Here is a 114166-nt window from a genome sequence, read left to right as displayed (position 1 = left end):
GTCTGCACCGTCCAGGTTGCCAGTGGTCCGACCGACCACGAAGACCGTGCCATCGCGGCCAATCGCCAGCGCTTCGGCCGCGTCCGCGCCCGGCGTATCGAAACGTGCGCCGGCATCCCAGAGCAGGGAGCCGTCGGAATCAAGCCGACGCACAACGGCCCGGCTGTTCCCGGCTGGTTCGATATTCGTCTGGCCAACCACGCCATTGCTCCAGCCCGCGAGCCAGATGTGCTGCTGCTCATCAATCACGACATCGTTCCACTCGCTCGAAAGCGTGTCGCGATACCACGAGATTTCCTCGCGCAAGGCCACACAGCCGACGGGGCTGCTGACCGGCGGCTCGACTGCCCCGCCACCATCGCCACCACCGCCGCAAGCGGCCAGCAGGGCCGCTGCCAAACTGCTTAATGCCATTGCCGCATGACGCGTCGAACCATGCTCCATGTTGTGCTCCTTCATTCTCTCAATTGGAAACCTGCGCATCGGGGCTCGCCCTCCGCCTTGGCAGCCACCAGCGCCACCGTGGCCCGCCAATCGGGCGGTCCTGTCGCCCCGAAGAACAAAACACCCCAACGCCTACGCGATCAACAAACCCGCCTGTTCCAAGCGCCTACGGACCTCATCGAAGCCACCTTCGTATTCCCAATACATCACCCGGCCATGCGAACCGGTCACCAAGAGGTAGCGATCGCTGATCGACTGGATGCGCTCGATGGCGACGAGCTTGTCTGCAAAGGGCGCCTCATCCATGTGCTCGACGATTTCTGTGTTGTCCGGTGTGTAGCCGTGGACCACCAGCGACGGCCTCACGCGCAGCGCGATGAACTTCATGACGGACTCCTGAGTTGGAAGGCGTGCTTGCCACGCCCGAAAGCCACTCTCAGGCTTGCCCCCAAGGGAAGGTCAAGCACCCTGATGAAGGTTTTTTTCGCTTTGAGTGCTTGACCTTCCGGCAGGGGCAAGCTGGAGGCTTCGCTTCCCTTAACTGCCTCTTGATAGGAGCGACCATGAACGAGTTCCAACTACCTGACATGACCTGCAGCCACTGCGCCAGCATGGTCACCAAGGCCCTGAAGTTGACCGACCCCGACTGCGAGGTGAGCATCGACCTGAAAGCGCAGAAAGTCGGCGTACGCAGCACCGAAGACCGTCAGACCCTGGCCGACGCGTTGGCTGAGGCCGGCTACCCACCGGTCTGAGAAGTGCAGGGGCCGCACCCGGCGCGAGGCCGGTACAGCTCAGCCATCGCGCCAGTGCAGTAACGCAGTGCGGGCCTTCAAAAGAGAAACGGGGCGCATCGAGCGCCCCGTTTCATAGCCAGGTTGGTCGCGATCAGACCTCTGGTTTGGGCTTGTTCATCCCATCCCGAATCAGATTCCCCAGCAACACATCGACCAACGTGCCGCCCTGCCCGCTGCCGCCGCCTGCAACGATATCTGGCACCAGCTTCACGCCGGCTTTCGCGAGCGCTTCGGCGACCTGCACCATCGCGTAGTTGCCGGATTCCATCGAGGCGATCTTGAGCTTGATGACTTCCGCTTCGGCGCCACCCACGGCCTGGGTCTTCGCGGCTTCAGCCTCGCCCACGGTGCGCAGCACGGTGGCGTCGGCTTCGGCGTTGATCTTCTTCGACTGAGCCTGACCTTCGGCTGCCTTAACGGTGGCCTTGGCGTTGAAGTCGGCAATCGTCACCTGGCGCTCGGCATCCACCACGCGGGCCTGGGTGGCGGCGAGTGCGGTGGCCTGCTCGAGTTCCTGCTTCACCACCTGCGCCTGGCGCTGGGTGTCGTAGGTGACGCGTTCCTGCTCGGCGATCTTGCGGTCGGTGAGCGTCTTCATCAGTTCTTCAGGCGGCACGATGTCGCCAATCAGCGTATCGACCGCGCCGACGTTGTATTCCTTCAGCGCAGCCGCGATTGCCTGACGTGCTTCGTCCTGCCGCTTCGAGCGGTTCTTCAGGAAGTCGATGATGTCCGAGCCCTGCGCAGCGTTGCGGAAGTAGTTGCCGATGGTCGGTTCCAGCACCTGGGTCACCAGCGCCGCCATGCCGCCGAAGCGCGCGATGACCTTGGGTGCGTCGTTGCGCGGGATGTGAATGATCTGCGAGACGTCGAGGTTGAACTTGAAGCCGTCCGCCGAACGCACGGTGATCGTCGAGAGGTTGGCGTCGAGCTTGTGCGCTTCGGTCTTGCCCGTCGCCCAGTTCAGCACCACGTTCGCGGTCGGCACATTGCTGACCTTGTGGGTATAGGGGTTGATTGGGTACTTGCCGGGGTCCAGCGGGTCGACCCACACGCCCTTCTCGCCGCGACTCACGAGGTTGCCGTGGCGGAATGACTCGCCGGTCACGTCGTGGCCCTCGCGGCCGACGTAGGCAATCACCACGCCCACGTTGGCGATCGGCACCTCGACCATGTCGACGATCTCGACCGTCGCGAAACGCGGGTTGATGAAGTAGCGGCCTGCCAGCAGCACCTGCTCCTGCAAACCCTTGCTGCCGCCGTTGTCGACGAAGGCCTGTGGGTTCTGGAACATGTTGTGGCCGGCGATCTCGGGGCCAGCGATCTCGCCAGTCACCAGCGGCTTGCCCTCCTTGGTCGTGATGATGCCGACCTTGTTCTCGGGGATATCCACCGCGTCTGCGAGATGCACTTCGAACAGCGCGGGGTTGATGCGATACGTCCCCGGCGTGATCACCGACATCTGCGGCCCGCGCTCACCGCCGCCGGAGAGGAAGGCATGGCCATCCTGGAACGAATCGCAAGCCACCTGCCGCGCGATCACTCGGCCGCTGGGCAGCGGTGCGCCATCCAGCGCTTCCACCACGCCGAGCTTGCCTTGCGGAATGCTCACCGCCGGCTTGAGATCGACCTTGAACAACAACGTGTTGATCCGGTAGGTGCCGGGCGGAATCAGCGCCATCTGCGGGCCGCGCTCGCCGCTGTTCTGCAGGAACGCGCGTGCATCCTGGTAAGTGTCGCACTCGACCTGCTTGGCGATGATGCGGCCGCTTGGCAGCGGATTGCCGTCGCAGGCCTCGACCACGCCGACCTCACCCTGCGGCACGGTGAAGAACTTGACCAACTCCACAGTGTATTGCCACGGCCACAGCGCCACATGCAGGCCAGGGGCGAGCGTATCGGCCTGGTAACCGGCCTCACCGTTGAGCGCGATGATGCGGCCGTCCGGCAGGTTGCGGTTGGCGCCGAACAGTACGAACTTCTTCGTCACCACGCCAAGGCTGTCGTCCGGCACGATGATCACGCCGAACAACCACAGCACCCACTTGTAGCCGATCGCGACGACGATCAGGCCGATCAAAACGAACAGACCGGTGGCATGTCCGGCCAGCAGTTCAAAAAAGTCCATGGGATCCTGTTTTCAAGAATGAGGGGAAAGGCAGGATCCTCTGGCGATTCACGGCACTACGCCCTGCAGCAGATCAAGCCCGCAGCGAGGATAGGTGCACAGCGCGTTCGCACGTGCCAACAAGCGCACAGCGCTTGCGTTGTGGTGGAACGCCTTATTCGTCGATCGGCCGGTCGACCCGCTCGCCCGATTCCCATAGCGACCACGCCACCGAAATGCCGGCCGTGATGTTGTTGCTTTGCCGTACCAGCGGGCTGTCTTCGAAGGCGGCGCCGGAAACGGTGCTGCCGCGCACGAAACTGCCGAACCACGCCCGCCCCATGCGGCGCGACAAGGTCAGCGTGAGCTGTGCGCCGCCGTAGCCCGACTTCGCCGCATAGGCGGGGCGATCAACGCGAGCGTATTCCGGCGCAACGTCATATACATAGGCATGGCTCGCACGGTCGCCAAAGTAAGGCCCGCCGGACACCGCGAAACGCCAGCCAGGCACCGGCTGATCGAAGATGTCGAACGAGAGCGTTGGCGTGCTTGCCCAACCGGCGTCCTGCGAGGTTCCGATCGCGATCACCTTGCGGATTGGCAGCCGCGCCATCAGGCGATAGCCGTCTTCCCAGCTACCCGCAATCCGCCAGACAATCTGCGGGCCGATCTCGATCGTTGGCTTCAGGTCCGGCATGCCAGCCCGTGCTTCGTTGCTGTTGCTGCGCACAGGCACACCGGCGGAGAGGCTGATGTCCAGTTCCAGCCGGTCCGAATCGAACAACTTGCCGCGCAGACCGTCGCGATCGGCGCGCAGGCGATCACCGCGGTAGACCACGAACGGCACCGGCAGCAGATAGGCGTGCTGCTCGTCGGACCCTCGGTAGTCCGGCAAGGTCATGGCGCCCACGCCCAGACCGAGCTCCCACTTGGGCAGGTCGGCCGCGTGCGCAGGCACGGCAACCAGCACGGCGAGCGACGCCAGCAGGGGGAAAGGCTTCATGCGTGGCAGCTCCGCAAAAAAGCCGTGATTCTAGGGCCATTGAGGCATGACCACCCGAGGCGGATCAATCCAGCGCGAGCGTCGCCTCGTCGTGACCGAGTAACTGCGCCAGCCCCGCCACGACCAGTTCGTGATCCGCGCGCTGCGGCAGCCCCGACACCGTGACGGTGCCGATCATCCCAGCGGCGGCAACGCGGATCGGGAAACAGCCGCCGTGCCAGGCGTAGTCGCGCAGCGGCAGGCCCATCTTTTCGTCCAGCCCCTTGCCGTCGCGGCGGCACTCCAGCGATACCGCGTAGGAGCTGCGCTGCATCAGCGTGACCACGTTGTGCTTGCGGCGCGCCCAGTCCGCATTGGCCGGCGAGGTGCCCGGCATGGCGTGCAGGAACACGATGTCCTCGCCACGGCGGATGACGATCGTCACCGCCTGGCCAGCGGCCTTCGCGCGCGCCCGCAGCGCCTCACCCAAGCGCCATGCAATGTCTTCGTCGAAGGCCGGGAAGATGAGGGCCTCTTCCTGCCGCGCGAGTTTTTCCAGTTCGTGTTCGAAGTCCATCGCATGCCTCAACCGAGTTCGCCGACGCGGGCGACGCGCCCGTCGCGGAAGGCCACCAGCCCAAGCTCGATCAACTGCATCACTTTCAGCGCATCGCTCGCTGGCACCGGGTTCGGCGCGCCCTGCAGGATCGCGTCGCGCACCGCGGCGTAGTAGCGACTGTAGTCACCCCGCTCGCCGGCGTGCTGGTGCGGGATCAGGGTGTCGCCCGAACTGATCGTGAGGACACCCGGCCGCGGATCGATGCCCCAATCGGCGCCACCTGGCCGGCCGCCCAGCTTCAGCGCGTCTTCCTGCGGATCAAGCCCATACTTCGTAAAGCTGCCGAGCGTTCCGTGCAGCACGTAGCGCGGCCCGAGCTCCGGCACCAGCGCACTGCCATGCAGGATCACGCGGAGCGTGTCGTAACGCAGGACGGCATGGAACCAGTCGTCCGCAGCAGCGCCATCGCGTTGCTTTGCCAGGTCGAGCGAAATCGTCTGCGGCGTACCGAACAGCTGCAGGGTTTGATCCAGCAGATGGGAGCCGAGGTCGTACCAGAGTCCGCTGCCCGGCGCGCCGGATTCGCGCCAGCGCTGACGCACCTGCGGCCGGTAGCGATCGAAATGCGATTCGAAGTGCGCCACGCGCCCCAGATCGCCTGAAGCCAGCACCTTCTGCACGGTGAGGAAATCGGCATCCCACCGGCGGTTGTGGAACACCGACAACACACGGCCCGCGGATTCGGCGCGGGCGATCAGGTCTCGCGCCTCGCCCGCATCCAGCGTGAAGGGTTTGTCGACCACAACATGCTTGCCGGCGGCCAACGCCTTTACCGCGAGCGGGTAGTGGGTCTCGTTGGGCGTCGGGATCACGACGAGGTCGATGTCCGACCGCGCGAACAACGCATCCGGTGACTCACACACCTCGACCTGCGGCCAAGCAGCGTGCACCTTGGCCGGGTCGCTGCTGGACATGGCAATCAGCTCCAAACCCGGCACCGAGGCGATTAGGGGCGCATGGAAGGTGGCGGTCGCAAAACCGAAGCCGACGACGCCGACTCGCACTGTTGAACTCATCTGAAAACTCCTGGAATCCGTGGCAGCGCCGGCAGTATGGGCGCGCCCGCCGCGCCGCACCACCCGAACGCCGGAGCGAACGCCCGGCGCCAAACCACCGGCTGCACGCAAGGGCTTGTTACAGCGCAAGAAACTGACTCGCGCACCTAACATTGATCGCTCGTCGATCTTATAATTTTGCTCGCGGTTTACCCTTATTTTTTGCAGCGCACCATCCCGCCCCTCCCCCAGGGGGTGTGCCGCGAGAAAGCCCCCATGAACGCCCCTATGTACCTCCCCTGGCTGGCCCGCAAGGCTGGCATCAGCGACGAACAGGCGCTGGAACTCTGGCACGACGCGCTGCGCCATGCTACCGACACCACCGGTTGGGTCGGCGGGCCTGAATACTGGGCTGTAGCGCATGATCGCCTGCTCGAACTGACCGATGCAGAACGCCAGCGTCGCCTCGCGCCGCGTCTGGTCCGCATGGTGCGCACGCAGAATCACCTCGCGCAGTTGCCACTGCAGGCCATGGAAGACATGCTCGGCGCGCTGCGCGCCAGCGTCCGCCGCGCAGCCTGATCTCACGCCCCGATGCCGGGCGCCGCAAGCGTAGCCCGGCATATGGATACCGCGCTGCAGCGTGCGGGCGGTAGAATGCGCGTTTTCGCCTTTTTGCAGCGAGCACGCGCCCATGCAGGACAAATACACGCCGGCCGAGATCGAGTCCGCGGCCCAACAACACTGGGATTCCACCCAGGCCTTTGAAGTCTCCCGGGACGATTCGCTCCCGAAGTACTACTGCCTGTCGATGTTCCCGTACCCCTCGGGCAAGCTGCACATGGGGCACGTGCGCAACTACACGATCGGCGATGTGCTGTCCCGCTCGCACAAGATGCGCGGCTACAACGTGCTGCAGCCGATGGGCTGGGATGCCTTCGGCCTGCCGGCCGAGAACGCGGCGATCAAGAACGGCGTGCCGCCGGCCAAGTGGACCCGCGAGAACATCGCCTACATGAAGAAGCAGCTCAAGTCGCTCGGTTTCGCGATCGACTGGAGCCGTGAGCTCGCCACCTGCGACGCCAGCTACTACAAGTGGAACCAGTGGCTGTTCCTGCGCATGCTCGAAAAGGGCATCGCCTACAAGAAGACTCAGGTCGTGAACTGGGACCCGGTCGACCAGACCGTGCTCGCCAACGAGCAGGTGATCGACGGCCGCGGCTGGCGTACCGGCGCGGTGGTCGAGAAACGCGAGATCCCCGGTTACTACCTTGGTATCACCCAGTACGCCGAAGAGTTGCTGGGTGACCTGGATGAGCTGACCGGCTGGCCAGAACGCGTAAAGCTGATGCAGGCCAACTGGATCGGCAAGAGCATCGGCGTGCGCTTCGCGTTCCCGCACGAGATTTCGGACGAGTCTGGCCTGATCGGCGACGGCAAGCTGTGGGTCTTCACCACCCGCGCCGACACGATCATGGGCGTGACCTTCTGCGCGGTCGCCGCCGAGCACCCGCTCGCGACCCACGCGGCGAAGAACAACCCCGAGCTCGCCGCCTTCATCGACAAGTGCAAGCACGGCTCGGTGATGGAAGCCGACATGGCGACGATGGAGAAGGAAGGCCTGCCGACCGGCCTCTTCGTCACCCATCCGCTGACCGGCAAGCAAGTCGAAGTCTGGGTCGGCAACTATGTGCTGATGAGCTACGGCGACGGCGCCGTGATGGGTGTGCCGGCCCACGACGAGCGCGACTTCGCCTTCGCGAAGAAGTACGGCATCGCGATCGAGCAGGTGATTCAACACCCTCTGCGTACGATTCTTGATGCGGGTCACAAAAGCGGAGACGAAGCCGCAGACCGAGCCTTTACAGAATTTGACCTTGCCGGGTGGAAGTCGTGGTACGACACCAAAGACGGGACTTGCATCAACAGCGGCAAGTACGATGGGCTGACGTACGGCCCTGCCGTCGATGCTGTTGCGAGCGACCTCACCGCACTCGGACTCGGCGAGAAGAAGGTGCAGTGGCGCCTGCGCGACTGGGGCATCTCGCGCCAGCGCTACTGGGGCTGCCCGATCCCGATCATCCACTGCGATGACTGCGGCTCGGTGCCGGTGCCGGATGATCAGCTGCCGGTCGTGCTGCCGGAAGACTGCGTGCCGGATGGCTCAGGCAATCCGCTCAACAAGCTCGAAAGCTTCCTCGCCTGCAACTGCCCGAAGTGCGGCAAGCCGGCGCGCCGCGAGACGGACACGATGGACACCTTCGTCGATTCGTCCTGGTACTACGCGCGCTACGCCAGCACCTTCTCGGACAAGGCGATGGTCGATGCCGAGACCAACTACTGGATGACCGTTGACCAGTACATCGGCGGCATCGAACACGCGATCCTGCACCTGCTCTACTCGCGCTTCTGGACCAAGGTGATGCGTGACCTCGGCCTGGTGACTTACCGCGAACCCTTCTCGCACCTGCTCACGCAGGGCATGGTGCTGAAGACCGCGTTCTCGCACAAGCCAGAGGGCGGCGGCAAGAATTACTACTGGGAAGACGAGGTCGAGATCGAGCGCGGCCCGCAAGGCCAGATCCTTGGTGCCAAGCTCAAGAAGGACGGCACCCCGCTGGACTTCGAAATGACCACCATGTCGAAGTCGAAGAACAACGGCGTCGATCCGCAAAGCCTTATCGAACAGTACGGTGCCGACACTGCGCGCTTCTTCATGATGTTCGCTGCGCCGCCAGAGCAAACGTTGGAGTGGTCCGATGCTGGGGTCGAGGGCTCCTATCGTTTCCTGCGGCGCGTCTGGAAGTTCGCATGTGACCAGAAATCAGTCATCGAATCAGGACTGAGCCACCTTGCGAACGGTGCTGCGTTGCAGGCTGCAGCACCCGAAATCAAGAGCGTGCGACGCGAGATTCACCTGTTGCTCAAGCAAGCCAACTACGACTTGAGCAAGCAACAGTTCAACACCGTTGCGTCCGCAACGATGAAGATGCTCAACACTCTCGAACGTATGCCGCTTGCCGCCCGCGAAGTCGGCACCAGTCAAGATGTCGCGGAGACATTCGCAGCCGCCTATGCGGTTGCCGCTGAAGGCTTCGGCATCCTGCTGCGCGTGCTCTCGCCGATCACGCCGCATATCGCACACGCGCTGTGGCGCGAGCTGGGCTACGGCGACGACATCCTCCACGCCGCCTGGCCAGAGCCGCAGGAAGATGCGCTGATTCAGGATGAGGTGGAGCTGGTGCTGCAGGTGCTGGGCAAGACCCGCGGCAGCATTAAGGTCCCCGCTTCGGCCGACAAGGCAGCGATCGAGGCCGCCGCAGTGGCGTCCGAAGTCGCGCAGAAGTTCATGGAAGGCAAGCCGGCGAAGAAGGTCATCGTCGTGCCGGGCCGCCTGGTGAACATCGTCTGCTGACGTGGCCGCCGAGCCCAAGATCCGACGTGCAGAGCCGGGCGACGCAGCAGCGCTTGCCCGGCTGATGGCGCCGCCCGAAGTATTTGCCAACACGCTGCAGCTGCCCTACCCCGGTATCGAACTGTGGGTGGAACGGCTCAAGAACAACAAGCCGAACGAGTCGCCGCTGGTGGCGGAAGTCGACGGACAAATCGTCGGCTGCGCCGGCCTTCATCGCGAGATCGAAGTGCGGCGCGCCCACGCAGCCCAGCTCGGCATCACCGTCGATCTGGCTTGGCAGGGCCAGGGCATCGGCCGCGCACTGATGACGGCCCTGCTCGACACCGCCGACAACTGGCTCGGCCTGTTGCGGATCGAACTGCAGGTGTTCGCCGATAACGCGCGCGCGATAAAGCTGTACGAGTCCTGCGGCTTCGTGCAGGAAGCGGTACTGAAAAGCCACGGGCTGCGCAACGGCGACTATGTGGACACCCTCGTGATGGCGCGCCTTCACCCCAAGCCGCCGCGCCTGCGGCCGGAGATTCAACCGTGACTCGAATCCGATCCGCCCTTCTGCTTGCAGGGCTGACCCTGCTCGGCGCCTGCGGCTTCCACCTGCGCGGCCCGCAGCCGCTGCCGTTCAAGTCGATCCACCTGGGTGTGTCGGCCTACAGCGAATCAGGCGCCAACCTGCGCCGGCAGATCGCAGCCAACGGCGGCACCAAGATCGTGGATAGCCCGGCCGAAGCCGAAGTCAGCCTGGTAATCCTTCAGGACGTGAAGGAGAAGATCATCCTGAGCCTGAACACCGACGGCCGTGTGCGTGAATACGAGCTGCGCGACCGCATCGTGTTCAAGGTGGTCGATCGCGGCGGGCGCGAAGTGATCCCGGCCACCGAAGTCGCCACGAAGCGCGAGATGACCTTCAACGACGCACTGGTGCTGGCGAAGGAACAGGAAGAAGCGCAGTACTACCGCGAGATGGAGAACGACCTGATCCAACGCGTGCTGCGCCGCATGGCTGCCGCACCGTGGCCGCTGCCGGAGTTGCCGGCCACCCAATCGGCGCCGACGCGCTAAGCAGATGGCGGTTCGGCCGGAACAGCTCGCCAGCCAGCTCGAACGCGGCCTCGCGCCGCTCTACATCGTGCATGGTGACGAACCACTGCTGGTGCTCGAAGCCGGCGACGCGATCCGCGCCGCAGCACGCACCCGTGGCATCGACGAACGCGAAGTGCTGGTCGTCACCCAGGGCTTCAAGTGGAACACCCTGGAGATGGCCGCGGGTAACTTGTCCCTGTTCGGCTCCAGCAAGCTGATCGACCTGCGCATTCCGACCGGCAAGCCCGGCCGCGAAGGCGGCGAGGCGCTGCAGCGCTACGTCAAACACCTCGACCCGCAAGGCGTCATCACGCTGATCACGCTGCCGCAACTCGACTGGGCTGCCCGCAAGGCCGCATGGTTCGTCGCGCTGCTCGAAGCCGGCGTCGAAGTCGAATGCAATGCGCCGGCCCTGCCCCAGTTGCCGGACTGGCTGGCCGGGCGGCTGGCACGCCAGAAGCAGCGCGCACCGCGCGATGCGCTGGAATTCATTGCCCAGCACGTCGAAGGCAACCTGCTCGCCGCACATCAGGAGTTGCAGAAGCTCGGCCTGCTGTTCGAGCCAGGCGAGCTGACGCTTGAGCAGGTGCAGGACTCGGTGCTGAACGTCGCGCGTTACGACACGGAAAAGCTGCGCCTCGCCCTGCTCGAAGGCGACCCCGCCCGCCTGACCCGTCTGATCGAAGGTTTGCAAGGCGAAGGCGCGGCGCCACCGCTGGTGCTGTGGGCGATGGCGACCGAGATCCGCACGCTGGCGCTGCTGCGCGCAGGGCAAGACAGCGGTCAACCGCTCGCGGCGCTGTTCAAGCGCGAGCGGGTGTTTGATCGCGAGAAACAGGCTCTGATTCAGCGCGCCCTGCCACGTCTGCCGCTCGGCACACTGCGCGCGGCACTGATGCATGCCGCCCGCGTCGACCGCATCATCAAGGGCGTCGGCGATGGCGAGCTCTGGAACGAGTTCCTGCAGTTAGCTTTGCGGCTGGCGAACACACCACGGCGCCGGCGAGCCTGACACGACAAGCGTGGACAAAAAAATGGCGACCTGAGGTCGCCGAGCTTTTGTTATTCACCCTTGCGCCGAAGCGGTGGGTGTCTGTACGCGCAGTCCGTTGTTTGAAGCGGCGGTTATTCTCGCTCGCCATTGGGTGACAGGAACAGCCCGGTGCGCACGGCTGGCGTCATGACAAGGGGGAGGAGCCATGCGCGTCCCGATGCGGGGAGGGAGGGATTTCACCGGGAAGCTCTGTGCGTCTCCGGGCGTCCGTCAGGGTTAACCCTAATCCACCTTCCGCACCAAAGCAAGGAAATCGCCATTCAATATTTTTATGGCATCGCCGGCACCAAGCGCCGCAAGCCCTTGAATGGAAAAGCGGCGGCTCCGTAGAGCCGCCGCGTTCCAATTGAACTCACCGCCCGATCAGGCGGGAGCTCCCTGCGCTCCCGATGCGTCAGCCAAGCGGCCAGGCATCGGGCCTCCCCCCAGGGGGGCCCGGGTCGGAAGCGCAGTCAGTCTCCCCCGAGACGTTCTTACTTCTTCTTCATCGGCGGCAGATCGGTACAGGTGCCTTCGAAGACCTCTGCCGTCATGCCGATCGACTCACCCAGCGTCGGGTGCGGGTGGATCGTCTTGCCGATATCCACCGCATCACAACCCATCTCGATCGCCAGCGCGATCTCGCCGATCATGTCGCCCGCGTTCGGGCCGACGATGCTGCCGCCGACCACGCGATGCGTCTCTTCGTCGAAGATCAGCTTGGTGAAGCCGTAATCGCAGCCGTTCGCGATGGCACGACCCGAAGCGGCCCACGGGAACTTCGCCACGTTAATCTTGCGGCCACTCGCCTTGGCATCGATCTCGGTCACGCCAACCCAGGCGACTTCCGGCTCGGTGTAGGCCACCGACGGAATGATCGTCGCGTCGAAGAAGGACTTCTGACCGGCTGCCACTTCCGCGGCGACGTGTGCTTCATGCACGCCCTTGTGCGCCAGCATCGGCTGGCCGACGATGTCGCCGATACCGAAGATGTGCGGCACATTGGTGCGCTGCTGCTTGTCGACCGGGATGAAGCCGCGGTCGGTGACATGCACGCCGGCCTTCTCGGCGCCGATCTTCTTGCCGTTGGGACTGCGGCCCACAGCGGAGAGGATCAGGTCATACTTCTGCTCGTCGGCCGGAGCGTTTTCGCCTTCGAACTTCACCAGGATGCCATCCGGCCGGCACGTCACACCCACCGTGCGGGTCTTCAGCATGACCTTGTCGAAGCGGTGCAGGTTCTGCTTTTCCCAGACCTTGACCGCATCACGGTCGGCACCGGTCATCAGGCCTTCCAGCGCTTCGACCACGTCGATGCGCGCGCCCAGCGCCGAATACACCGTCGCCATTTCCAAGCCGATGATGCCGCCGCCGATCACCAGCATGCGCTTCGGAACCTGGCGCAGTTCCAGCGCGCCGGTGGAATCGACAATACGCGGATCGTCCGGCAGGAAGGGCAGCTTCACCGCCTGCGAACCAGCCGCGATGATGGCCTTCTGGAAGCGGATGACCTTCTTCTCGCCGCTCAGCTCGGAGCCCGAACCGGTGGTCAGCGCCACTTCCAGGTGGTAGGCGTCGAGGAACTGACCGTAGCCGCGAACGATATCGACCTTGCGCGCCTTGGCCATGCCGGCGAGGCCACCGGTCAGCTTGCCGATGACCTTTTCCTTGTGCGCACGCAGGCGGTTCAGATCCACCGTGGGCTTGTCGAAGGCGACGCCCACGTCGGCAAAGTGCGAGGCCTCCTCGATCACGTTTGCCACGTGCAGCAACGCCTTGGACGGGATACAGCCGACGTTCAGGCACACGCCGCCCAGCGTCGGGTAGCGTTCGACCATCACCGTCTTCATGCCGAGGTCGGCCGAGCGGAAGGCGGCGGAGTAGCCGCCGGGGCCTGCGCCCAGCACCAGCATTTCGCACTCGATATCGACTGCGCCGCTGTAGCTGCCGGCAGGCAGCGGGGCCGCCGGGGCTGCCGCAGGAGCCGGGGCGGCAGCGGGCGCTGCGGGCGCTGCGGGCTTCGGCGCTTCGGCGGCAGCTTGGGAAACAGAGGCAGCAGCAGCCGCTTCCAGCGTCAGCACCACGGCACCTTCGCCTACGCGGTCGCCCACCTTGACCTTGAGCTCCTTGACGACGCCGGCAGCCGGGCTCGGCACATCCATCGTCGCCTTGTCGGATTCGAGCGTCAGCAGCGCGTCTTCGGCCTTGACGGTGTCACCCGGCTTGACCGCGATCTCGATGATCGGCACATCCTTGAAGTCGCCGATGTCCGGCACCTTCACTTCGATAATCTGGCTCATCCTTGAGGTCTCCGGCTCAGAGCAGCACGCGGCGGAAGTCCTGCAGCACGCCGGCGAAGTAAGCATTGAAACGGGCAGCCTCGGCACCGTCGATGACGCGGTGATCCCACGACAGCGACAGCGGCAGCATCAGGCGCGGCACAAAGGCCGAGCCGTCCCACACCGGGCGGATCTGCGACTTGCAGACGCCCATGATGGCGACTTCTGGCGCGTTGATGATCGGCGTGAAGTACACGCCACCGATACCGCCCAGCGAGCTGATCGTGAAGCAGCCGCCCTGCATCTGGTCGGGCTTGAGCTTGCCGTCGCGTGCGAGCTTCGCCAGTTCGCCCATTTCCTGTGCGATCGCGGAGACGCCCTTCTTGTCCGCATCGCGGATCACCGGCACAACCAGGCCGTTCGGCGTGTCGGCAGCGAAACCGATGTGGTAGTACTGCTTGAGCACCAGGTTGTCGCCGTCGAGCGAGGCGTTGAAGGTCGGGAACTTCTTCAGCGCCGCAACCGCCGCCTTGATCATGAACGCGAGCATGGTCAGCTTGACGCCACTCTTCTCGAGTTCCTTGTTCATCTGCACGCGGAAGGCTTCCAGATCGGTGATGTCCGCGTCGTCATGGTTGGTGACGTGCGGGATCTGGACCCAGTTGCGGTGCAAGTTGGCGCCAGAGATCTTCTTGATGCGCGACAGCGGCTTGGCGTCGACCGGGCCGAACTTGCTGAAGTCGACCTTCGGCCACGGCAGCAGGTTGAGCTCGCCACCACCGGTGACGCCGCCACCTGCAGCGCCCGCCGACCCGGCCGGCACCAGCGCGCCGGTCGAGATCTGGCTGAACACGCCCTTGATGAAGTTCTGCACGTCTTCGTGCAGCACGCGGCCCTTGGGCCCGGTGCCCGGCACCTTGGCGATGTCGACGCCCAGGTCGCGCGCGAAACGGCGCACCGACGGGCTGGCGTGAGCCTTGCCGGCCGGCGCGGTGATCGCCGGCGCAGCCGCAACCGGAGCAGCCACGGCGGGCGCGGCAGCGGGTGCAGCGGCAGCGGGTGCAGCAGCCACCGGTGCGGGGGCCGCAGCAGGCGCCGGAGCCGGCGCCACTGCAGCGGCCGGCACGGCAGCGCCGCCCGCAGCCTCGATCACCAGGATCAGCGCGCCTTGCGACACGCGATCACCGACCTTGACCTTCACATCCTTGACGACGCCAGCCACCGGCGTCGGCACATCCATCGTTGCCTTGTCGGATTCGAGCGTGACGACCGGTGCGTCGGCGGCGACCGTGTCGCCCACCTTCACGGCCACTTCGATCACCGGCACGTCGGCAAAGTCGCCAATATCCGGCACCGTAACTTCGACCAGACCACCGCCAGCAGCCGGTGCGGCCGGCGCGGGAGCAGCCGCGACAGGGGCGGCCGCCGCGGGTGCGGGTGCAGGGGCTGCAGCGGCGGCTGCCGGGGCGGGCGCCGGCGCAGCGGCGGCGCCTGCTTCCAGGATCACGACCAGCGTGCCCTCGGCGACCTTGTCGCCGACGACAACCTTGATTTCCTTGACCACGCCGGCAACCGGGCTCGGCACATCCATCGTGGCCTTGTCCGATTCCAGCGTCAGCAGGGTGGCTTCGGCCTCGACCGAATCACCCGGTTTGACAGCCACCTCGATCACCGGCACGTCCTTGAAGTCGCCGATGTCGGGAACCTTCACTTCGATGAGTTGGCTCATGTGCGTTCCTCTGTGGGAGGCAATCCCCGCGACGCAAACGCGCCGGTGCAGCAGGCCGCATCCAGGCGGCCCACTGCGCGGGGTTTGCGATCAGACGGTGATGGGGTTCGGCTTGTTGATGTCGATGCCGTATTTGGCAATCGCCTGCGCCACCTTTTCGCGATCGATCGTGCCTTCGTCGGCCAGAGCCTTGAGGGCAGCAACCGTGACCCAGCGACGATCCACCTCGAAGTGGTTGCGCAGGGCTTCGCGGGTATCGGAGCGGCCGTAACCATCGGTGCCGAGCGTGACGTAGCGACGCGGCACGTAGGGGCGGATCTGCTCGCTGAACAGCTTGACGTAGTCGGTCGCGGCGATCACCGGGCCGGTCGTGTCCTTCAGCAGGGTCTCGACATGCGACACACGCGGCGTTTCGAGCGGGTGCAGCAAGTTCCAGCGGGTGACGTCGATACCGTCGCGCGCCAGCTCGTTGAAGCTCGGGCAGCCCCAGATGTCGGACTCGACACCCCAGTCTTCGCGCAGCAGGTCCGCCGCAGCGATGACTTCGCGGAAGATCGTGCCGGAACCGAGCAGCTGAACGCGCGGCTGCTTTGCCTTGCCCTTCGCGCCTTCACGGAACTTGTACATCCCCTTGAGGATGTTCGCTTCCGCGCCCTCGGGCATCGCCGGATGCTCGTAGTTCTCGTTCATCACGGTGATGTAGTAGTACACATCTTCCTGCTCACCGTACATGCGGCGCAGGCCGTCCTGAACGATCACCGCCAGCTCGTACGAGAAGGTCGGGTCGTAGGTGACACAGTTGGGCACCAGGTTCGCGAGAATCTGCGAGTGGCCATCTTCGTGCTGCAGGCCTTCGCCGTTCAGCGTGGTACGGCCGGCGGTGCCGCCGATCAGGAAGCCGCGGGCGCGCGAGTCGCCTGCCGCCCAGCACAGATCCATCACGCGCTGGTGGCCGAACATCGAGTAGTAGATGTAGACCGGGATCATCGGCACGTTGTGCACCGAGTACGAGGTCGCCGCGGCGATCCACGAGCTCATTGCACCGGCTTCGTTGATGCCCTCCTGCAGGATCTGCCCTTCGCGGCTCTCCTTGTAGAACATCAGCTGGTCGTGATCCTGCGGCACGTACTTCTGGCCGAACTGGTTCCAGATGCCGAACTGACGGAACATGCCTTCCATCCCGAAGGTGCGGGACTCATCCGGCACGATCGGCACGACGTGGCGGCCGATGTTCTTGTCCTTGAGCATCGTGTTGAGGATGCGGACAAAGGCCATCGTGGTCGAGAACTCGCGGCCTTCGCCGGACGCTTTCAGCTGCGCATCGAACGCACTCAGCGCCGGCACTTGCAGCGTATCGCCCTTGACGCGACGGCTCGGCAGATAACCGCCGAGGTCCATGCGGCGCTGGCGCATGTAGGTGAGCTCTGGCGAGCCTTCCTCGAACTTCACCAGCGGCATCTCGTCGACCTTGTCGTCCGGCACCGGGATCTCGAAGCGGTCACGGAAACGCAGCAGCGATTCGTGATTCATCTTCTTTTGCTGGTGGGTGATGTTCTGCGCTTCACCCGAAGAGCCCATGCCAAAGCCCTTGATGGTCTTGGCGAGGATCAGCGTCGGCTGGCCCTTGTGCTCGGTGGCGGCCTTGTATGCTGCAAACACCTTGAAGATATCGTGGCCGCCGCGGTTCAGGCGCCAGATGTCGTCGTCGGTCCAGTCGGCGACCAGCGCCTTGAGTTCCGGTGTGTTGAAGAAGTGCTCGCGAACGTAGGCGCCGTCCTTCGACTTGAAGGTCTGGTATTCGCCGTCCACCGCCTCCATCATGCGCTTCTTCAGGATGCCCGCCTTGTCACGCTGCAGCAGCGTATCCCAGTGCGTGCCCCAGATAACCTTGATGACGTTCCAGCCGGCGCCGCGGAATTCGGCTTCCAGTTCCTGGATGATCTTGGCGTTGCCGCGCACCGGGCCGTCGAGACGCTGCAGGTTGCAGTTCACGACGAAGACCAGGTTGTCGAGCTGTTCGCGGCCGGCCACGCCGATCGCGCCCATCGAATCGACCTCGTCCATCTCGCCGTCGCCGAGGAAGGCCCAGACCTTGCGGCCTTCGGTCTTGGCGAGGCCGCGGTTGTCGAGGTATTTCATGAAGCGGGCCTGGTAGATGGCCTGCAGCGGGCCGAGGCCCATCGACACGGTCGGGAACTGCCAGAAATCCGGCATCAGCCAGGGGTGCGGGTAGGACGACACGCCCTTGCCCGAGGTCTCCTGGCGGAAGTTGTCGAGCTGCTCGTCGGTCAGGCGGCCGAGCATGTGCGCACGAGCGTAGACGCCCGGGATCGAGTGCCCTTGGAAGAAGATCAGGTCGCCACCGTCCGGGTTGGAAGGCGACTTCCAGAACCAGTTGAAGCCCACGTCATACAGCGTCGCGGCCGACGCGTACGAGGCGATGTGACCGCCGACGTTGGTGTCCTTGTTCGCGCGCACCACCATCGCCATGGCGTTCCAGCGCAGGAAAGCCTGGATGCGGCTTTCGATCGTGGTGTCACCCGGGTATTTCGGCTGTTGTTCAGCCGGGATGGTGTTGATGTATGCAGTGTTGGCGCTGTACGGAATGTCGGCGCCATCTTCGCGCGCCGCTTCGATCAGGCGCTCGATCAGGTAATGGGCGCGCTCAGGTCCTTCCTGGGCCAGCACGCCGGCGAGCGCTTCAAGCCACTCCTTCGTCTCCTGCGCGTCGATGTCGGACTGCAGCAGCACGTTGGGCAAAGAGGCCATCGGTGCGATCTCCTTCCTCGTTTGATTCGGGCAATCAAAAAACCCGCCGCCTCGGTGGGCGGCGGTTGCGTATCCAGTCCTGCGGCAGTCCATCGTGGGCGCGCGCAGTTCTAGCTTAATCCGTGGCTGAAGCAGCGGCCAGCGGGAAATCGGCGTTACTTTTCAGAAGATAAAACAGCTTACCGCATCGTGCAATAGAAAATTGCTCAAACAGGCAACGCCCGAGATTCAAACGGGCGTTTGCAAACCATTGATGCAATGCAACATTTTCTGCGCCGCGCGATCGAACAGGCTGCTTGGCATGCCATTCGAGCGCTTCAGAGGAAAGGCCATCGCGGCCAAGAAAGAGACATCCGCCTTCACGGCGGCAGCGTCAACGACTGGCCGCCCGTTTGCGATCGTCGTCGTAGGCGAACACGACCTGCCCGCGGCGCACTTCAGCCAGATAAGCCATGCGACTCGTCTTGATGGCCTCGTGATCGCTGACCGAGAACGGCCGTTGATAGGTCATCAGCACGCCGTCCACCGGGTCATGCAGATCCTCCAGCGCCTCGCGGATCTTCGGGCCTTCGGTGGTGCCGGCCTGGCGGATCGCCGCGACCAGCAGACGCAGCGCGTCGTAGCCCTGCGCCGCGGCTGAAGGCGACAACATCCGGTCGGAACCGGCCGCCTTCTGCCAGGCCTCGCGGAAAGCCTGCGCGCGCGGATGCGGGTCTTCGACCAGGTAAGTCTGCGGCATCCGCGCGCCTTCCGCGTTGGGCCCGGCACTGTCGATGAAGGTGGACATCGACAGTGTCCAGCTGCCGATCATGGGTACCTTCCAGCCCAGCTTGGCAGTGGCGTTCGCGATACGGGCAAGTTCCGGACCGATACCGTAGGTCAGGATCGCCTCGGCCCCGGCGCGTTTGGCGCGCAACACGGGCGCCGAGAGATCCACGTCACCCGGGTTGTAGCGTTCGACCGCCACCGGACGCAGGCCGCGTTTTTCCAGCGCGCGCTCGAGGTCATTTCGCCCAAGCTGCCCATAGTTGGTTGCGTCGTGCAGGATCGCCACCCGCGTGAAGTGCCGCCGCTCAACCGCCTCGTCGACGATCATCGCGGCCTGCAAGGCATCCGCGCAGGAGAGGCGGAAGATGTAGTTATCGGCATACGCGGGCGGCAGAAACTGGCGGGTGATCAGCGAGCCGGTCGCCACCGCGGTGATCACCGGAATCCGGGCCGACTGGTAGTAACGCTGGCTCGCCAAGGCGACCCCGGTGTTTACGATGCCCACCATCGCGACCACCTTGTCCTGCCCGATCAGCTGCTGCGCGACCGCAACACCACGTTCGTTGCGCGCCTCGTCATCGCGCTCGACCAATTCCACCGGCCGCCCCAGCACGCCACCGGCGGCATTGATCTCGGCCGCCGCGATGCGGATGCCATCGCGCATCGACAGCCCCATCGGGCTCGATCCGCCTGTGAATGGACCGGACACACCGATCCGGATGGAATCCGCCGCCCAGCACGGCGACAGAAGCAGGCATAACGCGAAAACACGCAGCACGGATGCGATCAAGAGCGCTCTCCTCCGCTATTCTTCTGTCTCTGCAGCGCCGTGCGGGGGAAACCCCTATCGCCGACGGCAGGCGAACCCGGACAATGCCCCCCGGCGCCCAGATTCCAAGATGAACATTCTGCCCCGTTCCGGCAAGGAAGGCGCAAGTCGCCTCGAACTCTTCACCACCGCCCCCTACGTGGCCGTGGTGGTGTTCGCACTCGCCATGCTCACCATCGTCTGGATGCTGCAGACACAGGAAGAGCTCGTCGAGCGCAACGCACTGGGACGCGACGTGCAGTGGGCCGAGCGCACGATGCGCACGCATTTCGTCGCCAACGAGGACTTCCTCAACGAGCTGACGCGCGACATTGCCTCCGGCACGGTGGATGCCGACACCTTCCAGCTGCGCACCAACCAGTACCTGGCGAACAACCCGGAGCTGCTGAACGTCGTCTGGATCGACGCCAGCGGCAAAGTGCGCTGGACGGCCCCCTTCGACACGACCGACTGGCTGCCGGGCGATGCGATGACGCCGGAGCAAGGCCAGGTCGCCCGCCATGCACGCGAGATCGGCCGTGCTGCCTACGGCCAGCCCTACCGTGGCGCCAGCGGCAGCGCGCTGGTGGAAGTATTCATCCCGGTGCAACGCGGGCGCTCGCCATGGGGCATGGTCGCCGCGGTGTATTCGGTCGATGGCCTGCTGCACCACCTGGTGCCTTCGTGGTTCTCCGACAAGTACCGCCTCGTGCTCACCGACGGCAACGGTGAACCACTCGCGAGCAACGCCACTTCGACCAACGCGACCGATTCGTCGCTGTCGTCGCTGATCGTGTTTGACCCGCCCGGCAATGGTCTCGCGCTGCGCGCGACGGCGTTCCGCGGCGAGGCCGAGCTGCCCAGCGCGCTACCGGTGTCGCTGATCATCGGGCTCTCGGTGCTGGTGTTCTGGAGCCTCTGGGCGCAGCGCGGCCACATGCTGCGGCGGATCAAGGTGGAGAAGGAACGCGACCGCATCTTCAACCTGTCGCTCGACGTGCTGTGCACGATGACGCTGGACGGCCACTACCGGCGCCTCAACCCGGCCTTCGAGCGCATCCTCGGCTATGCCGCCGACGACATGGTCGGCCGCCAACTGCTGGAGTTGGTGCACCCGGACGATCTCGACAGCGCGCGCGAACAGATGCGGTTGCTGGCCGAAGGCCGCCCCGCCACCTTCGAGGCGCGCATGAAGTGCGCGGACGATCGTTACAAGTGGCTGGTGTGGAGCGCCAACCCGGTGCCCGGCGAACGTGTGATCTACGCAGTGGCGCACAACGTGACCGACCGCAAGGCTGCCGAAGATGCGTGGCGCGCCGAATCGGCCTTCCGCAAAGCGATGGAAGAATCGGTGCTGACCGGCCTGCGCGCGACCGACATGAAGGGCCGCATCATTTATGTGAACCGCGCCTTCTGCCAGCTCACCGGCTATTCGGAAGAAGAACTGGTCGGCATCGAGGAGCCCTTCCCCTACTGGCCCGAGGACGAAATTGACCAGCAGCGTCAGCACCTGATCCAGTCGCTGTCCGGCGAAGCGCCGGCCGACGGCTTCGAACTGCGCATCCGCCGCAAGGACGGCAGCTATGGATACTCGCGGCTGATGGTGTCGCCGCTGGTGGATGCCGCAGGCGAGCAGACCGGCTGGATGGCCGCGATGAGCGACATCACCGAATCCAAGCGCATCCAGGCCGAACTCGGCGCGGCACACGAGCGCTTCGTGGCGGTGCTGGACGGGCTCGATACCGCGGTGTTCGTTGCCGACGTGCAGAGCGATGCAATTCTCTACGCCAACCGCGCCTTCCTTGCCGACTTCGGCCTCGACGCGATCGGCCGCACTACGCACAGCCTAGCGTTACCGCAACCCGAGCTGGGCGACTATCCGGTCGACCCGCGCCGCCTGACCGCCGCACAACTGCCGCGCGAACTCTTCGACGGCGAACTGCAGCACCCGATCTCTGCCCGCTGGTTCCATGTGCGCGAACGTGCGACGCGCTGGGTCGACGGCCGCGTCGTGCGCATGGCGGTCGCCACCGACATTACCGACCGCAAGACGGTGGAAGAACTCAACCGCCAGCAGGAAGAGCGGTTGCAACGCACCTCGCGGCTGATCACGATGGGGGAGATGGCCTCCACGCTCGCACACGAACTGAACCAGCCGCTCTCGGCGATCGCCAACTACAGCTCGGGCTGCGTGAACCGGCTGCAGAGCGGACGCTACAAGCCCGAAGAACTGCTGGTGGCCATGCAGAAGGCGGCGCACCAGGCGGACCGCGCCGGCAAGATCATCCGCCGCATCCGTGACTTCGTACGCAAGAGCGAGCCACAGCGCGGCGCAGTGCGACTCTCCGACATCGTCGAAGATGCGCTCGGCTTTGCCGAGATCGACGCCCGCAAGCATGGCGCGCGCATCGACAACCGCATCACACCTGACCTGCCGCCGATCTTTGCCGACCGCATCATGATCGAGCAGGTGGTGCTGAACCTCGTCAAGAACGGCATCGAATCGATGAAGGACAGCGAGGAAGACCGCCGTGTGCTGACCGTGACCGCGCGCGTCGCCGAACACACGATCGAGGTGTCGGTGCTGGACCACGGCCACGGCATCAGCGCAGAAGACCGCGAAAAGCTCTTCAACGCCTTCTACACCACCAAGAGCGACGGCATGGGCATGGGCCTGAACATCTGCCGCTCGATCATCGAATTCCACAACGGACGTCTTTGGGTCGACAACAACCCCGAAGGCGGCTCGATCTTCCGATTCACCCTCCCGACGGAGAAAGCCCTTGAACAACTCGTCGAACCTGCCTGAACAGACCGTCCATATCGTTGACGACGACGAGGCGCTGCGCGACTCGCTGATCTGGCTGCTCGAATCCGAAGGCTACACGGTGGCCACCTACGCCTCGGCCGAAGACTTCCTCGCGGCCTGGAGCCCCACGCTCACCGGCTGCCTGCTGCTGGATGTGCGCATGCCCGGCATGAGCGGCCTGGAGCTATACGAAAAGCTGGTGGCGCAGCACTCCACGCTGCCGGTGATCTTCATCACCGGCCACGGCGACGTGCCGATGGCGGTATCCGCACTCAAGAAAGGCGCCGTCGACTTCATCGAGAAGCCCTTCAACGACCAGGACATGCTGCGCCTGATCGGGCAGTGCCTCGAAGCCGAGCGCAGCCAGCGCACGCAACGCCGCCAGGACGCCGAAACCGCGCGCCGACTCGACCAGCTCACCACGCGCGAGCGCGAGGTGCTGGATCTCATTGTCGCCGGCCGCCTCAACAAGCAGATCGCCGACGACCTGGGCATCAGCATCAAGACAGTCGAGGTACACCGTGCCCGCGTGATGGAGAAGATGGGCGTCTCATCGCTCGCTGAACTGGTGCAAATGGTGATGAGCGCCGACGCCCCGCGGCGCTGAGCACACGCCGACGCAATAGAACCGCAACCGCGGCCCGGCAGGACAAACCACTGTCCCGTCGGGCTAGGGTCTTTTTGCGGAGCCCCCGATACGATCAAGCATCGCTACGGAGCGCCCGCAATGTCCCCGATCTCAGCCACCCTCCCGATCCAAGCCACCCATCCGACGCAGCCCGGCACGCGGCGCGTCGACATCGCCCAGCGCTTTGACTTCACCGGCTCCGCCGGCAAGGTCATGATGCAAAGCGCGGTCATCCAGCGCGAAATGAACAAGAAGGGCCACAGCAGCGATTACGTTGATTTCGTCAACGAACTCAGCAGCCAGGTCGTTCGGACGCAAATGGCGATGCAGACAATCAAGACCTACGCCAAATCAGCCGAGGCAGCGAATGATTGGCTCGCCCACCAGAACGAGTCGAATGACTTCACTGCCTTCAGGGTACGCACGCCCGAGGCCCCACCGCCGCAGGACGAAACAACTGCCGAAGCGCCAACCGCCGATGCAAGCGGAGATGCCAGCACCGCCGCGGCGCGCATTGCCAGCGCCTACCAGGCAGCCAACTCAAGTGCGCCGACCACACAGCGCTTCGAAGCCTACGCCTGAGCCCTGACAAAGCGCTCGCCGCCCCGACAACGCGGTGGTAAACTGCCCGGTTTTCCTGAATATTCCGGGACTTAGCCCATGACCGCCCGCATTCTCGATGGCAAGGCAATCGCCGAACAGGTCCGCGAAGACATCGCCCTGAAGGCAGCCCAACTCACCGCGCAAGGCGCCCAGCCCTGCCTCGCCGTGATCCTCGTCGGATCGGACCCCGCCTCGGCGGTGTACGTCCGCAACAAGGTCGCCGCCTGCGAGAAAGCCGGTTTCCGTTCGCTGAAGTTCGAATATGCGGCTGACGCGCAGCCCGAAACAGTGCTGGCGAAGATCGCCGAACTCAATGCCGACGCGAGCGTGCACGGCATCCTGGTGCAACTGCCCCTGCCCAAGCAATTCGATGAAGAGGCCGTGCTCGAAGCAATCGACCCGGCCAAGGATGTCGACGGCTTCCATGCCGAGAACTTCGGCATGCTGCTGCAGGGCCGCGAGAGCTTCTACCCCTGCACCCCGTGGGGCGTGATGAAGATGCTGGAAGTCGGCGGCGTTCAGGTGCAGGGCGCCGACGCCGTCGTGATCGGCCGCAGCAACATCGTCGGCAAGCCGATGGCCGTAATGCTGCTCTCCGCCGGCGCCACGGTCACCGTGTGCCATTCCAAGACCAAGGATCTCGCCGGCCATGTGAAGCGCGCCGACATCGTCGTCGCCGCGGTGGGCCGCCCGAACTTCGTCACCGGCGACATGCTCAAGCCCGGCGCGGTGGTGATCGACGTCGGCATCAATCGCCTGCCCTCGGGCAAGCTCTGCGGCGACGTCGACTTCGAATCCGCCAGCCAGGTCGCCTCGCTGATCACGCCGGTGCCCGGCGGCGTCGGCCCGATGACGATCACGATGCTGCTCGGTAACACCCTGCTTGCCGCACAACGCGCGGCCGCCAAGGCCTGAACACCCGCCCCCGCGGACATGCGGATGAGGCGTGACCACGCACGCCCATCCGCGATCTTGCTTCTCTGGACGAAAAAATGAACGAACAACCCGTTGTCGGCATCGTGATGGGCTCCAACTCGGATTGGCCGACGATGCAGGCCGCCGCCCGCATCCTCAAGGAATTCGGCGTGCCTTTCGAAGCGCGCGTCGTCTCCGCCCACCGCACGCCGGACCTGATGTTCGAATATGCCGAAGCGGCGCGCGACCGCGGCCTGCAGGTGATCATCGCGGGCGCTGGCGGTGCAGCCCATCTGCCCGGCATGCTGGCCGCCAAGACCACGGTGCCGGTGCTCGGCGTGCCGGTGCAAAGCAAGGCGCTCTCGGGCGTCGATTCCCTGCACTCGATCGTGCAGATGCCCAAGGGCATCCCGGTCGCCACCTTCGCGATCGGCGAAGCGGGTGCGGCCAACGCCGGCCTCTTCGCGGTTGCGATGCTGGCCAACGAGAACAGCCGCCTGCGCATCATGCTCGACGCATTCCGCGCCAAGCAGACGCAGAGCGTGCTGGACATGAAACTCGACGAAGTCTGAACTTCTCGCCGACGGACTGAGCAGATGAGCGCAATCCTCCCGCCCGCCACCCTGGGCATGCTTGGCGGTGGCCAGCTCGGCCGCTTCTTTGTGCTGGCCGCCCATGAGATGGGCTACAAGGTCTGGGTGCTCGACCCGGACCCCAACAGCCCGGCCGGCGTCGCCGCCGATCGCCACCTGAAAGCAGCTTTCGACGACTACGCCGCGCTGGATCAACTGGCCGCCGGCTGCGCGGCGATCACCACCGAGTTCGAGAACGTGCCGGCCGGCACCCTCGACTACCTCGCCAAGTTCGTGCCGGTGCGCCCCTCGGCGGACGCCGTTGCGATCTGCCAGAACCGCGTTGCCGAGAAGACCTTTCTGGCGAACAACGGCATCCCGCACGCCCCCTTCGCGCCGATCAACACGGAAGCCGATGTGCGCAACGCGCCGTCCGTGCTTTTCCCCGGCATCCTGAAGGTCGCCCGCTTCGGCTACGACGGCAAGGGCCAGGCGCGCGTCGCGAATCACGACGAAGCGCTCGCCGCCTTCCAGGCCTTCAAGGGCGAAGCCTGCGTGCTGGAGCAGATGCTCAAGCTCGACTACGAAGTGTCGGTGGTGCTGGCGCGCGACGAGCATGGCAAGGTGAAATGCTTCCCGACCGCCGAGAACGCGCACGCACGCGGCATCCTCGACGTTTCGATCGCACCGGCGCGCGCCTCCGGCTGCCAGCGCGATACCGCTGAAGAGCTGGCCGAGCGCATCGCCGAGCAGCTCGACTACATCGGCACCATGGCGGTCGAGTTCTTCGTTTCGCGCGGCGAGCTGTATGTAAACGAGATGGCGCCGCGCCCGCACAACAGCGGCCACTACACGATCGACGCCTGCGTCACCGATCAGTTCGAACAGCAGGTGCGCGCGCTGGTCGGCCTGCCGCTGGGTGACGCTCGCGCGCACAGCGCCGCGGTGATGGTGAACCTGCTTGGCGACATCTGGTACGACCCGACCCAGCCCGGCCCGGATTCGCACGGCCACTACCGCGAGCCGGACTGGTCGCAGCTGCTCGCGATCCCGAACCTGAAGCTGCACCTCTACGGCAAGCACCACGCCCGCCCGGGCCGCAAGATGGGCCACTTCACGGTGATCGACGCTGATCCGGCCAAGGCAATCGAGACCGCGATGGCTGCGCGCAAGGCCATCGGCATTCAGGACGAGTAAGCGCCCAGCGCACTGACGCCCGCAGATGATCCAGAACCCGACACCCGAATCGCTCGCCCGCGCCGCGGCCCTGCTACGCGCGGGCGAACTCGTCGCGCTGCCGACCGAGACGGTGTACGGGCTGGGTGCGGATGCCGCCAATCCACAGGCGGCGGCGAAGATCTTTGCCGCCAAGGGGCGCCCAGCCGACCACCCGCTGATCGTGCATCTGGCCGACGCCGAAGCGCTGACCGTTTGGGCGCGCGAGATTCCGAAGGAAGCAATCGCACTCGCCCGCGCCTTCTGGCCCGGCCCGCTGACGCTGATCCTGAAGAAGGAAGCGGATGTGCCGGACGTGGTCACCGGCGGGCAAGACACCGTCGGCCTGCGCGTGCCGGATCACCCCGTCGCGCTCGCGTTGCTGCGCGCCTTCGGCGGCGGTATCGCGGCGCCCTCGGCCAACCGCTTCGGCCGCATCAGCCCGACCACTGCTCAGCATGTGTTCGACGAACTGGGCGAAAGCGTCGCGATGATCCTCGACGGCGGCGCCTGCAACGTCGGTATCGAATCGACGATCCTCGACCTCTCGCGTCTGAACGAAGCCGGGCCGGTGATCCTGCGCCCGGGTGCGATCGGCCCGGATGCAGTCGCCGCCGTGATCGGCCGCCGCCCGGCGATGCGCGCGCCGGCCGCGGCGCACACCGAAGATACGCCGCGCGTTTCAGGCTCACTCGCCGCGCACTACGCGCCGCGCACGCCACTCGCCCTCGTCGCAAGCGAAGCCCTGGAATCCGCGCTCGCCAGTGCCGGCCCCGAGGCGGCCGTGATCGCGCGCCGAACCGCGAGCACGCTGGCGCACCGCGTTTGGATCCAGGCGCCGGCGAGCGCCGCCGGCTTCGCGCACGACCTCTACGCCAACCTGCGCGCGCTCGACGCGCTCGGCGCCAGCCAGATCCTCGTCGAAGCGCCGCCCGCGGAAGCCGGCTGGGAAGCGGTGCTCGACCGGCTGGGCCGCGCCGCGGTCGGCTCTGGCGAAGACGACGAAACCTGAGCCCCCGCCGTGCGCGTGTTCCGTCTGCCGTGCTGGCTGCTGATCGGGCTCGCCGCACGCGCCAGCGCCGGTGAAACCCGTGAATCCCCTGCGGCGCCCGATAGCGAACCGGCCAGGATCGTCGTAACCGGCACGCGCGACGCCCAAGCCGCTCGGCGCGATGCCGCCACAGCCAAGGTCATCATTGGTCGCGAGGAAATCGAGAAGTATGGCGAGGCGACGGTCGGTGATCTGCTGCGGCGCTTGCCGGGTGTAACCGTCAGTGGCGCACCGGGTTCGCCGGGCGAAGTGAAGATGCGCGGGCTGAGCGGCGCCTACACGCAAATTCTGGTTGATGGCGAACGGATCGGCGGGCACGGGCGTAACCGCGCCGGCCCGATCGACCTGATTCCGGCCGAGATGATCGAACGCATCGAGATTGTGCGCGGCGGCGTCGCCGAATTCAGCGCACAGGCGGTGGCCGGCACCATCAACATCGTGCTGCGCGATGATGCAGGGCGCGCGCAGACACGGCTGCGCCCGGGCCTGTCGGAAGTCGACGGCCATGTGTCGCCGCAGATCGGGCTACAGAACACCGGCCGCAGCGGCGGCTTGTCGTGGCTGTTTTCGGCCAACGCCAACCAGCGCGACCAGATTGCCGACCAGATGCGGCATAGCCTGGATTACGACGACAGCGGAGCGCTGGAGACCGAGGCGCTGACGCACCGCGAGGTGACACAGCGCACCCGCGACGCCAGCCTCGCCCCGCGCCTTACTTGGCGGCTCGACCGCGCGAACCAACTGAGCCTGCAACTCTTCGCCACCCACACCGAGAGCGAAGCGCACGGCGATGAACACACGCAAGCCCTGTTCGGCACACCCAAGGCGGCCACTGCCCATGAAGACAGCAGCCGCGAGCGGGATCTGTGGCGACTCGGCGGCGGCTGGCGCCTGCGTTGGAACGACGGCGACACACTGAACCTGCGCCTCGGCCTGAACGGCAACCGCGAACGCAGCAGCACACTGCGCAACGAGTACGACGCAGCCGGCAGCACCAGCAGCATCAGCGACAATCAAACGACGGTGCGGGAACAGGGCAGCAGCGCGTCGCTGCGTTGGGCTGCAGCCGAGGGCGCAACGCACACGCCGGCAATCGGCGCGGAATGGACCGACAACCGCCGCAGCGAACAGGCAGCCACGCTGGAGACCGGCGCAGCGGCAATCTCGTCCAATGACAATCTCGAACAGCGAGAGCTGAACGCCGCGGCCTACCTGCAGGATGAATGGCGCCCGTTCGAGACGACGACACTCACCGGTGGCCTGCGTCGTGAGGTGCTGCATTCCCACACGCAGGACAGCGCCGGGGCGCCGCTGATCGCGCGCTACGGCATCTGGGCGCCGTCGCTGCAACTGGCGCAAAAGTTCGGTGAAGCCGGGGCTACGGTGTTACGCAGCAGCCTCGCGCGCACCTTCCGCGCGCCGCGCCTGGACGATCTCTCGGGCTTGACGGTGCGCGCACCCGACAACAGCCTGACGCGGCCGGATCGCAGCGGCAACCCCGAATTGCGACCTGAAACCGCATGGGGCTTCGAGCTGGCGCTAGAACGCTACTTCGATGCGCACAGCATGGCCTCGGCCAACCTGTTCACCCGCCGCATCACCGATCTGATCCGCCGCGAGCTGACGCTGGGCGCCGATGGCCGCTGGGTATCACGCCCGGTTAACGAGGGGCAGGCGCAGGTCCGCGGTGCGGAGCTGGAATGGAAGCTGAACCTCACGAGCTGGCTTCCGGCCGGGCCCGTACTGCAGATCAACGGCAACTACACACACACGCAAACACGCGACGACGCCGGCAACAAGCTGGAAGACACGCCCGACCAGATCGCCAACCTCGGTTTTGAATGGCAGCCCGCCGGACCGGGGTGGAAACTCGGCGGCAACGTTAACTGGGCGCACAGCTACACCGTGCGGCTCTCCGACCAGCAGACGCGCAGCGTGGGCGACAAGACGGTGTACGACGCCTACGTAAGTTGGGCGATGACGCGCGACGCCCTGCTGCGCCTGAGTGGCTCCAACCTGGGCGGCTGGGGTAGCAGCAGCCGGACCACCGCGGAAACCGGCGGGCAGCCGGTGGCCGATGAGCGCATCAAGGTCGCCGGCCTGCCTACCTGGCAACTGGCACTCGAACTCAAGTTCTAGGCCCGCTTCCCAGTCGCCAAACCGCGCGCGACCGAGAAGCGGGCCAAGCAGAACTGCCCGACGCGTCAGCCCGCCAGCGAGCCGGCCTGGGCCTCGAAGCTGCCGTCACGGAATTCGCGCAACGTCGCCTCGATCTCTTCGCGGGTGTTCATCACGAAGGGGCCGTACTGCACGATCGGCTCACCAAGCGGCTTACCCGCAACAATGATCAATCGTGCATCGCGGCAAGCCTGCACCACAACGCCCTCCGCATCCGGGGCGTTCGCGAGGATCGCCATGCGCCGCTCGCCCACCCCGTCCTGGTCACCACCCAGCGCCACTTCGCCGCGATAAACATAGACGAAGGCGTTGTGCCCCGCCGGAATGCGTTGCTCGAAGCGGCTACCTGCCGGCAGATGCACGTCCAGATACAGCGGCTCGGTATCCGGCCGCTGCATCGCACCGGCCACGCCATGGCTTTCCCCCGCGATCACGCGCACCGTAGCGCCGCCCGCGTCGACGAACTCAGGGATTGCCGCGCCCGGAATGTCGCGATACCACGGCGCATCCATCTTGTGCGCGCCCGGCAGGTTCAACCAAAGCTGGAAACCTTCCATGCGGCCTTCGTTCTGCTCCGGCATTTCGGAGTGGATCACGCCGCGCGCAGCGCTCATCCACTGCACCCCGCCGTCCTCGACCAGGCCTTCATGGCCGGCGCTATCGCGATGACGCATGCGGCCGGTGAGCATGTAGGTGATGGTCTCGAACCCGCGGTGCGGATGCGGCGGAAAACCGGCGATGTAGTCGGAGGCCGATTCACTGCCGAAGGCGTCCAGCATCAGGAAGGGATCGAGCCGGCGCTGCAGCGGCTGCGTCAGCACACGGGTCAGCTTGACCCCGGCGCCGTCGGAGGTCGGCACGCCGGTGACGAGGCGCTCGACCTTGCGGGAGCGGGTCAGCGTGATGGTTTCGGGCGCGTTCATGATGATTCCTTTCGTTGCGGGGCCGGACCGCCCGAGGGCGGCCGGCCGCCGATAACCCCAAGCGCTCAGACCAGCGCTTCGATTTCGCGTTCAGCTTCGGCGAATGCCTTGACGGCAGCCTCCGCGCCCATCGCCAAACCTTCGGCAAACACCGGGCGCACGTCGGTCATGCCAAGGAAACCCAGCACCGTGCGCAAGTAAGGCAGCAGCGTATCCATCGGCGTATCACGGTAGATGCCACCGCGGGTCAGCGCAAGGTAGACCGTCTTGCCCTTGACCAGCCCCTCGGGGCCGTTGGCGGTGTAACGGAAGGTCACGCCGGCACGGGCAATCGCGTCAATCCAGTGCTTGGCCTGCGCCGGCACACCCAGGTTGTACATCGGCACGCCCAACACCAGCACGTCGGCGGCCTGCAGTTCGGCGATCAGTGCGTCGCTCGCGGCGACGATCTCGTTCTGCGCCGCGGTGCGGGCGTCTGCTGGCGTAAACAGCGCGCCAAGGATCGTTTCGTCGATAGCGGGCAAGGGATTCGCTGCGAGGTCGCGCACCGTTACGTTAGCGCCGGCATGCTTGGCCAGCAGGCTCTCGGTGATGCGGTTGGCGAGGCGGGTCGATTCCGATGCGTTGCGTTTGGCGCTGGTATTGATCTGCAGGATGTTCATGTGAGTCTCCGTTCGGTTGGGCGCCGAGCCGGGAGGGCTGCAAGCGCTGTGGTGTGGAGAGACTTTATTGCGGACCAATCTGCACCAGAAGCCCTTAAAACGCACAACATCGTTCCGCCAATGCAACAATAGCGGCTGCTTTTCTGGATTGGAGCCCCGATGCAACTGGACGCCAACGACCTGCTGCTGTTCGCCCGCGTCGCCGAGAGCGGCAGTTTCAGCCGCGCGGCGGAACGGGTCGGCCTGCCCAAGTCCACCGTATCGCGCCGAATCGCCGCGCTCGAAGCGAACCTGGGCGAACGCGTGCTGACCCGGACCACCCGCCGCCTGACGCTGACCGACTTCGGCCAGGGTCTGCTCGAGCACGCCAACCGCTTGGCGGAGGAAGTGGATGCCGCTGCGGCGCTCGCCGAACACAGGCAGAGCGAACCAAGTGGCCGTCTGCGCGTTTCGATGCCGGCTGATTTCGCGGCAACCGTGCTCGCCGACATGCTGGTGGACTTCGCAGAGCGCTATCCGGCGGTCACCCTTGAACTGGACCTGTCGCCGCGGCGGGTGGACCTGGTCGGCGAGAACTTCGATCTGGCCGTGCGCATGGGCGATTTGCCCGACGACGCGACGCTGGTCGCCCGCCGTCTGGCGGATGTGCGGCCGGGCCTGTTCGCGTCGCCGCGCTATCTGGCGGCGCACGGCACACCGTCCGAGCCGCCGGCGCTGCTGGACCACCGCGCCGTGCTCTTGCTGAGCCGCGACGGCGATCCGGCGATCTGGCGGCTGCGTCGTGGCAACGAGCGCTGGGAAGGCAACCCGCCAGGGCGCCTGATCGCGAACTCGATGGGCCTGATGATTGGCTTTGCCCTGCGCGACGCGGGCATTGCGCTCGTGCCGCAGGACTTCGTCGCCGCGCACGTCGCGCGTGGCGAGCTGTTGCGGGTGCTGCCCGACTGGGCTGCCCCGCCGGTCACCGCTTGGGCGGTCATGCCGAGCCGGCGCTGGGTGCCCGCCAAGACTCGGGCGTTCGTGGACCGCCTGACCGAAACCCTGGCGCGGTGCGACCGCAGGCCCATCCCCTGAGATTGGCAAACGCAAAGAAGAACGCCCCGACGATGCGGGGCGTTTCTTTGCAGCTGGCGGCTCAGGCTTACTTGATCGCCTTGAGCACCATCACTTCCTGCGTGCCCATCTGCAATTCGAGTTTCGCGGCTTCGCCCTTCTTGACCTTCTTCGGTGCCACCTTGAGCTGACCACCGGCCGGGAAGACCGTTTGCCACTTGCTGGCATCGAAGCCGGCGGGCAGATCGAGCTTGCCGTCGCGGTAGGCGTAGTTGAGCAGCACCAGCATCCGGGTGCCTTCGTACTCACGCTCGAACGCAAAGATCTGCTCGTCCTGCGCCGAGATGGGCTTGAAGCTGCCAACCGAGAGGGCCGGTTCATTGTCGCGAAGCCCGATCAGGGCGCGGTACCAGTTGAGCAGCGACGTCGGGTTCGCGTCTTCGGCAGCGACGTTGTTGGTCTTCCAGTTCTGCACCAGCGGGCGGAAGGCCGAGTCGGAGTTGGTGAAGCCACCAAAGGGCTGGTTCGCATCCCAGGCCATCGGGCCACGGATCTTCTGGTCGTCGTGGTAGCTCTCGTCCGACAGGCCAAGGCCGATTTCTTCGCCGTAGTAGATGAAGGGCATGCCCGGCAGCGTCAGCAAGGTGGCCGCGGCCATCTTGTAGCTCTTCACATCGCCGTTGAACTGGCGCCACGGGCGCGCACCGGCAAACCAGTCGTGGTTCGACAGGATCGTGCCCATGCGTGCGACCGGGAAGGTCTGCAGCGTGTAGAGCAGATCGGGCATCACGCGGCCCATCTTCACGCTATGCACGATGTGCTTCTGCAGGCCGAACGCAAACGCGCTGCCGCACGAGTTCTCGCCGGCAAACGGCACCGGGTCGCTCGGTGCTTCACACACCATGTAGCGCTTGCCGTACTGGTCCAGCAGCTGACGGACCTTGTTCATCAGCACATGGTTTTCCGGCTGGTTGTCCCATGCGATCGAGCCGTTTTCGTACAGCACGCCAACCGCATCAAAGCGGAAGCCATCCACGCCGCGGTTGAGCCAGAAGCGCAGGTTGTTCATGTGGAAATCGACCACCTCCTGCTTGCGCAGGTTGAAGTCGGGCATGCCGGCATCGAAGGCAGCGTAGTAGTACCAATCGCCCATCTCGCGCCACGGGTCGCCCGAGAAGGTCGTCCAGCCTTCGGGGTGCGGCTGCGCCCAGACATACCAGTCGCGGTAGGGCGACTTGACCTTCATGGAGGCGTCGAACAGCTTGTGGTCGGCCGAGCTGTGGTTCATCACATAGTCGACGATGATGCCGATGCCGCGCTTGTGCGCCTCGGCGATCAGGTTGTCGAAGTCGGCCAGCGTGCCGTAGTCGGGCTCGATCTCGCGGTAATTCTCGACCGCATAGCCGTGGTCATGGTCGCTGCTGCGGAAGATCGGCATCAGCCAGATGCCGGTGATGCCGACCGACTTGAGGTAGTCCAGCCGACTCGTGAGGCCCTTGAGGTCACCGATGCCGTCGCCGTTGCTGTCCTGGTAGGCGCGCACGAGGATCTCGGTAAACACACCCTTTTTGTACCAGTCGGGAGCGAGGCCGCTATCCACCGGCGCAAACGGCACCGGGCCGACATCGGAGAACCCATCCACCGTAGCGGGTACCGCTACGGCTGCAGGCGCCTTGGCCGCGGGGGCGGCGGGCGTTTCGGCACAAACCGGCCAGGCGGCCAGCCCGGCCAGGGCTAGGCAAGACGCCAGAATCCGTCGCTTCAGCTCACTTCGCATGCTGATCCACCTCTTATAAAAATTGTTTCGGCGCCCATAAGACGCAGTGGAAGATTCTAGGTTGCATTGGCACGCCGGCACCCAACCAATTTTGCTGTTTGCGACAAATTCAAAGTTACCTCCGGCTCGGGCAGAATGGCGGGTCTCGCTTTCACGCCTCGCGCTGATTCCAACTCATGGAACTGGATGTCCTGATCGTCGGCGCCGGCCTCGCCGGCGGTAGCCTCGCCTGCGCCCTGGCCGGCAGCCCGCTGCGCGTCGGCATGCTCGAAGCCCGTCCGCCCCGCCGCGCCGATGGCTGGGATGCACGCGTCTACGCCGTCAGCCCGACGAACGTCGACTTCCTCACGCGCATCCGTGCCTGGCAGCATCTTGACGCAAGCCGCATCAACCGCGTCGAAGCGATGCAGGTGTTCGGCGATCGCGGTGGCGCGCTGAACTTCTCGGCCTACGACGCCGGCCTCGATGCGCTGGCCTGGATTCTGGAAGCTTCGCCGTTGGCCGTTGAGCTGTGGGAAACGCTGCGCCGCCAACCCAATCTGAGCCTGCTGTGCCCCGCGCGCCCCAACGCACTGGACGTCGACGACGACGCGGCAACCGTGACGCTCGACGACGGGCGTCGCATCCGTGCCCGCCTCGTTGTGGCGGCCGATGGCGCCGACTCGTGGGTACGCGGTGCCGCGGGCCTGCCGGTGCACACCACCCCTTACGGCGAACTCGGCGTCGTGGCCAACTTCAAGTGCGAAGGCGCACATCACGACACCGCCTTCCAGTGGTTTCGCGAAGACGGCATCCTCGCGTGGTTGCCACTGCCCGAGAACCGGATCTCGATTGTGTGGTCCACCCCGGAGGCACACGCACGGGAATTGCTGTCGCTGGCGCCCGATGAGTTCTGCACACGGGTGGCTGCGGCAGGCGGGAACCGGCTTGGCAAGCTGGAACTCGTGACCCCGCCTGCGGGCTTTCCGCTTCGGCTGATGCAGGTTCCGCGGGTCGTCGCACCGCGCGTTGCGTTGATTGGCGACGCAGCGCACGCGATCCACCCGCTCTCAGGGCACGGCATCAACCTGGGCTTTCAGGACGCCCGCGTACTGGCCGATCTGCTCAACGGGCTGCCCGCACACCGCGATTGCGGCGAGCTGACAACCCTGCGCCGCTATGCCCGGGCGCGTAACGAGGAAGTGCGGCTGATGCAGGGGGTCACCCACGCCTTGAACCGCCTCTTCCGCCCCCGCAACCCGCTGCTGGCCGCCTTACGCAACGGCGGCATGCAAGTAACCAACCGACTGCCGGTCGTGCGCAGCGCCCTCGTGCGCTACGCGGCTGGCCTGATCTGACCTTCGGAGTTTTTGATGAAGCATCTCGTCGCCGCCACGGCGCTGTTCGCCACCCTCACCGCCCCCGCCTTTGGCGGCGAGGCGGAAATCCGCAAGGCGGTTAACGATTTCATCGGCCAGGAGGCGATCCAGTCCGTCACCCGGACGACCTACGGCGGCCTCTATGAAGTGGTGCTGGAAACCGGCGAGATGGTCTACACCGACGAGCAGGGCAGCTTCTTCATCGACGGCCAGCTGGTTGACCTGAAGCGTCGCACCAACATCACGGCCGAGCGCCAGGCGGTGCTCAACAAGGTAAATATCGGGGACCTGCCGCTCGACCAGGCGGTGAAAACGGTGCGCGGCAATGGCAAGCGCACGCTGGTGACGTTCGAGGATCCCAACTGCGGCTATTGCAAGCGTTTCGTAGCCGAAGCGCAGCAGCTCAAGGACGTGACGATCTACACCTTCCTGTACCCGATCCTTTCGCCAGATTCGGCCGAAAAGTCCAAAGCGATCTGGTGCAGCAAGGATCGCTCGGCAACGTGGCAGGGCTGGATGATCGACGGCAAGCTGGCCAAGGCGGCCGACTGCAGCAACCCGATCGAAAAGAACGTCGCGCTGGGTCGCAAACTGCGCATCAACGGCACGCCGACGATGTTCCTCGCCGATGGTTCGCGCCTTGGCGGCTTCATGCCGCGCGCGAAACTCGAAGAGGCGATTGCGCAAGCCGAGAAGAACAAGCCGGCCAAGGGCAAGTAAGGGCGTGGGGCAAAATGGCCCTGCCCTCAAGATTTCCGTCCCCCGTCCGTAGTCGATCTATGGGCCCCACTTGTGGCCCCGACGAGGATGTTCATGGGCACCACGCCCACGCCTGACATCGCGAAACCAGTGCCATCGGATCTATCCAAGGTCCGATGGTGGCGATCGTCCGGCATCCGCCTGACACTGGCCAGCCTCGCAATCCTGCTGGTGTTCGCGCTCGCGCTAGGCTTCAACTCGAGCCGGCTGATTCGCGCCGCGCTTGACCGCGACCTGCGCCAGCAAACCGCGCAGATGTCGCGCCTGATCAACTTGACGATCGCCCCTTACGCCGGAGAGGGGCGGCTAGAGCTGCTGCAGGACTATCTGCGCGAACTGCTGGCCGAATCCGATAGTGAATCCGGCCTGACCTATCTCGTCGTAATCGGCCCCAAGGGCGAGGCGATCGTCAGTGCCGGACATGTGCCACGCGCCCCCTTGCCCGCAGCAACCGCCGACATCGAGCGCGCGGTTCAAGAAGGCGTGATGCATGTGCGTCAGCCGATCCTGCTCGCCGCGAACGAAGTGGGCACCCTGCAGTACGGCCTCGGGGTTGGTGGCTTCAAGCAACTCGTGAACGGATTGTTGCGCGACGGCCTGCTGATCCTGACCTTGAGCTTCGTACTCGCCGCCGCCTTTTTCGGGCTGACCGGCTTCCGGCTGTCACGCCGGCTCAGCCGCCTTGTGCGCGCAGCGCAGGCGATTGCCGGTGGAGACTACAGCCGCCATGTGAATGAGCGCGGGCGCGACGAGTACGCGCAGCTTGCTGCATCGTTCAATACGATGGCCGGCGCCATTGATGAGCGCATCGATGCACTCGAGCGTTCGCAGCGCGAGGTGCGCGAACTCAACGAGACACTTGAGCAACGCGTCGCCAGCCGCACCCAGGAACTGGCCGAGCGAAATGCCGAACTCTCCGAGACGATCGAAACCCTCAACCACACGCGGCAACGCCTGGTACGTACCGAAAAGCTCGCCGGCCTCGGCAAGGTGGTGGTCGGTGTCGCGCACGAGCTGAACACCCCAATCGGCAACGCCAAGGTGCTGGCCTCGGCGCTGGAAGACCGCACCGGGCAGATGCGCCATGCGCTTGACAGCGGTATCCGTCGATCCGAGCTCAGCGACTACCTTGAAGCCACTGAAGAGAGTGCGCGGCAGCTGGTGGGCAACCTTGAGCGCGCGGCCGCGCTGGTCGTGCGCTTCCGCGATACTGCGGCGGACCGCCGGGAAGGCGAGCGCCGCCGCTTCGATGTCGCCGAGTTGCTGCGCGACTGCGCAGTGTTGGCGCGGATCCGCGCCGAGCGCCAGGACGTTCAGACAGAGGTTCGCGTCGCCGGCCCGATCGAAGTGGATAGCTATCCGGCGCTATGGGAGCGGATGCTGCTCAACTGCCTCGCCAACTGCTATCAGCATGCCTTTGCGGCCCGCGAAGGCGGCAACATCGTGATCACCGCCGACGCCGATGCCGTGCGGATGACGATCCGCATCCGCGACGACGGGGTGGGCATCTCCGGCGAGAACCTGGAGCGGATCTTCGACCCCTTCTTCACCACCGCCCTCGGGCAGGGCGGCAGCGGGCTCGGGCTGCACGCGGTCTACAACATCGTCACCGGCGTGCTGGATGGCGACGTGGCCGTGACGAGTGAGCCCGGTCACGGCACGACGCTGACCATCGAATTACCGCGCACTACGCCGGAGTAAGCGGCGTATCCGGCCTTGCCGATACTGCTATCAGGCTAGGCCAGTGGCAGCCTCTGCTCGATCACGCTCGACAGCGGCAATCAGTTCGTCATCGCGACCGCGGTCTCGTTCCGGTACGCCATGGTGCAGCGCAGGCTGCGAGAGCGCGTGATCGGAGGGCGAGCGTTCATCGACCCGATGAACCATCTCACGATAGAAGAAAGCTGCAGCGCCGAACGGCATGATAGACCGCCTTGAGGGCATATGCCCACGGTAGAAGATGGTGCAAGCCTATGCCTCGCGGTGCATCCAACCTCTGACGGTAATCAACTGGCCCCGCTCCGGTGCATCCGCACACACGCGACCCCGGTTTGGGCCGCCGAACGCCCCAATGTGGGTCAAGCAGGGAAAATGACGAGGGTTCGCAAGGAGGAAAAAAGGGGCGCCTCAGCGCCCCTTCGATTCGCCCGCCGCGTCAGCGGCGCCGCATCTTGACGTGGTAGCAGGCCCAGAGCAGCGCGAGCCAGCACGGGATCGCCAGCACCGACGCACGCAGCGGCGGGATCATGTACATCCCGACCAGGATCGCCACCATGAAGGCGAGGCAGAGGTAGTTGCCGAACGGATGCCAGAGCGCCTTGAAGGCGGGTGTTACGCCCTCGCTCAGTTTGGCTGCGCGGAACTTCAAATGCGCCAGCGAGATCATCGCCCAATTGATGACCAGCGCGGCAACCACCAGCGCCATCAGCATCTCCAGCGCTTTGGCCGGAATCACGTAGTTCACCACCACGCACAGGCCCGTCACCAGCGCCGACAGCCCGATCGCGAGCATCGGCACGCCGCGATCATCCACCTTCATCAGTGCGCGCGGCGCATTGCCCTGATCCGCCAAGCCGTAGAGCATGCGGCTGTTGCAGTATACGCAGCTGTTGTACACAGACAGCGCGGCGGTCAGTACGACGAAGTTGAGGATGTTGGCGGCCACATCGCTGCCCAGCATCGAGAACACCATCACGAACGGGCTGCCGCCATACTCGTCACCCGCCTCGGCGTGTTGGGCCAGGGTCGCGACCAGCGTATCCCAGGGTGTCAGCGACAGGAGTACCGCCAGCGCGCCGATGTAGAAGATCAGGATGCGATAGATCACCTGATTGATCGCCTTCGGGATCGTCTTGCCCGGGTCGCTCGCTTCCGCAGCCGTGATGCCAACGAGTTCCAGCCCGCCGAACGAGAACATGATGATCGGCAGCATGATCGCCAATCCGGACCAGCCGTTCGGGAAGAAGCCACCGCGCTCCCACAGGTTGCGAACCGTGGCATCCGGGCCCGCATGGCCGGAGAGCAGCAGATAGCCGCCCAGCACGATCATGCCGATCACCGCCACCACCTTGATGAGCGCGAACCAGAACTCGGTCTCGCCGTAGGCCTTCACGCTGGCGAGGTTCACCAGGTTGATGATCACGAAGAACGCGGCCGCGGTGGCCCACATCGGAATCCAGGGCCACCAGTACTGCACGTACTTGCCCACTGCCGTCAGCTCGGACATGCCGACCAGGATGTACAGCACCCAGTAGTTCCAGCCCGACATGAAGCCCGGCAGATCGCCCCAGTATTTGTACGCAAAGTGGCTGAAGGAGCCGGCAACGGGCTCCTCAACGATCATCTCGCCAAGCTGGCGCATGATCAGGAAGGCAATGAAGCCGCCGATGGCATAGCCCAGCAGCATCGACGGGCCGGCGGATTTCATGACGCCGGCAGACCCAAGAAAGAGGCCGGTGCCGATCGCGCCGCCGAGCGCGATAAGCTGGATGTGGCGATTCTTCAAGCCACGCTTGAGCTCGCCTTCATGGAGCGGATGGTGATCCATTCGTTTTCTGGTCGTGATGGAGAAAGTGCAACGTTCTCATATCTCACACAACACCGCTTTGGCGTTTGATCCACGCCGTGCTCGCTGCGTAAAACGGCGCCACCGCCATCGCCCCGCGCGGCGCGCTGACATAAAAAAACCCACGGCAAGCCGTGGGTCTCTTTGCCAGCGCCGGAGGCGCAAACGTCCTTCGCGCCTCAGGGCCGCGCGCCATTACCAGAGGGTTTCGCGCTCAGCCGTCGCCGAGATCTTGTGGATCGACAAGTCGGCGCCGTTGAATTCCTCCTCGGCATCAAGGCGAATTCCAACGACCAGCTTGAGCAAGCCATACACCGCCGCCCCACCCACCAGCGCGACAACGATACCGCCCAGCGTGCCGAACACTTGAACCGGCAGGCTGACACCGCCCAGGCCGCCAAACGCCTTGCTGCCGAAGATGCCAGCCGCAACACCGCCCCAAGCGCCGCAGAGGCCATGCAGCGGCCACACGCCCAGCACATCGTCGATCTTCCAGCGGTTTTGCGTCAGCGTGAACATCCACACAAACAGCCCGCCCGCAATTGCACCCACGAACAGGGCACCGATCGGATGCATCAGGTCAGACCCTGCACAGACCGCCACCAGACCGGCAAGCGGACCGTTGTGAACGAAGCCCGGGTCGTTGCGGCCGGCAGCCAATGCTGCAAGCGTGCCGCCAACCATCGCCATCAGCGAGTTCACCGCGACCAGACCGGAGATCTTGTCCATCGTCTGCGCGCTCATGACGTTGAAGCCGAACCATCCGACCACCAGAATCCAGGCGCCGAGGGCGAGGAACGGAATATTCGAAGGCGGGTGCGCGGCAACAGCGCCATCCTTGTTGTAGCGACCGCGGCGAGCGCCGAGCATCAGCACTGCCGCCAGGCCAATCCAGCCACCCACCGCGTGCACCACCACACTGCCGGCGAAGTCATGGAACTGCACGCCAAAGCCCGCTTCGAACCATTTCTGCACGCCGAAGTTGCCGTTCCACATGATCCCTTCGAAGAACGGATAAACGAAGCTGACGATCAGGAACGTCGCGCCCAGCTGAGGCAGGAAGCGCGCACGTTCAGCGATGCCGCCCGACACGATCGCCGGAATCGCCGCAGCGAAAGTCAGCAGGAAGAAGAACTTCACCAGGTCGTAACCGCCGCGCTGGACGAACGTCTCCGCGCCAGTGAAGAAGTGAATGCCGTAGGCGACGCCGTAGCCAATGAAGAAATACGCGATCGTGGATACGGCGAAGTCGGTGAGGATCTTGACCAGGGCGTTGACCTGGTTCTTCTTGCGCACCGTGCCGAGTTCCAGAAACGCGAAGCCGGCGTGCATCGCCAGCACCATGATGGCGCCCAGCAGAACGAATAGAACGTCGCTGGATGTCTTGAGTTGCTCCATGAGGGGCTCCATAACGAGATGGCGCACCAACAAGCAACAACCGCACCAATTTGGCGTTTTCTATAAAATCAACAACTTATGCTGATTTCGCTGACTGGAGCATGCTCGTCACGCATTGACGCGGTGCATGAGCGACAAAACTGCACCGTCGTCGTGCATTACATCGCTCCTGCGCACGAGTCAGGTGCCTGACTTCGCCCCAGGAGGGGTCTGCCCCTTCGGCCATAGCACCCACATTTGGCCACGGCTGCGCATCTTGCCGGCCTGCGCGCCGGCCTCAGCGCCAAACCCCCAGTAGAAATCCGCACGCACGCCGCCTTTGATCGCCCCCCCGGTGTCCTGCGCCACCACCAGTCGTTGCATCGGTTTGTCTGTGCCCGGCGCAGTCGTTGCAAGAAACACCGGCGCGCCAAGCGGCACGCTGCGCGTATCCACCGCAATCGATCGCCCCGCCGTCAGCGGCACACCTTGCGAACCGTTCGGGCCATCGCCGTTCGCCGGCTGTTCGCGGAAGAAAACAAAACTCGGGTTCGCATTGAGCATTTCAGTGAGGCGACCGGGGTTCGTACGCGCCCAGCTGCGGATGCCCTCCATGCCCGCCTGCTCGAGCTTCAACTCCCCCTTGTCGATCAACCAGCGGCCGATCGACTGATACGGATGGCCATTCTGGTCGGCATAGGCAATGCGAACACGGCTGCCATCCGCGAGCTGCACCTGGCCGGAGCCCTGCACCTGCAGGAAGAAGAAATCGATCGGGTCGGCAGCCCACAGCAGAACCTTGTCGCCCAACTTGTCCGGGCGGGCCTCGATTTGCGCTCGCGAGTAGTAGGGCACCACCTTGCGGCCCTCCAGCCGACCGCGCAGCCGCATGTTCTTCAACTCTGGATAGAGCTCGCCCATATCGATGATCAGCAAGTCGTCCGGCACCGCATAGACGGGCGTGTCGTACGACTTGGATCGGGTGCGGCTGCCGCGGATCAGCGGCTCGTAGTAGCCGGTGATCAAACCCTCGTTCGATCCATCCGGGTTCACCACCCGCCACGGCTGCCATTCGCGCTCGGCAAAGGCGCGCACCGCAGCGGCGCTGGGTTTCTCGCCCAACTCGCGGGCCGCCTGGCAACTGGCCTGCCAGGCGGGCGCCTTCATGGCCCGGCATGAGGAAAGCATCGCAACCCAGGCTTGCGACACATCGTCGGCGCCCCAGCCCGGCAGGTCGCTCCAGCTTGCCGGCTGCAGCGGATCGGCCTTGGGCTTCTCGGGCGGCTTCTCCGGCACGGTCGGGCAAACCGGGCAGGCCGGGCATTCGGCGGCGGTAGGCGCAGTCTCCGGCACCGTTGCACACGCGGACAGCAGGGCAAGCAACACGGGAACAGCGGTATGCAAGGCGGGGCGGGTGCGAAGCATCGTTCGGCTAAACTTGTGAGTTCGTGGCGCGGGCCAGTATAACCGTCGCCCCCTTTCTCTCACGCGCGGGGCCATGTGGCATGTGGGTCATATTTCTTGAGGCGGGCGTCGCGCTCGCACTGCTGCTGATCATCGTGTGGGCCACCTGGCCGAAGAAGGACCCCGCGCGCATCGAAAACAAGAACCCCGGAGAGACGCACCGCGATGGCCACCCTTGAACACCTGATCGCGCGCGCCGAGGCGCTGATCGACCGACTCGAATCGGTGCTGCCGCCGAATGCGCCCCCCCCCGACTGGAGTGCGCCGGCGCATCGCTGGCGCAGCCGCAACGGACGCGGCTGGCTTGAGCCGGTGCATCACCCACACCGCATCCGGCTGGCCGATCTGCAGGACATCGAAGACCAGAAGGCGCGTTGTGACGCCAACACCCGCCAGTTCGTGCGCGGTGGCCGCGCCAACAATGTGCTGCTCACGGGTGCGCGTGGCACCGGCAAGAGCTCGCTGGTCAAGGCGATGCTGGCCGAGTACGCAGCGAGCGGCCTGCGCCTGATCGAAGTCGACAAGAGCGATCTGCTGCATCTGCCCGAAATCGTCGATCTCGTGGCGGGACGACGCGAGCGCTTCATCGTCTTCTGCGACGACCTGTCCTTCGAGGACTCCGAGCCCGGCTACAAGGCGCTGAAAAGCGTGCTCGATGGCAGCCTCTCCGCACCGCCGGACAACCTGCTGATCTACGCCACCAGCAACCGCCGTCATCTGATGCCGGAGTACTTCGCCGAGAACCTGCAGACGCACAAGGTGGGCGACGAGCTGCACCCGGGCGAGGCGGTCGAGGAGAAGATCTCCTTGTCGGAACGCTTCGGCCTGTGGATCTCGTTCTACCCGTTCGGCCAGAACGAGTACCTGTCGGTGGTGTACCACTGGCTGCGCGTCTTCGGCGTGGCCGACGCACAGATCGCCAGCGAGGCAACGCGCACCGAAGCGCTGCAGTGGGCGCTGATGCGCGGCTCGCGCAGCGGGCGGGTTGCCTGGCAGTTCGCACGCGATGTGGCGGGCCGCGCCACGCCCGGCACTTCTTCAACCCACCATGCAGCATCCGATGATTGAGACCCTGTTCCCGAATGGCCCCTGGCATTACCTCGCCGGCGGGCTGCTGATCGGTACTGCGATTGGCGCGCTCTATCTGCTCGCGGGCCTCGTCGGCGGGCTGTCGACCTTCTTCAGCGCCAGCCTCTCCTGGGTATCGCGCCTACCCGCGCTGCACCAGGCCAAGCTGCTGGAGAGCCGCAACTGGCGCCTCGCCTACGCGGCCGGCCTGGTCCTCGGCGGCGTGCTGTTCGCTGCGAGCCTCGGGCATTTCGGCGCCAGCACCCGCGTACCGCCCTGGCTCATGCTTGCCGGCGGCCTGTTGATCGGCTTTGGTGCGCGCCTCAGCGATGGCTGCACCGCTGGCCATGGCATCTGCGGACTCGCGTCGCTGCGCTGGCCCTCGCTCGTTGCCGTAGTCACCTTCCTGAGCACCGCAATCGTCGTCGCCCAACTGGCCGCGCACTTCGGGGTGCTGCCATGAGCCGGCTGGTCATCGCACTCCTCTGCGGGGTGGTCTTCGGATTTGGTCTCTCACTCGCGACCATGACGCAGCCTGAGGTGGTGCTCGCCTTCCTGCGCTTTCAGGATCTTGGTTTGCTGCTGGTGCTCGGCGGCGCGGTCATCGTCGCCCTGCTCGCCTATCAGATCGGCCCTCGCCTGCTGGCCCGCCCGCTCGCCGGCGCCTTCTTTGAAAAGCGGCAGACGCCATTCTCGCGCCGCACCGTGATCGGCGCTGCGATCTTCGGCGCTGGGTGGGGCCTCTGCGGCGTGTGTCCCGGCCCGGCGATTGCCGGGCTCGGGCTCGGCAACCTCGATCTGCTGTGGGCACTCGCAGGCATCTTCATCGGCGCCTGGCTGCAGGCGCGTTTCTTCGGGAGTAGCGATGCGCAAACGCGTTGAAGTGGCCGCCGCCGTGATCACGCGGCCTGATGGCAGTTTCCTGCTCGGTCAGCGCGCGCCGGACACCTTCTATGCCGGTTACTGGGAATTCCCGGGCGGCAAGGTCGAACCGGGCGAATCCGCCCACGCCGCCTTGGTGCGTGAACTGGAAGAGGAACTTGGCATCACGGTCAAGCGCGCAAATCCGTGGATCACGCGCGAACACCTGTACGAGCACGCGCATGTGCGGCTGCATTTCTTCGAGGTTGCGGAGTGGTCCGGCACACCGAACGACCATGTGCACTCGGCGCTCGAATGGCAACAAGCCGATGCCCTCAGCGTGTCGCCGATGCTGCCGGCGAATGGACCGATCCTCAAATCGCTGCGCCTGCCGCGCACGATGGGCGTTACCCACGCCGCGGAGATCGGTATCGACGCCCAGCTCGCCGCGCTGGATGCCGCGCTCGCTGCCGGCTTGCGACTGGTGCAGATCCGCGACGTGACCCTCGCGCCGGAAGCGCGCGAACAGCTTGCGCGTGAGAGCGTGGCGCGCTGCCATGCACACGGCGCCCTAGCAGTGGTGAACGGCGACGCCGCCCTGGCTGCGGCAGTTGGCGCCGACGGGCTGCATCTGCGTGCGGCGCAACTCCCCGAGCTTTCCGAGCGGCCGGCTTTCGACTGGGTCGGCGCCTCGTGCCACACGCGCGCCGACCTCGAAGCAGCCGCCCGCCTCGAACTCGACTACGCCCTGCTCGGCCCGGTGCTGCCTACGGCGACACACCCGGGCGCAAGCGGCATTGGTTGGGGCGCCTTCCACATGCTGACGCGCGATCTGCCGATGCCTGTGTTTGCAATCGGCGGTCTGATCGCGACCGATATGGATGCCGCGCGTGGCTACGGTGCTCACGGCATCGCGGCGATCCGCAGCGTCTGGCACCGCAGCGCCCCATGAAGCCGCGCTACACCGACAAGGTGGTGGTGATCACCGGAGCGTCCGACGGCATCGGCGCGGAACTCGCACGCCAGCTCGCGTCGCAGCGGCCCAAACTCGTGCTCGCAGCACGCAACGCCGACAAGCTCGCCACGGTCGGCAAACAGTGCAGCGCGCTCGGCGCGCTGGTGCTATGCGTGCCGACCGACGTGGGGATCGAAGCCGATTGCGCGGCGCTGGCACGCAAGGCCGTCGAGCGCTTCGGCGGCATCGACGTGCTGGTGGCCAACGCGGGCGTATCCGGCCACGCGATGTTCCGCGAGGTCAGCGACTTCGGCTGGTACGAGGACATGATGCGCGTGAACCACTTCGGCACGCTGTGGTGCGTGCGCCATGCGCTGCCGCATATCCTCGCGCGGCATGGGCAGGTCGTTGGCGTGTCGAGCCTCGCCGGGCTCTTCGGCGTGCCGGGGCGCACAGCCTACTGCGCGAGCAAGTTCGCGATGACCGGTTTCCTTGAGGCCCTGCGGATCGAAGTGGCGGCGCAGGGCGTCGGTGTCACGATCGCCTACCCGGGCGTGGTGGCGACCGAGATCCGCTACCGTGGCTACGGCGCCGACGGCAAACCCGCCGGCAAGAGCGGGTTGGACGAGGGCCGCGCGATGCCGGTGGAGACCTGCGCCAACCTGATCCTGCGCGCGATGACACGGCGCAGCCGCGAATGCGTGATGACCGGCCAGGGCAAATTCGGCCGCTGGCTCAGGCTGCTGCTGCCGGATCTGGTCGACGCGCTCGCCCGACGCAAGCTCGCAAAGAGCGTCGCAGCCCGCTAAGGCTGCGACGCTTTAGTTGCGCGGGTCAGCGCCCGGCGGCAGATCGTCCGCCAGCGGTTCCTGCCCGGGTACGCGATAAGCCTCGTCCGCCCACGCGCCAAGGTCGATCAGTTTGCAGCGTTCCGAGCAGAACGGGCGCCAACGGCTCTCGGGCGCCCACACGACGGGCTGGCTGCAGGTGGGGCACTTGACGGTGCGCGGGGTCGGGTTGCTCATGCGTGTTGCCAATCAGAATGGAAGATGCCGGCGCGGTCCGTGCGCTCGTAAGTGTGGGCACCAAAGAAGTCGCGCTGCGCCTGAATCAGGTTGGCCGGCAGGCGCGCCGAACGGTAGCTGTCGAAATACGCCACCGCCGATGCGAAGGTCGGCACCGGCACGCCGGCCCGCACCGCATGGCACACCACCTCGCGCAAGGCGGCCTGGTAGTCCGCTGCGATGCCGGCGAAGTACGGGTCCAGCAGCAGGTTCGCCACCGCCGGATTCGCCTGGTAGGCATCGGTGATGCGCTGCAGGAAACGCGCACGGATGATGCAGCCGGCGCGGAAGATCTTCGCAATCTCGCCGTATTGCAGATCCCAGCCGTGCTCATCCGACGCAGCACGCAACTGCGCGAAGCCCTGCGCGTAGGAGATGATCTTCGACAGGTACAACGCGCGGCGAACCGCCTCGACGAAGGCCGCGCGATCGCCCTCGAACGGTGCCGCGGCAGGGCCAGCCAGCACCGCACTCGCAGCCACCCGCTGATCCTTCAAGGCGGAAATGCAGCGCGCGAACACTGACTCGGTGATCAAGGGCAGGGCCACACCCAGATCCAGTGCGGACTGCGAGGTCCACTTGCCGGTGCCTTTCTGGCCTGCCTTGTCGAGGATCGCATCGACCAGATAGCCGCCGGTCTCGGCATCCCGCTTGCGGAAGACCTGGGCGGTAATCTCGATCAGGAAACTGTCCAGCTCGCCCGTATTCCAGTCGGCAAACGTGTCAGCCAGTTCGTCGTTCGACAAGCCGGCGACGCCCTTCAGCAGCGCGTAGGCCTCCGCGATCAGCTGCATGTCGCCGTACTCGATACCGTTGTGCACCATCTTCACGTAGTGGCCGGCGCCGTCTGGGCCGATGTAGGTCACGCAGGGCTCACCGTCGGGCGCACGTGCGGCGATCTCGCGCAGGATCGGCGCCGCCAGCTCATACGCATCGCGCTGCCCGCCGGGCATGATCGACGGCCCCTTCAGCGCGCCCTCCTCGCCACCGGAGACGCCCATGCCGATGAAGTTGATGCCGGTCGTCGCCAGCTCACGGTTGCGCCGGATCGTGTCGGTAAACAGCGTGTTGCCGCCGTCCATCAGGATGTCGCCGGGCGCCAACAGCGGGCGCAGCGCGGCAATCGTGGCATCGGTCGCGTCGCCCGCTTTCACCATGATCAGGATGCGGCGCGGGGTTTCCAGCGCAGCGACGAATGCCTCCAGCGACTGCGTCGGCACCAGCTTGCGCCCCGGGTTCTCACGCACCACCTCTTCGGTCTTGTCGAAAGAGCGGTTGTAGAGCGCCACGGTGTAACCACGGCTTTCGATATTGAGCGCAAGGTTGCGGCCCATCACGGCCATGCCGATGACGCCGATCTGTGGCTTCGTCATGATCATTACTCCAGTCAGGGGACGGAACGGGCGAGGCCCGACCAGGCTCGGTTGCGCTGCGGGTCCGCAGCGATGCCGGCTCTTTTCGAACGCGCGAGTTTAAGGGATTCGAGCGATGCGGCGGGCCGGAGGTTCCGGCTGCGCGATCAGAGATTGCAGAAGGTCAGTTCGAATTCGACATCAGATTCGGCTTGCCGCGTGCGGGCCACGCTGGCGGCGCCGACGAAGCGCACATTCAGCGCGTACTTGTTGGCGCTGATTTCCGGTACGAAAGACTCGTCCTGCGCGAGACGGATCCGCAGCATTTGCGCGCTGCGCCCGCCCATCATCATCTGGAACTGGCCGCGGTGCGCGACCAGGTTGTCCGGCCGGCCACTGGCGCGTAGCAGGCGCAGCACGATCGCAAGGCCTTCGCGGATCGGCGTCATCGGCCCGATCCAACCCCGCAAATCCGCCTGGCGGGCTTCGGTACTGCGGTGCAGCCAATAGTGGTACGAGGGAAGGTCGAACTCGCACACGCCGCCGGGAATCGCCGCGCGGCTGCGAATGTTCATCAACCATTCGTTCTCGCGCAGGTACTGGCCGATCTTGCCGGCCATGGCCAACAGCGCGGCACTGGCCTGCTCGATCTCGTAGAGCGCGCCGGAGAGCGCTTCTTCGGAGATGTCTGGGTTGTGCCGGAAGGACACCAGAATCTGGCGCTGGCGTTCCAACTCCTGCACCAGATCGACCTTCAGGTCGGCGCGGCTGGCGACATCGAGAATCTCGAAGACGCTCACCAGCGCGGTGTGATGTTCGTACGCCCCATCCGACAGCGTGAAGTGCAATGCCTTGTCGAACAGGTCCTCAAGCCGCAGCAGTGTGCGAATGCGCTCGTTCAGCGGATATTCGTAGGTGATCACTGCGCGATTCCGGCGTCCGTTTGTCGTTGTGTAAAACGCGAAACTTGAGAAAGTGCTTTAAATCATAGCAGGGAATTTGTCACGAAAGCCGCGCCGGCATTGAGGTTTCAGCACGATAACGGCGATCGAGCTCATCGACTTGACGCTGCAGCGCAGCAATGTCACCGCTGTTGTCGATCAGATCGTCTGCAATTGCGCGCCGTTGGGCTCGCGAAGCCTGCGCAGCCATGATCGCTTCGACTTGTTCGCGGGCGAGCCCGCTTCGCCGCATGACGCGTTCCAGTTGCAGCGCCTCAGGTACGTCAACCACCGCAATCCGGTCGCAACGCGAGCGATAGCCCCCAGATTCCACCAGCAGCGGCACGACCAGCACGACGTACGGCGCAGCCTGCGCCGCAGCCACAGCCGCGTCGCTGCGTGCGCGAATCATCGGATGCAGGATGCCCTCCAGGCGCTGTCGCGCAGACGGTTCACCGAACGCCAGCGCACGCATCGCGGCGCGATCAAGGGCACCATCCGCCCCGATGATTTGTGGGCCAAACGCCTGCTGCAATGCGGGAATCGCATCACCGCCAGCTGCCGTGAGCTGGTGGGCGATCTGGTCGGTATCGACAATCGCCGCCCCCAATGCCGCGAAGCGCTCCGCTGCGGCACTCTTCCCGCTACCGATGCCGCCGGTCAGACCGACCACAAGGGGGCGTGTCGTCACGTCAATCAGCGTCCGAGCGGGCAGTTCGCACGCGGTGCACTGGGCACACGCGACGAGGTGTCGCTCGAAAAACTGGCGAGCTGGTCAGCCGGACCGGTCACTTCCAGTTTGATGCTGCTGGTATCGCGAGCCTCGATACGGGCACTGCGTACCCCTTTGGTCTTGAGGGCCTCAAGGGCGCGGTTCGCCGACTCCTCACTCTTGTAGAGGCCGAGCGAGATCGCGTTCTGATTGGCGCCCGGATCCTTGACGATGAAGTAGTCGTTTACGCCGAGCGTGCGCAACTCCTCGGCCTTCTTCTCCGCGCCGGCCCGATCCGTTTGCGGTGGCAGGTGTACCCACCACGAACTCGTGCCGTTCACGGTCTGTTCCTTGGCAGTGAACTTGAGCCCTTTCGCACGCAACGCAATTGCGTCGGCCTGGGCCTTGGTCAACCCACCCCAGCTGACACACGCTAGCGCCAAGGGTTTGGTCGCAGGCGCCTCGACCGGTGCGGATTCAGCCGCGGGTGCCGTCTCGCTGCTCGCCACCACCGGGGCCGACTCCGACGCCACCGGCGCTGGGTCCGCCGCAGCCTGCTCAGGCGCTGGCGCGTCGTCGCCATGGCCAATGATCTTGAGCTTCTCCGGGTGCAACTGACTCGACAGGCGATCCGGCTCTCCGCCCGGGGCAGCCGAGAAGCCCGTCATGTTCATCAGCGCAAGCAAGGCATTCGCGCCAAGCAGCAGATAGAGGAAGAACGTTTTCATGGTGCGCGATTATCGCAGGAAGGGCGCCGGGTCGGCCTCATCAAACATCGAAGATCACTTGGGGGTCCGGCTTGCGGCCGCTCAAGGCGGCAGCAATGCGCTCCGCCGCCGACACGCCGCGCGCATGGGCCTCCTCACAAACCGAGAAACCGCTGACATCCGCATGCGCAAACTGCAAGGTTGGCAGGCCGCGCGCAAACCAGTGTCGCGCTGGATCCGCCAGAAAGCCAGGCAAGGGACGCGCCATCGCGTGGCCGTGCCGGATGCAGTCAATCCTCGAAACATGGTCGGCCAGATCGGGGTAGGCCGGCGCGAGCTCGCTCAAAGCCATTGCCGCCCAATGTTCCCGCGGTTGTGCCAACAGCTCACGCCGCAGAATCTTGCTGGGCGCCCCTTGCAGCGAGTGATACCAGGTCCACACCGTCGGCGCTTGGGCCGCCGAGAGGCGCTGATGCGTGGCGACCACGTAACCGAGCGAACGCGAGCCGTAGAGCACGTTGTCCCAAGCACGCTGCGCGCCGGGACGCTCGGGTGGAGAACTATGTAACGACAACTGCGCCATCACCCAAGGTGCGTAGTCGATGCGCGCCGCATAGTCACGTGCACTGTCGGGCAAGCCCTCGATCACGCGCGGAGCGACGAACAAAGGGCCCGCCCAAACGATGGCTTTCGACCGGACACGACAGGTCCGGCCGCTTGCAATGTCCTCTACCCAACTCTCATACCCGCTGCGCGTCGCCCGCACGCGCCGGACTATGGCATTGCATTGCAGACGCTCGCCGCCGATGCGTGCGGCGAGCCCCTCGGGGATCCATCCATTGCCTTCAGGTGCGGTGAGCACCACGTCGCTCGATGCCCCCTCCGCTTCACCATCACGGGCGGCAAAGTAGTGAAGGCCGGCCCAGGCGGATACCATCGCAGCGGGGGTACCGAAGTCATCGCGGCAAGCGTAGTCCACGTACCAGTGCAGCGGCGCGGAATTCAGCCCTTGGCCGCGCAGCCACGTCGCGAAACTGACGTGGTCCAGCGCGAGCGCGTCGCCATCCACCTTGCTGGCCGCCATTGGTAGCGCGAACGCCTTGCCAGCGGCGCTACGCCGCCGGAACCGCGCGACCAGCTCAAAGAACGCTTGCATCTGCCCCCGCTCCGCGGCGGTCAGCCCCGCCTCGGGGACGATGCCCTCCTGCCAGTGCCCAAAGCGGAGGAGCCGCTCCTGAGGGGCCGCGACAAGCAGCCTCTCCGCATATCGTGGACGCACCGAATCCGGCGCTCCTTCGATCGCCCCTAGGTCGCTCAATAGCCGCCGAAGCGTAGCGCTCTCGCGGGTGGGCAGCGGCAGATAGTGCGCGCCAAGCGGATAGCGGGAAATCGAATTGCCCCCACCGCGCGCATTGCCGCCCGGAGCACTCTGCAAATCGGCGACCATGAAGTCGTCAATGCCCGCTCGCGCAAACCACCACGCAGCGGAAAGCCCCCCTATCCCCGCGCCGGCGATCAGCACCGCGGTGTCAGCCGTTGCGTCGAATCGTACGTCACCGGCCGGCGTTTGCAGCCTGTGACCAATCGCTGGATCGACACCAAGCCAGTCCCCTGGCGGAAGCCCGGCAATCCGATGCTTGGGCGCGCAAGCGAGCAATGGGAGCGCCCCTGCGGCGCCAATCAGCGCACGTCTATCCATCGACTCTCCGTTATCACCATGAGCTTCTGGGAACAGCGCTCGCAGAAACGACGAAAGGCCGGAGATTACTCTCCGGCCTTTCGCGTTACATCTTGCTACTCGCGCAGCAACACCGCAGAGATCAAGCCTCCGACGGGGTCACCACTTCGGCCGTTTCCGGACGATCAACCAGTTCGACCAGCGCCAGCGGCGCATTGTCGCCGACACGGAAGCCACACTTCAGGATACGAAGATAGCCACCGTTACGGTTTGCAAAGCGCGGACCGAGGTCATCAAAAACCTTCACGACCATCTCGCGGTCGCGCAGGCGGTCAAAAGCGAGACGGCGATTTGCCAGGCTCGGCTTCTTGCCCAGGGTGATGATCGGCTCCACCACGCGGCGAAGTTCCTTCGCCTTGGGCAGGGTCGTCTGGATAACCTCGTGACGCAGCAGCGCGTTCGACAGGTTGCGCAACAGGGCCTGACGGTGGGCGCTGGTGCGGTTCAGCTTGCGAAGACCGTTACGGTGACGCATTTTCGTATTCCTCTTTCAGTCTGGCCTGACAGCGATCAACCGAGCTTTTCGAGCCCGGCCGGCGGCCAGTTTTCCAGCTTCATGCCAAGGGTCAGGCCGCGCGAAGCGAGCACTTCCTTGATCTCGTTAAGTGACTTGCGGCCAAGGTTCGGCGTCTTAAGCAGCTCGGTTTCCGTGCGCTGGATCAGATCACCGATGTAGTAGATGTTCTCGGCCTTCAGGCAGTTCGCAGAACGCACCGTCAGTTCAAGATCATCCACCGGACGCAGCAGCAGCGGGTCAACCGTCGTCTTCTGCACCGGTGCTTCGGTCGCAGTGACGGTCGGGCCGAGGTCAGTAAAGGCCTCAAGCTGGTCACGCAGCACGCCGGCCGCAAAGCGGACAGCTTCCTGCGGATCCACCGCGCCGTTCGTCTCGATGTCCATCACCAGACGGTCGAGGTCCGTACGCTGTTCAACGCGAGCCGCTTCAACCTGGTAGCTAACGCGACGCACCGGGCTGAACGAAGCATCCAGCAGGATGCGGCCGATCACCTTCGCATCCGCGTGAGCGGGGCGCATGTTGCCCGGAACGTAACCACGGCCTTGCTCAACCTTCAGGTGCATCTCAAGCTTACCGCCCGGGGCGAGGTGAGCGATCACATGATCCGGGTTGATGATCTCGACGTCATGAGTCGTCTCGATATCACGCGCGGTCACGACGCCTTCGCCGTTCTTGGACAGCTTCAACGAAGCCTCGGTGCGATTGTGCAACTTGAACACAATACCCTTGAGGTTCAAGAGGATGTCGACGACATCTTCCCGCACACCATCAAGCGTGGAGTACTCGTGAAGCACGTTCTCAATCTGCACTTCCGTCGGCGCATAACCCGGCAACGACGACAGCAGGATGCGTCGCAGCGCGTTGCCCAGGGTATGACCGAACCCGCGCTCGAACGGCTCCATCACGACCACGGCATGCACCGGGGAGACGTTTTGGACGTCGATGATGCGCGGCTTCAGAAGAGTGTTGCTTTGCATGGGCAATCCTTCGTGTGGGGGCGCGCCCGAGGGCGCGCCGTGCCATTAACGCGAGTACAGTTCGACGACCAGGCCTTCATTGATCGAGGACGACAATTCCGCGCGCTGCGGATAGGCCTTGAACGTGCCCTTGCCTTCCTTGATGTTGACCTCAAGCCACTCCGGGAAACCGCGTTGCTCGGCGGCCTCGAGGGCAGCCTTCACACGCAGGTGACCACGGGTCTTGTCTGCCAGCGAAACCACATCACCCGGACGCAGCGAGTACGACGGGATGTTCACGCGCTTGCCGTTGACCAGCACGCCGTTGTGGCGCACGACCTGACGAGCTTCAGCGCGCGAAGCGCCGAAACCCATACGGTATGCCACTGCATCCAGACGGCCTTCCAGCAGCTGGAGCAGGTTTTCGCCGGTTTGACCCTTGCGACGATCTGCTTCGGAATACACGCGGCGGAACTGACGTTCCAGCACGCCGTAGATCCGGCGGATTTTTTGTTTTTCGCGCAGTTGCACGCCGTAGCCGGACAGACGCTGACCGGACTTCTGACCATGCTGACCCGGCGCGTAGGCGCGGCGCTCGATTGCGCACTTATCGGTGAAGCACTTCTCCCCTTTCAGGAAGAGCTTCTCGCCTTCGCGGCGGCACTGGCGACACTTGGCATCTAGATTGCGAGCCACGTTTGAACTCCTTTAAATGCGACGCTTTTTCGGCGGACGGCAGCCGTTATGCGGGATCGGCGTGATATCGGTGATCGAAGTCACCTTGATGCCGAGCGCATTGAGCGCGCGCACCGACGACTCACGACCCGGGCCGGGGCCGGTAATGCGGACTTCAAGATTCTTGATCCCGCACTCGACCGCTACCTTGCCGGCCTGGTCAGCCGCAACCTGCGCAGCAAACGGGGTGCTCTTGCGGGAGCCCTTGAAGCCTGCGCCACCGGCGGTCGCCCACGACAGGGCATTGCCCTGACGGTCGGTGATCGTGATGATCGTGTTGTTGAAAGACGCGTGGACGTGGGCAATGCCCTCAGCCACGTTCTTTTTGACTTTTTTGCGAACCTTCGCAGCGGTCTTAGCCATTACTTAGCCCCTGATTATTTCTTGCCGGCGATCGGCTTGCGCGGACCCTTGCGGGTACGGGCGTTGGTACGGGTGCGCTGACCCCGGAGCGGCAGACCGCGACGATGACGAACGCCGCGATAGCAGCCCAAGTCCATCAGACGCTTGATGTTCATCGTCACTTCGCGACGCAGGTCGCCTTCGACGGTGAACTTGCCGACCTCGTCGCGAAGCCGATCCATCTCAGCTTCGGTCAGATCCTTGACCTTGGTCGTGCGCGCCACGCCCGCGGCATCACAGATCTTCTGTGCGCGAGTGCGACCGATACCGAAAATCGACGTGAGTGCGATTTCCGAGTGCTTGTGGTTCGGGATGTTAACCCCAGCGATACGGGCCATGCTGTTACCCCAAATACGCTAAACGTGTTGTACCGAAAGCGCGGGGCATCAGCCCTGGCGCTGCTTGTGACGCGGATCTTCGCAGATCACACGCACCACACCTTTGCGACGGATGACCTTGCACTTCCGACAAATCGGCTTGACCGAAGCCTGAACTCTCATGTTTCGCTCCTAATTTCCAAAACTATTTGGCCCGGAAGACGATGCGACCTTTGGTCAGATCGTAGGGCGTAAGTTGTACTGTGACCCTGTCGCCGGGAAGGATACGGATGTAATGCATCCGCATCTTTCCGGAGATATGGCCCAACACGACGTGCCCGTTTTCGAGCTTTACCTTGAACGTCGCGTTCGGCAAGGTCTCGACGACCTCGCCCAACATCTCAATGACGTCTTCCTTGCTCATCCCTACTTGGTCGGCAGCCCTGCACCCTTGAAGTTCGCCTTCTTGAGAAGGCTCTCGTATTGGTGCGACATGATGTAGGCCTGAACCTGGGACATGAAGTCCATCGTGACGACCACGATAATCAGCAGCGATGTTCCACCGAAGTAGAACGGCACGTGCCAATTCAGAATCAGGAACTCAGGAATCAGGCAAACGACCGTGATATACACAGCGCCAGCCAGCGTGAGCCGCGTCAGAATCTTGTCGATATACCGAGCCGTCTGTTCACCCGGACGAATCCCCGGAACGAACGCGCCACTCTTCTTCAGATTGTCGGCCGTCTCCTTCGAATTGAAGACGAGCGCCGTATAGAAGAAGCAGAAGAACACGATCGCCGATGCGTACAGCAGCACGTAGACCGGCTGCCCCGGTGACAGCGTAGCGGCAAGGTCCTTGACGAAACGCGCCACCGGCGACTCGCTCGCACCGCCGAACCACTGCCCCAGCGTTGCCGGAAAGAGAATGATCGACGAAGCAAAGATCGGCGGAATCACGCCAGCCATGTTCAACTTCAACGGCAGGTGCGAACTCTGACCGCCGTAAACACGGTTGCCGACTTGACGCTTCGCGTAGTTCACCAGGATCTTGCGCTGGCCGCGCTCAACGAACACGACCACCGCCGTCACCACCGCAACGAGCGCGCAGATGAACAGCGCCGAAACGGGATGCATTGCCCCGGTCCGTACCAGTTCGAACAGGCCACCAACCGAATTCGGCAGTCCCGCTGCGATACCCGCAAAGATGATCAACGAGATCCCGTTGCCCAGACCACGCTCAGTGATCTGCTCACCCAGCCACATCAGGAACATCGTGCCGGTCACCAACGTCGTAATCGTCACGAAACGGAACGTCAAACCCGGATCCAGCACCAAGCCCGCTTGCGCTTCAAGCGCCACCGAAATGCCGAACGCCTGAAACAGCGCCAGCGCAACAGTGCCGTAGCGGGTGTACTGCGTGATCTTGCGACGCCCGGACTCGCCTTCTTTCTTCAACTGCTCAAGCTGCGGCGACGCAACGGAAAGCAGCTGCATGATGATCGATGCCGAAATGTACGGCATGATCCCCAGCGCGAAGATCGTAAAGCGAGACAGCGCGCCACCTGAGAACAGGTTGAACACGCCCAGGATTCCGCCCTTCTGCGACTGAAACAGCTCGGCGAGTCTGACGGGGTCGATTCCAGGAACTGGGATATGCGCGCCGATCCGATAAACGATCAACGCACCCAGCAGGAACCAAAGCCGCCGCTTCAGATCGCCGAACTTGCCGGTCTTGCCGAGTGTTGCCGAAGGATTCGCCACCATTGCGTCCTGGCTTTACTCGGCCACGCTGCCGCCGGCAGCCTCGATCGCAGCCTTCGCGCCCTTGGTGGCACCAACGCCACGCAGAACGACCTTGCGACCGATTTCACCCGACAGAATCACCTTCGCGGACAGCGCGTCGCCAGCGATCAGGCCGGCGCTCTTCAGCACCAGCAGATCGATTTCAGCCGCTTCCAGCTTGTTGATCTCGGAAAGGCGGACTTCAGCGTTGCGAGCCGCAGTCAGCGAATTGAAGCCACGCTTCGGCAGGCGACGCTGCAAAGGCATTTGACCGCCTTCGAAGCCAACCTTGTGGAAGCCGCCAGCACGGGACTTCTGCCCCTTGTGGCCGCGACCGCAGGTCTTGCCCAAACCACTACCAATGCCGCGCCCGACACGCTTCTTAGCATGCTTGGAACCAGCGCCCGGCTTAAGGTTATTCAGTTCCATTTAGCCCTCGCACTTCACCAGGTACGCAACTTTGCGAACCATGCCGCGCACCGCCGGCGTGTCCTCAAGTTGAACCGTGGAATTGATACGGCGCAGACCAAGGCCACGCACGGTGGCGCGGTGGTCTTGCTTGGTGCCGATCAGGCTCTTCACGAGCGTGACACGAATCGTCTTGTCAGCCATGACTTACCCCAGGATCTGTTCGACGGTCAGTCCGCGCTTCGCAGCGATCTCAGCCGGCGTATTGATTGCCGAAAGACCGTTGAGCGTTGCACGCACGACGTTGTACGGGTTGGTCGAGCCGAGGCACTTGCAGATCACGTCGGTCACGCCCATCACTTCGAAGACTGCGCGCATTGCGCCGCCCGCGATGATGCCGGTACCGGTCGGCGCCGGCTGCATCAGAACTACCGATGCGCCATGCTTGCCGATGATCTGGTGCTGCAGCGTGCCGTTCTTCAGAGAAACCTTGAACAGCTTGCGGCGCGCCTCTTCCATGGCTTTCTGGACAGCGACCGGAACTTCGCGGGACTTGCCCTTGCCCATTCCGATACCACCGTCGCCATCGCCAACCACCGTGAGCGCTGCGAAACCGAGGATGCGACCACCCTTGACCACCTTGGTGACCCGGTTGATCGACACCATCTTTTCGCGCAGGCCATCATCGCGCTCTTCACCAGCCTGTGCTTTTTTCGTCTGTTGCTTAGCCATGACGTCCCCGCTCAGAACTTGAGGCCGCCTTCGCGGGCCGCCTCAGCAAGCGCCTTGACGCGGCCGTGGTACTTAAACCCGGCACGGTCAAACGCAACCGCTTCGATACCGGCGGCCTTGGCGCGCTCGGCAATAAGCTTGCCCACTACGGCAGCTGCCGCGGCGTTCCCGCCGTTCGACAGATCCTTGCGGACGTCGGCCTCGACGGTCGATGCCGCCGCGAGAACCTTCGAACCACAGCCCGAGATGACTTGGGCGTAGATATGGCAATTGGAGCGGAACACAGTGAGGCGAACCGCCTTCTTTTCGGCAATCACGGCGCGGGTTTTGCGAGCCCGACGCAGACGCGTTTCCTTTTTGTTCATGATCTTCCGCCCTTACTTCTTCTTGGTTTCCTTCAGGACCACCACCTCGTCGGCATAACGAACACCCTTGCCCTTATAGGGCTCAGGCGAGCGGTACGCGCGCACTTCAGCGGCAACCTGACCAACCAATTGCTTATCGATACCCTTGATCAGGATTTCGGTCTGAGTCGGCGTTTCGACCTTGATGCCGACCGGCATCTGGTGAACGACCGGGTGCGAGAAGCCCAGCGTCAGGTTGAGCTTGTCGCCTTGAGCCTGAGCACGGTAACCGACGCCAACCAGGTTGAGCTTGCGCTCGAAACCCTTGGTCACGCCATTCACCATGTTCGCCACCAGCGCGCGGGTCGTACCCGACAGCGCGTTGCCCAGATCAGCACCGGCAACCGCCTTGCAGACCAGCTTGTCGCCGTCACGCTCCACCGTCACCGACGGATGCAGCTTCTGCTTCAGCGAACCCAGCGGGCCCTTAACCGACACTTCACCTGCAGCCAGCGCCACCTCAACACCTTGCGGCAGCACCACGGGGTTCTTTGCTACACGAGACATCGCACCCCTCCTTAGGCCACGATGCAGAGCACTTCGCCGCCCACATTGGAAGCGCGTGCCTTGCGATCGGTCATGACGCCACGCGGCGTCGAGACAATGGCAACACCAAGGCCGTTCATGACCTTCGGCAGGTTGTTGCTACCACGGTAAATACGAAGTCCAGGACGGCTCACGCGCTCAATGCGCTCGATAACCGGGCGGCCTGCGTAGTACTTGAGCGAGATGTCCAGCTCACGCTGACCACCTTCACCACGAACCACGAAACCGTCGATATAGCCTTCGTCCTTCAGGACTTCAGCGATAGCCACCTTAAGCTTGGACGTCGGCATAGAGACAGATGCCTTCTGCGACGACTGCGCATTGCGAATGCGCGTCAGCATATCGGCGACCGGATCGGACATACTCATTCTTCCGTCTCCTTACCAGCTGGCCTTGGTCATACCCGGAACTTCGCCGCGGAAAGCAATCTCACGCAGCTTGTTACGGCACAGACCGAATTTGCGGAACACACCGCGCGGACGACCGGTCAGCGCGCAACGATTGCGCTGACGGGACGGCGACGCGTTGCGCGGCAGCGACTGAAGCTTCTGGCGCGCAGCTGCGCGCTCTTCGTCTGTCAGCTTGCTGTCATTGATCTTCGCGACGAGTTCGGCGCGCTTTGCCGCGAACTTTGCGACCGTTTTGGCGCGCTTATCTTCACGGTTGATCAGAGCGAGTTTCGCCATAACACCCTCAATTCTTGAACGGGAACTTGAACGCCGCGAGCAGCGCGCGCGCTTCGTCGTCCGTCTTGGCAGTCGTGGTGATGCTGATGTTCAGACCGCGCAGCGCGTCGATCTTGTCGTACTCAATCTCGGGGAAAATGATTTGCTCTTTCACACCGAGGTTGTAGTTGCCACGACCATCAAAGCCCTTGGCGACAATGCCGCGGAAGTCGCGAATACGCGGCATCGCGATCGTCACCAAACGATCCAGGAATTCGAACATCCGCGGACCGCGCAGGGTCACCATGCAGCCGATCGGATAACCATCACGAATCTTGAAGCCGGCGATCGACTTCTTCGACTTGGTGGTTACAGGCTTCTGGCCGGCAATCTTCAGCAGATCACCCACAGCATTGTCGAGCACCTTCTTGTCGCCGACCGCTTCACCGACACCCATGTTCAGGGTGATCTTCGTGATACGGGGGACTTCCATCACCGACTTGTAGCCGAACTTGTTCGTCAGCTCACCAACAACGGTCGATTTGTAAAACTCTTGCAGGCGTGCCATCACCACTCCTTAACGATCGACCAGCTCGCCGTTCGACTTGAAGAAACGAACCTTGCGGCCGTCCTCAAGGACGCGGAAGCCAACGCGATCACCCTTCTGGGTCGCAGGATTGAAGAGCGCGATGTTGGAGATGTCGATCGGCATTTCCTTTTCGACAATCCCACCCACCTGGCCACGCACCGGATTCGGACGAACGTGCTTTTTCACACGATTCACGCCCTCGACCACAACATGCTGATCGTCCACGCGGACCAGCACGGAACCGCGCTTGCCCTTGTCTTTTCCGACGAGGATTACGACCTCGTCACCCTTGCGGATCTTGTCCATATTCGGCCCTTACAGCACTTCCGGCGCGAGCGAGACGATCTTCATGAAACGCTCGGTACGCAACTCGCGCGTAACCGGCCCGAAGATGCGCGTACCGATCGGCTCGAGCTTGTTGTTGAGCAGCACCGCAGCGTTCGTATCGAACTTGATCAGCGAGCCGTCCGGACGACGAACACCCTTGGCGGTACGAACCACCACGGCGCTATAAACGTCGCCCTTCTTCACGCGACCGCGCGGCGCGGCATCCTTGATGCTCACTTTGATGATGTCACCGACACCAGCGTAGCGGCGCTTGGAGCCGCCGAGCACCTTGATGCACATAACCGAACGCGCGCCGGTGTTATCGGCCACGTCCAGAATGGTCTGCATTTGGATCATTGCTTAACTCCAACTTAATCCGCCGCGTGAGCGGCAGTCAGTCTTGGAACCCGTTCGGGTGGAAACAGATTGGCGTCCGGATGAAACCACCCGAACGCCAATCGGTGAAGCGCGAGATTCTAGCAGAGCCCCGGCGGGTTCCGCAAGTATTAAATTACGCGAGCCTTTTCGAGCACTCGCGTCACGCGCCACGCCTTCGTCTTGGAGACCGGCGCACACTCCTCGATCTCAACCAGGTCGCCTTCAGCGGCAACACCGGCATCAACGTCGGCGTGGTACTTCTTCGAACGAATAATCACCTTGTCGTAGAGCGGGTGCTTAACACGACGCTCGATCAGCACGGTGACCGTACGTTCCATCTTGTCGCTGACAACACGGCCGCTCAAAGTCCGCTTGATGGCATCAGTCATTTTGCGGCTCCCTTCTCGCGAAGAATCGTACGAACGCGAGCGATATCGCGACGCACGTTACCCAGTTGGGCGTGGTTGTTCAGCTGCTGAGTTGCCAGTTGCATACGCAGCGAAAACTGCGCCTTCAACAGATCAAGCAACTCCTTGTTCAGCTCAGAGGGCTCTTTCGCCCTGAGTTCGCTGGCTTTCATCTTTATTGCCCCACCTGGCGAGCAACGAAAACCGTCTCGATCGGAAGCTTGGCCGCGGCGAGGCGGAAGGCTTCACGGGCGAGCGTCTCATCAACGCCATCCATTTCATACAGCACTTTACCCGGCTGAATCTCAGCGACCCAGTACTCCGGATTACCCTTGCCGTTACCCATACGGACTTCAGCCGGTTTCTGCGAAATGGGCTTGTCCGGGAAAATACGGATCCAGATACGGCCGCCACGCTTGATGTGACGCGTCATTGCACGACGCGCCGACTCAATCTGGCGAGCAGTCAAACGGCCACGTCCGATCGCCTTCAGGCCGTACTCGCCGAAGCTGACCTTGGTGCCGCGGGTCGCAACGCCGGTGTTGCGGCCCTTCTGCTCCTTACGATACTTCCTTCTCGCCGGCTGCAGCATTGTTCGCTCCTGCTTTGTTTACGCGCTTGGCACCGGCCTTGTCAGCCGCCCCATCGCCGTTTGCACGGCGGGCCGGACGACGAGCGCCCGGCTTCGCATCACCTTCTTTGGCACCGCGGCGAGGACGGCGGTTTTCACCTTCCGGAGCCTCGACGACCGCAGGCTGTTCGCCACGGCCGAGGGTGTCACCCTTGTAGACCCACACCTTGATGCCAATGATCCCGTAGGTCGTCTTGGCTTCCGAGGTGCCGTAGTCGATATCGGCGCGCAGCGTATGCAGCGGCACACGACCTTCGCGATACCACTCGGTACGTGCAATTTCGGCACCGTTCAGACGGCCCGAGCTCATGATCTTGATGCCCTGGGCACCCAGACGCATGGCGTTTTGCATCGCACGCTTCATCGCGCGGCGGAACATGATCCGCTTTTCAAGCTGCTGCGCGATCGAGTCGGCGATCAGCTTGGCGTCGACTTCCGGCTTGCGGATCTCTTCGATGCTGACGTGTACAGGCACCTTCAGGATCTTCTGCAGATCAGCCTTCAGCTGCTCGATATCCTCGCCCTTCTTGCCGATCACAACGCCCGGACGGGCGCTGTAAACGGTGATACGGGCGGTTTTCGCCGGACGCTCGATCAGCACACGGCCAACCGAAGCGTGACCCAGCTTCTTCTTCAGATGCTCGCGAACCTGCAGGTCCTCGAGAAGCATCCCCGAGAAGTTCTGGCTGTTTGCGAACCAGCGCGAAGTCCAGTTACGCGTCACCGAGAGGCGGAAGCCAGTCGGATGAATCTTCTGTCCCATGTGTGCTCCTTACTCGCCGACAGTCACGTAGATGTGGCAAGTCGGCTTGAGGATGCGGTTACCGCGTCCCTTTGCACGCGCCGTGAAGCGCTTGAGCGACGTACCCTGTTCGACGTAGATGCTCGTCACCTTGAGAGTGTCGATATCAGCGCCGTCGTTATGCTCCGCATTCGCGATCGCCGACTCGAGCACCTTCTTGACGATCTTGGCGCCCTTCTTCGGGCAGAACGTCAGAGTATTCAGGGCTTGGTCGACTTTCTTGCCGCGCACCAGGTCAGCCACCAGCCGACCCTTTTGGGCGGAGAGACGGACGCCGCGCAGAATTGCTTTGGTTTCCATCGTCGCTCCTTACTTCTTCGCCTTCTTGCTGGCGGCGTGACCCTTGAACGTACGGGTCAGCGCAAATTCGCCGAGCTTGTGACCGACCATGTTCTCGGTGACATACACCGGAATATGCTGACGACCGTTGTGCACCGCGATCGTGAAGCCGACAAATTCGGGCAGCACGGTCGAACGACGCGACCAGGTCTTGATCGGACGCTTGTCATTGGAACCCCGAACGGCATCGACCTTCTTGAGAAGGTGCGCATCGACGAAGGGGCCTTTCTTGATAGAACGAGCCATTTCTTACCTCTTAGCGCTTGTGCCGACGCTGGACAATCATGGTGTCCGTGCGCTTGTTCGAGCGAGTACGGTAACCCTTGGCCGGGGTACCCCACGGGCTGACAGGCACGCGACCCTCACCGGTCTTACCTTCACCACCACCATGCGGGTGATCGATCGGGTTCATCGCGGTACCACGCACCGTCGGACGGATGCCACGCCAACGCTGAGCACCAGCCTTACCGATCTTGCGGAGGCTGTTCTCTTCGTTGCCGACTTCACCGATCGTCGCGCGACACTCGATGTGCACCCGGCGGATTTCACCGGAACGCAGACGCAGCTGAGCGTAGCTACCTTCGCGAGCGAGCAGCTGGACCGAAGTACCAGCGGCGCGAGCCAGCTGGGCACCCTTGCCCGGGAGCATCTCGATGCAGTGGATCGTCGTACCAACCGGAATATTCCGAATCGGCAGAGCGTTACCCGACTTGATCGGCGCCTCGGACCCGGAAACGATCACTTGACCGACTTCCAGACCACGCGGAGCGATGATGTAGCGGCGCTCGCCATCGGCATAGCACAGCAGCGCGATGTGGGCGGTACGGTTCGGGTCGTATTCGATACGCTCGACCTTTGCCGGGATGCCATCCTTGTTGCGCTTGAAATCGACAACGCGGTAGTGCTGCTTGTGACCACCACCCTGGTGGCGCACCGTGACGCGACCATGCGCATTGCGGCCAGCGTTCTTCGTCTGCTTTTCGACCAGACCGGCGAACGGCTTGCCCTTGTGCAGATTCGGGTTGACCACTTTGACGACGCCGCGGCGACCCGCGGATGTCGGCTTGACCTTGACCAGCATTTAAGCGGCCCCCCCTTCAACGAAGTTGATCTCCTGACCGGCCTTCAGACACACAAAGGCTTTTTTCCAGCCCTTGCGGCGACCCGTCGTGCGACCAAAACGCTTGACCTTGCCCTTGACGTTCGCGACCTGCACCGAATCCACTTCAACCTTGAAGAGGAGCTCGACAGCAGCCTTGATCTCGGGCTTGGTGGCGTCAGATGCCACCTTGAAAATCACCTGCTCGTTCTTCTCCGCGACATAAGTCGCCTTTTCGGAGATCTGCGGCGCGAGCAGAACCTGGTACAGACGTTCTTGAGAGAAGCTCATTGCCACATCTCCTCCATCTTGGCGACCGCTGCCTTGGTGACGATCACCTTCGGGAAGCGGATCAGCGAAACCGGATCGGTTTCCTGCACGCCGAGCACCAGCACATCGTGCAGGTTGCGCGAGGACAGCAGGAGGTTCTCGTCCAGGTTGTCGGTGATCACCAGCGCGGAATCCAGGCCCATACCCTTGAGCTTCTGAACCAGAAGCTTGGTCTTCGGGGCTTCGATACCGAAACCATCAATCACCACCAAACGGTCTTCACGGGCCAGCTGCGAGAGAATCGACGCCATGCCGGCGCGATACATCTTGCGGTTCAGCTTCTGCGTGAAGTTCTCGTCCGGGCTATTCGGGAAGGTGCGACCGCCCCCACGCCACAGCGGGCTGGAAGTCGAACCAGAACGCGCGCGACCGGTACCCTTTTGACGCCACGGCTTTTTCGTCGTGTGCTTGACCTCAGCGCGGGTCAATTGCGCACGATTGCCAGAACGGGCGTTTGCCTGGTAGGCCACCACGACCTGGTGCACCAGCGCCTCGTTGTATTCGCGGCCGAACAAAGCATCGGATGCCTGAACGGTCGACGAAGCCTGGCCCTGCTCATTAATCAGCTTCAGTTCCATCTCGCCCCCGCTCACTTGGCCTTGACAGCCGGACGCACCACGACGTCACCACCGTCGTGACCGGGCACTGCGCCCTTCACGAGCAGCAGGCCGCGCTCAGCATCCACACGCACCACTTCGAGACTCTGGACCGTCGCACGGACAGCACCCAGATGACCCGACATGCGCTTACCCGGGAAAACACGACCCGGATCCTGCGCCATACCAATGGAACCCGGCACGTTATGGCTACGCGAGTTACCGTGGGTTGCGCGCTGCGAACCGAAGTTGTGACGCTTGATGGTGCCAGCGAAGCCCTTACCGATGGACACGCCCGTCACATCGACCTTCTGGCCGACGGTGAAGATTTCGACGCTGATGACATCGCCAGCCTTGTACGAGGCGAGCTGTTCGTCAGCGAGTCGAAATTCCTTCAGGACGTGACCGGCTTCGACACCGGCTTTGGCGAGATGACCGGCAGCCGCTTTGTTAACGCGACTTGCACGGCGCTTGCCGAAAGTCACCTGAATCGCGGCGTAGCCGTCGACATCAGGCGTCTTGATCTGGGTCACTCGGTTGTTCGACACGTCAAGCACCGTCACCGGGATGGAAACACCATCCTCAGCGAAGACGCGAGTCATGCCGACCTTGCGACCAACAAGGCCTAGACTCATGTTGTTCTCCTGAAAATCCGGTTGCGATTGACCGGACCGCTAAAAAGTCGAATCGCGCCCAAACAGATGGGCGCGAATCCGAAATTATAACCGCGTGCTTAAAAAATACGCAAGCGGTTCAAATTACTGCAGCTTGATCTCGACGTCGACGCCTGCTGGCAGGTCGAGCTTCATCAGCGCATCAACCGTCTTGTCCGTCGGGTCGATGATGTCCATGAGGCGCTGATGGGTGCGGATTTCGAACTGATCGCGCGAGGTCTTGTTAACGTGCGGCGAACGCAGCAGGTTGTAACGCTCGATGCGGGTCGGCAGCGGAACCGGGCCGCGCACGACTGCGCCGGTGCGCTTCGCGGTTTCAACGATTTCCTGGGCGGACTGATCGATCAGACGATAGTCGAATGCCTTCAGGCGGATGCGGATCTTTTGGCTTTGCATGATGTATTCCTAAAGAGCGGTAAAGAACGCAAAGAACAAAGGGCGCCCGTTCGGGCGCCCCTGCACAACAATTACTCGATGATCTTGGCGACGACGCCAGCACCAACGGTACGACCACCTTCGCGGATTGCGAAGCGCAGACCTTCTTCCATGGCGATCGGGGCGATCAGCTTGACGGTGATCGAGACGTTGTCGCCCGGCATGACCATCTCGGTGCCTTCCGGCAGCGCGATCGAACCGGTCACGTCGGTGGTACGGAAGTAGAACTGCGGGCGGTAGTTGTTGAAGAACGGGGTGTGACGACCACCTTCGTCCTTCGACAGCACGTACACTTCACCGGTGAAGTGGGTGTGCGGCGTGATCGAACCCGGCTTGGCCAGAACCTGACCACGCTCGACGTCTTCACGCTTGGTGCCGCGCAGCAGCACGCCGACGTTGTCGCCAGCTTGACCTTGGTCGAGCAGCTTGCGGAACATTTCAACGCCGGTGCAGATGGTCTTGACCGTCGGCTTGATACCGACGATTTCGATTTCTTCGCCGACCTTGACGACACCGCGCTCAACGCGACCGGTCACCACGGTACCGCGACCCGAGATCGAGAAGACGTCTTCGATCGGCAACAGGAACGGCTTGTCGATCGCGCGCTCCGGAGTCGGGATGTAGGAGTCGAGTGCGTCAGCCAGGGCCATGATGGCGCCTTCGCCGAGCTCGCCCTTGTCGCCTTCGAGGGCCTTGAGGGCCGAACCCTTGACGATGGGCACATCGTCGCCGGGGAATTCGTACTTGGAGAGCAGCTCGCGCACTTCCATTTCGACGAGCTCGAGCAGCTCGGCGTCGTCGACCATGTCGCACTTGTTCAGGAAGACGATGATGTACGGCACGCCGACCTGACGGGCGAGCAGGATGTGCTCACGCGTTTGCGGCATCGGGCCGTCAGCGGCCGAGCAGACCAGGATCGCGCCGTCCATCTGGGCGGCACCGGTAATCATGTTCTTGACGTAGTCAGCGTGACCCGGGCAATCAACGTGCGCGTAGTGACGGTTAGCCGTCTCGTACTCGACGTGTGCGGTGTTGATCGTGATACCGCGCGCCTTTTCTTCCGGCGCCGCGTCGATCTGGTCGTACGCCTTCGCTGCGCCGCCGAACTTGGCTGCCAGCACGGTCGTGATTGCTGCGGTCAGCGTGGTCTTGCCATGGTCAACGTGACCGATGGTCCCGACGTTCACGTGCGGTTTCGTCCGCTCGAATTTTTCCTTGGCCATTTTTAGTCCTTAATTGATCAACGCATCACTTCTTGTTGATGATGGCTTCCGCGACGTTGCGCGGCGCTTCGGAGTAGTGCTTGAACTCCATCGAGTAGGTCGCACGACCCTGGGTCAGCGAGCGCAGCGTGGTCGAGTAACCAAACATCTCGGCCAGCGGCACTTCGGCCTTGATGACCTTCATGCCCGCAACGTCGTCCATGCCCTGGACGATGCCACGACGCCCCGAAAGGTCGCCCATGACGTTGCCCATGAAGTCTTCCGGCGTTTCCACTTCAACCGACATCATCGGCTCAAGCAGCACCGGATTGGCCTTGCGCATACCATCCTTGAAGCCCATCGAGGCGGCCATCTTGAACGCGTTTTCGTTCGAGTCCACATCGTGGTACGAACCGAAGTGCAGCGTCACTTTGACGTCCACCACCGGGAAGCCAGCCAGCACGCCGTTCGGCAGCGTTTCCTGCAGGCCCTTGTCCACCGCGGGGATGTACTCGCGCGGCACGACGCCACCCTTGATCGCGTCGACGAACTCGTAGCCCTTGCCCGGCTCGTTCGGCTCGATCTTGAGCACAACGTGGCCATACTGACCACGACCGCCGGACTGCTTGACGAACTTGCCTTCGGCATTCTCGACGGTGCCGCGGATCGTTTCGCGGTAGGCAACCTGCGGGGCGCCCACGTTCGCCTCGACACCGAACTCGCGCTTCATGCGGTCGACGATGATCTCGAGGTGCAGTTCGCCCATACCGGAGATGATGGTCTGACCCGACTCTTCGTCCGTGCGAACACGGAAGGACGGATCTTCCTTCGCGAGGCGGTTCAGCGCGACGCCCATCTTTTCCTGGTCAGCCTTGGTCTTCGGCTCCACGGCGACGTGAATCACCGGCTCCGGGAATTCCATGCGCTCAAGCATGATCACCTTTTCCAGATCGGAAAGGGTGTCACCCGTCGTCACTTCCTTCAGACCGATCGCAGCAGCGATGTCGCCGGCGCGAACTTCTTCGATTTCTTCACGGTTGTTCGCGTGCATCTGCACGATACGACCGATGCGCTCTTTCTTGCTCTTGACCGGGTTGTAGATCGTGTCGCCCGACTTCACCACGCCCGAATAGACGCGGAAGAAGGTCAGCTGACCCACGAACGGGTCGGTCATCAGCTTGAATGCAAGCGCGGAGAACGGCGCATCATCGGTCGCCGGACGGGTGTCGGCGGAGCCATCTTCCTTCTCACCATCAACCGGCGGGATGTCGACCGGCGAAGGCATGTAGTCGATGACTGCGTCGAGCATCGCCTGGACGCCCTTGTTCTTGAACGCCGAGCCACACAGCATCGGGACGATCTCGCCCTTGATGGTGCGATCACGCAGTGCGGCCTTCAGATCGGCCTCAGACAGGTCACCTTCTTCAAGGTACTTGTTCATCAGCTCTTCCGATGCCTCGGCTGCAGCCTCGACCATCTTCTCGCGCCATTCCTTGCACTTGGCAGCCAGTTCAGCCGGGATCTCGCCGTACTCGAACTTCATGCCTTGCGAAGCGTCATCCCACCAGATGGCCTTCATCTTGACCAGGTCAACGACGCCACGGAAGTTGTCTTCCGCACCGATCGGCACCTGGATGGGGATCGGGTTGGCCTTCAGACGCGCGCGCATCTGATCGTGAACCTTGAAGAAGTCCGCACCCTGGCGGTCCATCTTGTTCACGAAGGCGAGACGCGGAACACCGTACTTGTTGGCCTGACGCCAAACGGTTTCCGACTGCGGCTGAACGCCACCAACGGCGCAGTAAACCATGCACGCGCCATCGAGCACGCGCATCGAGCGCTCGACTTCAATCGTGAAGTCGACGTGCCCCGGGGTGTCGATGATGTTGACGCGGTGCTCGGGCAGAGACAGGTCCATGCCCTTCCAGAAACAGGTCGTCGCGGCCGACGTAATCGTGATGCCGCGCTCTTGCTCCTGCTCCATCCAGTCCATGGTGGCAGCGCCATCATGCACTTCACCGATCTTGTGATTGACACCGGTGTAGAACAGGATGCGCTCGGTCGTGGTGGTCTTGCCGGCGTCAATGTGCGCCGAGATACCGATATTACGGTACCGCTCGATCGGGGTTTTGCGTGCCACGGTAGTAACCTCTACCTAAACGAAAGTCCGCAGCAGGTGCGGACAGAAAATCGGTACTTCTGGAAAAGCAATCGAGCCCTTTTCAGGGCCCGACTGCTCTGCGACGGGTCGCAATCAGAAGCGGAAATGCGAGAACGCCTTGTTCGCTTCTGCCATACGGTGAACTTCTTCGCGCTTCTTCATCGCAGCGCCGCGACCTTCAGAGGCCTCGAGCAGCTCACCAGCCAAGCGCTGAGCCATCGACTTTTCCGAACGCTTACGCGCAGCTTCGCGGATCCAGCGCATCGACAGCGCCATACGACGCGACGGACGCACTTCAACCGGAACCTGGTAGTTCGCACCGCCAACGCGGCGGCTCTTCACTTCCACGACCGGCTTGACGTTGCTGATTGCGCTACCAAACACCTCGAGCGGATCCTTGCCGCCCTTGGTCGAGATCACTTCCAGCGCGCCATAGACGATGCGCTCGGCGACGGCCTTCTTGCCGCTCTGCATGATCACGTTGATGAATTTCGAGACATCCTGGCTGCCGAATTTCGGATCCGGCAGGATATCCCGCTTAGGTACTTCGCGACGACGGGGCATTTCAACCTCCTGCTATTTCGAAAGGGATCAGGACTTCTTCGGACGCTTCGCGCCGTACTTGGAGCGCGACTGCTTCCGATCCTTGACGCCCTGGAGGTCAAGCGAACCGCGGACGATGTGATAACGCACACCCGGCAAGTCCTTCACACGACCACCGCGGATCAGGACCACCGAGTGCTCCTGAAGGTTGTGACCTTCACCGCCGATGTACGAGATAACCTCGAAACCGTTGGTCAGGCGAACCTTGGCGACTTTACGAAGCGCCGAGTTCGGCTTCTTCGGGGTCGTGGTGTAAACGCGGGTACAGACGCCGCGCTTCTGCGGACAGGCTTCGAGAGCCGGCACTTTGCTCTTGGAGACCGGGGTTTCCCGACCCTTACGAACGAGTTGATTGATTGTTGGCATTACTTTTCCTCGGATCGCACCACCGATGAAACACGGATTGGGCCGCGATCAAGACACAGGAAGACCGACCCCGCAAGGTCGACCCACTAAAGAGGCCGGATTGTAGCCAACCCGGCCCCGAAGCGTCAACGACGCCTTATTCCGACTGCGCGCCTTCGACCGCCGCCGGCTCGTCATTGAAACTGCCCGACGGCGGCAGATCAAAGGTCGCGCCGGACTGCGCGCGGCGAGCACGGTGGTAGGCAAGGCCAGTACCGGCCGGGATCAGACGACCGACGATGACGTTTTCCTTCAGGCCGCGCAGTTCGTCGCGCTTGCCCAGGATCGCCGCTTCGGTCAGCACGCGCGTGGTTTCCTGGAAGGAAGCCGCGGAGATGAACGAATCGGTCGACAACGAGGCCTTCGTGATACCCAGCAGCATGTACTCGTACTGCGCCGGCAGGCGACCCTCCGCGATGAGCTTGTCGTTCTCGTCCAGCACTTCCGAACGCTCGACCTGCTCTTCGCGGATGAACTTGCTATCGCCCGGATCGGTGATGACCACGCGACGCAGCATCTGGCGAACGATCACCTCGATGTGCTTGTCGTTGATCTTCACGCCCTGCAGACGATACACGTCCTGCACTTCCTCGATGATGTAGCGCGCGAGTTCTTCGACACCCTTGAGACGCAGGATGTCGTGCGGATCGGCCGGGCCGTCCACGATCAACTCGCCACGCTGCACCACCTGGCCGTCGTGCACCATCACGTGCTTGTCCTTCGGGATCAGGAACTCGTGCACCGTGCCGTCAGGCTCGGTGATCACCAGACGCTGCTTGCCCTTCGTGTCCTTGCCGAACGACAGCGTACCGGTGACATCCGCCAGCATGCCGGCATCCTTCGGCGAACGCGCTTCGAACAGTTCCGCCACACGCGGCAGACCACCGGTAATGTCACGCGTCTTCGCCGATTCCTGCGGGATACGCGCCAGCACGTCACCGACTGAAACCTGCTGACCGTCCTTCACCGTGATCAGCGAGCCGACCTGGAAGGTAATGGTCACTGCATGATCGGTGCCGGCGATCTTCACTTCTTCGCCCGCTTCGTTGATCAGCTTGACCTGCGGACGCACGCCCTTGGTCGCCGACTGGCCACGGCGCTTGGCGTCGATGACGACCAGCGTGGACAGACCGGTGACTTCGTCGATCTGCTTGGCAACCGTCGCACCTTCTTCGACGTTCTCGAACTTGATGGTGCCCGAGTACTCGGTGATGATCGGACGGGTGTGCGGATCCCAGGTAGCCAGTTGTGCACCGGCCTTCACCGCGCCGCCATCTTCAACCAACAGCGTGGCACCGTACGGGATCTTGTGGCGCTCGCGCTCGCGGCCCATTTCGTCGGTCACGACAACCTCAGCCGAGCGGGCGATCACGACCTTCTCGTCCTTGGCGGTCGTCACGTAACGGGTGTTGCCCGCGTAGCGGACCACACCCGCCGACTTGGCTTCGACCGAGCTGGCAACGGCAGCTCGCGACGCGGCACCACCGACGTGGAAGGTACGCATCGTCAGCTGCGTGCCCGGCTCACCGATCGACTGCGCGGCGATAACGCCGATCGCTTCACCGGAGTTCACCAGATTGCCGCGGCCGAGGTCACGGCCGTAGCACTTGGCGCACATGCCGTAGCGGGTTTCGCAGGTGAGCGGCGTACGCACGCGCACTTCGTCCACGCCAAGCGCGTCGATCAGGTCGCACGCATCTTCGTCGAGCAGCGTGCCGGCGTAGATTGCAGTCTCCTGCGTATCCGGATTCACGACGTCGTCAGCGGCGGTGCGGCCCAGAATGCGGTCGCGCAGCGGCTCAACAACTTCACCGCCTTCGATGATCGCGCGCATCGTGAAGCCGAGCGCGGTACCGCAATCGTCTTCGGTGACCACGAGGTCCTGCGTCACGTCGACCAGACGACGCGTCAGGTAGCCGGAGTTCGCCGTCTTCAACGCCGTATCCGCGAGACCCTTACGAGCACCGTGGGTGGAGATGAAGTACTGCAGAACGTTCAGACCTTCGCGGAAGTTCGTCGTGATCGGCGTTTCGATAATCGAGCCGTCCGGCTTCGCCATCAGGCCGCGCATACCGGAAAGCTGACGGATCTGAGCCGCGGAACCCCGCGCGCCCGAGTCGGCCATCATGTAGATCGCGTTGAGCGATTCCTGGCGGACTTCCTTGCCGAGGTGGTTGATCACCGGTTCGGTACCCAACTGCTCCATCATCGCCTTGGCGACCTGGTCACCCGCACGACCCCAGATATCAACGACCTTGTTGTAGCGCTCGCCGTCGGTCACGAGACCCGAGGTGTACTGCTGCGCGATTTCCTTCACTTCGTGCGCAGCGGCGGCAATGATGTCCTGCTTCGAGGTCGGCACCAGCATGTCACGCACCGCAATCGACAGACCGGCACGCGTCGCGAGGCGGAAGCCGAACTGCATCAGGCGGTCGGCGAACACCACGGTCTCCTTCAGGCCGCAACGGCGGAAGGCGTGGTTGATCAGCTTCGAGATCTCTTTCTTCTTCAGCGCCTTGTCGATCACCGAGAACGGCAGACCGGCAGGCAGAATCTCGGAGAGGATCGCGCGACCGATGGTGGTGTTGTAGCGCGTGATCTTCTCGCGCTTTTCGCCTTCGGGCGTCAGCTCGACTTCACGCACACGGATGAACACGCGAGCGTGCAGCGAAGCCTGACCCGACTCGTAGGCACGCTTTGCCTCGGCGACATCGATGAAGGCCATGCCTTCGCCCGGCACGTTCACCGCTTCGCGAGTGGCGTAATACAAGCCCAGCACGACGTCTTGCGACGGCACGATGATCGGCTCGCCGTTCGCCGGCGACAGCACGTTGTTGGAAGACAGCATCAGCGTGCGGGCTTCCATCTGCGCTTCGAGCGACAGCGGGACGTGCACGGCCATCTGGTCACCGTCGAAGTCGGCGTTGAACGCCGCACAGACGAGCGGGTGCAGTTGGATCGCCTTGCCTTCAATCAGCGTCGGTTCAAAGGCCTGGATACCAAGGCGGTGCAGCGTCGGCGCACGGTTCAGCATGACCGGATGCTCGCGGATCACCTCTTCGAGGATGTCCCACACCATCGGTTCCTGGCTTTCGACCATCTTCTTCGCCTGCTTGATGGTGGTGGCATAGCCACGCAGCTCAAGCTTGTTGAAGATGAAGGGCTTGAACAGCTCGAGCGCCATCAGCTTGGGCAGGCCGCACTGATGCAACTTCAGCTGCGGGCCCACGGTAATCACCGAACGGCCCGAGTAGTCGACGCGCTTACCGAGCAGGTTCTGACGGAAGCGACCGCCCTTACCCTTGATCATGTCGGCGAGCGACTTGAGCGGACGCTTGTTCGCGCCGGTCATCGCCTTACCGCGACGGCCGTTGTCGAGCAGCGAGTCGACCGCCTCCTGCAGCATGCGCTTTTCGTTGCGCACGATGATGTCCGGCGCCTTGAGCTCGAGCAGACGCTTCAGGCGGTTGTTCCGGTTGATCACGCGGCGGTAGAGGTCGTTCAGGTCGGAGGTCGCGAAGCGGCCACCATCCAGGGGCACCAGTGGGCGCAGATCCGGCGGCAGCACCGGCAGCACTTCCATGATCATCCAGTCGGGGCGGATGCCCGACTGCGTGAAGGCCTCGAGCACCTTGAGGCGCTTGGCGATCTTCTTGATCTTGGCTTCCGAGCCTGTGGTTTCGAGCTCCGAACGCAGGCGCTCGATTTCGCGCGGCAGGTCGATCGAGCGCAGCAGTTCGCGCACGGCTTCGGCACCCATCAGCGCGGTGAACTCGTCACCGTACTCTTCGGTCTTCGCGATGAAGTCTTCTTCAGTCAGCAGCTGGCCGCGCGTCAGCGGGGTCATGCCGGGATCGACGACCACGAAGCCTTCGAAGTACAGCACGCGTTCGATATCGCGCAGGGTCATGTCGAGCACCATGCCGAGGCGGCTCGGCAGGCTCTTCAGGAACCAGATATGGGCGACCACCGAGGCCAGCTCGATGTGACCCATGCGCTCACGGCGAACCTTGGCAAGCGTGACTTCCACGCCGCACTTTTCGCAGATCACACCGCGGTGCTTGAGGCGCTTGTACTTGCCGCACAGGCACTCGTAGTCCTTCACCGGGCCAAAGATCTTGGCGCAGAACAGACCATCGCGTTCCGGCTTGAACGTCCGGTAGTTGATGGTCTCCGGCTTCTTCACTTCACCGAAGGACCAGGAGCGGATCTTCTCCGGCGACGCGAGACCAATGGTGATCGCGTCGAACTCTTCCTCGTTCGGCAGGCTCTGTTTGAACAGATCAGCGAGCAGGCTTTTCATCTTTCGTCACTCCATTCCGAGACGGCTCGGCCGTCTCAGTAGCGGTCCAGGTCGATGTCGATCGCCAGCGAACGGATTTCCTTCACCAGCACGTTGAAGGATTCCGGCATTCCGGCATCGATCTTGTGTTCGCCCTTGACGATGTTTTCGTAGACCTTGGTACGACCGGTCACATCGTCCGACTTCACCGTCAGCATTTCCTGCAGCGTGTAGGCGGCACCGTAGGCTTCCAGCGCCCACACTTCCATTTCACCGAAACGCTGACCGCCGAACTGCGCCTTACCGCCCAGCGGCTGCTGGGTGACGAGCGAGTACGGGCCAGTCGAACGCGCGTGCATCTTGTCGTCGACCAAGTGGTGCAGCTTCAGCATGTGCTTGTAGCCAACCGTCACCTTGCGCTCGAACGCTTCACCGGTGCGGCCGTCGAACAGGGTGACCTGCTCGCCGCCTTCGAGGCCGGCCAGCTTGAGCATCTTGCCGATTTCCTCTTCGGTCGCGCCGTCGAACACCGGCGTTGCAAAGGGCACGCCCTTGGTCAGGTTCTGCGCCAGTTCGACCACTTCGCCGTCGGTCAGGGAGTCGATTTCCTCGTCCTTGCCGCTGGTGTTGTAGATCTCGTTCAGCAGCGAACGCACTTCCTTGGCGGTGGCCTGGCGGCGCAGGGTCTCGTTGATCTTGTTGCCCAGGCCCTTGGCTGCCCAGCCAAGGTGGGTTTCAAGGATCTGACCGATGTTCATCCGTGACGGCACGCCCAGCGGGTTCAGCACGATATCGACGGCGGTGCCGTTTTCCATGTACGGCATGTCTTCGACCGGAACGATCTTCGACACCACACCCTTGTTACCGTGACGGCCGGCCATCTTGTCACCAGGCTGCAGGCGACGCTTCACAGCCAGATAGACCTTGACCATCTTCTGCACGCCCGGGGGCAGTTCATCGCCCTGCGTGAGCTTCTTCTTCTTCGCTTCGAAAGCGAGGTCGAAGTCCTTGCGGGTCTTCTCCAGACCTTCCTTCAGCGACTCAAGCTGCTGAGCGATGGTCTCGTCGGCCATGCGGATATCGAACCAGGAATGCGGCTCGACCTGGTCGAGGTAGTCCTTGGTGATCGCAGTGCCCTTGGCGAGCTTCTTCGGACCGCCGTTGGCGACCTGGCCAATGATCAAACGCTCGATACGCGAGAACGCATCGCGCTCGACGATACGCATCTGGTCGCCCAGATCCTGGCGGAAGCCACGCAGCATGTCGTCGATGATCGACTGGGCGCGCTTGTCGCGCTCGATGCCTTCACGGGTGAAGACCTGCACGTCGATGACGGTGCCGTTCATGCCGGACGGCACGCGCAGCGAGGTGTCCTTCACATCGGACGCCTTCTCACCGAAGATCGCACGCAGCAGCTTCTCTTCCGGCGTCAGCTGGGTTTCGCCCTTAGGCGTGACCTTGCCGACCAGCACATCACCCGCATCGACTTCTGCGCCGATGTAGACGATGCCGGACTCGTCGAGGCGGCCCAGCTGCGCCTCGCCCAGCGATGCGATGTCGCGGGTGATTTCTTCGGCGCCGAGCTTGGTATCACGCGCCACAACCGTCAGTTCCTCGATGTGGATCGAGGTGAAGCGGTCGTCAGCCACCACGCGTTCGGAGATCAGGATCGAATCTTCGAAGTTGTAGCCGTTCCACGGCATGAACGCGACCAGCATGTTCTGGCCCAGCGCGAGTTCGCCGAGGTCGGTCGATGCGCCGTCCGCCAGCACATCACCCTTCGCAATACGGTCACCGTTCTTCACGACCGGACGCTGGTTGATGTTGGTGTTCTGGTTCGAGCGGGTGTACTTGGTGAAGTTGTAGATGTCGACGCCGACTTCGCCCGGCACCGTTTCATCGTCGTTCACACGCACCACGACGCGGCTCGCATCGACATAGTCGACCACACCGCCGCGCAGTGCCTGCACGGTCGTTCCCGAGTCCACTGCCACGGTGCGCTCGATACCGGTACCGACCAGCGGCTTCTCCGGACGCAGGCAGGGCACGGCCTGACGTTGCATGTTCGCGCCCATCAAGGCGCGGTTCGCATCGTCGTGCTCAAGGAACGGGATCAGCGAGGCGGCGACCGACACGATCTGCGACGGCGACACGTCCATGTACTGAACCTGATCCGGCGTCACGAGGGTGAATTCACCCTTGTGGCGGCACGAGACCAATTCGTCGATCAGGGCGCCGGTGCCATCGAGCTCGGCGTTTGCCTGCGCGATCACGTAGCCGCCTTCTTCGATTGCGGACAGGTAATCGATCTGCTCGGTCACCTTGCCGTTTTCGACCTTGCGGTACGGCGTCTCAAGGAAGCCATGGCGGTTGGTCGTCGCGTAGACGGCGAGCGAGTTGATCAGGCCGATGTTCGGACCTTCCGGCGTCTCGATCGGGCACACACGACCGTAGTGGGTCGGATGCACGTCGCGCACTTCAAAGCCTGCACGCTCGCGCGTCAGACCGCCCGGGCCGAGGGCCGAGACACGACGCTTGTGCGTGATCTCGGACAGCGGGTTGGTCTGGTCCATGAACTGCGACAGCTGCGACGAACCGAAGAACTCCTTGATCGCGGCCGAGATCGGCTTGGCGTTGATCAGATCGTGCGGCATCAGGTTGTCGGATTCGGCCTGGTTCAGGCGCTCCTTGACGGCACGCTCGACACGCACGAGGCCGGCGCGGAACTGGTTTTCCGCCAGTTCGCCAACGCAGCGCACGCGGCGGTTGCCGAGGTGATCGATATCGTCGATTTCGCCACGACCGTTGCGCAGCTCGACCAGCACACCGACCACCGCGAGGATGTCGTCGTTACAGAGGACGCCAGCGCCCTCCTCGCCCTGCGGGCCGACACGCTCGTACAGGCGACGCTGCCATTCCGGCGCCTTGTCATCCAGACGCTCCGGATAGGCGCGGCGGTTGAACTTCATGCGGCCGACGGAGGACAGGTCGTAGCGTTCGGGCGCATAGAAGAGGCCCTGGAACAGCGCTTCGACCGCATCTTCGGTCGGCGGCTCGCCCGGGCGCATCATGCGGTAGATCGCAACGCGCGCCTGCCACTGGTCGGCCGTTTCATCCGAGCGCAGCGTCGACGAAATGTAGGCGCCACGATCGAGGTCGTTGATGTACAGCGTCTCGAAAGACTGCACACCACCACGCGACAGCTTGGCGAGCACTTCTTCCGTGATCTCGTCGTTGGCGCGCGCGATCAGTTCGCCGGTCTCGCTATCGACGACGTTCTTCGCCAGCACGCGGCCGAGCAGGAAGTCCTCGGGGACCGCCATCGTCTTGATGCCGGCTTCGTTCAGCTCGCGGATGTGCTTAGCGGTGATCCGCTTGTCCTTCGCGACGATCACCTTGCCATTGCCGTCGGTGATGTCGAAGCGCGCGACTTCGCCGCGCAGACGTTCCGGCACCAGTGCGAATTCGAACTCCGAGCCCTTCAGGTTGAAGGTGTCGAAGTCGTGGAAGGTCGCGAGAATGTCCTCGGCGGTCATGCCGATCGCCTTCAGCAGGATCGTGACCGGCATCTTGCGGCGACGGTCCACGCGGAAGAACAGGAAGTCCTTCGGGTCGAACTCGAAGTCAAGCCAGGAGCCGCGGTAAGGAATGATGCGGGCCGAGAACAGCAGCTTGCCGGAGCTGTGCGTCTTGCCGCGGTCGTGCTCGAAGAACACGCCCGGCGAACGATGCAGCTGGGAAACGATGACCCGCTCGGTACCGTTGATCACGAAGGAACCGGTCGTCGTCATGAGCGGAATCTCGCCCATGTAGACTTCCTGCTCCTTCACTTCCTTGACGGTTTCCTTGGCAGCTTCCTTGTCGAGGATCACCAGACGCACGCGGGCGCGCAGCGGCGACGCGAAGGTCAGACCACGCTGCTGACATTCCTTGACGTCGAACGCCGGCTCACCGAGCGCGAAGTAGACGAACTCCAGACGGGCGTTGCCGGAATGCGAGGTGATCGGGAAGATCGATTTGAAAGCGGCCTGAAGCCCCTGATCACGACGAGCCTGCGGCGGCACATCGGCCTGCAGGAAGGACGTGTAGGACTCCAGCTGAGTAGCGAGGAGGAAAGGCACATCGAGAACGTCCGCACGTTTTGCGAAGCTCTTGCGAATGCGCTTTTTCTCGGTGAACGAGTAGGCCATGAGTTCTCCGGTAAGCGAAGGGCACTGGCAGTCCGTCCGTATGACCCCCCGGAGTCATTTATGGTTCGGACTGGCTAGCCTCGACTGGGGTTGCGGATCTGGTGGCTGGCCTCTACCAACCTCTGGCGGACGACGGAAGCGCGGGGTCCGAAGCCCCGGCAGAACTCCCGTCCGACCAGTTCCTGTCTTCTGCAGTCGATTCAGAAGACACAGGAAAAACCGCCTAATCGACGGGTTTTCCTGTGCGTCCCGAAAAAAGCACAAAAGGCTGGTGACGCCGAAACGTCACCAGCCCATGCTTTCGCAGGTCGATTACTTGACTTCGACCTTGGCGCCAGCGTCTTCCAGCTGCTTCTTCAGCGCTTCGGCGTCGGCCTTGGCGATGCCTTCCTTGACGGGCTTCGGAGCGCCGTCGACCAGGTCCTTCGCTTCCTTCAGGCCCAGGCCGGTCGCAGCACGCACGACCTTGATGACTTCAACCTTCTTGTCGCCGGCGGCAGCCAGGACAACGGTGAACTCGGTCTGCTCTTCAGCAGCAGCAGCCGGGCCGGCGGCCGGGCCAGCAACAGCCATCGCAGCGGCGGACACGCCGAACTTCTCTTCGAACGCCTTCACGAGGTCGTTCAGTTCCATAACCGTCATCGAACCGACGGCTTCCAGGATGTCGTCTTTGGTGATTGCCATTTCAAAACACTCCAAATTCAGATTCGTACAAACCGTACAGAAAACCGGACCAACCGATCAGGCGGCAGAGCCTTCGGCTTCGCGCTTCTTGGCCAGTGCGCCAAGCGCCACAGCCATGCCCGAAACCGGCGCCTTCATCACACCCAGCAGCTTGGCGAGGAGTTCCTCGCGGCTCGGGATGCTTGCCAGCGCCTGAACGCCCGCCTTGTCGAGCACTTTGCCCGCGTAGCAGCCAGCCTTCAGCTTCAGTTTGTCGTTGGTTTTCGCGAAGTCGTTCAGCACCTTGGCTGCAGCGACAGGATCGGCCGAGAAGCTGTAAATCAGCTGGCCAGTCATGTGCTCGGCAAGGCCGGCGAAGGCGGTGTCAGCCACCGCACGACGCGCCAAGGTGTTCTTCAACACGCGCAGGTAAACGCCAGACGCGCGTGCCTTCGCACGCAGCACGGTGACGTCGGTCACCTCAATGCCTGCGTACTCCGCCACGACAACGGTCTGCGCGTTGGCCAGCTGTGCAGCGACCTCGGCTACGACGGCTTTCTTGTCGTCTAGATTCAGACCCATGAGGTCTTTCCTCCTATCAAGTCAACTCGCGACGATCCTTGCGGACCGCCACACCCACGGCGACCTGGATCAGGAGCGTGCCGGCCTAGGCCGGCGAAATCCTGTTCTGGATACACCGTCTGCGCAGGTTGTTCGCACGATTAAGCTCTCGGCCAAAACCTCGAGCACCCGCGGTCTTTGACGATCCAAGCCACCCGGAGGTGGCTTGGCCCAAAGTTCTTGCTATTGCGGTGGCGCTACGCCACCGCGCCACATCAGGCGGAGACGCTGGTGGGTTCGACGCGGACGCCGCCACCCATCGTGCTCGAAACCGCCATCTTGCGGATGTACTGACCCTTCACGGCAGCCGGCTTGGCCTTGACCAGCGCATCAACCAGCGCGCCAAGGTTCTGCTGCAGCGCTTCAACCGTGAACGAAGCACGGCCGATAGTCGCGTGAATGATGCCGGCCTTGTCGGTACGGTACTGCACCTGACCCGCCTTGGCGTTCTTCACCGCGGTGGTGACATCCATCGTCACGGTGCCAACCTTCGGGTTCGGCATCAGGCCGCGCGGACCAAGGATCTGGCCCAGCGCGCCGACGACGCGCATCGCGTCCGGCGTAGCGATACACAGATCGAAATCGATCGTGCCGCCCTTGACCTGCTCAGCCAGATCATCGAAACCGACAACATCTGCACCAGCAGCCTTCGCTTCTTCAGCCTTGGCGCCCTGCGCAAACACGGCCACGCGCACCGACTTGCCGGTACCGGCAGGCAGCACGACAGAGCCACGCACCAGCTGGTCCGACTTCTTGGCATCAACGCCAAGGTTCACCGCCACGTCGACGGATTCGTCGAACTTCGCGGTCGAGGTTTCCTTCACCAGCGCGAGCGCTTCGGCAACGGTGTAGACACGGTTGCGATCGATCTTCGCGCGCAGAGCCTGCAGACGCTTGGATTGCTTAGCCATCTCAGAGGCCCTCCACGGTGATGCCCATGCTGCGCGCGGAGCCAGCGATGGTACGGACAGCGGCTTCCAGGTCGCCGGCGGTCAGGTCGACCTGCTTGGCCTTGGCGATCTCTTCGCACTGCGCGCGGGTGATCTTGCCAACCTTGTCGGTATGGGGCTTCGGCGAACCCTTCTGCAGACCAGCAGCCTTCTTGATGAGGATCGTCGCGGGCGGCGTCTTCATGATGAAGGTGAAGGACTTATCCGCGAAGGCAGTGATCACCACCGGAATCGGAAGACCGACTTCCATGCCTTGCGTCTTGGCATTGAAGGCCTTGCAGAATTCCATGATGTTCAGGCCGCGCTGACCGAGCGCCGGGCCGATTGGGGGCGACGGGTTCGCCTTGCCGGCCGGCACCTGCAGCTTGATGTAGCCGATGATTTTCTTTGCCATGATGGCTCCTGATTGATGAGTGAAAGCGCGCGTTCGGCGAACCTACTTGCGCTCCTCAACGCCCTGCCGCTTGCACGACGCGGCAAGGCCCGCACGAGGCGGGCCGGTACGACTTAAACTTTTTCGACTTCGCCGAAACTCAATTCGACAGGCGTCGCGCGCCCGAAAATCGTGACCGACACGTTGAGTCGGCTCTTTTCGTAATTCACCGACTCGACGTTGCCGTTGAAGTCCGCGAACGGGCCTTCCTTCACGCGCACCATCTCGCCGATTTCGAACAGCACCTTCGGCTTCGGCTTTTCGACGCCTTCCTGCACCTGCTGCAGAATCTTGTCGACTTCCTTCTGCGTGATCGGAGTCGGCTTGTTGGCCGTGCCGCCGATGAAGCCGGTGACCTTGGGCGTGCTCTTCACCAAGTGCCAGGACTCATCGTCCATGTCCATTTCCACCAGCACATAGCCGGGGAAGAACTTGCGCTCGGTCGTAACCTTCTGGCCGTTGCGCATTTCGACAACTTCTTCGACCGGCACCAGGATCTGGCCGAACTTGTCCTGCATGCCGGCGCGTGCAATGCGCTCGACCAGTGCACGCTGCACCGACTTCTCGAAGCCGGAATAGGCGTGTACCACGTACCAGCGCATGCTCATGAATGCCTCCAGCCGAGGATCAGGTCATACAGCGCCCACTCGAGCGACTTGTCCGCAACCCACAGAAAGATCGCCATGACGACAACGAAGGCGAACACGATGCCGGTCGTCTGCAAAGTTTCCTTGCGCGTCGGCCAGACAACCTTCTTGACCTCGGTCACGGCGTCGGCCGCAAACACGGCAAAGCGGCGGCCAGGCTCGGTCACCCATGCCACGGCGACGCCAGCAGCGACGCCGGCGAGGACGACGAGCACGCGAAGCACCGTCGGCTGCGCAGAGAGTAGATAGAAGCCAGCCACGCCGGCAGCCACGAGCAGCAGCGCCAGCGCAAACTTGATTTTGTCGGCCATGGGTGGAAATTACCCGCTATGCGTTGTGGCAGGGGCAGAGGGAATCGAACCCCCAACCTTCGGTTTTGGAGACCGACGCTCTGCCAATTGAGCTATGCCCCTGCAGCAGAGACTACAAAGCTCCAGCGAAGACCGGAGCTTGTCGCAGGCGCCCGATTTTCATCGGACGCCCACTCGGAAACAACAATTACTCGATGATCTTGGCGACGACGCCAGCACCAACGGTACGGCCACCTTCGCGGATTGCGAAGCGCAGACCTTCTTCCATGGCGATCGGGGCGATCAGCTTGACGGTGATCGACACGTTATCGCCCGGCATGACCATCTCGGTGCCTTCCGGCAGCGCGATCGAACCGGTCACGTCGGTAGTACGGAAGTAGAACTGCGGGCGGTAGTTGTTGAAGAACGGGGTGTGACGACCACCTTCGTCCTTCGACAGCACGTACACTTCACCGGTGAAGTGGGTGTGCGGCGTGATCGAACCCGGCTTGGCCAGAACCTGACCACGCTCGACGTCTTCACGCTTGGTGCCGCGCAGCAGCACGCCGACGTTGTCGCCGGCCTGACCTTGGTCGAGCAGCTTGCGGAACATTTCAACGCCGGTGCAGATGGTCTTGACCGTCGGCTTGATACCGACGATTTCGATTTCTTCGCCGACCTTGACGACACCGCGCTCAACGCGACCGGTCACCACGGTACCGCGACCCGAGATCGAGAACACGTCTTCGATCGGCAGCAGGAACGGCTTGTCGATCGCGCGCTCCGGGGTCGGGATGTAGGAGTCGAGTGCGTCAGCCAGGGCCATGATGGCGCCTTCGCCGAGCTCGCCCTTGTCGCCTTCGAGGGCCTTGAGGGCCGAACCCTTGACGATGGGCACATCGTCGCCGGGGAATTCGTACTTGGAGAGCAGCTCGCGCACTTCCATTTCGACGAGCTCGAGCAGCTCGGCGTCGTCGACCATGTCGCACTTGTTCAGGAAGACGATGATGTACGGCACGCCGACCTGACGGGCGAGCAGGATGTGCTCACGCGTTTGCGGCATCGGGCCGTCAGCGGCCGAGCAGACCAGGATCGCGCCGTCCATCTGGGCGGCACCGGTAATCATGTTCTTGACGTAGTCAGCGTGACCCGGGCAATCAACGTGCGCGTAGTGACGGTTAGCCGTCTCGTACTCGACGTGTGCGGTGTTGATCGTGATACCGCGCGCCTTTTCTTCCGGTGCCGCGTCGATCTGGTCATACGCCTTCGCTGCGCCGCCAAACTTGGCTGCCAGCACGGTCGTGATTGCTGCGGTCAGCGTGGTCTTGCCATGGTCAACGTGACCGATGGTCCCGACGTTCACGTGCGGTTTCGTCCGCTCGAATTTTTCCTTGGCCATGTCACTACCCCAGATGTCGTAATAAAAACCCGGAGCGAGGACATCTCCCTGCACCGGGCCAACAGAAACGAATGGTGCCCTTGACGTGGATTGAACACGTGGCCTCTCCCTTACCAAGGGAGTGCTCTACCACTGAGCTACAAGGGCACTGCAATAACTTGGAGCGGGTGAAGGGAATCGAACCCTCGTCGTAAGCTTGGAAGGCTTCTGCTCTACCATTGAGCTACACCCGCAGGCCGACGACTTTCGCCGCCCGCCTTGTCACTTACTACCGCAACAAGGCCGAAATACTTGGTGGAGGGGGAAGGATTCGAACCTTCGAAGGCAGAGCCGTCAGATTTACAGTCTGATCCCTTTGACCGCTCGGGAACCCCTCCCCGTGCGAAGCCAGCTACTTTAGAGAGACAGAGACGCCCTGTCAACCCGATTTTTGAAATAGGCGAAAAATAGTCGTCGAGGGCCATCTCTCCCCGACGTGGATTGGCGCTTCCTGCCCCACTTCCTATAGTGGATTGACGACCTCCATCGAGGCGAATTCCCAAACTGTCTCAGGACTGACATTGCGGCGGCGCAGCGTTGCGCACTCGCCGTGACAATCCGCGCCTGGCGTCGAGAGTTTCGACACGAGCGCAAGGCTGCCCATTCAAAAGATGGGATCGGCCGGGCAGAGCAAAAACACGATTTTTGTAGAGGAGACGCCCCATGGCGGAAGCATCGGCCGCCCAGGTCCCCGCACGCGCGGTGAGCCTGGAAGACAAGTACGAGATCACATCCGGTCGGGTTTTCATGACCGGCTACCAAGCGCTGGTTCGGCTGCTGATGATCCAGAAGGAGCGGGATCAGGCGGCCGGGCTCAACACCGCCGGCTTTGTATCGGGCTACCGCGGCTCGCCGCTTGGTGGCCTCGACCAGACACTCTGGAAGGCCAAGGCGCATCTCAAGAGCCATGAGATCGTCTTTCAGCCCGGCGTAAACGAGGACCTCGCTGCGACGGCCGTCTGGGGCACCCAGCAAGTCAACCTCTACCCCGGCGCGAAGTACGACGGCGTGTTTTCGATGTGGTACGGCAAGGGGCCCGGTGTAGACCGTTCGGGCGACGTGTTCCGCCATGCGAATGCCGCAGGCACCAGCCCCAAGGGCGGCGTGCTGGTGATCGCTGGCGACGATCATGCCGCCAAATCCTCGACGCTGCCGCACCAGACCGACCACTTCTTCAAGTCGATGATGATGCCGGTGCTGGCGCCCGCCGGCGTCCAGGAATACCTCGACTTCGGTGTGCATGGCTGGGCGCTTTCGCGCTACTCGGGCTGCTGGGTCGCCTTCAAGGCGCTCGCCGACACGGTTGAGACCTCCGCTTCCGTCGACATTGACCCGCACCGGGTGAGCGTGAAGATTCCGACTGACTTCACGCTGCCGCCGGACGGTTTGAACATCCGCTGGCCGGATCCCCCGCTGGTGCAGGAAAAGCGCCTGCTGCACTACAAGCTGTACGCGGCGCTCGCCTACTGCCGCGCAAACGGTCTCAACCGCATCGTGATCGATTCGCCGCAGCCACGACTGGGCATCATCACCTCGGGCAAGGCCTACCTCGACGTCCGCCAGGCGCTGGACGATCTGGGTATTGATGAAGCGCTTGCGGCCGAGATCGGCATCCGGCTCTACAAGGTCGGCATGGTCTGGCCGCTGGAATGCGAAGGACTGCGCCAATTCGCCGAGGGGCTGGACGAGATCCTGGTGGTTGAGGAGAAACGTCAGCTGCTCGAATACCAGCTCAAGGAAGAGCTCTACAACTGGCGCGAGGATGTCCGCCCGCGCGTCGTTGGGAAGTTCGACGAGAAAGGTGAGTGGGCTTTTGAGGTGGGCGGCCAGGGCAAGGTGTGGCATGGCGACTGGCTGCTGCCCGCGGCCGGCGAGCTGACACCGGCGATGATCGCCCGCGCGATCGCAAGCCGCATCGCGCGCTTCCACACCTCCGATCGCATGAAGGCACGCCTCGCCTTCCTCGAAGCCAAGGAGCAGGCGCTGGCAAAAAAGGTGTTCGCGATCGACCGAGTGCCGACCTTCTGTCCCGGCTGCCCGCACAACACCTCGACCAGGGTGCCGGAGGGCTCGCGCGCAGTCGGCGGCATCGGTTGCCATTACATGGTGACCTGGATGCACGGGCGCAACACGACCACCTTCACGCACATGGGCGGAGAGGGCGTGACCTGGGTCGGCCAGGCGCCCTTCACGAATACCCGCCATGTGTTCGCGAACCTCGGCGATGGCACCTACTTCCACTCCGGCCTGCTGGCGGTGCGGCAGTCGGTCGCGGCGCTGCAGCGCGCGGCCCTCGGCAACGAGAAGGCGCCGGGCATCACGTACAAGATCCTCTACAACGACGCCGTTGCGATGACAGGCGGCCAGCCGATCGACGGCCCGCTGACGGTGCCAATGATCGTCGCCCAGCTGAAGGCCGAAGGCGTGCATAACCTGGTCGTCGTCACCGATGGCACCGAGCGCGCCTATGGCCCGAGCGATCTGGACCATGTGCTGATGCGGCATCGCGACGAAATGGATGCGGTGCAGCGCGAGTTCCGCGAGCTGCCGGGGGTTTCGGCCATCATCTACGACCAGACTTGCGCCGCCGAGAAACGGCGCCGGCGCAAACGCGGCAGCTTCCCAGACCCGCAGCGCCGCGCCTTCATCAACGAAGCGGTATGCGAAGGCTGCGGCGATTGCGGCGTGCAATCGAACTGCATGGCGATCGTACCGGTGGAAACCGAATTCGGCCGCAAGCGGGCGATCGACCAATCGGCCTGCAACAAGGATTACTCCTGCCTCAACGGGTTCTGCCCGAGCTTCGTGACGATCGAAGGCGGCAAGGTACGCAAAGGGCGCGCGCTCGCCGGCCAAGCTACGGAGGGTTTCGCGCTGCCGGCGCCAAGGCTGCCGGACACCGCACAACCGTTCGGCATTCTGATCACCGGCGTGGGCGGCACCGGTGTCGTGACGATCGGCGCGCTGATCGGCATGGCGGCGCATATCGACGGCAAGGGTGTCACGGTGCTGGACATGACGGGCCTCGCGCAAAAGGGTGGCTCGGTCTACTCGCATGTGCGGATCGCGAATCGGCCGGAAGACCTGCATGCGGTGCGCGTTGCGGCCGGGGAAGCGGACGCCGTGATCGGTGGCGACGTGATCGTTTCGGCATCGGACGAAGCGCTCGCAAAAATGGCCCTGGGCAAGACCCGTGCGGTGGTGAACTGCGCCCAGTCGCCAACTTCGGAGTTTGCCCACAATCCGGACTGGCAGTTCCCGCTCGACAAGATGCAGGCTGCGATTGCGGATGCGATCGGCCCGAACTCGGTGGACTTCCTCGACGCGCAGAAACTCGCCACCGCGCTGATGGGTGACGGCATCGCAACCAATCTGTTCCTGCTCGGCTATGCCTGGCAGCGCGGGCTGGTACCGGTGTCGGAAGCCGCACTGATGCGGGCGATCGAAATGAACGGGGTGGCCGTCGACATGAACAAGGCTGCGTTCGCCTGGGGGCGCCGCGCCGCGCACGACCGCAGCGCGGTGGAGCGCATCGCCTTCCCGGCGCCAGTGATCCCGCTCAAACCCACGCAGACGCTCGACGAATTGCTGAGCTCGCGCGTCGCCTTCCTCACGGCTTATCAGGACGTGGCCTGGGCGGAACGCTATCGCACCGGGGTCGAGGCCGTCCGCCGCGCCGAGTCGGCCTTGGGCAGTACACGACTCGCCGAAACGGTGGCGCGCAATCTGGCCAAGCTGATGGCTTACAAGGACGAGTACGAAGTCGCGCGCCTCTACACCGACCCGGCCTTCCTTGAGCGGGTCGCCGAGACCTTCGACGGCGATTACCGCGTCAAGCTGCACCTCGCGCCGCCGCTGTGGGCAAAGCCCGACCCAGTCACCGGCAAGATCCGCAAGATCGAATACGGCGCCTGGGTGCTGACTGCGTTCAAGTACCTGGCCAAGCTCAAGGTGCTGCGCGGGGGGCGCTTCGATGTGTTCGGTTACACCCGCGAACGGCGCATGGAGCGCGCGCTGATCGCGGAATACGAGGCCGACATCAAACGCCTGGCGGCCGAGCTGACCGCCGAGAAGCTGGATCTGGCGTTGCAGATCGCTGGCTTGCCGGAAAAGATCCGCGGCTTCGGTTACATCAAGGACCGCAACCTTGCCGAGGTGGAGCGCGAACGCAAGGCGCTGTGGCTGCGCTGGAGCCAGTCCGAAGCGAGCGGACGCCCCGCGCTCAAGTCCGTCGAAGCGGCATGAAGGACGCGGGGCTGGCCGCCCCGCGTCTCAATGGCGTCTGTCGTCGCGGCACGACAGCGCGGGGCATGTCCTGCAGCACGGTTCGGCGATAAGATCAGCAACAGGTGGCAGCGGATAAGCTGCCACCTGCTGACTGCATCGCGTCAAGCCGGTCTTCCGGCTTTGCGCCCGTTCGCCACTCACACCCGTGCCGATGACGACCCTGCCGCCGACGCCCGCCAGCCCACCCGAGCGCGAAACCGCGCGCCCAGACAGTGCGCGCTATGGCGCGGTGTCGATGCGCGCGCTGCTGCTAAACGGCACGCAGCGTGAACGCTTCCTGATCTTCGGCGCCTGGCTCGCCTCCATCGCCGTCAGCGTCGCATTCGGCCTCGCCACGGTGGCTTGGGGCTGGTCCGGCATTCCATTGCTGTTCGGCGGCGTCAAGGTATTCATCACGATCTATCCACCGCTGCTTATCTGCCAGCTGTGGACGCTGTGTTTCGGCTGGTGGTGGGGCGCCGTACCTGCTTACCTGGCGACCCTTGTGCTGGCGCTGTACGCCGGCATGCCACCACATTGGGCGCTGCTGTTCGCCTGCGCCAACCCGCTGGGGTTTGCGGTGTTGAGCCTCGGCTACCGCGCCATGGGCATGTCGCGCGCACTGCGTTCCCTGCGCTCGTGGCTTTTCTATGTACAGATGTGCTTCGTGGCAGGGGTATTCAGCTCGGCCGGCGCGCTGATCTGGTGTTACACCAACCGCATCGACACGATTGGCCAATTGCCGATCTGGCAGGGCTGGTGGTTGGGCGCCTTCGTGCAAGGCATCGCGATTGTTGCGCCGCTGCTGATGCTGGGCTGGCCGGCGATCGAGCAATGGCAGCAGAGGCGCCCGGCATTGCTGCACCGTGAGTCGGCAGACCCGCGCCGCCTTGCCTTGCGCCTCACGCTTGCGGTGGTGGCGGGTGTCGTCGGCTATGGCTTCCTGAGCCTGAGCATGGGTGCCGGCCGCGTGGACGAAACGCTGCGCAGCGGCGAACTTGCCTTGTTGCCCGCCGCAGCGGAGGTGATGCTCTCGACCACCTGGGTGTTCTTTTGGGTCTTCGCGCTGATCGTCGTGTTTGTTGGCCTCTTCGGCTACAAGGTGTTCGTACGCTGGATGGATGAGACCGACCGCCTCGTCGCGCGCCTGGAACACGCCAACAGCGAACTCGCGGTGCTGAGCCGTACCGACGGGCTGACCGGGCTGTACAACCGCGCCACGATCGACGCCCTGTTGCAGGAAGCCTGGCAGCGCGCCAAACGTTTCGGCGAGCAGCCCTGCAGCCTGCTGATCCTGGATATCGACCACTTCAAGCAGATCAACGACCGCTACGGCCATGCGGTTGGCGACGCAGTGATCCGCAGCGTTGCCACGGCGATACGCGAATCGACACGCGGCGCCGATTCGATCGGGCGCTTCGGCGGCGAGGAATTCATCGTGATCCTGCCGGCGACCGATGCGCCGGGCGCCGAATTCCTCGCAGAACGCATCCGGCTGCGCATCGAGCAGACCGAATTGCGCAGTGCCGCCGGGCCGATTCGCTTCACCGTCAGCATTGGTGCTGCCGACTTCCGCGTGCAGGACGACGACGCGACCGCCTGGCTGCGGCGGGCAGACGCGGCGCTCTACCGCGCCAAGGCGGCGGGCCGCAATCGCACGCACTTGGCTGGCGACGCAGAAGTGCACGTCGCCTGAACCGAGCGAAGGCGATCACTGCGCGCGCTACAGCGCGAGCCCGGTCGTCCGGATAACCGCCGCCGCTTGCCTGCCCCCACCGAATTCGGGAACCATGCGGGCATGCAGACGCCCACCTTTCCTGCCACGCGTGCCCTCGTCGCCCAACTGATCGGCGCCTGCTGCGTTGCGCTGTTCGCCAAAACCGGCGTGCTGTTCGGCTTCCCGCTGTTCGCGTTGGCCTGCTTGCAGGGGGTGTTCGCGGCGCTGACCGCGGCGCTGATGCGGGCAGATCGCTGGTGGCTGCCGCTACATCTGGTCTTCCTGCCGGCGGTGCTGGTGGTCAGTGGGCTCGGGCTGCCACGCGGGGTATGGGCCGTTGCCTTCGCCGTGCTCGCGCTGGTGTATTGGACGAGCTTCCGCACCCAGGTGCCGTTGTTCCTCTCCAACCGCCGCACGGTCGCCACGCTGGCCGAGGCGCTGCCGGACGGCCCCATGCGCGTGCTCGACATCGGCAGCGGCACCGGCAGCTTTGTGCGTGCGTTCGCGCGTCTGCGGCCGGAGTCGCAGGTGGACGGCATCGAAGCCGCACCCGGCCCGGCGGCGCTCGCGGCCTGGCTCGCTCGGCGCATTCCGAATGCGGGCCTCGCGCGCGGCGACTTCTTTGAGGCAGATTGGTCCGGCTACGACGTCGTCTATGCCTTCCTGTCGCCGGTGCCAATGGCCGAGGTATGGGACAAGGCGCGCGCCGAGATGCGGCCGGGAAGCGTGCTGGTCAGCAACTCATTCCCGGTGCCGGATGTTGAATCCAGCGGCGTGCTGCAGGTGGACGACCGACGAAAAACTCAGCTTTACTGTTACACGGTTGGTGCCGTTAAAGAGGAAGACGTACCCCGCCGACGGCCGATATGGCCCACCCGGCAGGGCAAGCACAAACGCAATCCGACCCAGCACACAGCCCGCTGAGCCCAAGCCGCCAGCGGCCCGGAGACCTGAACACCATGGCAGAAATCATCTGCATCATCGGCAACAAGGGCGGTACCGGAAAGACCACGTTGTCGCACACGCTCAGCCACGGCCTCACCTTGCTCGGGCGGCGCGCGGCCTGCGTGATGACCGACGAGGATCGCGAGCCGCTGTCGCCGCAGGGGCGACGCTATGTCGTGGCCGACGCCCGTTCCCCGGTTGCGCGCAACAAGGTGGTCGAAAAACTGCGCGATCTGAAGAGCTGGATCGGCGTGCTGGACGGCGGCGCCAACCGCACCGAGACCGACATCCTGCTCTACCAGATGTCCGATGTGGTGTTGCTGCCCTTCCGCGACTCGGCGGAGGATCTGCGCACCGTGATGCGCGATCTCGACCTCCTGCCCAAGGCCTGGGCACTCCCCTCGCAGTGGCCGCGCAACCGCTTCCAGCTCGATGCGGCAACGCGGCTGATCGACACGCTGCCCCTGGAGTTCCGCGAACGCATCCTGCCGCCGTTCTTCGCGCTGTCCTCGTCCAAGCTGCTGTTGCAGGAACGCGTGCCGGAAGATCTGCCGGCGCAGCTCAACAACAGCGCCCGCGCCTTTGCCAAGCAGGTGCTGGCGATCTTCGAGGATCCGCACGACGACGTTGCCGACGCCCTTGAACGCGCCGCGCTGGCAAGCGAGCTCAACGAGCAGGACTGACAACCGGCGGCCCCCCGCTCGCTGGGCTATGATCGAACGCTACCTCGCACGACACCGGAGAGCGCAATGAGCGGCGAACACACGATGCAGGATCCACTCGAGTTCATGAAGAACCTGTGGGGCCAGATGGGCTTTGCCCTGCCGGGCATGGTCGCACCGACGCTGGATGTGGGCGAACTTGAGAAGCGCATCACCGACCTGAAGGCGGTGGAAGGCTGGCTCAAGATGAACCTGAACATGCTGCAGACCACGATCCAGGGGCTGGAAGTGCAGCGCGCCACGCTCGCCGCGATGCAGGCGATGGGCGAGAGCGCCCGTGCCGCAGCGGCCGCCGCCGCGAACGCGCGCGCAGAAGAGGCCGCGGCACCTGCCGCCAGCGGCGAGGCAGCAGCCAACCCGTTCAATCCCGCAACGCTGTGGCCCTGGAATCTGGTGCAGGCGAGCAAGCCGGCCGAAGCCGCGCCTGAAACCCCGCCGGCCGAGCCGCCGCGCAAGGGCCGCGCGCGCAAGTCCGCGGACAAGCAGTGAGCGTATCGGAAAGCCGCTTCGCAAGCGGCTTTGCGCTGGCAGCGGACTGGCACCTCGCGCTCGACACCTGTCTTGAGCGCCTCGCGCTGCCGGCGGGCGCCAACCTGGGCTTCTGTTACTGGTCCGACCATTTCAACGCCGAGGTGGAGGCGATTCTGCAAGCGCTGCAGGCGCGCACCGGGGTTACACACTGGGTCGGCGCCAGCGCACTAGGCCTTATCGGCCGCGAAGGTGCACAGCTCGACGCACCGGGCATCAGCCTGTTGGTCGCGCAACTGCCGCCGGATAGCTTCCGCGTCTTCTCCGGTCGGGCACCCTTGCCGAACGCCCGCGAGTTCGCCGCACACTCGGCGATCGTGCACGCTGATCCGGCCACGCCGGACATGCCGGATCTGGTTCGCGACATGGCGGGCAAGCTCAGTGGCCTGCACCTCTCGGGCGGCATGGCGAGCGGGCGCGACGGCAACCTGCTGATTGCCGACGCGGCCTTCACCGGCGGCCTGTGTGGCGTTGCCTTCGATCGCCGCATCGCGATCCTGGGTGAGCTCTCGCAAGGCTGTCGCCAACTCGGCCCCGCCCGCGTTGCGACCGAAGTTGAGGACAACCTGATCGGCCGCCTTGATGGCCGCCGCTCGGTGGCAGTGTTCCGTGATGCCGTCAGCCCGCTCTACCGCGATGACTTGCGCCGCGCCGCACGGGGCGTGCAACTGGCGCTGTCCGATGAAGCGGACCCGCGCCACTACACCGTGCGCCACATCATCGGCATCGACCCGAACGGCGGGCGGCTTGCGATCGACGACCTGGCCGAGGAAGGTCAGCAGGTGTTCTTCGTGCGTCGCGATGCGGACTCGGCCACGCACGATCTCGACACCATGCTGCTGGCGCTGCGCGAGCGCTGCCCGTCGGCGCCGAAGGCCGGGCTTTACGTCAGCTGCACCGGCCGTGGCGGTTCGCTGTTCGAACGCGACGACAGCGAGGTTGAAGCGATCCAACGCGTCTTCGGCAACATTCCGCTCGCCGGCTTCTTCGCCTCCGGCGAGCTGCTCGGTGAGCGCCTCTACGGCTACACCGGCGTGCTGACGCTGTTCTGTTGATCCGACGGAGAATCCCGATGCTGCTCTACGTCGACACGCAATTCGCGTCGCCTTACGCGATGTCCGCCTTCGTCGCTTTGCACGAAAAATCGCTTGCGTTCGAGATGCGCACGCTCGACCTCGCGGCCGGCGAGAACCGCGGCGGCGACTACGCGCGCAGATCGCTGTCGCAACGGGTTCCGACCCTGGTCGATGGCGACTTTTCGCTGTCGGAATCCTCGGCAATCACCGAGTATCTGGACGAAGCCTATCCCGGTGCAGCGCTCTACCCCACGGCGCCTCGCCAGCGGGCGCGCGCACGCCAGGTGCAGGCGTGGCTGCGCAGTGATCTGATGGCCATCCGCCAGGAACGCTCGACCGAGGTGATGTTCTACCGGCCGACGCCGGCGCCGCTATCGGCGGCCGCCACCGCGGCGGCGGAGAAGCTGTTCGCTGCCGCCGAGGTGCTGCTGGCGCACGGTGGCGAGAACCTGTTCGACGCATGGTCGATCGCCGATGTCGACCTCGCGCTGATGCTCAACCGTTTGGTGCTCAATGGCGACGCCGTCCCCGCCGCCCTGGCGCGTTACGCCGCCCATCAGTGGACACGCCCATCGGTACAGCGCTGGCTCGCGCTGAGCCGCCCACCGCTCGAGCAGACCTGAACGCCTCAGGCCGCCAGCGCCAGCAGCAGCGGCAAGCTGAGCATCGCAATCAGCGTGGAGACTGAAATCAACCACGCCACCCCGGCCGCGTCGCCGCCCAGCCGCACCGCGAGGATGTAGGCGGACGAGGCTGACGGCAGGCCCGCCCAGAGCACCAGCACCGCTCGCGGCGTTCCGCTCAATCCGAAGAGTTGGGCAGCGAACCACGCAATCAGTGGCAGCGCGGCGAGCTTAACCGCCAGCACCGCGGCAGCGGGCACCGGCGAAACCCGCGTTCCCTTGAAGCGCAAAGCCGCCCCCACGGCGAGCAAGCCCATCGGCACTGAAGCTTGTGCGAGGCGTGACAATGCCGCATCGGCCGCCGCCGGCGGGTGCCAGCCGAGCAGGTTGCAGGCGAGCCCAGCCAACGTCGCGAGAATCAAGGGGTTGCGCACAAGCTCGGGCAGCAGCCGCGTCTGCGCGTGCCGCGCCAGCAGCACCACCGACGCCGCGTTCGCAAACGGCACCGTCATGCCACACAGCAGCCCCATGGTCGCCAGCCCCGGCTGACCCAACGCGCTACCTGCCGCGGCAAGGCCGATGTAGGTGTTGAAGCGAAAGCCGCACTGCGCGCGCGAAACCGCTTCCAGCGGCGTGTGCTGGCCAAGCCGCGCAAACAGTACTGAAAGCCCGACGCCGCAGGCCATCGTGCCCAAGCCGGCGCCGAACAGCGGCAATGCGGCGCCCGCTTCGATCGGGTTGCGTACCAGCGCGGAGAACAAGAGGGCCGGGAACAGCACGAAGTAGATCAACTGTTCGAGCCCGCTCCAGAACGCCGACGGAAAGCCGGCCAGACGACGCAGCGCGACGCCGAGCAGAATCAGGGCGAAATCGGGGGCGAGCAGGCGAATGCCATCCATGCGTTCATGCTCGCGTGAGGCGCTGCGTCACGGCAATACGCGATTTCCGCAGGCATTTGCGCTGTGTCGGCCGCATGTAAGCCAGCAGCGCTAGAGTGGCTGGATTTCGTCACGAAGGAGTGCGTCATGAGTCGTCCATTCCGCGTCCTCGGCATCCAGCAGATTGCCATTGGTGCCGCCGACAAATCCCGCCTCGCCCACTTGTGGGGCACCTTGTTCGGCCTCGAAAAGACCGGCGATTTCCGCAGCGAGCGCGAAAACGTGGACGAGGACATTTTCGTGATGGGCGTCGGTGTGGCTCGCTGCGAAGTGGACCTGATGCAGCCGATCGACCCGGCCAAGAAACCGCGCGTGGACGAGCCCCAGCTCAATCACATCGGCTTGTGGATCGACGACCTGCCGCGCGCCGTCGAATGGCTCTCGGCCCAGGGTGTGCGTTTCACGCCGGGCGGCATCCGCAAGGGGGCGGCAGGCTTCGACATCACCTTCATCCACCCCAAGGGCAACGAGGCCACCCCGTTCAGCGGCGAAGGTGTGCTGATCGAGCTTGTGCAAGCCCCGCCGGAGGTTGTAGCGGCGTTCGACGCGCTCGCGCGCAGCTAGCACCGGCCGCAGTCACCCCCCGGCAAGCCGCGTATCATCGCCGCTCGGCCCGCGTGACGCCGGGCCGCGGCGCCATGCATGACGTCGTCCCTGCTGCGGAGTGAAGACATGACACCACGCCCGAACCCCGGCTCAACGCCAGCGCTGCCGGCCTTGTCGATGCCCGAACCGGATCTCGACGAGCATCTGCGCTCCGACCGCGGCTTCCCGTCAGCCTTCCTGCGTGCGATCTGCGCGGTCGCGCTGGAGGATGGCGACGTCAGCCTCGCCGAGTTCGCCGCTTTGGACGAACTGGTGCGCCGCACTGCCGATTCGGCACTCAGCGCAGCCTTGCTGTTACATGGCGTCGAGCATCCGGTGCCGCTGCCCGTGGCGCTCGCCGACCTGCAGCAGGCCAGCAGCAACACCGACAGCGCATTGCGTGCGGCAGCCTTCGACGCGGCCCTGCCGCTGCTGCGCCTGCAAGGTGAGCGAAGCCGCGACATCGTCACCCGCTTCGCCGATGCGCTTGGCCACCCGCTCTCCCCGGCCGACCTTGACGCGGGCCCCAACGGCCAGGATGCCCCGCTATGGACCCGCATGACGCGCGGCTCCAAGCGCCTGCTCGACCGCGAAGGCCTCGTCGCTCTGACCGAAGATTGCATCCACCTGACCGGCGATACCGCGTTGCGCGCGCCGCTCGAGGCCTACCTCGACCGCCAGCTTGACGCTGGCGAACTGCGTCGGCAAGTCGAACTGGCCTGCGCGAACGCCCTGCAGCGCATTGACGCCTTCGAAGCCCAGGTGGCAGCGCGCGTCGACCAGGCCGGCGACTTGCGGCAAGCCGCGGGCGCGCTGACCACTGAAGCGGAGCAGTTGCGCCGCCAGATCGGGCAGAGGCTGGCCGTGGTCGACGCACGCATCGCGTTCGAGCGACAGACCTTCCGCGAGGATATCGACGAACTGGTGCACGACGCCGGCAACGGCTTCGTGCTGGAAGCCTCAGAACGCCTCAAGACCGACGACTGGACCCAGGCGCGGGTCTGGGAGAGCATCGGCCAGAGCCAGTTCGGCAAGGACATCGAGCGCCGCGTGACCCGCGCGATCGGCCGCCGCGAGGAAGCGCTGCGGCTGATGTACGAGGATCTGCGCCTGTTCCAGGAAGACATGCAACTCACGCGCGTTTCGATCCTCGAACGCCAGCACCACACGCAGTACGCCCAGCTGATTCCGCCGCTGCGGCTTGGCGCGCGGGTGGCAAACGTGGTGGACGATGCCGCGAAGCTGACGCTGGGCGCCGGGGCCTTGTCGATTGTCGGCACCGGCGCGGCGGCCTACCTGCTCGGCAGCGCCGCAGTGCTGCCGCTGGTCGCACCTGCTGCACCGCTGGTCGGTGGCGCGATGGTTGTGGCGGGGCTGGTGAAGTGGTTCAGCGATCCGCAACGGCGCAAGGACAAGGAACTGCAGCATAAGCGCGAGGCCTTCGAGCGCGCGCTGCGCGAGCAGCTTGAAGAGGCGGAACGCTCCTTCACGCAGCAACTCGAACGCATCGGCCGGGCCTTCCACGAGACAGCCGAGAACACGCTGCGGCCGATGATCCTTGAAGGGCAAGCAGCCGAACGCCTCGCCAGCCATCAGGGTCGCCTCGCACGCCAACTGGTTTCGCGCTCACGGCAGGGTTTGAGCCGCATTCGCGCGCAGCTGGGGCAAGCGTCCGACGCGACGGACTGAGACGCTCGTTCCCCGGTAACACCGCCGCACCGGACGCGCTGCCGCCAGAAATGCGAACGGCCGCCCGAAGGCGGCCGTTCCTGAAGGGGGTGCTACCACTACGCTGCAGTAAAAAGAGGGGACCGGCTTAGGGGCCGGCCCCGCCCAAAAGAGGGAGCCCAACTGCAGGCTCCCCTCCCCCTTGATTCCTTTGGTGACCCGGCCGCTCTTTGGCAACTCGGGCTGTGGCGCTTGGCACGCTTATCGGAAGCGCAGGATCGGCTGATCCACTGACAGGCTCTCGCCCTGTTTGGCGAGCACCTCGGCGACCACACAATCCTGTTCGGCGCGCAGCACATTCTCCATTTTCATTGCTTCGATGGCTGCGAGCCTTTCCCCTGCCTTGACCTCTTGACCGACCGAAACAGCAAGATCAGTCAATAAGCCCGGCATGGGTGACAAAAGGTACTTCGACAGATCGGGCCGGGCTTTGCGCGGCATCAAAGAAAGCAGCTCGGCCGCGCGCGGGGCCAACACCAGCGCAGTGACATTGATGCCTGCGTGGAAGAGTTTCCAGTGCCAGCCATGGCGCTGCACCTGCACCACGATCGGCTCGCCATCCATCCAGCCCTCGAAACGCGGCGCGCCGAAAACCCAGTCGCCCACCAGCGTGTGGCGCAAATCACCACAGCGCACACGCTGGCCGCCTTCGATGTCTTCCAGCTCGACGCTGAAGCAGCGGTCGCGGATCTGCACGATGTACTGCTTGCCGACCTTGCGCGGGTGGCCCGGCAGCTGCGCCGAGATTTCGGTCTCCCGCATGTCGGTACGGCGATACAGCGCGGCGGCCACCGCGGCCATGCGGCTCAGCTCGGCATCTTCCGCCGGCGCGCCGGTGAAGCCGCTCGGGTACTCCTCGGCAATGAACGCGGTGGTGAAGTTACCGGAGCGGAAGCGCGGATGGCGCAGCAGCGCCGCCTGCAGCGGAATGTTGCTGGCGACGCCGCGGATCACGAAGGCATCGAGCGCCGAACGCATGCGGCTGATCGCTTCCTCTCGGCTCGCGCCATGGGTGATCAGCTTGGCGATCATCGAGTCGTAGTACATCGAGATCTCGCCGCCCTCATACACCCCGGTGTCGACGCGCACCATACCCGGCATCTCCTGCGGGGGACGGTAGGTCACCAGGCGCCCTGTCGATGGCAAGTAGCCGCGGAAGGGGTTCTCCGCGTTGATGCGGCACTCCATCGCCCAACCGTCGCGCTTGATCTCGTCCTGCGTGAAGGCGAGCTTCTCGCCCGCCGCCACACGCAGCATCTGCTCGACCAGATCGAGGCCGGTGATCATCTCGGTCACCGGGTGCTCGACCTGCAGGCGGGTGTTCATTTCGAGGAAGTAGAAGCTCATGTCCTTGCCGACAACGAACTCCACCGTGCCGGCCGACTGGTACTTCACCGCCTTCGCCAACGCCACTGCCTGTTCGCCCATCGCACGACGAACCTCTTCGGTGAGGAAGGGGCTGGGCGCCTCTTCGATCACCTTCTGGTGCCGGCGCTGGATCGAGCACTCGCGCTCCCACAGATAGACCGTGTTGCCGTGCGCGTCGCCCAGCACCTGGATCTCGATGTGGCGCGGCTCCTCGACGAATTTCTCGATGAACACACGGTCGTCGCCAAAGGCGTTGCGCGCCTCGTTGCGGCAGGAGGCAAAGCCCTCGTGCGCCTCCTGGTCGTTGTAGGCAACGCGCAAGCCCTTGCCGCCGCCGCCCGCGGAGGCCTTGATCATCACCGGGTAGCCGATGCCCTGCGCAATCTTCACCGCCTGCTCGGGCGTGTCGATCGCATCGTTGTAGCCAGGGATGGTGTTGACCTTGGCTTCAAGCGCGAGCTTCTTCGACGCGATCTTGTCGCCCATGGCGGCGATCGAGTAGTGCTTGGGGCCGATGAAGACGATGCCCTCTTCCTCAACGCGGCGCGCGAAGTCCTCGTTCTCGGACAGAAAGCCGTAGCCCGGATGTACCGCCTGGGCGCCGGTCTGCTTGCAAGCGGCGATGATCTTGTCACCGACGAGGTAGGACTCCTTCGACGGTGCCGGGCCGATGCACACCGCCTCGTCCGCCAGTTCGACATGGCGCGCATCGCGGTCCGCCTCGGAATACACCGCGACGGTCTTGATGCCCATCTTGCGTGCGGTCTTGATGACGCGGCAGGCGATCTCTCCGCGGTTCGCGATCAGGATCTTTTCAAACATGTTCGGTTCTCCCCGTCGCGATCAGAGCGGAATGTTGCCGTGCTTGCGCCACGGGTTCTCGAGCTTCTTGTCGCGCAGCATCGCGAGCGAGCGGCAGATCCGCTTGCGCGTCTCGTGCGGCATGATCACGTCGTCGATGTAGCCACGGTGACCCGCGATGAAGGGGTTGGCGAACTTGGTGCGGTACTCCTGCTCGCGCGCGGCGAGCTTGGCCGGGTCACCCTTCTCTTCGCGGAAGATGATTTCGACCGCGCCCTTCGGACCCATCACCGCGATCTCGGCACTCGGCCAGGCGAAGTTCACATCGCCACGCAGGTGCTTGGAGCTCATCACGTCGTACGCACCGCCGTAGGCCTTGCGGGTGATCACGGTGACTTTCGGTACGGTGCATTCGGCGTAGGCGTACAGCAGCTTGGCGCCGTGCTTGATGATGCCGCCGTATTCCTGCGTGGTGCCCGGCATGAAGCCCGGCACATCGACGAAGGTGACGACCGGGATGCCGAAGGCGTCGCAGAAGCGCACGAAGCGCGCGGCCTTGATCGAGCTCTTGATGTCGAGACAGCCGGCCAGCACCAACGGCTGGTTCGCGACGATGCCGACGGTGCGGCCTTCCATGCGCGCGAAGCCGATCATGATGTTCTTCGCGTACTCGGGCTGCAGCTCGAAGAAATCGCCCTCGTCGACGATCTTGATGATCAGCTCGCGCATGTCGTAGGGCTTGTTCGGATTGTCCGGCACCAGGGTGTCGAGCGAATCGTCCATGCGGTCCGGGCTGTCGGTGGTCGGGCGCACCGGCACGCCGGCGCGGTTGTTCGCCGGCAGGAAGTCGACCAGCCGGCGCGTCATCAGGATCGCCTCGACATCGTTCTCGTAGGCGCGATCCGCGACACCCGACTTCGACGAATGCGTCAGCGCGCCGCCCAGCTCTTCCGCGGTCACCTCTTCATGCGTCACCGTCTTTACGACTTCGGGGCCGGTGACGAACATGTAGGAGCTGTCCTTCACCATGAAGATGAAGTCAGTCATCGCCGGCGAGTACACCGCACCGCCCGCGCACGGCCCCATGATCAGCGAGATCTGCGGGATCACGCCGGAGGCCAGCACATTGCGCTGGAACACTTCGGCATAGCCGCCCAGGGAGGCAACCCCTTCCTGGATACGCGCGCCGCCGGAGTCGTTGAGACCAATGACCGGCGCGCCGACCTTCATCGCGTGGTCCATGATCTTGCAGATCTTCTCGGCGTGCGCTTCGGACAGAGAGCCGCCGAACACGGTGAAGTCCTGCGAGAAGACGAAGGTCATGCGGCCGTTGATGGTGCCGTAGCCGGTGACGACACCATCGCCGGGCACCGTTTGTTCCGCCATGCCGAAATCGTGGCAGCGGTGTTCCTTGAACATGTCCCACTCTTCGAAGCTGTCTTCGTCGAGCAGCAGTTCGATGCGCTCGCGCGCGGTGAGCTTGCCTTTGGCGTGCTGCGCCTCGATGCGTTTCTGCCCGCCGCCGAGCCGCGCGGCGCCGCGCTTCTCTTCGAGCTGACGAATGATGTCGTGCATGTGTTCCCCCAGATTGTCGTGTCGCTGCCGGCCATGCCCGCAACGATGCGTCCCCCGACGCGGCGCCCTTCGATACGGCCGACGCCCCGCCCTTACTGCGCAGCCCGACGCAACAGCTCCCCAGCTGCTGCGCCCGGCGTTGTGTCCCCACGTTCCACCGCTTCGCTGAGCGCGCCCAAGGCGGCGCGCACCGCGGGGTGGGCATCGAAGCGCGCCCTCAGCCCGCTCTCGATCAGCGCCCACATCCATGCCACCGCCTGCGCCCGGCGTTTGGTCTCGAAATCGCCGCTCGCCTGCATCGTGTCGCGATAGCGTTCCACCGTTTCCCAGAAGGATGCGACACCTTCCTGACGCAAGGCTGAAAGCGTGAGCACCGGTGGCGTCCACGCAGCGTTCTGCGGACGCAGCATCGTCAGAGCGGAGCGGATCTGCCCCTGCGCCAGCGCCGCCGCGTTCGGGTCGATATCCGCCTTGTTGATGACGATGAGGTCGGCCAGTTCGATCACGCCTTTCTTGATCGCCTGCAGGTCGTCGCCAGCATTTGGCAACTGCAGCAGGCAGAACAGATCCGTCATGCCGGCCACGGTCGTTTCGCTCTGCCCGACGCCCACGGTTTCGACGATCACAACATCGAAACCCGCCGCTTCGCATAGCAGCATCGCTTCGCGCGTGCGTTCAGCCACGCCGCCCAGGCTGCCTGACGAGGGGGACGGGCGGATGTAGGCCTCGATACGCTGTGAGAGGCCTTCCATGCGCGTCTTGTCGCCGAGGATGGAGCCGCCGGTGACGCTGGAACTGGGGTCGACCGCCAGCACCGCGACGCGATGGCCGCGCGCGATCAGCCACAGGCCGAGCGCTTCGATAAAGGTGGATTTGCCGACACCCGGCACGCCCGAGATGCCCAGCCTCAGCGCTTTTCCGGTTCGGGGCAGCACCGCCTGCAGCAAGGCATCGGCTTGCGCGCGGTGGTCGGCACGGGTGGATTCGGCCAGCGTGATGGCCTTGGCGAGCGCGCGCCGCTCGCCAGCGAGCAAGCGGGCGACGAACGCTTCCAAGGCGGCGTCCACGCGGGGCGCCCTCTGCTCAGCCAAGCCGCTTGCGAATCTGCGCGAGCACCTCGCGCGCCGCAGCAGGGATCGGCGTGCCCGGCCCGAAGATGCCCGCCGCACCCGCGTTGTAGAGGAAATCGTAGTCCTGCGCCGGGATCACGCCGCCAACGAAAACGACGATGTCGTCCGCGCCCTGCGCCTTCAATGCGCTGACGAGCTGCGGCACCAGCGTCTTGTGGCCGGCCGCGAGCGTAGACACGCCAATCGCGTGCACATCGTTCTCCACCGCATGGCGGGCGGCTTCGTCCGGCGTCTGGAAGAGCGGGCCGACGTCGACATCGAAGCCCATGTCCGCAAAGGCGGATGCCACCACCTTGGCCCCGCGGTCATGACCGTCCTGCCCGAGCTTGGCGACCATGATGCGCGGGCGGCGCCCCTGCTCGGCGGCAAAGGTCTCGATCTCGCCCTTCAGCGATTGCCAGTCTTCCTGACCTTCCACGACGCCTCCGTACACCCCACTCACCGTTTGCGGATTGGCGCGGTGCCGGCCCCACACCTTCTCCAGCGCATCCGACACTTCGCCCACCGTGGCGCGCGCGCGCACCGCGTCGATCGCCAGTGCGAGCAGATTGCCTTCGCCGGTTTCAGCACACCGCGTCAGCGCATCGAGACAGGCCTGCACGCGGCTTCCATCGCGACGCTCGCGAACCTGCTTGAGGCGCGCGATCTGCGATTCACGCACCGCAGTGTTGTCGATGTCGAGGATATCCACGGCATCCTGCTTCGCGAGCTTGTACTTGTTGACGCCGACGATCACGTCCTTGCCCGAGTCGATGCGTGCCTGCTTCTCGGCCGCGCACTTCTCGACCTGCAGCTTGGCCCAGCCGGACTCGACGGCCTTGGTCATGCCACCCATCTTCTCGATTTCTTCGATCAGCGCCCAGGCCTTATCGGCCATTTCCTGCGTGAGCGTCTCCATCATGTAGGAGCCGGCCCAGGGATCGACCACGTTACAGATGTGGGTCTCTTCCTGGATGATGATCTGCGTGTTGCGTGCAATGCGGGCCGAGAACTCGGTCGGCAGCGCAATCGCCTCATCGAGCGCGTTGGTGTGCAGCGACTGCGTGCCGCCGAACACCGCCGCCATCGCCTCGATGGTGGTGCGCACGACATTGTTGTACGGATCCTGCTCGGTGAGCGACCAGCCGGAAGTCTGGCTGTGGGTACGCAACATCATCGACTTCGCGCTCTTCGCGCCGAAGCCCTGCATGATCTTGTGCCACAGCAGCCGGCCGGCGCGCATCTTGGCGACTTCGAGATAGAAGTTCATGCCGACCGCCCAGAAGAAGGACAGGCGCCCGGCGAAGGCATCCACATCAAGCCCGCTCTTGATGCCGGTGCGCACGTACTCCATGCCGTCGGCTAGCGTGAAGGCGAGCTCGATCGCCTGGTTCGCCCCTGCCTCCTGGATGTGGTAGCCGGAGATCGAGATCGAGTTGAACTTCGGCATGTGCTGCGCGGTGTAGCCGAAGATGTCCGCAATGATCCGCATCGACGGCGTCGGCGGATAGATGTAGGTGTTGCGGACCATGAACTCCTTGAGGATGTCGTTCTGGATCGTGCCCGAGAGCTGATCCTGCGACACGCCCTGCTCTTCGGCCGCGACAACGTAGCCGGCGAGTACCGGCAGTACCGCACCGTTCATCGTCATCGACACGCTGATCTTGTCGAGCGGGATGCCGTCGAACAGGATCTTCATGTCTTCGACCGAATCGATCGCCACGCCGGCCTTGCCCACATCGCCCACCACGCGCGGGTGGTCGGAGTCGTAGCCACGGTGGGTCGCCAGATCGAAGGCCACCGACACGCCCTGCCCCCCGGCGGCGAGCGCCTTGCGGTAGAAGGCGTTGGATTCTTCGGCGGTGGAGAAGCCGGCGTACTGGCGGATCGTCCAGGGCCGCGCCGCGTACATCGTAGGCTGCGGCCCCCGCACGAAGGGCGCGAAGCCGGGCAAGGTATCGGTGTGCGGGAGATCGGCGATGTCGGCGCGCGTGTAGAGCGGCTTGACGGTAATGCCCTCGGGCGTGACCCAGTTGAGCTTGGCCAGATCGCCACCCGGTGCGGCCTTGGCGGCGGCAGCCTGCCAGGCGGCCAGATCGGCGGACGTCTTGAATTCCGACATGCGAGACTCCCTTGCCCCGACGCCGAGTCGCACCGCCACACGAGCGGTCACAGACGCCGGGTGGAATAAAAGGGGCCGACCCTTGGGCCGGCCCGGGCCACCGTGTCACATTGCGGCGCCTCCCCCCAGACGCACCGCAATGTCGTCCGTCCTGCGATTTGGCTCACTCCCCCAAGCTCGCCGCAGACAATCCGCTGGATCGCCCGCTATCGCATTCCGGCTTGACAGCCCTCGGAACCAATAATACGTTATCCATAATTATGAATACAAGAGGTCAACTAGAAGTGTTGCCAAAAGGTGACTCGCCGCAGCGGATTACCCGCTCCGCCCTCTTTGAAGAGGTCGCGGAACGGCTGCGGACACGCATCTTTGCGCACGATCTGCCGCCCGGCAGTTGGATCGACGAGCAGGCCATCACCGCCGAATACGGCATCTCCCGCACGCCTTTGCGGGAAGCACTCAAGGTGCTCGCCAGCGAAGGGCTGGTCACCTTGACGCCGGGCCGGGGCTGCAAGGTGACGCTTCTGACCGAGCAGGATCTGGACGAGATATTCCCGATCCTCGCGCTGCTCGAAGGCCGCTGCGCCTATGAAGCGGCATTGCGCATGGACGAGGCCGCCCACGCGCGGATCGATGCACTGCATGACGCACTGGAAGCGCACTTCGTCGCCAACAACATTGAAGCCTTCTTCGAGGTGAACCAGCAGTTCCATCTCGCGATCCAGGAAATCGCCGGCAACCGCTGGCTGACCCAACTCGTTCAGGACACGCGGCAGAAGCTCAAGCTGATGCGCTTCCACTCTCTGTTCCGCGAGGGGCGCCTGCAGGAATCACTCGAAGAACATCGCGCGATCGTTGCGGCGCTCCGCCAGCCCGACGCCGCCGCAGCCCAGGTGGCGATGGAGAACCACTTGCTGCAGGGGCGCCGCGCCATGGGGCGGCTCGGCTCCGCCTGAGGCGCGTCAACGCAAAACGGCCAGCACCAGGCTGGCCGTTGCACAGGCGCCGAAGCGGCCCGACTTACTGGAAGTAGTACTTGCCCGAGAAGTTCAGGCGCGTCGCTTCGCCCTTCTCGCCATCGAGCGTCTGCCGACGCGCCCAGATGACTTCGGCACCGACATCCACCAGCTTCGGGAACGGGCTCCAGAACAAACCGGCGTGCCCCTGTTGCACGTTGCGGTTTACGCCGTACTGGCCGGAGCCAAGCCCCTGCGCCTTGGCAAAGTCGGTGTAGTCGTTGTCGAAGTTGCGCTGGTAGCCGTAAGCAAAGTTGTAGCGGATGCGGTCGCTCGGCTTGATCTGGTAGCCCAGCACCACGCCCAGCGCCTGCTCGGCCAGCACTTCGTTCACCGCGGGGTTGTAGATCGCGCCCTCGATGTAGTTGAAGTAGCGCCCGATACCGTTGCCACCGGTCACCGCAATGGTCAGGAAGTCGTCGCCGCGCGTCTTGATGAAGCTCGAAGCAGCCAAGCCATAACCACGCTTCGAGGCATTGCCCAGCGCACCCTTCACCTCCATCTCATGCGTCACGCCGCGCGCGCTGATCGTGCCCCAGTCAAACGCCTTGTCGTAGCGCAGCACCAGATCCGGCATGCGCGAGAAACCGTCCGCGGTCGCCACGCCGGTGTCGTCCAGCACATAGCTCACCGAGTTCTCCAGCGCCGCGGTGAAGTTGCCGATATCCGGCGTCACGTAGGTATAGCGGATCATCGGCTGGCGGATGAAGGTCGCGCCAATCGGGCCGTTGAAGTCCACCGTCTCCGGCAGCGCATCGACGTCCATGAAGGTGGACCAGGTCTGACCGACCAGCCAGGAGCCGACTTGGCCGTAGGCATGGCGCAGGCGGAAGTTGTAGCTGTTGGTGCTCTGCTGGGTGTAGATCGTTTCGAGACTGCCGGTCACCGCCGAGTTGCCGGTGCGCGGATCGTTGTTGAAGTCGCCTTCGATCTTCACGTTGATCGGCCCGACCGGCGACGGCGTGGAGGCTTCCACACCGAGACGCGACGTACGCGCCGTCATGTAGGTCATGCCCTTGCGGTTGCTCTGGCCATCGAGCGGGATGTAAGGCGCAAACGTCGAGTAGTCGCTCGCGCCATTGTCCGGCCCGAAGTCGTGCACCAGGTTCAGCTCGGCCACGCCGTAGACATGGAACGAGGTCTCCTCGCCCGCGCGGCGGTAGGAGCCGGGGATGTCGCCCTTGACCACCGCCTCCTTGCCCTGCGCCTCAACCTGATCCGCGACATCCTTGATCGCGGCCGGCGAGGCGGCGGTCGCGGCGGCCTTGGCTTCCGCTGCCGTCGCGCCAGCAGCGGCGGTTGCGGCGTCACTCTTCTGCTGGGCGGCCTTCAGCGCCTGCACCTCGCGCTGCAGTTCCTGGATCTGGCGCTCGAGGCGCTCGATCACCTTTGCATCCGCGGCGGCGTGTGCCGGCACAGCGAGGGCCGCAGCCACGGCGGCAACCATTACGCGCAGTCTTGTTGTCGTCATCAGTGTTCTCCGTACTCGTGGTGTCGCCTCGCCCGCGTCATCCGGCGTGCTTGATCTGCGACAGGAAGGCCTGCGCGCGCGGATGGGTCGGTCGAGAGAAAAACTGCGCCGGATCGCCCTCTTCAACGATCCGCCCGCCATCAAAGAAGATCACGCGGTCGGCCACTTCGCGGGCAAAGCCCATCTCGTGCGTGACCACCAGCATCGTCATGCCGCTCTTGGCGAGATCACGCATCACCAGCAGCACTTCGTTGACCATCTCCGGGTCCAGTGCGCTGGTCGGCTCGTCGAACAGCATCACCTTAGGCTGCATCGCCAGCGCGCGCGCAATCGCCACACGCTGCTGCTGGCCGCCGGATAGTTGCGAGGGGTACTTGTGCGCATGCGCTGCCAGCCCCACGCGTTCAAGCAATTCGCGCGCGGTCTTCTCGGCCTGTTCGCGCTTCCACTTGCGCACCCGCTGCGGCGCGAGCGTGATGTTGTCCAGCACCGTCATGTGTGTGAACAGGTTGAAACTCTGGAACACCATGCCGACTTCGGCGCGCACGGCGTCGATGTGTTTCATGTCGTTGTCGAGCTCGATGCCGTCGACCACGATGCGGCCAGCGTCGTGCTCTTCCAGCCGGTTGATCGTGCGCAGCAGCGTCGATTTGCCGGAACCGGAGGGGCCAATGATGCAGACGACTTCGCCTTCCTTGAAGGATACCGACACCTCGTTGAGCGCGGTAAAACTGCCCCAGCGCTTGACGATCTTGTCGACCGAAATGATCACGTCACCCTTGCTCATGCCTAGCGCTTTCCGACAGCCAGCTTGCGCTCCAGCGCACCGGCGAATTGCGTGAAGGTCGTCGTCAGCGCGAGGTACACCGCCGCCACCGTGATGAAGACCGGGAAGGGCTGGAAGCTCGACGCCTGCACCCGGCTGCTGACCATCGAAAGCTCGACGACACCGATCGCATAGGCCAGCGACGAATCCTTCAACAACGCGATCAGGTTGCTCGCCAGCGGCGGCAGTGAAATCCGAACCGCCTGCGGCAAGGTCACATCAAGGAAGGTGTAGAACTTCGACAGCCCGAGCGAACGGGCGGCCTCGACCTGGCCCGTGGGCACGGCATTGATGCCGGCCCGGATCGCCTCGGCGTTGTAGGCGCCGACGTTCATCGACAGCGCGATAACGGCTGTCCAGAATTCATTGAGCTGCAGTTTTGGCGAGATCTCCGGCAGCGCGAAATACACAAAGAGAATCTGCAGCAGCAGCGGCGTGCCGCGGATCACCCACACATAGAAATCGGCCAGCCAGCGCAGCGGCGGCAGGTGCGAGAGCTTTCCAAGTGCCGCCAGCACCCCGAGCACGAGCCCGGAAATGCCGGAGACCAGCGTGAGCTGGATCGTCATCAGCGCGCCGGCCGAAAACTGATCTGCCGCGGGCCCTACCGGGGCCGGCAGCATCGCGAGCGGCGCCGACATGAGCCACAGCAGCACACCGAGGCCTAGCACCGATCCGACCAGCACCAGCGAGTCGCGATCCTTCAATCTAGTGATCATTGAGTCGTTCTATCGAAACTGCGGGCCGCCGTGGCGGCCCGCACTGACTACGGGGAATCTGCGCAGAAACTCAGTTCTGGCAGGTAATGTCTTCCTTGAAGTACTTCTCGGAAATCTTCTTGAGCGTGCCGTCTGCCTTGAGTTCTGCAAGCGCCTTGTTGAGCTGGTCGCGCAACTCGTTGTTGCCCTTGCGCACGACGGTGGCGATGCGCTCGACGAACAGTAGTTCGCCCGTCTTGAGCCCAGCCGACGCGTTCTTTTCGACAGCCGACTTCGCCACGAAACGGTCCGTCACCCACGCATCAACGCGGCCACTGATCAGCGCCTGCTGCGCATCGGTGTCTTTCGGGAAGGTCTTGACTTCCTTCGCGCCGGTCACTTTCTTCGCTGCATCGGCATAGGTCGTCGCAAGCTGCACGCCGATCACCTTGTTGGCGAGTTCGCTACCCTTGGTCGGGCCACCGGCCTTGGTAACGATCTGGCCACCCGAGCAGTAATGCGGATTCGTGAAGTCGACCGACTTCTGGCGCTCTTCGGTGATGCCATGGCTGGCGATTGCAGCGTCGAAGCGATCCTGGCGGATGCTGGCAATCAGCGCGTCAAACCCAAGCGCCCGCCATTCCACCTTGAGCCCCAGCTTGGCCGCCATCGCGTTCATCACATCGATCTCGTAGCCGGTCAGCGTGGAGCCCTGAAAGTAGTTGAAAGGCGCATACGCGCCTTCGCTGGCGACAACAATGCTGCCGGACTGCTTGATGGTCGCCCAATCGCGCGCCTGGGCGGGTAGCACCGCGCAGGCCAGGCCGAAGGCGACGGCGAGAGAATGGATCACACGCATCGTTTCGCTTCTCCGAAGGAGGGAAATAGGCGTCCCGGACGGGACGATGTAAATGAGTTTAGGCAGCGCCCGGTGGCGAGTCCACAACAGGTGTCGGATGAATCAGACACTGAAGACCCCCCAGAGCATCTTGCCAGCCAGCAAGACCAGCACACCTGCGAAGGCGCGTTTAAGCGTGGCGACCGGCAAACGGTGGGCCAATCGCGCACCAAGCGGGGCCGTCAGCATCGAAGCAAAGATCAAGCAAACCAAGGCAGGCAGATAGATGTAGCCAAACGCCGCAGGCGGCAAACCCGACTGGCCCCAGCCGTTCCACAAGTAGCCCAGCGAGCCCGCAACGGCAATCGGAATGCCGACGGCCGCCGAAGTGCCGATCGCACGCTGCACCGGCACATTGCACCAGGTCAGGTAGGGCACGGTCATCGAGCCCCCGCCAATGGCGGCGAGCGCCGACACCATGCCGATTCCGGTACCGACGCCAGCCAGCCCGGCCCGTCCGGGCAAACCACGCCGCGCAGCCGGTTTGAGGTTGAACATCATCTGCACCGCAACGAGCGTGATGAAACAGGCAAAGAACACCGCCAGGCCACGGGTGCTGACGCGCGCAGCGACCAAGGTGCCCAGCAGCGTGCCGAACACGATGCCGGGCGAAAACGCCTTTACCACGTCCCAGATCACTGCGCCGTGCGCATGGTGCGCACGCGTGCTGGACCACGCGGTAAAGATGATGGTCGCCATCGACGTACCGAGCGCCAGATGCAGCACATGCTCGTGCGGCACACCGGTCGCGCTGAAGATCATCACCAGCAGCGGCACCATGATCGCCCCGCCACCCAGGCCCAACAACCCGGCCATGAAGCCCGAGAAGAAGCCAAGCAGCACATAGGCGAGCCACCACGCGTCAGGCGTCATTCAGCGGTCCCAGGCCATGAAAAGCCCCAGATCATATGCAACTGTGCGGACGGCGTCTGTCCGTAGTGATGCGTAGATGCCTCTACATCGATCCAGTAATCAAGCACTGCCGATCAACTGTTCGGTGATGTAGCGCCACTCCGCCGGATCAACCGGCGTGATCGACAGACGGCTTGCCTTCTGCAACACGCGCATCTGCTCAAGCGCAGCATGCCGACGCAACTCGGCCAACGCGATGAGCGGCGTCTTGCGCACGAAGCGCACGTCGACGTTAAGCCAGCGCGGATTCTCATGGCTCGATTTCGCATCGAAGAAGCGGCTCGACACGTCGAATTGCGTGGCGTCGGGGTAGGCACGGCGCGCCACTTCGACGATCCCCGCGATGCCCGGCTCGGCGCAGGACGAGTGATAGAAGAAGGCCAGATCGCCAAGCTGCATCTGGTCGCGCATGAAATTGCGCGCCTGGTAGTTCCGAACGCCATACCAGGCAACTGTCTGACCCGGCATTGCCGCGAGGTCGTCGATCGAGCAATCGTCCGGCTCGGACTTCATCAGCCAATAGCGCATTAGACCCCCACAAACGCAAAGGGCGCGAAGCTCAGCTTCGCGCCCTGCACAATGGGATCCCCCGCCTGTGCCGTTCGGATCGGCATCCTGAACCTGGGTTCAGGTCGGTCGCGTTCCAGCCGCATCAGGTGCGCCCCGAAGGGTGCTCACAACAGCGGTTTGTAGGTCGGCGACCAAGTCGCGTAGACATTGGTCCAAGGAATCTACGACCCAAACGAACACCGCAGGGGAAAACCGTTCCGGGCCGCTTTCGCGCCCCGCGGCGCCTGTCTCCAGACCCCGTGAAACCTGTATTACCGCGCCTTGCGGCGCACGACGCCAGTTGAACTGCAGAAGGCTCAGAAGAGCTTTTCCTGCTGGGCGAGCGCTGCGTCGATCCGCTCTCCCATGGCTGTCATTCTACGCCGGTATCCCGGCAGATCCAATCCGGCGCCGCTCTGTAATTGCACAAGTTCATGCGCAATGTTGATCGCGGTCATCACTGCGAGCGTATCGGACGACGCCTTGGTGCGTGCATCGAACTCACGCATCTTCGCATCCACCAACGCAACCGCCGCGAGGAACGAGTCGCGCTCTTCGGGCTTCACGGAAACGCTGTATTCGCGCCCCAATACGGAGAAATCGACGCTCTCGGTCACGACACCGCTCCATCCGGAATCATCGCAAGCACGGACTCGATCCGGCTCGTCGCAACCTCCACCTTGGCCTTGAGGCGCTGGTTGTCGGCTTCCAGCGTGACAACCCGTTCGCGCAGCGACAGGTTGTCGGCGCGCAGCGTCTGCACCTGGCGAACCAGCGTATCGAGCTTGGCTTCGAGAGCCGAGAGTTCCTGTTCCATGCGACCGATCTTAGGAGTCGTCGGCGACCCGGTCAAGCGCGCGGCATCACGCAGGCGTGTCACACTTTGGCAGATGCCATGACAGTAGAATCAGGGGCTTGCAATTTGCCCATGAAGCACGCCCGCCATGCAAACTTTCAGCCCCTTCCGCCTGCATCGTGCATTGATCCGGCGCAAGCACCTCGCGTCATCGATGGTGCTCGCGTTGATGCCGGTCGCGGCGCTGGCTGCAAACGTGAGCGTGCTGGACGACACCGGCGCGCGCGTCACGCTCAATGCCCCGGCGCAACGCATCGTCAGCCTTGCTCCGCACGCAACCGAGCTGCTGTTCGCGGCCGGCGCCGGTGCGCGTGTCGTCGCCGCAACGGAATACAGTGACTACCCCGCCGCTGCGGCGAAACTGCCGCGTGTGGGCGGCTACCACGCGCTCGACCTTGAACGAATCGTTGCCCTCAAACCGGATCTGGTCGTTGGCTGGGCATCGGGCAATCCGGCCGCGCAGCTTGAACGCCTCAAGCGCATGGGCGTGCCGGTCTTCCTCAGTGAGCCGCGACGTTTCGATACGATTGCCAGCGATCTTGAGCGGATCGGCGTGCTGACAGGGAACGACGGTGAAGCAAAAGCCGCCGCGAAAGGCCTGCGCGAGGGCATCGAGACGCTGCGCCAGCGCTACGCATCACGTAAGCCGGTGCGGGTGTTCTACCAGGTGTGGTCCGATCCGTTGCAGACGCTCAATGGCAAGCACATGGTCAGCGATGTGTTGAGCTTGTGCGGCGGGCGCAACGTCTTTGCCGAACTTGACCCGATCGCGCCGACAGTGACGCGCGAAGCGGTGCTCAAAGCCGCGCCCGAGGCGATTCTGACCGGCCGCGAGCCCGCCACTGACCAGGGCTCACTCGACGCATGGCGCGCATGGAAAGCGCTGCCAGCGGTGGCGCTTGGAAACCTGTTCTACGTGGACGGCGACCACCTGAACCGAGCCGGTCCGCGCATTCTCGCCGGGGCGCAGGAAGTGTGTGCCGTTCTCGATCAGGCGCGCGAGCGGCTCGCCGGCAAACGCTGATCAGATGCGCACCGCGCCATCCTTGCGCGAGAAGAAGCGAGCCCCGCGCACTTCGCACAGGATGGCCTCGTCGCCGCTGTCGACCGGCACCGTAAGCACGCGCCACAAGCCCGGAATCGTGATGCCCGCTTCGATCTCCTGCGCCACGTCGGCGATGGCACCGAGGGCGTGGTGCTCGACGCACAGCACGAGGATGTAAGCACGCCAGCGCGGCGCCAACTCGCAACGCCGCCGCACCACATAGGCGCGACGCACCGGATCGTGGCGCCGGATATCCCGCACCAGCGCACGCAGCTCATGCATCTCGAGCCCCGGCGGCAATGAACGCAGCGCTTCGAGCGGCGCATCCAGCGCCGCCTGCACGAGCTGCGCCTGGCGCAGCAGCTTGCCGAGGCGCTTGCGATACGGACGCGCTGCCGCGCCGATTCCGCTGCTCTCGTAATGTTCGATCAGCAGCGCGGCAGCTTGCAGGCCCACCGCATCGTCCTCGCCGATCGCGCGGCGCAGGTAGGCCACGCCCGTCGGATCGCCACGCCCAAGCAGCAAGCGCCCCATTGCGAGCAACGCATCCGGGCGTCCGGGCGCCTGCGGCATCAGTTCCCGGTACACCGAGAGCGGGTCACGATCGCCTGCATAGCGCTCGACCAGCAATGCAAGTTCAAGCCGCTCGGAGACGCCCAGTTGGGCGCCCTCGGACTCGAGCTTGGCGATCTTGTCGAGCGCGCGGGTCACTTCCCAGTGGCGTTTGCGCCAGCTGCGCTGCTGCCCTTGCCACCACTGCTGATCGAGTTCGCCAGCGAGCCGCCCAACCGACTCGCCAAGGAAGCGCCGCGCCGCGCTATCCGACCCAACGCCCTCGCTCGGCACCGCGAGGCCCAGCGCGTGCACCCGCGTGCGCAGGCTCGGGTGGGTGCTCAACCGCGATTCGTCGCTCTGCTCATGCGACAGCGCTTCGAACCATTCGGCGAATGCCTCGCGGTCGAAGCCCGCACGCAGCGCCGCCGCCATATGGCGATAGGGCAGGATCGACGGCCGTTCGGAGTGGTTAGCCTGCGCGTAGACCTTGGCCCAGTAGTCGTCGGCCAGGAAGCGGTGCTTCAGCGCAATCTCGGCCAGCGCTTCGCCAAGCCGCTTGGCACCGACAACTTCTGCGGCACAGGCGTCCGCCTCCAGTTCATCGAGGTGCGACAGCACCAGCGATTCGGCGCAATACAAGGGTGTCTCGATTTCCGTGATGAGCGAGAACGCCGGTTGCAGCGGACTCGCCACCGCCTCCATGTTTTCAAGCACCTGGTGCCACAAGGCGCGCAGGTAACAACCGATGCCACCCAGCGCGATGCGCTGGCGCCGCAGATGGCCAAACTCATGTGCGAGAACAGCGACGAACTGGCGCGGTGAGGTCGCCAGCGTCAGCGGCAGCCCCATCACCAGCGTGTTGCGCATCGGCACGCCGATCCAGCGGTTCGGCCGCTGCGTGATCGCTGCGTTCAGCTCGCCGGTGATGCACACCGAGTGAATCGGCGGCGTACCGAAACGGCGGCGCAGGCGTTCGAGCAAATCGAACAGCGCGGGCGCTTCGTCTGGCCCGAGCGCGAGGCCATCGGGCGCCGGAAAGCGGCCACGCAGCATGCGCGACACCAGCATCAGCAGATGCAGCGCAGGAATCGCCAGCAAGCCGCGCAGGAAGCACAGCACCGGCTCTTCCTGAAAGCCACCATCGAAAAG

The 114166-nt window shown here is 64.1% G+C and carries 113 protein-coding genes, 4 tRNA genes and 1 other RNA gene (2 of these 118 cut by a window edge); 35 read left to right on the top strand and 83 right to left on the bottom strand.

Annotation, left to right across the window (positions count from 1 at the left end):
- Both JY500_RS03720 and JY500_RS03715 read right to left on the bottom strand, forming a co-directional pair.
- On the bottom strand, positions 1-444 hold the beginning of the coding sequence (locus JY500_RS03720; RefSeq protein ID WP_206255096.1) for a hypothetical protein. It extends 909 nt beyond the left edge of the window; 444 of the gene's 1353 nt are visible here — the first part of the coding sequence; the start codon lies at positions 442-444; its stop codon lies off the left edge, out of view.
- A 132-nt stretch (positions 445-576) separates the two neighbouring features.
- Positions 577-831, bottom strand: a complete 255-nt coding sequence (locus tag JY500_RS03715; RefSeq protein WP_206255095.1) for a hypothetical protein — start codon at positions 829-831, stop codon at positions 577-579.
- A gap of 176 nt (positions 832-1007) precedes the next feature.
- Here JY500_RS03715 and JY500_RS03710 point away from each other — a divergent pair, with 176 nt between their 5' ends.
- Positions 1008-1199: a heavy-metal-associated domain-containing protein gene (locus JY500_RS03710; RefSeq protein ID WP_206255094.1), complete on the top strand. Its 192-nt coding sequence runs from the start codon at positions 1008-1010 to the stop codon at positions 1197-1199.
- A gap of 133 nt (positions 1200-1332) precedes the next feature.
- Here JY500_RS03710 and JY500_RS03705 read toward each other — a convergent pair whose 3' ends face one another.
- The 4 genes from JY500_RS03705 to JY500_RS03690 all read right to left on the bottom strand — a co-directional run bounded on the left by JY500_RS03705 (position 1333) and on the right by JY500_RS03690 (position 5965).
- The gene (locus JY500_RS03705; RefSeq protein WP_206255093.1) at positions 1333-3369 is read right to left on the bottom strand and encodes an SPFH domain-containing protein; all 2037 of its coding nucleotides are present in this window, start codon (positions 3367-3369) and stop codon (positions 1333-1335) included.
- A gap of 154 nt (positions 3370-3523) precedes the next feature.
- Entirely contained in the window at positions 3524-4351 is an 828-nt protein-coding gene (locus tag JY500_RS03700; RefSeq protein ID WP_206255092.1) for a MipA/OmpV family protein, read from the bottom strand.
- Positions 4352-4415: 64 nt separating this feature from the next.
- Positions 4416-4907, bottom strand: a complete 492-nt coding sequence (locus tag JY500_RS03695) for a heme-degrading domain-containing protein (RefSeq protein ID WP_172204505.1) — start codon at positions 4905-4907, stop codon at positions 4416-4418.
- 8 nt (positions 4908-4915) lie between these two features.
- On the bottom strand, positions 4916-5965 hold the full coding sequence (locus JY500_RS03690; RefSeq protein WP_206255091.1) for an oxidoreductase: 1050 nt from the start codon (positions 5963-5965) through the stop codon (positions 4916-4918).
- Between the two features lie 255 nt (positions 5966-6220).
- On the opposite strand from JY500_RS03690, the gene JY500_RS03685 reads away from it, so the two are divergent.
- The 5 genes from JY500_RS03685 to holA all read left to right on the top strand — a co-directional run bounded on the left by JY500_RS03685 (position 6221) and on the right by holA (position 11451).
- Positions 6221-6526, top strand: a complete 306-nt coding sequence (locus tag JY500_RS03685; protein WP_172204501.1) for a hypothetical protein — start codon at positions 6221-6223, stop codon at positions 6524-6526.
- A gap of 112 nt (positions 6527-6638) precedes the next feature.
- Entirely contained in the window at positions 6639-9359 is a 2721-nt protein-coding gene (gene leuS, locus JY500_RS03680) for a leucine--tRNA ligase (protein ID WP_206255090.1), read from the top strand.
- Position 9360: 1 nt separating this feature from the next.
- The gene (locus tag JY500_RS03675) at positions 9361-9891 is read left to right on the top strand and encodes a GNAT family N-acetyltransferase (RefSeq protein WP_206255089.1); all 531 of its coding nucleotides are present in this window, start codon (positions 9361-9363) and stop codon (positions 9889-9891) included.
- Positions 9888-10418, top strand: coding sequence for an LPS-assembly lipoprotein LptE (locus tag JY500_RS03670; RefSeq protein ID WP_172204497.1), 531 nt, complete (start codon positions 9888-9890; stop codon positions 10416-10418). Before JY500_RS03675 ends, JY500_RS03670 begins: the two co-directional genes overlap by 4 nt.
- A 4-nt stretch (positions 10419-10422) precedes the next feature.
- On the top strand, positions 10423-11451 hold the full coding sequence (holA, locus tag JY500_RS03665) for a DNA polymerase III subunit delta (RefSeq protein WP_172204495.1): 1029 nt from the start codon (positions 10423-10425) through the stop codon (positions 11449-11451).
- A gap of 515 nt (positions 11452-11966) precedes the next feature.
- On the opposite strand, the gene lpdA is transcribed toward holA, so the two are convergent.
- From lpdA to JY500_RS03645, 4 genes are all read right to left on the bottom strand, one after another.
- Positions 11967-13772 (bottom strand): dihydrolipoyl dehydrogenase, encoded by a 1806-nt coding sequence (gene lpdA, locus JY500_RS03660; RefSeq protein ID WP_206255088.1) that lies wholly within the window; start codon positions 13770-13772, stop codon positions 11967-11969.
- Between the two features lie 16 nt (positions 13773-13788).
- Positions 13789-15480, bottom strand: a complete 1692-nt coding sequence (gene aceF / locus JY500_RS03655) for a dihydrolipoyllysine-residue acetyltransferase (protein WP_206255087.1) — start codon at positions 15478-15480, stop codon at positions 13789-13791.
- Between the two features lie 90 nt (positions 15481-15570).
- Positions 15571-18249: a pyruvate dehydrogenase (acetyl-transferring), homodimeric type gene (gene aceE, locus JY500_RS03650; RefSeq protein WP_172203166.1), complete on the bottom strand. Its 2679-nt coding sequence runs from the start codon at positions 18247-18249 to the stop codon at positions 15571-15573.
- 373 nt (positions 18250-18622) lie between these two features.
- On the bottom strand, positions 18623-19795 hold the full coding sequence (locus JY500_RS03645) for an ABC transporter substrate-binding protein (RefSeq protein WP_206256396.1): 1173 nt from the start codon (positions 19793-19795) through the stop codon (positions 18623-18625).
- A gap of 121 nt (positions 19796-19916) precedes the next feature.
- On the opposite strand from JY500_RS03645, the gene JY500_RS03640 reads away from it, so the two are divergent.
- From JY500_RS03640 to JY500_RS03605, 8 genes are all read left to right on the top strand, one after another.
- Positions 19917-22634: a PAS domain S-box protein gene (locus JY500_RS03640; protein WP_172203167.1), complete on the top strand. Its 2718-nt coding sequence runs from the start codon at positions 19917-19919 to the stop codon at positions 22632-22634.
- Positions 22609-23241 carry a response regulator transcription factor gene (locus JY500_RS03635; protein WP_172203168.1) on the top strand — a complete coding sequence of 211 codons (633 nt, stop codon included), beginning with the start codon at positions 22609-22611 and terminating at the stop codon, positions 23239-23241. The genes JY500_RS03640 and JY500_RS03635 overlap by 26 nt, the downstream gene beginning before the upstream one ends.
- A 120-nt stretch (positions 23242-23361) precedes the next feature.
- On the top strand, positions 23362-23844 hold the full coding sequence (locus tag JY500_RS03630) for a hypothetical protein (protein WP_206255086.1): 483 nt from the start codon (positions 23362-23364) through the stop codon (positions 23842-23844).
- 78 nt (positions 23845-23922) lie between these two features.
- The gene (gene folD / locus JY500_RS03625; RefSeq protein ID WP_206255085.1) at positions 23923-24780 is read left to right on the top strand and encodes a bifunctional methylenetetrahydrofolate dehydrogenase/methenyltetrahydrofolate cyclohydrolase FolD; all 858 of its coding nucleotides are present in this window, start codon (positions 23923-23925) and stop codon (positions 24778-24780) included.
- Positions 24781-24857: 77 nt separating this feature from the next.
- Positions 24858-25352 (top strand): 5-(carboxyamino)imidazole ribonucleotide mutase, encoded by a 495-nt coding sequence (gene purE, locus JY500_RS03620; RefSeq protein ID WP_172203171.1) that lies wholly within the window; start codon positions 24858-24860, stop codon positions 25350-25352.
- Between the two features lie 24 nt (positions 25353-25376).
- Complete coding sequence (locus JY500_RS03615; protein WP_206255084.1) at positions 25377-26549, top strand: 5-(carboxyamino)imidazole ribonucleotide synthase; 1173 nt, start codon at positions 25377-25379, stop codon at positions 26547-26549.
- A 25-nt stretch (positions 26550-26574) separates the two neighbouring features.
- Positions 26575-27579: an L-threonylcarbamoyladenylate synthase gene (locus JY500_RS03610; protein WP_206255083.1), complete on the top strand. Its 1005-nt coding sequence runs from the start codon at positions 26575-26577 to the stop codon at positions 27577-27579.
- Positions 27580-27588: 9 nt separating this feature from the next.
- Complete coding sequence (locus tag JY500_RS03605) at positions 27589-29757, top strand: TonB-dependent receptor plug domain-containing protein (protein ID WP_206255082.1); 2169 nt, start codon at positions 27589-27591, stop codon at positions 29755-29757.
- Between the two features lie 65 nt (positions 29758-29822).
- Here JY500_RS03605 and JY500_RS03600 read toward each other — a convergent pair whose 3' ends face one another.
- Together JY500_RS03600 and JY500_RS03595 are read right to left on the bottom strand one after the other, a co-directional pair.
- Positions 29823-30719, bottom strand: coding sequence for a pirin family protein (locus JY500_RS03600; protein WP_206255081.1), 897 nt, complete (start codon positions 30717-30719; stop codon positions 29823-29825).
- Between the two features lie 65 nt (positions 30720-30784).
- Positions 30785-31381, bottom strand: coding sequence for an FMN-dependent NADH-azoreductase (locus JY500_RS03595; RefSeq protein WP_172203176.1), 597 nt, complete (start codon positions 31379-31381; stop codon positions 30785-30787).
- A gap of 159 nt (positions 31382-31540) precedes the next feature.
- Here JY500_RS03595 and JY500_RS03590 point away from each other — a divergent pair, with 159 nt between their 5' ends.
- Positions 31541-32455, top strand: coding sequence for a LysR family transcriptional regulator (locus JY500_RS03590; protein ID WP_206255080.1), 915 nt, complete (start codon positions 31541-31543; stop codon positions 32453-32455).
- Between the two features lie 67 nt (positions 32456-32522).
- On the opposite strand, the gene JY500_RS03585 is transcribed toward JY500_RS03590, so the two are convergent.
- A complete protein-coding gene (locus JY500_RS03585; protein ID WP_206255079.1) occupies positions 32523-34211 on the bottom strand; it encodes an alpha-amylase family glycosyl hydrolase in 1689 nt (562 codons plus the stop codon).
- A gap of 176 nt (positions 34212-34387) precedes the next feature.
- Here JY500_RS03585 and JY500_RS03580 point away from each other — a divergent pair, with 176 nt between their 5' ends.
- The 3 genes from JY500_RS03580 (at position 34388) to JY500_RS03570 (ending at position 38029) form a co-directional block, all read left to right on the top strand.
- Positions 34388-35548: a UbiH/UbiF family hydroxylase gene (locus JY500_RS03580; RefSeq protein WP_206255078.1), complete on the top strand. Its 1161-nt coding sequence runs from the start codon at positions 34388-34390 to the stop codon at positions 35546-35548.
- A gap of 15 nt (positions 35549-35563) precedes the next feature.
- Positions 35564-36289: a DsbC family protein gene (locus JY500_RS03575; RefSeq protein WP_172203180.1), complete on the top strand. Its 726-nt coding sequence runs from the start codon at positions 35564-35566 to the stop codon at positions 36287-36289.
- A 93-nt stretch (positions 36290-36382) separates the two neighbouring features.
- Positions 36383-38029 carry a sensor histidine kinase gene (locus JY500_RS03570; protein WP_206255077.1) on the top strand — a complete coding sequence of 549 codons (1647 nt, stop codon included), beginning with the start codon at positions 36383-36385 and terminating at the stop codon, positions 38027-38029.
- A 454-nt stretch (positions 38030-38483) separates the two neighbouring features.
- Here the strand turns inward: JY500_RS03570 and JY500_RS03565 are convergent, their stop codons facing one another.
- From JY500_RS03565 to mltA, 3 genes are all read right to left on the bottom strand, one after another.
- On the bottom strand, positions 38484-39875 hold the full coding sequence (locus JY500_RS03565; RefSeq protein ID WP_206255076.1) for an amino acid permease: 1392 nt from the start codon (positions 39873-39875) through the stop codon (positions 38484-38486).
- A gap of 213 nt (positions 39876-40088) precedes the next feature.
- A complete protein-coding gene (locus tag JY500_RS03560) occupies positions 40089-41291 on the bottom strand; it encodes an ammonium transporter (RefSeq protein ID WP_206255075.1) in 1203 nt (400 codons plus the stop codon).
- 180 nt (positions 41292-41471) lie between these two features.
- Positions 41472-42695: a murein transglycosylase A gene (gene mltA / locus JY500_RS03555; protein ID WP_206255074.1), complete on the bottom strand. Its 1224-nt coding sequence runs from the start codon at positions 42693-42695 to the stop codon at positions 41472-41474.
- 80 nt (positions 42696-42775) lie between these two features.
- Between mltA and JY500_RS03550 the strand changes: the two genes are divergently transcribed.
- From JY500_RS03550 to JY500_RS03525, 6 genes are read left to right on the top strand one after another with little or no spacing between them, the layout of a single operon-like run.
- Positions 42776-42913: a hypothetical protein gene (locus JY500_RS03550; protein ID WP_206255073.1), complete on the top strand. Its 138-nt coding sequence runs from the start codon at positions 42776-42778 to the stop codon at positions 42911-42913.
- Entirely contained in the window at positions 42900-43802 is a 903-nt protein-coding gene (locus tag JY500_RS03545) for an ATP-binding protein (protein ID WP_206255072.1), read from the top strand. Before JY500_RS03550 ends, JY500_RS03545 begins: the two co-directional genes overlap by 14 nt.
- Positions 43795-44265: a YeeE/YedE family protein gene (locus JY500_RS03540; protein WP_246479777.1), complete on the top strand. Its 471-nt coding sequence runs from the start codon at positions 43795-43797 to the stop codon at positions 44263-44265. Before JY500_RS03545 ends, JY500_RS03540 begins: the two co-directional genes overlap by 8 nt.
- A complete protein-coding gene (locus JY500_RS03535; RefSeq protein WP_172204955.1) occupies positions 44262-44684 on the top strand; it encodes a DUF6691 family protein in 423 nt (140 codons plus the stop codon). Before JY500_RS03540 ends, JY500_RS03535 begins: the two co-directional genes overlap by 4 nt.
- Positions 44668-45615 carry a Nudix family hydrolase gene (locus JY500_RS03530; RefSeq protein ID WP_206255070.1) on the top strand — a complete coding sequence of 316 codons (948 nt, stop codon included), beginning with the start codon at positions 44668-44670 and terminating at the stop codon, positions 45613-45615. The genes JY500_RS03535 and JY500_RS03530 overlap by 17 nt, the downstream gene beginning before the upstream one ends.
- Positions 45612-46427 (top strand): SDR family oxidoreductase, encoded by an 816-nt coding sequence (locus JY500_RS03525; RefSeq protein WP_206255069.1) that lies wholly within the window; start codon positions 45612-45614, stop codon positions 46425-46427. Before JY500_RS03530 ends, JY500_RS03525 begins: the two co-directional genes overlap by 4 nt.
- A 12-nt stretch (positions 46428-46439) precedes the next feature.
- Here the strand turns inward: JY500_RS03525 and yacG are convergent, their stop codons facing one another.
- The 52 genes from yacG to JY500_RS03265 all read right to left on the bottom strand — a co-directional run bounded on the left by yacG (position 46440) and on the right by JY500_RS03265 (position 84426).
- A complete protein-coding gene (gene yacG, locus JY500_RS03520; RefSeq protein ID WP_183636488.1) occupies positions 46440-46643 on the bottom strand; it encodes a DNA gyrase inhibitor YacG in 204 nt (67 codons plus the stop codon).
- Entirely contained in the window at positions 46640-48055 is a 1416-nt protein-coding gene (gene gndA, locus JY500_RS03515; protein WP_206255068.1) for an NADP-dependent phosphogluconate dehydrogenase, read from the bottom strand. Before gndA ends, yacG begins: the two co-directional genes overlap by 4 nt.
- Before the next feature lie 146 nt (positions 48056-48201).
- Positions 48202-48957, bottom strand: a complete 756-nt coding sequence (gene zapD, locus JY500_RS03510) for a cell division protein ZapD (protein ID WP_172204969.1) — start codon at positions 48955-48957, stop codon at positions 48202-48204.
- A gap of 79 nt (positions 48958-49036) precedes the next feature.
- A complete protein-coding gene (gene coaE / locus JY500_RS03505) occupies positions 49037-49666 on the bottom strand; it encodes a dephospho-CoA kinase (protein WP_374604553.1) in 630 nt (209 codons plus the stop codon).
- 5 nt (positions 49667-49671) lie between these two features.
- Positions 49672-50415 carry an SPOR domain-containing protein gene (locus JY500_RS03500; RefSeq protein ID WP_206255067.1) on the bottom strand — a complete coding sequence of 248 codons (744 nt, stop codon included), beginning with the start codon at positions 50413-50415 and terminating at the stop codon, positions 49672-49674.
- Between the two features lie 40 nt (positions 50416-50455).
- A complete protein-coding gene (locus tag JY500_RS03495; protein WP_206255066.1) occupies positions 50456-51916 on the bottom strand; it encodes an NAD(P)-binding protein in 1461 nt (486 codons plus the stop codon).
- 298 nt (positions 51917-52214) lie between these two features.
- Positions 52215-52607 carry a 50S ribosomal protein L17 gene (gene rplQ / locus JY500_RS03490; protein WP_172204978.1) on the bottom strand — a complete coding sequence of 131 codons (393 nt, stop codon included), beginning with the start codon at positions 52605-52607 and terminating at the stop codon, positions 52215-52217.
- Between the two features lie 35 nt (positions 52608-52642).
- Positions 52643-53626, bottom strand: coding sequence for a DNA-directed RNA polymerase subunit alpha (locus JY500_RS03485; RefSeq protein ID WP_172204981.1), 984 nt, complete (start codon positions 53624-53626; stop codon positions 52643-52645).
- A gap of 45 nt (positions 53627-53671) precedes the next feature.
- Positions 53672-54301 carry a 30S ribosomal protein S4 gene (gene rpsD / locus JY500_RS03480; RefSeq protein WP_172204984.1) on the bottom strand — a complete coding sequence of 210 codons (630 nt, stop codon included), beginning with the start codon at positions 54299-54301 and terminating at the stop codon, positions 53672-53674.
- A gap of 12 nt (positions 54302-54313) precedes the next feature.
- Positions 54314-54703: a 30S ribosomal protein S11 gene (rpsK, locus tag JY500_RS03475; protein WP_172204988.1), complete on the bottom strand. Its 390-nt coding sequence runs from the start codon at positions 54701-54703 to the stop codon at positions 54314-54316.
- Between the two features lie 14 nt (positions 54704-54717).
- On the bottom strand, positions 54718-55080 hold the full coding sequence (gene rpsM, locus JY500_RS03470; protein ID WP_172204991.1) for a 30S ribosomal protein S13: 363 nt from the start codon (positions 55078-55080) through the stop codon (positions 54718-54720).
- A gap of 48 nt (positions 55081-55128) precedes the next feature.
- Entirely contained in the window at positions 55129-55242 is a 114-nt protein-coding gene (rpmJ, locus tag JY500_RS03465) for a 50S ribosomal protein L36 (protein ID WP_172204994.1), read from the bottom strand.
- A 22-nt stretch (positions 55243-55264) separates the two neighbouring features.
- Positions 55265-55483, bottom strand: coding sequence for a translation initiation factor IF-1 (gene infA, locus JY500_RS03460; RefSeq protein WP_172204996.1), 219 nt, complete (start codon positions 55481-55483; stop codon positions 55265-55267).
- A gap of 2 nt (positions 55484-55485) precedes the next feature.
- Positions 55486-56820, bottom strand: a complete 1335-nt coding sequence (secY, locus tag JY500_RS03455; protein ID WP_172204998.1) for a preprotein translocase subunit SecY — start codon at positions 56818-56820, stop codon at positions 55486-55488.
- A 15-nt stretch (positions 56821-56835) separates the two neighbouring features.
- The gene (gene rplO, locus JY500_RS03450) at positions 56836-57270 is read right to left on the bottom strand and encodes a 50S ribosomal protein L15 (protein ID WP_172205000.1); all 435 of its coding nucleotides are present in this window, start codon (positions 57268-57270) and stop codon (positions 56836-56838) included.
- Positions 57271-57453: a 50S ribosomal protein L30 gene (gene rpmD, locus JY500_RS03445; protein ID WP_172205002.1), complete on the bottom strand. Its 183-nt coding sequence runs from the start codon at positions 57451-57453 to the stop codon at positions 57271-57273.
- A gap of 3 nt (positions 57454-57456) precedes the next feature.
- On the bottom strand, positions 57457-57981 hold the full coding sequence (gene rpsE, locus JY500_RS03440) for a 30S ribosomal protein S5 (protein WP_172205004.1): 525 nt from the start codon (positions 57979-57981) through the stop codon (positions 57457-57459).
- Between the two features lie 11 nt (positions 57982-57992).
- The gene (rplR, locus tag JY500_RS03435; RefSeq protein WP_172205006.1) at positions 57993-58346 is read right to left on the bottom strand and encodes a 50S ribosomal protein L18; all 354 of its coding nucleotides are present in this window, start codon (positions 58344-58346) and stop codon (positions 57993-57995) included.
- A gap of 12 nt (positions 58347-58358) precedes the next feature.
- Positions 58359-58892 carry a 50S ribosomal protein L6 gene (rplF, locus tag JY500_RS03430; protein WP_206255065.1) on the bottom strand — a complete coding sequence of 178 codons (534 nt, stop codon included), beginning with the start codon at positions 58890-58892 and terminating at the stop codon, positions 58359-58361.
- An 11-nt stretch (positions 58893-58903) separates the two neighbouring features.
- Positions 58904-59299 (bottom strand): 30S ribosomal protein S8, encoded by a 396-nt coding sequence (gene rpsH / locus JY500_RS03425; RefSeq protein WP_172205011.1) that lies wholly within the window; start codon positions 59297-59299, stop codon positions 58904-58906.
- A gap of 12 nt (positions 59300-59311) precedes the next feature.
- Positions 59312-59617, bottom strand: coding sequence for a 30S ribosomal protein S14 (gene rpsN / locus JY500_RS03420; protein ID WP_172205014.1), 306 nt, complete (start codon positions 59615-59617; stop codon positions 59312-59314).
- 7 nt (positions 59618-59624) lie between these two features.
- Entirely contained in the window at positions 59625-60164 is a 540-nt protein-coding gene (gene rplE / locus JY500_RS03415) for a 50S ribosomal protein L5 (protein WP_172205074.1), read from the bottom strand.
- 9 nt (positions 60165-60173) lie between these two features.
- Positions 60174-60491, bottom strand: a complete 318-nt coding sequence (gene rplX / locus JY500_RS03410; RefSeq protein ID WP_172205017.1) for a 50S ribosomal protein L24 — start codon at positions 60489-60491, stop codon at positions 60174-60176.
- Between the two features lie 9 nt (positions 60492-60500).
- Positions 60501-60869 (bottom strand): 50S ribosomal protein L14, encoded by a 369-nt coding sequence (gene rplN / locus JY500_RS03405; protein ID WP_172205020.1) that lies wholly within the window; start codon positions 60867-60869, stop codon positions 60501-60503.
- Between the two features lie 149 nt (positions 60870-61018).
- Positions 61019-61279, bottom strand: a complete 261-nt coding sequence (gene rpsQ, locus JY500_RS03400; protein WP_172205023.1) for a 30S ribosomal protein S17 — start codon at positions 61277-61279, stop codon at positions 61019-61021.
- On the bottom strand, positions 61276-61470 hold the full coding sequence (rpmC, locus tag JY500_RS03395) for a 50S ribosomal protein L29 (protein ID WP_172205026.1): 195 nt from the start codon (positions 61468-61470) through the stop codon (positions 61276-61278). The genes rpsQ and rpmC overlap by 4 nt, the downstream gene beginning before the upstream one ends.
- Before the next feature lie 2 nt (positions 61471-61472).
- Complete coding sequence (gene rplP, locus JY500_RS03390; RefSeq protein WP_172205028.1) at positions 61473-61889, bottom strand: 50S ribosomal protein L16; 417 nt, start codon at positions 61887-61889, stop codon at positions 61473-61475.
- Positions 61858-62691 (bottom strand): 30S ribosomal protein S3, encoded by an 834-nt coding sequence (rpsC, locus tag JY500_RS03385; protein ID WP_172205030.1) that lies wholly within the window; start codon positions 62689-62691, stop codon positions 61858-61860. The genes rplP and rpsC overlap by 32 nt, the downstream gene beginning before the upstream one ends.
- Before the next feature lie 9 nt (positions 62692-62700).
- Complete coding sequence (rplV, locus tag JY500_RS03380; protein ID WP_172205032.1) at positions 62701-63030, bottom strand: 50S ribosomal protein L22; 330 nt, start codon at positions 63028-63030, stop codon at positions 62701-62703.
- A 9-nt stretch (positions 63031-63039) separates the two neighbouring features.
- Positions 63040-63315 (bottom strand): 30S ribosomal protein S19, encoded by a 276-nt coding sequence (rpsS, locus tag JY500_RS03375; protein WP_172205034.1) that lies wholly within the window; start codon positions 63313-63315, stop codon positions 63040-63042.
- A gap of 10 nt (positions 63316-63325) precedes the next feature.
- Entirely contained in the window at positions 63326-64150 is an 825-nt protein-coding gene (rplB, locus tag JY500_RS03370; protein WP_172205036.1) for a 50S ribosomal protein L2, read from the bottom strand.
- Positions 64151-64459, bottom strand: coding sequence for a 50S ribosomal protein L23 (gene rplW, locus JY500_RS03365; RefSeq protein ID WP_172205039.1), 309 nt, complete (start codon positions 64457-64459; stop codon positions 64151-64153).
- Entirely contained in the window at positions 64456-65076 is a 621-nt protein-coding gene (gene rplD, locus JY500_RS03360; protein ID WP_172205042.1) for a 50S ribosomal protein L4, read from the bottom strand. The genes rplW and rplD overlap by 4 nt, the downstream gene beginning before the upstream one ends.
- A gap of 11 nt (positions 65077-65087) precedes the next feature.
- On the bottom strand, positions 65088-65729 hold the full coding sequence (gene rplC, locus JY500_RS03355; protein WP_172205045.1) for a 50S ribosomal protein L3: 642 nt from the start codon (positions 65727-65729) through the stop codon (positions 65088-65090).
- Between the two features lie 123 nt (positions 65730-65852).
- Positions 65853-66164, bottom strand: coding sequence for a 30S ribosomal protein S10 (gene rpsJ, locus JY500_RS03350; protein ID WP_172205048.1), 312 nt, complete (start codon positions 66162-66164; stop codon positions 65853-65855).
- 71 nt (positions 66165-66235) lie between these two features.
- Entirely contained in the window at positions 66236-67426 is a 1191-nt protein-coding gene (gene tuf / locus JY500_RS03345) for an elongation factor Tu (protein WP_206255063.1), read from the bottom strand.
- Between the two features lie 25 nt (positions 67427-67451).
- Positions 67452-69545, bottom strand: a complete 2094-nt coding sequence (gene fusA / locus JY500_RS03340; RefSeq protein ID WP_206255064.1) for an elongation factor G — start codon at positions 69543-69545, stop codon at positions 67452-67454.
- A 114-nt stretch (positions 69546-69659) separates the two neighbouring features.
- Positions 69660-70130 (bottom strand): 30S ribosomal protein S7, encoded by a 471-nt coding sequence (gene rpsG, locus JY500_RS03335; protein ID WP_172205342.1) that lies wholly within the window; start codon positions 70128-70130, stop codon positions 69660-69662.
- Between the two features lie 27 nt (positions 70131-70157).
- Positions 70158-70535 carry a 30S ribosomal protein S12 gene (gene rpsL / locus JY500_RS03330; protein WP_172205340.1) on the bottom strand — a complete coding sequence of 126 codons (378 nt, stop codon included), beginning with the start codon at positions 70533-70535 and terminating at the stop codon, positions 70158-70160.
- Between the two features lie 136 nt (positions 70536-70671).
- On the bottom strand, positions 70672-74877 hold the full coding sequence (gene rpoC / locus JY500_RS03325) for a DNA-directed RNA polymerase subunit beta' (RefSeq protein WP_172205337.1): 4206 nt from the start codon (positions 74875-74877) through the stop codon (positions 70672-70674).
- A 35-nt stretch (positions 74878-74912) separates the two neighbouring features.
- A complete protein-coding gene (gene rpoB / locus JY500_RS03320; protein WP_172205334.1) occupies positions 74913-79046 on the bottom strand; it encodes a DNA-directed RNA polymerase subunit beta in 4134 nt (1377 codons plus the stop codon).
- A 312-nt stretch (positions 79047-79358) separates the two neighbouring features.
- Positions 79359-79730, bottom strand: coding sequence for a 50S ribosomal protein L7/L12 (rplL, locus tag JY500_RS03315; protein ID WP_172205331.1), 372 nt, complete (start codon positions 79728-79730; stop codon positions 79359-79361).
- A gap of 57 nt (positions 79731-79787) precedes the next feature.
- Positions 79788-80291, bottom strand: coding sequence for a 50S ribosomal protein L10 (gene rplJ / locus JY500_RS03310; RefSeq protein WP_172205328.1), 504 nt, complete (start codon positions 80289-80291; stop codon positions 79788-79790).
- Between the two features lie 254 nt (positions 80292-80545).
- Positions 80546-81241, bottom strand: coding sequence for a 50S ribosomal protein L1 (gene rplA, locus JY500_RS03305; RefSeq protein WP_172205325.1), 696 nt, complete (start codon positions 81239-81241; stop codon positions 80546-80548).
- 1 nt (position 81242) lies between these two features.
- A complete protein-coding gene (rplK, locus tag JY500_RS03300) occupies positions 81243-81674 on the bottom strand; it encodes a 50S ribosomal protein L11 (RefSeq protein ID WP_172205322.1) in 432 nt (143 codons plus the stop codon).
- 113 nt (positions 81675-81787) lie between these two features.
- Positions 81788-82321 carry a transcription termination/antitermination protein NusG gene (gene nusG, locus JY500_RS03295; protein ID WP_172205319.1) on the bottom strand — a complete coding sequence of 178 codons (534 nt, stop codon included), beginning with the start codon at positions 82319-82321 and terminating at the stop codon, positions 81788-81790.
- Positions 82318-82671 (bottom strand): preprotein translocase subunit SecE, encoded by a 354-nt coding sequence (secE, locus tag JY500_RS03290; RefSeq protein ID WP_172205316.1) that lies wholly within the window; start codon positions 82669-82671, stop codon positions 82318-82320. Before secE ends, nusG begins: the two co-directional genes overlap by 4 nt.
- 26 nt (positions 82672-82697) lie before the next feature.
- A tRNA-Trp gene (locus JY500_RS03285) sits at positions 82698-82773 on the bottom strand.
- An 85-nt stretch (positions 82774-82858) separates the two neighbouring features.
- The gene (gene tuf / locus JY500_RS03280; RefSeq protein ID WP_206255063.1) at positions 82859-84049 is read right to left on the bottom strand and encodes an elongation factor Tu; all 1191 of its coding nucleotides are present in this window, start codon (positions 84047-84049) and stop codon (positions 82859-82861) included.
- Positions 84050-84121: 72 nt separating this feature from the next.
- Positions 84122-84196 (bottom strand) — tRNA-Thr (locus tag JY500_RS03275).
- A 12-nt stretch (positions 84197-84208) separates the two neighbouring features.
- A tRNA-Gly gene (locus JY500_RS03270) sits at positions 84209-84282 on the bottom strand.
- A gap of 59 nt (positions 84283-84341) precedes the next feature.
- A tRNA-Tyr gene (locus JY500_RS03265) sits at positions 84342-84426 on the bottom strand.
- A 325-nt stretch (positions 84427-84751) separates the two neighbouring features.
- Between JY500_RS03265 and JY500_RS03260 the strand changes: the two genes are divergently transcribed.
- The 7 genes from JY500_RS03260 to yfcF all read left to right on the top strand — a co-directional run bounded on the left by JY500_RS03260 (position 84752) and on the right by yfcF (position 93965).
- Positions 84752-88333 carry an indolepyruvate ferredoxin oxidoreductase family protein gene (locus tag JY500_RS03260; protein ID WP_206255062.1) on the top strand — a complete coding sequence of 1194 codons (3582 nt, stop codon included), beginning with the start codon at positions 84752-84754 and terminating at the stop codon, positions 88331-88333.
- Between the two features lie 193 nt (positions 88334-88526).
- On the top strand, positions 88527-90050 hold the full coding sequence (locus JY500_RS03255) for a sensor domain-containing diguanylate cyclase (RefSeq protein WP_206255061.1): 1524 nt from the start codon (positions 88527-88529) through the stop codon (positions 90048-90050).
- A 102-nt stretch (positions 90051-90152) separates the two neighbouring features.
- Positions 90153-90995 (top strand): class I SAM-dependent methyltransferase, encoded by an 843-nt coding sequence (locus tag JY500_RS03250; protein ID WP_246479776.1) that lies wholly within the window; start codon positions 90153-90155, stop codon positions 90993-90995.
- Positions 90996-91030: 35 nt separating this feature from the next.
- Positions 91031-91699, top strand: a complete 669-nt coding sequence (locus JY500_RS03245) for a P-loop NTPase family protein (RefSeq protein WP_172200851.1) — start codon at positions 91031-91033, stop codon at positions 91697-91699.
- A gap of 66 nt (positions 91700-91765) precedes the next feature.
- The gene (locus JY500_RS03240) at positions 91766-92227 is read left to right on the top strand and encodes a PhaM family polyhydroxyalkanoate granule multifunctional regulatory protein (RefSeq protein ID WP_172200854.1); all 462 of its coding nucleotides are present in this window, start codon (positions 91766-91768) and stop codon (positions 92225-92227) included.
- The gene (locus JY500_RS03235) at positions 92224-93321 is read left to right on the top strand and encodes an FIST signal transduction protein (RefSeq protein ID WP_206255060.1); all 1098 of its coding nucleotides are present in this window, start codon (positions 92224-92226) and stop codon (positions 93319-93321) included. Before JY500_RS03240 ends, JY500_RS03235 begins: the two co-directional genes overlap by 4 nt.
- A 17-nt stretch (positions 93322-93338) precedes the next feature.
- Positions 93339-93965: a glutathione transferase gene (yfcF, locus tag JY500_RS03230; protein WP_206255059.1), complete on the top strand. Its 627-nt coding sequence runs from the start codon at positions 93339-93341 to the stop codon at positions 93963-93965.
- Positions 93966-93970: 5 nt separating this feature from the next.
- On the opposite strand, the gene JY500_RS03225 is transcribed toward yfcF, so the two are convergent.
- Entirely contained in the window at positions 93971-94864 is an 894-nt protein-coding gene (locus JY500_RS03225) for an AEC family transporter (RefSeq protein WP_206255058.1), read from the bottom strand.
- A gap of 126 nt (positions 94865-94990) precedes the next feature.
- Between JY500_RS03225 and JY500_RS03220 the strand changes: the two genes are divergently transcribed.
- Positions 94991-95467, top strand: a complete 477-nt coding sequence (locus JY500_RS03220; RefSeq protein ID WP_172200866.1) for a VOC family protein — start codon at positions 94991-94993, stop codon at positions 95465-95467.
- Between the two features lie 108 nt (positions 95468-95575).
- Positions 95576-97177, top strand: a complete 1602-nt coding sequence (locus JY500_RS03215; protein WP_206255057.1) for a hypothetical protein — start codon at positions 95576-95578, stop codon at positions 97175-97177.
- A gap of 240 nt (positions 97178-97417) precedes the next feature.
- On the opposite strand, the gene accC is transcribed toward JY500_RS03215, so the two are convergent.
- The 4 genes from accC to scpA all read right to left on the bottom strand — a co-directional run bounded on the left by accC (position 97418) and on the right by scpA (position 104191).
- Positions 97418-99406: an acetyl-CoA carboxylase biotin carboxylase subunit gene (gene accC, locus JY500_RS03210; protein ID WP_206255056.1), complete on the bottom strand. Its 1989-nt coding sequence runs from the start codon at positions 99404-99406 to the stop codon at positions 97418-97420.
- A gap of 21 nt (positions 99407-99427) precedes the next feature.
- Entirely contained in the window at positions 99428-100960 is a 1533-nt protein-coding gene (locus tag JY500_RS03205; RefSeq protein WP_172200875.1) for an acyl-CoA carboxylase subunit beta, read from the bottom strand.
- Between the two features lie 92 nt (positions 100961-101052).
- A complete protein-coding gene (meaB, locus tag JY500_RS03200) occupies positions 101053-102015 on the bottom strand; it encodes a methylmalonyl Co-A mutase-associated GTPase MeaB (protein ID WP_246479775.1) in 963 nt (320 codons plus the stop codon).
- Positions 102016-102043: 28 nt separating this feature from the next.
- Positions 102044-104191, bottom strand: coding sequence for a methylmalonyl-CoA mutase (scpA, locus tag JY500_RS03195; protein WP_206255054.1), 2148 nt, complete (start codon positions 104189-104191; stop codon positions 102044-102046).
- Between the two features lie 260 nt (positions 104192-104451).
- On the opposite strand from scpA, the gene JY500_RS03190 reads away from it, so the two are divergent.
- Positions 104452-105147 (top strand): GntR family transcriptional regulator, encoded by a 696-nt coding sequence (locus tag JY500_RS03190; RefSeq protein WP_172200884.1) that lies wholly within the window; start codon positions 104452-104454, stop codon positions 105145-105147.
- A gap of 64 nt (positions 105148-105211) precedes the next feature.
- Here the strand turns inward: JY500_RS03190 and JY500_RS03185 are convergent, their stop codons facing one another.
- The 9 genes from JY500_RS03185 to JY500_RS03150 all read right to left on the bottom strand — a co-directional run bounded on the left by JY500_RS03185 (position 105212) and on the right by JY500_RS03150 (position 111378).
- On the bottom strand, positions 105212-106678 hold the full coding sequence (locus JY500_RS03185; protein ID WP_206255053.1) for a DcaP family trimeric outer membrane transporter: 1467 nt from the start codon (positions 106676-106678) through the stop codon (positions 105212-105214).
- Positions 106679-106715: 37 nt separating this feature from the next.
- A complete protein-coding gene (locus JY500_RS03180; protein WP_172202595.1) occupies positions 106716-107447 on the bottom strand; it encodes an amino acid ABC transporter ATP-binding protein in 732 nt (243 codons plus the stop codon).
- Positions 107448-107467: 20 nt separating this feature from the next.
- Positions 107468-108223 carry an amino acid ABC transporter permease gene (locus JY500_RS03175; protein ID WP_172200887.1) on the bottom strand — a complete coding sequence of 252 codons (756 nt, stop codon included), beginning with the start codon at positions 108221-108223 and terminating at the stop codon, positions 107468-107470.
- A gap of 70 nt (positions 108224-108293) precedes the next feature.
- The gene (locus JY500_RS03170) at positions 108294-109061 is read right to left on the bottom strand and encodes an ABC transporter substrate-binding protein (RefSeq protein ID WP_172200890.1); all 768 of its coding nucleotides are present in this window, start codon (positions 109059-109061) and stop codon (positions 108294-108296) included.
- A gap of 102 nt (positions 109062-109163) precedes the next feature.
- Complete coding sequence (locus tag JY500_RS03165; RefSeq protein WP_206255051.1) at positions 109164-109973, bottom strand: sulfite exporter TauE/SafE family protein; 810 nt, start codon at positions 109971-109973, stop codon at positions 109164-109166.
- Between the two features lie 99 nt (positions 109974-110072).
- Positions 110073-110540, bottom strand: a complete 468-nt coding sequence (locus JY500_RS03160; protein ID WP_206255050.1) for an EVE domain-containing protein — start codon at positions 110538-110540, stop codon at positions 110073-110075.
- A gap of 54 nt (positions 110541-110594) precedes the next feature.
- A non-coding RNA gene (gene ssrS / locus JY500_RS22395) (6S RNA) lies at positions 110595-110773 on the bottom strand.
- Between the two features lie 105 nt (positions 110774-110878).
- Entirely contained in the window at positions 110879-111178 is a 300-nt protein-coding gene (locus JY500_RS03155) for a cell division protein ZapA (RefSeq protein ID WP_172200919.1), read from the bottom strand.
- Positions 111175-111378, bottom strand: coding sequence for a hypothetical protein (locus tag JY500_RS03150; protein ID WP_206255049.1), 204 nt, complete (start codon positions 111376-111378; stop codon positions 111175-111177). Before JY500_RS03150 ends, JY500_RS03155 begins: the two co-directional genes overlap by 4 nt.
- Before the next feature lie 127 nt (positions 111379-111505).
- On the opposite strand from JY500_RS03150, the gene JY500_RS03145 reads away from it, so the two are divergent.
- The gene (locus tag JY500_RS03145; protein ID WP_172200925.1) at positions 111506-112441 is read left to right on the top strand and encodes a cobalamin-binding protein; all 936 of its coding nucleotides are present in this window, start codon (positions 111506-111508) and stop codon (positions 112439-112441) included.
- Here JY500_RS03145 and JY500_RS03140 read toward each other — a convergent pair whose 3' ends face one another.
- Positions 112442-114166: the 3' portion of a M48 family metallopeptidase gene (locus tag JY500_RS03140; RefSeq protein ID WP_172200928.1), read on the bottom strand. The gene runs 168 nt beyond the window's last position; 1725 of the gene's 1893 nt are visible here — the last part of the coding sequence; its start codon lies off the right edge, out of view; it ends in the stop codon at positions 112442-112444.

The sequence above is a fragment of the Niveibacterium microcysteis genome (genome assembly GCF_017161445.1).
GTDB classification, from domain to species: Bacteria; Pseudomonadota; Gammaproteobacteria; order Burkholderiales; family Rhodocyclaceae; genus Niveibacterium; species Niveibacterium microcysteis.
Note: the sequence above shows the minus strand (reverse complement) of the source record. Positions and strands in the feature narration are given on the sequence as shown.

Bases quoted from the DNA above. Each gene is read 5' to 3' on its own strand.
- JY500_RS03715 (WP_206255095.1), bottom strand. From the start codon at position 831: ATGAAGTTCATCGCGCTGCGCGTGAGGCCGTCGCTGGTGGTCCACGGC.
- JY500_RS03710 (WP_206255094.1), top strand. From the start codon at position 1,008: ATGAACGAGTTCCAACTACCTGACATGACCTGCAGCCACTGCGCCAGC.
- JY500_RS03705 (WP_206255093.1), bottom strand. From the start codon at position 3,369: ATGGACTTTTTTGAACTGCTGGCCGGACATGCCACCGGTCTGTTCGTT.
- JY500_RS03700 (WP_206255092.1), bottom strand. From the start codon at position 4,351: ATGAAGCCTTTCCCCCTGCTGGCGTCGCTCGCCGTGCTGGTTGCCGTG.
- JY500_RS03695 (WP_172204505.1), bottom strand. From the start codon at position 4,907: ATGGACTTCGAACACGAACTGGAAAAACTCGCGCGGCAGGAAGAGGCC.
- JY500_RS03690 (WP_206255091.1), bottom strand. From the start codon at position 5,965: ATGAGTTCAACAGTGCGAGTCGGCGTCGTCGGCTTCGGTTTTGCGACC.
- JY500_RS03685 (WP_172204501.1), top strand. From the start codon at position 6,221: ATGAACGCCCCTATGTACCTCCCCTGGCTGGCCCGCAAGGCTGGCATC.
- leuS (WP_206255090.1), top strand. From the start codon at position 6,639: ATGCAGGACAAATACACGCCGGCCGAGATCGAGTCCGCGGCCCAACAA.
- holA (WP_172204495.1), top strand. From the start codon at position 10,423: ATGGCGGTTCGGCCGGAACAGCTCGCCAGCCAGCTCGAACGCGGCCTC.
- lpdA (WP_206255088.1), bottom strand. From the start codon at position 13,772: ATGAGCCAGATTATCGAAGTGAAGGTGCCGGACATCGGCGACTTCAAG.
- aceF (WP_206255087.1), bottom strand. From the start codon at position 15,480: ATGAGCCAACTCATCGAAGTGAAGGTTCCCGACATCGGCGACTTCAAG.
- aceE (WP_172203166.1), bottom strand. From the start codon at position 18,249: ATGGCCTCTTTGCCCAACGTGCTGCTGCAGTCCGACATCGACGCGCAG.
- JY500_RS03640 (WP_172203167.1), top strand. From the start codon at position 19,917: ATGAACATTCTGCCCCGTTCCGGCAAGGAAGGCGCAAGTCGCCTCGAA.
- JY500_RS03630 (WP_206255086.1), top strand. From the start codon at position 23,362: ATGTCCCCGATCTCAGCCACCCTCCCGATCCAAGCCACCCATCCGACG.
- folD (WP_206255085.1), top strand. From the start codon at position 23,923: ATGACCGCCCGCATTCTCGATGGCAAGGCAATCGCCGAACAGGTCCGC.
- purE (WP_172203171.1), top strand. From the start codon at position 24,858: ATGAACGAACAACCCGTTGTCGGCATCGTGATGGGCTCCAACTCGGAT.
- JY500_RS03615 (WP_206255084.1), top strand. From the start codon at position 25,377: ATGAGCGCAATCCTCCCGCCCGCCACCCTGGGCATGCTTGGCGGTGGC.
- JY500_RS03610 (WP_206255083.1), top strand. From the start codon at position 26,575: ATGATCCAGAACCCGACACCCGAATCGCTCGCCCGCGCCGCGGCCCTG.
- JY500_RS03600 (WP_206255081.1), bottom strand. From the start codon at position 30,719: ATGAACGCGCCCGAAACCATCACGCTGACCCGCTCCCGCAAGGTCGAG.
- JY500_RS03595 (WP_172203176.1), bottom strand. From the start codon at position 31,381: ATGAACATCCTGCAGATCAATACCAGCGCCAAACGCAACGCATCGGAA.
- JY500_RS03590 (WP_206255080.1), top strand. From the start codon at position 31,541: ATGCAACTGGACGCCAACGACCTGCTGCTGTTCGCCCGCGTCGCCGAG.
- JY500_RS03585 (WP_206255079.1), bottom strand. From the start codon at position 34,211: ATGCGAAGTGAGCTGAAGCGACGGATTCTGGCGTCTTGCCTAGCCCTG.
- JY500_RS03580 (WP_206255078.1), top strand. From the start codon at position 34,388: ATGGAACTGGATGTCCTGATCGTCGGCGCCGGCCTCGCCGGCGGTAGC.
- JY500_RS03575 (WP_172203180.1), top strand. From the start codon at position 35,564: ATGAAGCATCTCGTCGCCGCCACGGCGCTGTTCGCCACCCTCACCGCC.
- JY500_RS03570 (WP_206255077.1), top strand. From the start codon at position 36,383: ATGGGCACCACGCCCACGCCTGACATCGCGAAACCAGTGCCATCGGAT.
- JY500_RS03565 (WP_206255076.1), bottom strand. From the start codon at position 39,875: ATGGATCACCATCCGCTCCATGAAGGCGAGCTCAAGCGTGGCTTGAAG.
- JY500_RS03560 (WP_206255075.1), bottom strand. From the start codon at position 41,291: ATGGAGCAACTCAAGACATCCAGCGACGTTCTATTCGTTCTGCTGGGC.
- mltA (WP_206255074.1), bottom strand. From the start codon at position 42,695: ATGCTTCGCACCCGCCCCGCCTTGCATACCGCTGTTCCCGTGTTGCTT.
- JY500_RS03550 (WP_206255073.1), top strand. From the start codon at position 42,776: ATGTGGGTCATATTTCTTGAGGCGGGCGTCGCGCTCGCACTGCTGCTG.
- JY500_RS03545 (WP_206255072.1), top strand. From the start codon at position 42,900: ATGGCCACCCTTGAACACCTGATCGCGCGCGCCGAGGCGCTGATCGAC.
- JY500_RS03540 (WP_246479777.1), top strand. From the start codon at position 43,795: ATGATTGAGACCCTGTTCCCGAATGGCCCCTGGCATTACCTCGCCGGC.
- JY500_RS03535 (WP_172204955.1), top strand. From the start codon at position 44,262: ATGAGCCGGCTGGTCATCGCACTCCTCTGCGGGGTGGTCTTCGGATTT.
- JY500_RS03530 (WP_206255070.1), top strand. From the start codon at position 44,668: ATGCGCAAACGCGTTGAAGTGGCCGCCGCCGTGATCACGCGGCCTGAT.
- JY500_RS03525 (WP_206255069.1), top strand. From the start codon at position 45,612: ATGAAGCCGCGCTACACCGACAAGGTGGTGGTGATCACCGGAGCGTCC.
- yacG (WP_183636488.1), bottom strand. From the start codon at position 46,643: ATGAGCAACCCGACCCCGCGCACCGTCAAGTGCCCCACCTGCAGCCAG.
- gndA (WP_206255068.1), bottom strand. From the start codon at position 48,055: ATGACGAAGCCACAGATCGGCGTCATCGGCATGGCCGTGATGGGCCGC.
- JY500_RS03500 (WP_206255067.1), bottom strand. From the start codon at position 50,415: ATGAAAACGTTCTTCCTCTATCTGCTGCTTGGCGCGAATGCCTTGCTT.
- rplQ (WP_172204978.1), bottom strand. From the start codon at position 52,607: ATGCGTCACCGTAACGGTCTTCGCAAGCTGAACCGCACCAGCGCCCAC.
- JY500_RS03485 (WP_172204981.1), bottom strand. From the start codon at position 53,626: ATGCAAAGCAACACTCTTCTGAAGCCGCGCATCATCGACGTCCAAAAC.
- rpsK (WP_172204988.1), bottom strand. From the start codon at position 54,703: ATGGCTAAGACCGCTGCGAAGGTTCGCAAAAAAGTCAAAAAGAACGTG.
- rpsM (WP_172204991.1), bottom strand. From the start codon at position 55,080: ATGGCCCGTATCGCTGGGGTTAACATCCCGAACCACAAGCACTCGGAA.
- rpmJ (WP_172204994.1), bottom strand. From the start codon at position 55,242: ATGAGAGTTCAGGCTTCGGTCAAGCCGATTTGTCGGAAGTGCAAGGTC.
- infA (WP_172204996.1), bottom strand. From the start codon at position 55,483: ATGAGCAAGGAAGACGTCATTGAGATGTTGGGCGAGGTCGTCGAGACC.
- rplO (WP_172205000.1), bottom strand. From the start codon at position 57,270: ATGGAACTGAATAACCTTAAGCCGGGCGCTGGTTCCAAGCATGCTAAG.
- rpmD (WP_172205002.1), bottom strand. From the start codon at position 57,453: ATGGCTGACAAGACGATTCGTGTCACGCTCGTGAAGAGCCTGATCGGC.
- rpsE (WP_172205004.1), bottom strand. From the start codon at position 57,981: ATGGCTAAGCAACAGACGAAAAAAGCACAGGCTGGTGAAGAGCGCGAT.
- rplR (WP_172205006.1), bottom strand. From the start codon at position 58,346: ATGAACAAAAAGGAAACGCGTCTGCGTCGGGCTCGCAAAACCCGCGCC.
- rplF (WP_206255065.1), bottom strand. From the start codon at position 58,892: ATGTCTCGTGTAGCAAAGAACCCCGTGGTGCTGCCGCAAGGTGTTGAG.
- rpsH (WP_172205011.1), bottom strand. From the start codon at position 59,299: ATGAGTATGTCCGATCCGGTCGCCGATATGCTGACGCGCATTCGCAAT.
- rpsN (WP_172205014.1), bottom strand. From the start codon at position 59,617: ATGGCGAAACTCGCTCTGATCAACCGTGAAGATAAGCGCGCCAAAACG.
- rplE (WP_172205074.1), bottom strand. From the start codon at position 60,164: ATGGCACGCCTGCAAGAGTTTTACAAATCGACCGTTGTTGGTGAGCTG.
- rplX (WP_172205017.1), bottom strand. From the start codon at position 60,491: ATGGACAAGATCCGCAAGGGTGACGAGGTCGTAATCCTCGTCGGAAAA.
- rplN (WP_172205020.1), bottom strand. From the start codon at position 60,869: ATGATCCAAATGCAGACCATTCTGGACGTGGCCGATAACACCGGCGCG.
- rpsQ (WP_172205023.1), bottom strand. From the start codon at position 61,279: ATGACTGATGCCATCAAGCGGACTTTGAGCGGCCGTGTTGTCAGCGAC.
- rpmC (WP_172205026.1), bottom strand. From the start codon at position 61,470: ATGAAAGCCAGCGAACTCAGGGCGAAAGAGCCCTCTGAGCTGAACAAG.
- rplP (WP_172205028.1), bottom strand. From the start codon at position 61,889: ATGCTGCAGCCGGCGAGAAGGAAGTATCGTAAGGAGCAGAAGGGCCGC.
- rpsC (WP_172205030.1), bottom strand. From the start codon at position 62,691: ATGGGACAGAAGATTCATCCGACTGGCTTCCGCCTCTCGGTGACGCGT.
- rplV (WP_172205032.1), bottom strand. From the start codon at position 63,030: ATGGAAACCAAAGCAATTCTGCGCGGCGTCCGTCTCTCCGCCCAAAAG.
- rpsS (WP_172205034.1), bottom strand. From the start codon at position 63,315: ATGGCTCGTTCTATCAAGAAAGGCCCCTTCGTCGATGCGCACCTTCTC.
- rplB (WP_172205036.1), bottom strand. From the start codon at position 64,150: ATGCTGGTCAAGGTCAAGCCGACATCCGCGGGTCGCCGCGGCGTCGTC.
- rplW (WP_172205039.1), bottom strand. From the start codon at position 64,459: ATGAGCTTCTCTCAAGAACGTCTGTACCAGGTTCTGCTCGCGCCGCAG.
- rplD (WP_172205042.1), bottom strand. From the start codon at position 65,076: ATGGAACTGAAGCTGATTAATGAGCAGGGCCAGGCTTCGTCGACCGTT.
- rplC (WP_172205045.1), bottom strand. From the start codon at position 65,729: ATGAGTCTAGGCCTTGTTGGTCGCAAGGTCGGCATGACTCGCGTCTTC.
- rpsJ (WP_172205048.1), bottom strand. From the start codon at position 66,164: ATGCAAAGCCAAAAGATCCGCATCCGCCTGAAGGCATTCGACTATCGT.
- tuf (WP_206255063.1), bottom strand. From the start codon at position 67,426: ATGGCCAAGGAAAAATTCGAGCGGACGAAACCGCACGTGAACGTCGGG.
- rpsG (WP_172205342.1), bottom strand. From the start codon at position 70,130: ATGCCCCGTCGTCGCGAAGTACCTAAGCGGGATATCCTGCCGGATCCG.
- rpsL (WP_172205340.1), bottom strand. From the start codon at position 70,535: ATGCCAACAATCAATCAACTCGTTCGTAAGGGTCGGGAAACCCCGGTC.
- rpoC (WP_172205337.1), bottom strand. From the start codon at position 74,877: ATGAAAAGCCTGCTCGCTGATCTGTTCAAACAGAGCCTGCCGAACGAG.
- rpoB (WP_172205334.1), bottom strand. From the start codon at position 79,046: ATGGCCTACTCGTTCACCGAGAAAAAGCGCATTCGCAAGAGCTTCGCA.
- rplL (WP_172205331.1), bottom strand. From the start codon at position 79,730: ATGGCAATCACCAAAGACGACATCCTGGAAGCCGTCGGTTCGATGACG.
- rplJ (WP_172205328.1), bottom strand. From the start codon at position 80,291: ATGGGTCTGAATCTAGACGACAAGAAAGCCGTCGTAGCCGAGGTCGCT.
- rplA (WP_172205325.1), bottom strand. From the start codon at position 81,241: ATGGCTAAGCAATCCAAGCGTCTGCAGGCTCTGCGCGCGAAGATCGAT.
- rplK (WP_172205322.1), bottom strand. From the start codon at position 81,674: ATGGCAAAGAAAATCATCGGCTACATCAAGCTGCAGGTGCCGGCCGGC.
- nusG (WP_172205319.1), bottom strand. From the start codon at position 82,321: ATGAGCATGCGCTGGTACGTGGTACACGCCTATTCCGGCTTCGAGAAG.
- secE (WP_172205316.1), bottom strand. From the start codon at position 82,671: ATGGCCGACAAAATCAAGTTTGCGCTGGCGCTGCTGCTCGTGGCTGCC.
- tuf (WP_206255063.1), bottom strand. From the start codon at position 84,049: ATGGCCAAGGAAAAATTCGAGCGGACGAAACCGCACGTGAACGTCGGG.
- JY500_RS03260 (WP_206255062.1), top strand. From the start codon at position 84,752: ATGGCGGAAGCATCGGCCGCCCAGGTCCCCGCACGCGCGGTGAGCCTG.
- JY500_RS03255 (WP_206255061.1), top strand. From the start codon at position 88,527: ATGACGACCCTGCCGCCGACGCCCGCCAGCCCACCCGAGCGCGAAACC.
- JY500_RS03250 (WP_246479776.1), top strand. From the start codon at position 90,153: ATGCAGACGCCCACCTTTCCTGCCACGCGTGCCCTCGTCGCCCAACTG.
- JY500_RS03245 (WP_172200851.1), top strand. From the start codon at position 91,031: ATGGCAGAAATCATCTGCATCATCGGCAACAAGGGCGGTACCGGAAAG.
- JY500_RS03240 (WP_172200854.1), top strand. From the start codon at position 91,766: ATGAGCGGCGAACACACGATGCAGGATCCACTCGAGTTCATGAAGAAC.
- yfcF (WP_206255059.1), top strand. From the start codon at position 93,339: ATGCTGCTCTACGTCGACACGCAATTCGCGTCGCCTTACGCGATGTCC.
- JY500_RS03225 (WP_206255058.1), bottom strand. From the start codon at position 94,864: ATGGATGGCATTCGCCTGCTCGCCCCCGATTTCGCCCTGATTCTGCTC.
- JY500_RS03220 (WP_172200866.1), top strand. From the start codon at position 94,991: ATGAGTCGTCCATTCCGCGTCCTCGGCATCCAGCAGATTGCCATTGGT.
- JY500_RS03215 (WP_206255057.1), top strand. From the start codon at position 95,576: ATGACACCACGCCCGAACCCCGGCTCAACGCCAGCGCTGCCGGCCTTG.
- accC (WP_206255056.1), bottom strand. From the start codon at position 99,406: ATGTTTGAAAAGATCCTGATCGCGAACCGCGGAGAGATCGCCTGCCGC.
- JY500_RS03205 (WP_172200875.1), bottom strand. From the start codon at position 100,960: ATGCACGACATCATTCGTCAGCTCGAAGAGAAGCGCGGCGCCGCGCGG.
- scpA (WP_206255054.1), bottom strand. From the start codon at position 104,191: ATGTCGGAATTCAAGACGTCCGCCGATCTGGCCGCCTGGCAGGCTGCC.
- JY500_RS03190 (WP_172200884.1), top strand. From the start codon at position 104,452: ATGAATACAAGAGGTCAACTAGAAGTGTTGCCAAAAGGTGACTCGCCG.
- JY500_RS03185 (WP_206255053.1), bottom strand. From the start codon at position 106,678: ATGACGACAACAAGACTGCGCGTAATGGTTGCCGCCGTGGCTGCGGCC.
- JY500_RS03175 (WP_172200887.1), bottom strand. From the start codon at position 108,223: ATGATCACTAGATTGAAGGATCGCGACTCGCTGGTGCTGGTCGGATCG.
- JY500_RS03170 (WP_172200890.1), bottom strand. From the start codon at position 109,061: ATGCGTGTGATCCATTCTCTCGCCGTCGCCTTCGGCCTGGCCTGCGCG.
- JY500_RS03165 (WP_206255051.1), bottom strand. From the start codon at position 109,973: ATGACGCCTGACGCGTGGTGGCTCGCCTATGTGCTGCTTGGCTTCTTC.
- JY500_RS03160 (WP_206255050.1), bottom strand. From the start codon at position 110,540: ATGCGCTATTGGCTGATGAAGTCCGAGCCGGACGATTGCTCGATCGAC.
- JY500_RS03150 (WP_206255049.1), bottom strand. From the start codon at position 111,378: ATGGAACAGGAACTCTCGGCTCTCGAAGCCAAGCTCGATACGCTGGTT.
- JY500_RS03145 (WP_172200925.1), top strand. From the start codon at position 111,506: ATGCAAACTTTCAGCCCCTTCCGCCTGCATCGTGCATTGATCCGGCGC.